This is a genomic window from Flavobacterium sp. HJJ, assembly GCF_015351475.1.
Taxonomy (GTDB): domain Bacteria; phylum Bacteroidota; class Bacteroidia; order Flavobacteriales; family Flavobacteriaceae; genus Flavobacterium; species Flavobacterium marginilacus.
Window position 1 is genome coordinate 1 of sequence record NZ_JADKPR010000017.1, and the last position, 115343, is coordinate 115343.

General features: G+C 33.7%; 108 protein-coding genes, 1 pseudogene and 1 CRISPR repeat array (1 of these 110 running past the window's edge). Of the genes and pseudogenes, 47 read left to right on the top strand and 62 right to left on the bottom strand.

The window, feature by feature from the left end:
• The 4 genes and pseudogenes from IRZ80_RS13705 to IRZ80_RS13720 form a co-directional block, all read right to left on the bottom strand.
• Positions 1-601 (bottom strand): annotated as a pseudogene (locus IRZ80_RS13705) (IgGFc-binding protein); the annotation flags it as partial.
• Between the two features lie 19 nt (positions 602-620).
• Positions 621-2960, bottom strand: a complete 2340-nt coding sequence (locus tag IRZ80_RS13710) for a T9SS type B sorting domain-containing protein (protein ID WP_194642139.1) — start codon at positions 2958-2960, stop codon at positions 621-623.
• 14 nt (positions 2961-2974) lie between these two features.
• A complete protein-coding gene (locus IRZ80_RS13715; RefSeq protein WP_194642140.1) occupies positions 2975-3811 on the bottom strand; it encodes an ABC transporter permease in 837 nt (278 codons plus the stop codon).
• A 79-nt stretch (positions 3812-3890) separates the two neighbouring features.
• The gene (locus IRZ80_RS13720; RefSeq protein WP_194642141.1) at positions 3891-4784 is read right to left on the bottom strand and encodes an ABC transporter ATP-binding protein; all 894 of its coding nucleotides are present in this window, start codon (positions 4782-4784) and stop codon (positions 3891-3893) included.
• A gap of 201 nt (positions 4785-4985) precedes the next feature.
• Here IRZ80_RS13720 and IRZ80_RS13725 point away from each other — a divergent pair, with 201 nt between their 5' ends.
• Positions 4986-6053 carry a hypothetical protein gene (locus tag IRZ80_RS13725; RefSeq protein ID WP_194642142.1) on the top strand — a complete coding sequence of 356 codons (1068 nt, stop codon included), beginning with the start codon at positions 4986-4988 and terminating at the stop codon, positions 6051-6053.
• A gap of 520 nt (positions 6054-6573) precedes the next feature.
• Here IRZ80_RS13725 and IRZ80_RS13730 read toward each other — a convergent pair.
• From IRZ80_RS13730 to IRZ80_RS13780, 11 genes are all read right to left on the bottom strand, one after another.
• Complete coding sequence (locus tag IRZ80_RS13730) at positions 6574-7632, bottom strand: nucleoid-associated protein (protein WP_194642143.1); 1059 nt, start codon at positions 7630-7632, stop codon at positions 6574-6576.
• A 99-nt stretch (positions 7633-7731) separates the two neighbouring features.
• Positions 7732-8274: an IS1096 element passenger TnpR family protein gene (locus IRZ80_RS13735; RefSeq protein WP_194642144.1), complete on the bottom strand. Its 543-nt coding sequence runs from the start codon at positions 8272-8274 to the stop codon at positions 7732-7734.
• Positions 8275-8550: 276 nt separating this feature from the next.
• Positions 8551-8805 (bottom strand): hypothetical protein, encoded by a 255-nt coding sequence (locus IRZ80_RS13740; RefSeq protein WP_194642145.1) that lies wholly within the window; start codon positions 8803-8805, stop codon positions 8551-8553.
• Positions 8806-8913: 108 nt separating this feature from the next.
• A complete protein-coding gene (locus IRZ80_RS13745; protein ID WP_194642146.1) occupies positions 8914-9300 on the bottom strand; it encodes a hypothetical protein in 387 nt (128 codons plus the stop codon).
• A 49-nt stretch (positions 9301-9349) separates the two neighbouring features.
• Complete coding sequence (locus IRZ80_RS13750) at positions 9350-10996, bottom strand: S41 family peptidase (protein ID WP_194642147.1); 1647 nt, start codon at positions 10994-10996, stop codon at positions 9350-9352.
• A 41-nt stretch (positions 10997-11037) separates the two neighbouring features.
• A complete protein-coding gene (locus tag IRZ80_RS13755) occupies positions 11038-12681 on the bottom strand; it encodes a S41 family peptidase (RefSeq protein WP_194642148.1) in 1644 nt (547 codons plus the stop codon).
• Between the two features lie 136 nt (positions 12682-12817).
• A complete protein-coding gene (locus tag IRZ80_RS13760; protein WP_194642149.1) occupies positions 12818-13423 on the bottom strand; it encodes an HPP family protein in 606 nt (201 codons plus the stop codon).
• Between the two features lie 8 nt (positions 13424-13431).
• Positions 13432-14709, bottom strand: a complete 1278-nt coding sequence (locus tag IRZ80_RS13765) for a chloride channel protein (protein ID WP_194642150.1) — start codon at positions 14707-14709, stop codon at positions 13432-13434.
• 118 nt (positions 14710-14827) lie between these two features.
• Complete coding sequence (locus IRZ80_RS13770; RefSeq protein WP_194642151.1) at positions 14828-15217, bottom strand: VOC family protein; 390 nt, start codon at positions 15215-15217, stop codon at positions 14828-14830.
• 117 nt (positions 15218-15334) lie between these two features.
• Positions 15335-15793 carry a YciI family protein gene (locus IRZ80_RS13775; RefSeq protein ID WP_194642152.1) on the bottom strand — a complete coding sequence of 153 codons (459 nt, stop codon included), beginning with the start codon at positions 15791-15793 and terminating at the stop codon, positions 15335-15337.
• 11 nt (positions 15794-15804) lie between these two features.
• Positions 15805-16263: a DinB family protein gene (locus IRZ80_RS13780; protein ID WP_194642153.1), complete on the bottom strand. Its 459-nt coding sequence runs from the start codon at positions 16261-16263 to the stop codon at positions 15805-15807.
• A gap of 221 nt (positions 16264-16484) precedes the next feature.
• Between IRZ80_RS13780 and IRZ80_RS13785 the strand changes: the two genes are divergently transcribed.
• From IRZ80_RS13785 to IRZ80_RS13825, 9 genes are all read left to right on the top strand, one after another.
• The gene (locus IRZ80_RS13785; RefSeq protein WP_194642154.1) at positions 16485-18650 is read left to right on the top strand and encodes a TonB-dependent receptor; all 2166 of its coding nucleotides are present in this window, start codon (positions 16485-16487) and stop codon (positions 18648-18650) included.
• A 403-nt stretch (positions 18651-19053) separates the two neighbouring features.
• The gene (locus IRZ80_RS13790) at positions 19054-19674 is read left to right on the top strand and encodes a hypothetical protein (protein WP_194642155.1); all 621 of its coding nucleotides are present in this window, start codon (positions 19054-19056) and stop codon (positions 19672-19674) included.
• A gap of 40 nt (positions 19675-19714) precedes the next feature.
• Entirely contained in the window at positions 19715-20137 is a 423-nt protein-coding gene (locus IRZ80_RS13795) for a VOC family protein (protein WP_194642156.1), read from the top strand.
• Positions 20138-20189: 52 nt separating this feature from the next.
• Positions 20190-21545 (top strand): histidine kinase, encoded by a 1356-nt coding sequence (locus IRZ80_RS13800; RefSeq protein ID WP_194642157.1) that lies wholly within the window; start codon positions 20190-20192, stop codon positions 21543-21545.
• A 41-nt stretch (positions 21546-21586) separates the two neighbouring features.
• On the top strand, positions 21587-21895 hold the full coding sequence (locus tag IRZ80_RS13805; RefSeq protein ID WP_194642158.1) for a 2TM domain-containing protein: 309 nt from the start codon (positions 21587-21589) through the stop codon (positions 21893-21895).
• Between the two features lie 16 nt (positions 21896-21911).
• On the top strand, positions 21912-22217 hold the full coding sequence (locus tag IRZ80_RS13810) for a 2TM domain-containing protein (RefSeq protein ID WP_194642159.1): 306 nt from the start codon (positions 21912-21914) through the stop codon (positions 22215-22217).
• 82 nt (positions 22218-22299) lie between these two features.
• Entirely contained in the window at positions 22300-22653 is a 354-nt protein-coding gene (locus tag IRZ80_RS13815; RefSeq protein ID WP_194642160.1) for a 2TM domain-containing protein, read from the top strand.
• Between the two features lie 119 nt (positions 22654-22772).
• Positions 22773-23543: a LytR/AlgR family response regulator transcription factor gene (locus tag IRZ80_RS13820; RefSeq protein WP_194642161.1), complete on the top strand. Its 771-nt coding sequence runs from the start codon at positions 22773-22775 to the stop codon at positions 23541-23543.
• Between the two features lie 386 nt (positions 23544-23929).
• Positions 23930-24409, top strand: a complete 480-nt coding sequence (locus tag IRZ80_RS13825; protein WP_194642162.1) for a TlpA family protein disulfide reductase — start codon at positions 23930-23932, stop codon at positions 24407-24409.
• Between the two features lie 492 nt (positions 24410-24901).
• Here the strand turns inward: IRZ80_RS13825 and IRZ80_RS13830 are convergent, their stop codons facing one another.
• The 6 genes from IRZ80_RS13830 to IRZ80_RS13855 form a co-directional block, all read right to left on the bottom strand.
• A complete protein-coding gene (locus tag IRZ80_RS13830; protein WP_194642163.1) occupies positions 24902-25681 on the bottom strand; it encodes a CDP-alcohol phosphatidyltransferase family protein in 780 nt (259 codons plus the stop codon).
• A 407-nt stretch (positions 25682-26088) separates the two neighbouring features.
• Complete coding sequence (locus tag IRZ80_RS13835) at positions 26089-27108, bottom strand: COX15/CtaA family protein (RefSeq protein WP_194642241.1); 1020 nt, start codon at positions 27106-27108, stop codon at positions 26089-26091.
• A 271-nt stretch (positions 27109-27379) separates the two neighbouring features.
• The gene (locus IRZ80_RS13840) at positions 27380-27682 is read right to left on the bottom strand and encodes a hypothetical protein (protein WP_194642164.1); all 303 of its coding nucleotides are present in this window, start codon (positions 27680-27682) and stop codon (positions 27380-27382) included.
• 55 nt (positions 27683-27737) lie between these two features.
• Positions 27738-29153: a CCA tRNA nucleotidyltransferase gene (locus tag IRZ80_RS13845; RefSeq protein ID WP_194642165.1), complete on the bottom strand. Its 1416-nt coding sequence runs from the start codon at positions 29151-29153 to the stop codon at positions 27738-27740.
• A gap of 23 nt (positions 29154-29176) precedes the next feature.
• A complete protein-coding gene (locus IRZ80_RS13850; RefSeq protein ID WP_194642166.1) occupies positions 29177-29563 on the bottom strand; it encodes a GxxExxY protein in 387 nt (128 codons plus the stop codon).
• Positions 29564-29597: 34 nt separating this feature from the next.
• The gene (locus IRZ80_RS13855; RefSeq protein ID WP_194642167.1) at positions 29598-30164 is read right to left on the bottom strand and encodes an L-threonylcarbamoyladenylate synthase; all 567 of its coding nucleotides are present in this window, start codon (positions 30162-30164) and stop codon (positions 29598-29600) included.
• 391 nt (positions 30165-30555) lie between these two features.
• On the opposite strand from IRZ80_RS13855, the gene IRZ80_RS13860 reads away from it, so the two are divergent.
• The 4 genes from IRZ80_RS13860 to IRZ80_RS13875 all read left to right on the top strand — a co-directional run bounded on the left by IRZ80_RS13860 (position 30556) and on the right by IRZ80_RS13875 (position 35452).
• A complete protein-coding gene (locus tag IRZ80_RS13860) occupies positions 30556-32187 on the top strand; it encodes a capsule assembly Wzi family protein (RefSeq protein WP_194642168.1) in 1632 nt (543 codons plus the stop codon).
• Between the two features lie 91 nt (positions 32188-32278).
• Entirely contained in the window at positions 32279-33409 is a 1131-nt protein-coding gene (locus IRZ80_RS13865) for a glycosyltransferase family 4 protein (protein ID WP_194642169.1), read from the top strand.
• Between the two features lie 357 nt (positions 33410-33766).
• Positions 33767-34585 carry a glycosyltransferase family 2 protein gene (locus IRZ80_RS13870; protein ID WP_194642170.1) on the top strand — a complete coding sequence of 273 codons (819 nt, stop codon included), beginning with the start codon at positions 33767-33769 and terminating at the stop codon, positions 34583-34585.
• A gap of 3 nt (positions 34586-34588) precedes the next feature.
• Entirely contained in the window at positions 34589-35452 is an 864-nt protein-coding gene (locus IRZ80_RS13875) for a hypothetical protein (protein ID WP_194642171.1), read from the top strand.
• Between the two features lie 68 nt (positions 35453-35520).
• Here the strand turns inward: IRZ80_RS13875 and IRZ80_RS13880 are convergent, their stop codons facing one another.
• Positions 35521-36597 (bottom strand): glycosyltransferase family 4 protein, encoded by a 1077-nt coding sequence (locus tag IRZ80_RS13880; protein ID WP_194642172.1) that lies wholly within the window; start codon positions 36595-36597, stop codon positions 35521-35523.
• An 80-nt stretch (positions 36598-36677) separates the two neighbouring features.
• Here IRZ80_RS13880 and IRZ80_RS13885 point away from each other — a divergent pair, with 80 nt between their 5' ends.
• Positions 36678-37448: a Kdo domain containing protein gene (locus IRZ80_RS13885; protein WP_194642173.1), complete on the top strand. Its 771-nt coding sequence runs from the start codon at positions 36678-36680 to the stop codon at positions 37446-37448.
• Positions 37449-37589: 141 nt separating this feature from the next.
• On the opposite strand, the gene IRZ80_RS13890 is transcribed toward IRZ80_RS13885, so the two are convergent.
• Entirely contained in the window at positions 37590-38666 is a 1077-nt protein-coding gene (locus IRZ80_RS13890) for a glycosyltransferase family 9 protein (RefSeq protein ID WP_194642174.1), read from the bottom strand.
• 78 nt (positions 38667-38744) lie between these two features.
• A complete protein-coding gene (locus IRZ80_RS13895; RefSeq protein WP_194642175.1) occupies positions 38745-39506 on the bottom strand; it encodes a hypothetical protein in 762 nt (253 codons plus the stop codon).
• A 59-nt stretch (positions 39507-39565) separates the two neighbouring features.
• Here IRZ80_RS13895 and IRZ80_RS13900 point away from each other — a divergent pair, with 59 nt between their 5' ends.
• Positions 39566-40279, top strand: a complete 714-nt coding sequence (locus IRZ80_RS13900; RefSeq protein WP_194642176.1) for a polysaccharide deacetylase family protein — start codon at positions 39566-39568, stop codon at positions 40277-40279.
• Here IRZ80_RS13900 and IRZ80_RS13905 read toward each other — a convergent pair.
• Entirely contained in the window at positions 40271-41008 is a 738-nt protein-coding gene (locus IRZ80_RS13905) for a glycosyltransferase family 2 protein (RefSeq protein ID WP_194642177.1), read from the bottom strand. The two genes, IRZ80_RS13900 and IRZ80_RS13905, sit on opposite strands and share 9 nt — an antisense overlap.
• 115 nt (positions 41009-41123) lie before the next feature.
• The gene (locus IRZ80_RS13910; RefSeq protein ID WP_194642178.1) at positions 41124-41939 is read right to left on the bottom strand and encodes a 2,3,4,5-tetrahydropyridine-2,6-dicarboxylate N-succinyltransferase; all 816 of its coding nucleotides are present in this window, start codon (positions 41937-41939) and stop codon (positions 41124-41126) included.
• Between the two features lie 98 nt (positions 41940-42037).
• Here IRZ80_RS13910 and IRZ80_RS13915 point away from each other — a divergent pair, with 98 nt between their 5' ends.
• The 4 genes from IRZ80_RS13915 to IRZ80_RS13930 all read left to right on the top strand — a co-directional run bounded on the left by IRZ80_RS13915 (position 42038) and on the right by IRZ80_RS13930 (position 44556).
• Positions 42038-42271, top strand: a complete 234-nt coding sequence (locus IRZ80_RS13915) for a hypothetical protein (RefSeq protein WP_194642179.1) — start codon at positions 42038-42040, stop codon at positions 42269-42271.
• Positions 42261-42542, top strand: coding sequence for a type II toxin-antitoxin system RelE/ParE family toxin (locus IRZ80_RS13920; RefSeq protein ID WP_194642180.1), 282 nt, complete (start codon positions 42261-42263; stop codon positions 42540-42542). Before IRZ80_RS13915 ends, IRZ80_RS13920 begins: the two co-directional genes overlap by 11 nt.
• Before the next feature lies 1 nt (position 42543).
• A complete protein-coding gene (gene ruvX, locus IRZ80_RS13925) occupies positions 42544-42954 on the top strand; it encodes a Holliday junction resolvase RuvX (RefSeq protein WP_194642181.1) in 411 nt (136 codons plus the stop codon).
• Between the two features lie 108 nt (positions 42955-43062).
• Positions 43063-44556 (top strand): malate:quinone oxidoreductase, encoded by a 1494-nt coding sequence (locus tag IRZ80_RS13930; RefSeq protein WP_194642182.1) that lies wholly within the window; start codon positions 43063-43065, stop codon positions 44554-44556.
• Between the two features lie 86 nt (positions 44557-44642).
• Here the strand turns inward: IRZ80_RS13930 and IRZ80_RS13935 are convergent, their stop codons facing one another.
• A complete protein-coding gene (locus IRZ80_RS13935; RefSeq protein ID WP_194642183.1) occupies positions 44643-46859 on the bottom strand; it encodes an FUSC family protein in 2217 nt (738 codons plus the stop codon).
• Between the two features lie 198 nt (positions 46860-47057).
• Here IRZ80_RS13935 and def point away from each other — a divergent pair, with 198 nt between their 5' ends.
• The 3 genes from def to mazG all read left to right on the top strand — a co-directional run bounded on the left by def (position 47058) and on the right by mazG (position 49063).
• On the top strand, positions 47058-47645 hold the full coding sequence (gene def / locus IRZ80_RS13940; RefSeq protein WP_194642184.1) for a peptide deformylase: 588 nt from the start codon (positions 47058-47060) through the stop codon (positions 47643-47645).
• Positions 47646-47705: 60 nt separating this feature from the next.
• Positions 47706-48203, top strand: a complete 498-nt coding sequence (locus IRZ80_RS13945) for a DUF5606 domain-containing protein (RefSeq protein ID WP_194642185.1) — start codon at positions 47706-47708, stop codon at positions 48201-48203.
• An 86-nt stretch (positions 48204-48289) separates the two neighbouring features.
• Positions 48290-49063: a nucleoside triphosphate pyrophosphohydrolase gene (gene mazG / locus IRZ80_RS13950; protein ID WP_194642186.1), complete on the top strand. Its 774-nt coding sequence runs from the start codon at positions 48290-48292 to the stop codon at positions 49061-49063.
• 58 nt (positions 49064-49121) lie between these two features.
• Here mazG and IRZ80_RS13955 read toward each other — a convergent pair whose 3' ends face one another.
• On the bottom strand, positions 49122-49802 hold the full coding sequence (locus tag IRZ80_RS13955; protein WP_194642187.1) for a Crp/Fnr family transcriptional regulator: 681 nt from the start codon (positions 49800-49802) through the stop codon (positions 49122-49124).
• Between the two features lie 108 nt (positions 49803-49910).
• Here IRZ80_RS13955 and IRZ80_RS13960 point away from each other — a divergent pair, with 108 nt between their 5' ends.
• The 9 genes from IRZ80_RS13960 (at position 49911) to IRZ80_RS14000 (ending at position 60083) form a co-directional block, all read left to right on the top strand.
• Positions 49911-52289 (top strand): heavy metal translocating P-type ATPase, encoded by a 2379-nt coding sequence (locus IRZ80_RS13960; RefSeq protein ID WP_194642188.1) that lies wholly within the window; start codon positions 49911-49913, stop codon positions 52287-52289.
• 119 nt (positions 52290-52408) lie between these two features.
• Complete coding sequence (ccoS, locus tag IRZ80_RS13965; protein ID WP_115810731.1) at positions 52409-52588, top strand: cbb3-type cytochrome oxidase assembly protein CcoS; 180 nt, start codon at positions 52409-52411, stop codon at positions 52586-52588.
• A gap of 62 nt (positions 52589-52650) precedes the next feature.
• Positions 52651-54828 carry a cytochrome-c oxidase, cbb3-type subunit I gene (gene ccoN / locus IRZ80_RS13970; RefSeq protein WP_194642189.1) on the top strand — a complete coding sequence of 726 codons (2178 nt, stop codon included), beginning with the start codon at positions 52651-52653 and terminating at the stop codon, positions 54826-54828.
• A gap of 15 nt (positions 54829-54843) precedes the next feature.
• Positions 54844-55011 carry a CcoQ/FixQ family Cbb3-type cytochrome c oxidase assembly chaperone gene (locus IRZ80_RS13975; RefSeq protein WP_115810727.1) on the top strand — a complete coding sequence of 56 codons (168 nt, stop codon included), beginning with the start codon at positions 54844-54846 and terminating at the stop codon, positions 55009-55011.
• 25 nt (positions 55012-55036) lie between these two features.
• Positions 55037-55969 carry a cbb3-type cytochrome c oxidase N-terminal domain-containing protein gene (locus IRZ80_RS13980; RefSeq protein ID WP_194642242.1) on the top strand — a complete coding sequence of 311 codons (933 nt, stop codon included), beginning with the start codon at positions 55037-55039 and terminating at the stop codon, positions 55967-55969.
• A gap of 80 nt (positions 55970-56049) precedes the next feature.
• Positions 56050-57468 (top strand): cytochrome c oxidase accessory protein CcoG, encoded by a 1419-nt coding sequence (gene ccoG / locus IRZ80_RS13985; RefSeq protein WP_194642190.1) that lies wholly within the window; start codon positions 56050-56052, stop codon positions 57466-57468.
• Positions 57469-57520: 52 nt separating this feature from the next.
• Positions 57521-57973 carry a FixH family protein gene (locus IRZ80_RS13990; RefSeq protein WP_194642191.1) on the top strand — a complete coding sequence of 151 codons (453 nt, stop codon included), beginning with the start codon at positions 57521-57523 and terminating at the stop codon, positions 57971-57973.
• A gap of 120 nt (positions 57974-58093) precedes the next feature.
• Positions 58094-58795 (top strand): sulfite exporter TauE/SafE family protein, encoded by a 702-nt coding sequence (locus IRZ80_RS13995; RefSeq protein ID WP_194642192.1) that lies wholly within the window; start codon positions 58094-58096, stop codon positions 58793-58795.
• Between the two features lie 148 nt (positions 58796-58943).
• Positions 58944-60083, top strand: coding sequence for a restriction endonuclease (locus IRZ80_RS14000; RefSeq protein WP_194642193.1), 1140 nt, complete (start codon positions 58944-58946; stop codon positions 60081-60083).
• A gap of 247 nt (positions 60084-60330) precedes the next feature.
• Here IRZ80_RS14000 and hemN read toward each other — a convergent pair whose 3' ends face one another.
• The 3 genes from hemN to IRZ80_RS14015 form a co-directional block, all read right to left on the bottom strand.
• A complete protein-coding gene (gene hemN, locus IRZ80_RS14005; protein WP_194642194.1) occupies positions 60331-61695 on the bottom strand; it encodes an oxygen-independent coproporphyrinogen III oxidase in 1365 nt (454 codons plus the stop codon).
• A 124-nt stretch (positions 61696-61819) separates the two neighbouring features.
• Complete coding sequence (locus tag IRZ80_RS14010; protein ID WP_194642195.1) at positions 61820-62290, bottom strand: hypothetical protein; 471 nt, start codon at positions 62288-62290, stop codon at positions 61820-61822.
• 594 nt (positions 62291-62884) lie between these two features.
• Positions 62885-64897, bottom strand: coding sequence for a DUF349 domain-containing protein (locus tag IRZ80_RS14015; RefSeq protein WP_194642196.1), 2013 nt, complete (start codon positions 64895-64897; stop codon positions 62885-62887).
• 400 nt (positions 64898-65297) lie between these two features.
• Between IRZ80_RS14015 and cas9 the strand changes: the two genes are divergently transcribed.
• The 4 genes from cas9 (at position 65298) to IRZ80_RS14035 (ending at position 73195) form a co-directional block, all read left to right on the top strand.
• Positions 65298-68681: a type II CRISPR RNA-guided endonuclease Cas9 gene (cas9, locus tag IRZ80_RS14020; protein WP_194642197.1), complete on the top strand. Its 3384-nt coding sequence runs from the start codon at positions 65298-65300 to the stop codon at positions 68679-68681.
• 50 nt (positions 68682-68731) lie between these two features.
• Positions 68732-68974: a type II toxin-antitoxin system ParD family antitoxin gene (locus tag IRZ80_RS14025; RefSeq protein ID WP_194642198.1), complete on the top strand. Its 243-nt coding sequence runs from the start codon at positions 68732-68734 to the stop codon at positions 68972-68974.
• A complete protein-coding gene (locus IRZ80_RS14030; protein WP_194642199.1) occupies positions 68967-69242 on the top strand; it encodes a type II toxin-antitoxin system RelE/ParE family toxin in 276 nt (91 codons plus the stop codon). Before IRZ80_RS14025 ends, IRZ80_RS14030 begins: the two co-directional genes overlap by 8 nt.
• Before the next feature lie 94 nt (positions 69243-69336).
• Positions 69337-72332: direct repeats of the CRISPR family, unit length 36 nt; unit sequence GTTGTGGTTTGATTAAAGATTAGAAAACACGATATT.
• Positions 72333-72580: 248 nt separating this feature from the next.
• Positions 72581-73195: a transposase gene (locus tag IRZ80_RS14035; RefSeq protein ID WP_194642200.1), complete on the top strand. Its 615-nt coding sequence runs from the start codon at positions 72581-72583 to the stop codon at positions 73193-73195.
• Here IRZ80_RS14035 and cas2 read toward each other — a convergent pair.
• From cas2 to IRZ80_RS14065, 6 genes are all read right to left on the bottom strand, one after another.
• On the bottom strand, positions 73192-73521 hold the full coding sequence (cas2, locus tag IRZ80_RS14040) for a CRISPR-associated endonuclease Cas2 (RefSeq protein WP_194642201.1): 330 nt from the start codon (positions 73519-73521) through the stop codon (positions 73192-73194). The genes IRZ80_RS14035 and cas2 overlap by 4 nt on opposite strands.
• Entirely contained in the window at positions 73497-74411 is a 915-nt protein-coding gene (gene cas1, locus IRZ80_RS14045; protein ID WP_194642202.1) for a type II CRISPR-associated endonuclease Cas1, read from the bottom strand. Before cas1 ends, cas2 begins: the two co-directional genes overlap by 25 nt.
• 179 nt (positions 74412-74590) lie before the next feature.
• Positions 74591-75340 (bottom strand): shikimate dehydrogenase family protein, encoded by a 750-nt coding sequence (locus tag IRZ80_RS14050; RefSeq protein ID WP_194642203.1) that lies wholly within the window; start codon positions 75338-75340, stop codon positions 74591-74593.
• On the bottom strand, positions 75340-76737 hold the full coding sequence (locus IRZ80_RS14055; RefSeq protein ID WP_194642204.1) for a tetratricopeptide repeat protein: 1398 nt from the start codon (positions 76735-76737) through the stop codon (positions 75340-75342). The genes IRZ80_RS14050 and IRZ80_RS14055 overlap by 1 nt, the downstream gene beginning before the upstream one ends.
• A gap of 174 nt (positions 76738-76911) precedes the next feature.
• Entirely contained in the window at positions 76912-78093 is a 1182-nt protein-coding gene (locus IRZ80_RS14060) for an aspartate aminotransferase family protein (RefSeq protein WP_194642205.1), read from the bottom strand.
• A 65-nt stretch (positions 78094-78158) separates the two neighbouring features.
• Entirely contained in the window at positions 78159-79796 is a 1638-nt protein-coding gene (locus IRZ80_RS14065; protein ID WP_228520912.1) for an OstA-like protein, read from the bottom strand.
• A 287-nt stretch (positions 79797-80083) separates the two neighbouring features.
• Between IRZ80_RS14065 and IRZ80_RS14070 the strand changes: the two genes are divergently transcribed.
• Positions 80084-81958, top strand: a complete 1875-nt coding sequence (locus tag IRZ80_RS14070) for an alpha-amylase family glycosyl hydrolase (protein WP_194642206.1) — start codon at positions 80084-80086, stop codon at positions 81956-81958.
• Between the two features lie 59 nt (positions 81959-82017).
• On the opposite strand, the gene IRZ80_RS14075 is transcribed toward IRZ80_RS14070, so the two are convergent.
• The 7 genes from IRZ80_RS14075 to rsfS all read right to left on the bottom strand — a co-directional run bounded on the left by IRZ80_RS14075 (position 82018) and on the right by rsfS (position 87593).
• Positions 82018-82722: a superoxide dismutase gene (locus IRZ80_RS14075; RefSeq protein WP_228520913.1), complete on the bottom strand. Its 705-nt coding sequence runs from the start codon at positions 82720-82722 to the stop codon at positions 82018-82020.
• A gap of 86 nt (positions 82723-82808) precedes the next feature.
• Positions 82809-83075, bottom strand: a complete 267-nt coding sequence (locus IRZ80_RS14080) for an acyl-CoA-binding protein (RefSeq protein WP_194642208.1) — start codon at positions 83073-83075, stop codon at positions 82809-82811.
• Positions 83075-83728: a phosphatidylserine decarboxylase family protein gene (locus IRZ80_RS14085; protein WP_194642209.1), complete on the bottom strand. Its 654-nt coding sequence runs from the start codon at positions 83726-83728 to the stop codon at positions 83075-83077. The genes IRZ80_RS14080 and IRZ80_RS14085 overlap by 1 nt, the downstream gene beginning before the upstream one ends.
• Positions 83718-84569 carry a phosphatidate cytidylyltransferase gene (locus IRZ80_RS14090; protein ID WP_194642210.1) on the bottom strand — a complete coding sequence of 284 codons (852 nt, stop codon included), beginning with the start codon at positions 84567-84569 and terminating at the stop codon, positions 83718-83720. Before IRZ80_RS14090 ends, IRZ80_RS14085 begins: the two co-directional genes overlap by 11 nt.
• Position 84570: 1 nt before the next feature.
• Positions 84571-85173 (bottom strand): LUD domain-containing protein, encoded by a 603-nt coding sequence (locus tag IRZ80_RS14095; RefSeq protein WP_194642211.1) that lies wholly within the window; start codon positions 85171-85173, stop codon positions 84571-84573.
• A 107-nt stretch (positions 85174-85280) separates the two neighbouring features.
• Complete coding sequence (gene ftsH, locus IRZ80_RS14100; protein ID WP_194642212.1) at positions 85281-87206, bottom strand: ATP-dependent zinc metalloprotease FtsH; 1926 nt, start codon at positions 87204-87206, stop codon at positions 85281-85283.
• A gap of 15 nt (positions 87207-87221) precedes the next feature.
• Entirely contained in the window at positions 87222-87593 is a 372-nt protein-coding gene (gene rsfS, locus IRZ80_RS14105) for a ribosome silencing factor (protein ID WP_194642244.1), read from the bottom strand.
• A 95-nt stretch (positions 87594-87688) separates the two neighbouring features.
• Here rsfS and IRZ80_RS14110 point away from each other — a divergent pair, with 95 nt between their 5' ends.
• Positions 87689-88417: a biotin--[acetyl-CoA-carboxylase] ligase gene (locus tag IRZ80_RS14110; RefSeq protein ID WP_194642213.1), complete on the top strand. Its 729-nt coding sequence runs from the start codon at positions 87689-87691 to the stop codon at positions 88415-88417.
• Positions 88418-88476: 59 nt separating this feature from the next.
• On the opposite strand, the gene IRZ80_RS14115 is transcribed toward IRZ80_RS14110, so the two are convergent.
• Both IRZ80_RS14115 and pyrE read right to left on the bottom strand, forming a co-directional pair.
• Entirely contained in the window at positions 88477-88869 is a 393-nt protein-coding gene (locus tag IRZ80_RS14115; RefSeq protein WP_194642214.1) for an SRPBCC family protein, read from the bottom strand.
• Positions 88870-88908: 39 nt separating this feature from the next.
• A complete protein-coding gene (gene pyrE, locus IRZ80_RS14120) occupies positions 88909-89550 on the bottom strand; it encodes an orotate phosphoribosyltransferase (protein WP_194642215.1) in 642 nt (213 codons plus the stop codon).
• 7 nt (positions 89551-89557) lie between these two features.
• On the opposite strand from pyrE, the gene IRZ80_RS14125 reads away from it, so the two are divergent.
• From IRZ80_RS14125 to IRZ80_RS14140, 4 genes are all read left to right on the top strand, one after another.
• Entirely contained in the window at positions 89558-90154 is a 597-nt protein-coding gene (locus IRZ80_RS14125; RefSeq protein WP_194642216.1) for an NUDIX hydrolase, read from the top strand.
• A 296-nt stretch (positions 90155-90450) separates the two neighbouring features.
• Positions 90451-91800 carry a DEAD/DEAH box helicase gene (locus IRZ80_RS14130; protein WP_194642217.1) on the top strand — a complete coding sequence of 450 codons (1350 nt, stop codon included), beginning with the start codon at positions 90451-90453 and terminating at the stop codon, positions 91798-91800.
• A gap of 31 nt (positions 91801-91831) precedes the next feature.
• Positions 91832-93367: a SulP family inorganic anion transporter gene (locus IRZ80_RS14135; protein ID WP_194642218.1), complete on the top strand. Its 1536-nt coding sequence runs from the start codon at positions 91832-91834 to the stop codon at positions 93365-93367.
• Between the two features lie 209 nt (positions 93368-93576).
• Complete coding sequence (locus tag IRZ80_RS14140; protein ID WP_194642219.1) at positions 93577-94017, top strand: hypothetical protein; 441 nt, start codon at positions 93577-93579, stop codon at positions 94015-94017.
• A gap of 197 nt (positions 94018-94214) precedes the next feature.
• On the opposite strand, the gene IRZ80_RS14145 is transcribed toward IRZ80_RS14140, so the two are convergent.
• The 5 genes from IRZ80_RS14145 to IRZ80_RS14165 all read right to left on the bottom strand — a co-directional run bounded on the left by IRZ80_RS14145 (position 94215) and on the right by IRZ80_RS14165 (position 97780).
• Positions 94215-94781, bottom strand: coding sequence for a PhnA domain-containing protein (locus IRZ80_RS14145; RefSeq protein ID WP_194642220.1), 567 nt, complete (start codon positions 94779-94781; stop codon positions 94215-94217).
• Between the two features lie 121 nt (positions 94782-94902).
• On the bottom strand, positions 94903-95367 hold the full coding sequence (gene coaD, locus IRZ80_RS14150; protein WP_194642221.1) for a pantetheine-phosphate adenylyltransferase: 465 nt from the start codon (positions 95365-95367) through the stop codon (positions 94903-94905).
• Positions 95368-95449: 82 nt separating this feature from the next.
• Positions 95450-96028: a TMEM175 family protein gene (locus IRZ80_RS14155; RefSeq protein ID WP_194642222.1), complete on the bottom strand. Its 579-nt coding sequence runs from the start codon at positions 96026-96028 to the stop codon at positions 95450-95452.
• A gap of 38 nt (positions 96029-96066) precedes the next feature.
• Positions 96067-96681: a hypothetical protein gene (locus IRZ80_RS14160; RefSeq protein ID WP_194642223.1), complete on the bottom strand. Its 615-nt coding sequence runs from the start codon at positions 96679-96681 to the stop codon at positions 96067-96069.
• 127 nt (positions 96682-96808) lie between these two features.
• Positions 96809-97780: a D-alanine--D-alanine ligase gene (locus IRZ80_RS14165; RefSeq protein WP_194642224.1), complete on the bottom strand. Its 972-nt coding sequence runs from the start codon at positions 97778-97780 to the stop codon at positions 96809-96811.
• 117 nt (positions 97781-97897) lie between these two features.
• Here IRZ80_RS14165 and IRZ80_RS14170 point away from each other — a divergent pair, with 117 nt between their 5' ends.
• Together IRZ80_RS14170 and IRZ80_RS14175 are read left to right on the top strand one after the other, a co-directional pair.
• Positions 97898-98524: a PASTA domain-containing protein gene (locus IRZ80_RS14170; protein WP_194642225.1), complete on the top strand. Its 627-nt coding sequence runs from the start codon at positions 97898-97900 to the stop codon at positions 98522-98524.
• On the top strand, positions 98514-99557 hold the full coding sequence (locus IRZ80_RS14175; protein ID WP_194642226.1) for an RluA family pseudouridine synthase: 1044 nt from the start codon (positions 98514-98516) through the stop codon (positions 99555-99557). The genes IRZ80_RS14170 and IRZ80_RS14175 overlap by 11 nt, the downstream gene beginning before the upstream one ends.
• Before the next feature lie 171 nt (positions 99558-99728).
• On the opposite strand, the gene IRZ80_RS14180 is transcribed toward IRZ80_RS14175, so the two are convergent.
• The 5 genes from IRZ80_RS14180 to IRZ80_RS14200 form a co-directional block, all read right to left on the bottom strand.
• On the bottom strand, positions 99729-100709 hold the full coding sequence (locus IRZ80_RS14180; RefSeq protein WP_194642227.1) for an SPFH domain-containing protein: 981 nt from the start codon (positions 100707-100709) through the stop codon (positions 99729-99731).
• 225 nt (positions 100710-100934) lie between these two features.
• Positions 100935-102164, bottom strand: coding sequence for an ATP-binding cassette domain-containing protein (locus IRZ80_RS14185; RefSeq protein WP_194642228.1), 1230 nt, complete (start codon positions 102162-102164; stop codon positions 100935-100937).
• Positions 102165-102343: 179 nt separating this feature from the next.
• Positions 102344-103759, bottom strand: coding sequence for an adenosine deaminase (locus IRZ80_RS14190; protein ID WP_194642229.1), 1416 nt, complete (start codon positions 103757-103759; stop codon positions 102344-102346).
• A gap of 64 nt (positions 103760-103823) precedes the next feature.
• A complete protein-coding gene (locus tag IRZ80_RS14195) occupies positions 103824-105101 on the bottom strand; it encodes an MFS transporter (RefSeq protein WP_194642230.1) in 1278 nt (425 codons plus the stop codon).
• A complete protein-coding gene (locus tag IRZ80_RS14200; RefSeq protein WP_194642231.1) occupies positions 105101-105625 on the bottom strand; it encodes a GNAT family N-acetyltransferase in 525 nt (174 codons plus the stop codon). Before IRZ80_RS14200 ends, IRZ80_RS14195 begins: the two co-directional genes overlap by 1 nt.
• A 276-nt stretch (positions 105626-105901) precedes the next feature.
• Between IRZ80_RS14200 and yaaA the strand changes: the two genes are divergently transcribed.
• On the top strand, positions 105902-106660 hold the full coding sequence (yaaA, locus tag IRZ80_RS14205; protein WP_194642232.1) for a peroxide stress protein YaaA: 759 nt from the start codon (positions 105902-105904) through the stop codon (positions 106658-106660).
• A 65-nt stretch (positions 106661-106725) separates the two neighbouring features.
• Here the strand turns inward: yaaA and IRZ80_RS14210 are convergent, their stop codons facing one another.
• From IRZ80_RS14210 to IRZ80_RS14235, 6 genes are all read right to left on the bottom strand, one after another.
• Positions 106726-107001 (bottom strand): hypothetical protein, encoded by a 276-nt coding sequence (locus IRZ80_RS14210; protein WP_194642233.1) that lies wholly within the window; start codon positions 106999-107001, stop codon positions 106726-106728.
• A gap of 125 nt (positions 107002-107126) precedes the next feature.
• Entirely contained in the window at positions 107127-108470 is a 1344-nt protein-coding gene (locus IRZ80_RS14215) for a tetratricopeptide repeat protein (RefSeq protein WP_194642234.1), read from the bottom strand.
• A gap of 489 nt (positions 108471-108959) precedes the next feature.
• Complete coding sequence (locus IRZ80_RS14220) at positions 108960-110549, bottom strand: MDR family MFS transporter (protein ID WP_194642235.1); 1590 nt, start codon at positions 110547-110549, stop codon at positions 108960-108962.
• A 153-nt stretch (positions 110550-110702) separates the two neighbouring features.
• Complete coding sequence (locus IRZ80_RS14225; RefSeq protein WP_194642236.1) at positions 110703-111782, bottom strand: HlyD family secretion protein; 1080 nt, start codon at positions 111780-111782, stop codon at positions 110703-110705.
• A gap of 14 nt (positions 111783-111796) precedes the next feature.
• Positions 111797-113122: a TolC family protein gene (locus IRZ80_RS14230; protein WP_194642237.1), complete on the bottom strand. Its 1326-nt coding sequence runs from the start codon at positions 113120-113122 to the stop codon at positions 111797-111799.
• Positions 113112-113738, bottom strand: a complete 627-nt coding sequence (locus tag IRZ80_RS14235; RefSeq protein WP_194642238.1) for a TetR/AcrR family transcriptional regulator — start codon at positions 113736-113738, stop codon at positions 113112-113114. The genes IRZ80_RS14230 and IRZ80_RS14235 overlap by 11 nt, the downstream gene beginning before the upstream one ends.
• 258 nt (positions 113739-113996) lie before the next feature.
• Between IRZ80_RS14235 and IRZ80_RS14240 the strand changes: the two genes are divergently transcribed.
• Positions 113997-114563, top strand: coding sequence for a DUF4494 domain-containing protein (locus IRZ80_RS14240; protein ID WP_194642239.1), 567 nt, complete (start codon positions 113997-113999; stop codon positions 114561-114563).
• A 323-nt stretch (positions 114564-114886) separates the two neighbouring features.
• A protein-coding gene (locus IRZ80_RS14245; RefSeq protein ID WP_194642240.1) for a PAS domain-containing protein crosses the window boundary here: on the top strand, positions 114887-115343 show its 5' portion. It continues 1559 nt past the right edge of the window; only the first 457 of its 2016 coding nucleotides appear in the window; it begins with the start codon at positions 114887-114889; its stop codon lies beyond the right edge, outside the window.

The window sequence follows — 115343 nt, forward strand, 5'->3', positions numbered from 1 at the left end:
AACTTTCATTTTTATTAAGAGTGACAGTAATTGGACCGGTAACAGATGGCATATTTAATAGTCTGGTTCCGACTGGAAGATTTGAAATGGTAATTTTTGTCCCGTTTTCGGTAGCAAGTATTGAGGCAAAGTTTAGTAATGTTGGATCAAGAAGAGGATTTAGCATGGCGCCTAGTCTAAATGTGGTTCCCAATGCGCTATTCCCTTTGGAGACCAAACCTCCGGCATGGTTGTAGCCGCCATTTCCTAAACCAGAATTGACTCTGACGCTTACATATATTAAGTCTTCAGCTTCTACTATGTAACCTTTATTGGCTATGATTCCTGTTATTGCAGCAGGAGTGAATAATTGGGTATTATCACCGGTTCCAATACTGTAACGATAAGGATTTGTACTGTTTACGGTTCCAGAAACCACATTTCCGCCATTGGCTATGATTTTAAAATTGACATTTACAAGGCTGGGTGTCGAAATGTATAAATAGTGGTCTTCTGCTAATGCCTGTGCAGCAACTAAAGGCGGTATATAATGGGTTTTACTAAATTGGGAAAAACAGTTTATGGTTAATAGAATAAAAAATAAGTGTAATTTTTTTTTCATCAGAATAAATATTTTTAAACTACCTCTTTAAAGAGAAATGTCCTTTCATTGTTTTTCCATCAGCGAAATTTATCGCAAACCAATAATCATCAGCAGGTAATTCTTTTCCATTATAGGTGCCATTCCAGCCATTGCCTGTTTCATCCAGCTGTTTTATTAGTTTTCCATAGCGGTCAAAAATAGTTAAGGCAGATTTTGGGAGTATATCTAAATTTTTTATTTTCCAGATATCATTATAACCATCATTGTTTGGGGTGAAAAAACGAGGGTAATCAATAATATACACTTTGTATGAAGCAGATGTGCCACAACCGTTTTTGTCTCTAGCAGCAGCCCAATATATTCCTGCCTCCAAACCATTGAAAATGGGACTGTCCTGATAAAAATTTCCGTCTAATGAAAATTCAAAATTACCATTACCAATATAGTGAATTGTAACCATATTTTCGGCATCGGAAAAATTATTAACTTTTACATCGGTAATTGTTGCAATTCCAGATGGCTTTACGATGAATTTTTTCGTTTTCTGGCAGCCTCTTGAGTTTGTCACAGTGACAGTATATTCTCCTGCGGCTGTCACGTTTATTGTGTTAGCTGTAGAGCCAGTATTCCATAAATAGCTGGAAAACCCGCTGTCAACTGTTAGGTCTTTGCTGGAGCCGTCACACAGTCCTGTTGTTAAGTCCTGAAAATTGGGAGGATCAAAAGTGTTTATAATAAGTGTTTCGGGAGTGATTCCATAACAATCACCTGGACCATTTAGGATACGGGCATAAATGGTTTGCTGATACGGAATTGTATTAGTAAAAAGATTGGGTAATTGGTTTTTCCTCAAAACGGCATCGTTTTGTGTCAGGTAATATTCGGCGGTAAGTCCTTGTGGCAGTCCATTCATTAATTGTGGTGTGATTTGGACATTCAAATTAAACTGTGTCATTCCATCCTGAGAGTTATCTGTATCACAGCTTTCGATTGGGTTTTGTGTTGAGATGGGGTTATTGGGCAATACTATATTCAAAAGAGCATATTTGGTACAGCCAAAAGCATTACTCACACGAGCATACAAAGTTTCAGTTGCTACTGAACTTGAATAGACTGCTGGATTCGGAATTGGATTCGTTTCATTTTGGGCATCCAATAATGATTTATAATAGACTAGTTTTGTCAGTTTAGGGTCGTTGTTTTTAATGATGTTATCTGCTGCAGTTATATCAGATACTGAAAGTGCATCACCGTCAGGGTCACATCGGTATAGGGTTGCATCGTTTAAAACGATTTGCGGAGCATATTCCACTCTTACTTCATCTTCGGCAGTACAAACTGATGGAGATAAAGTGACTTTTACTTTATAAGTGCCGGTATCAGTAACAGTAAGCGATGGTTTTGTTTCTCCAGGAATTGGAATAGGAGAGCTGTCTTTATACCATTCGAATGTATAACTTGGAGATAGTTTAGTGTCGAGCAGATAGTTTTCTCCAAAACAAATAGGGCTGCTGCTGGCAGCAGTGCGGTCTGGGCCTAAATCCATTTTGGCCGAAAAACTTCCCGCTTCCAGAAAAACAGACGAATCATAATATTCGGGGCCGTCATCGGCAATTACTAATTTTATATGGTAAATTTTCCCTGCCGTTACTTCCGTCTGAGCATTCAGTTTTATAGTCTGTCCGCTATAATTGACCGGGCTTGCTGTGTTGTTAAAGCCATTAAAATACGTTTCGTTAATTGAATTACAGCCTGGGTGCGTAATGTTTTGTGAATCTATAACTGAATTTATAACGGGGTGGATATTCTTAGAAGAAACAGGGACAGCAGTTCCGGGAATAACCGCTATGTTTTTATAATCATCTGTACTTCCTTTTTCTTTAATTAAAAAAGCAAAACCATCTGAGAATTCACAAGGAAAATAAGATTGATATTCATTTGAAGCAAAAATATAATTGAAGCTGATAAAATTGGTTAAGGGTACAAAATCAAATTCAACTACTGTTGCATTTATACTTTTTATCCCCAGTATTCTATCTAAATCGGCATCCCCGGCCCATGATTTATTACCGCCGCCAATTTGATTGCTTACATAAGGTCCTATAGCGGTTTTGCTGTTGAAAGTGCTTAGTAATACGCCTTCTTTAAGTGGAAAATTACTGTTTCCGGCATTAAAATATCCGTAGCTTTTTTGTCCGGGAGTAAAAGTATTACCGCTTGCATTAAATCCAGAAACATTGGCACATGAACTATTCACCAAAACATTTTCAATTAATTGCTGTGCAGTTTTGGTGTCGTCTACTGTAATAACCTGAGCATTTGCAAAACTCAGGCTGAACAAAAGGATAGCTGTTGCTAATAATTTTGGAGGATTCATGGTATACAAAGATACTACAAATCTCTGTTTTTTAAGATTCTATAAGATAAGAATAAAAAAATAACTGTCCAGAATATAACTATCACAACTGCCGAAAATGTGACACTGTAATCTTTGATATTTTCGACTCCCATTTGAGTTCCGATTGTTTTAGCGATGGAGGTTCTGGTCCAAGGCTCAACAATTAAGTTTGACATTGCTTCCAAAGGGAAAAACTGTGTAATATAATTAGCAGTTTTGCCTTCTGGGAAAATACGAAAGTACAAAATTCCCTTCGCGATTCCTTCAATTATGTTCCAAACCAAAAGGAAACCCAAAGCAAATGCAGATCTTTTTACCAATATTCCCAAGAACAAACAAAAAGAGAAGAAACCAACCAGTTTCACAAAAAAAGCTAAGAGATAGTCCAGATCCGAGAAAACAATGCTTAATTCAGTATAAGACGAGAAATTATAGCCTAAAATTAGCGTCATTATAAAAACAAAAACAGTTGAACATAATGCAAACAGAACTATGGTTACAAATTTTGAAAGGATAAATTCTTTTTTACTTAATCCGTCAATCAGGTTTTGCTTTAAGGTACCATAGCTGTATTCATTTGCCATCATCGAGACAATTATGATAGCCAAAAAGAGCTTAAGGATGGCAGCAACATACGTATTGAAATGCCAGATGTAAGGGAAGTTAAAAATGCCCATTTCGGCAACCTGAAAATGAAGAGGCCCAATTTCAAATTTGATAGAAGCTATCAAAGCAATGAATGAAAGTAATATGAAGTAAGTTAAGGTTAAAATACGGCTGGCTTTGTTCAGCCAGATTTTTTGTAATTCTATAGAGAGTAATCGTTTCATTTTTGGACAGCTTAGATTGTTAGATAGGCTATAAGATTGTTGGTTTTTTAATTGAAATTGCCATTGCCATTGACTTTTGCTATTGTTTTGTTAATTCTAAAAACTGTTCTTCTAAACTGTTTTTGCGTTTTACCAAATGGCTCAGACAGATATTATTTGCAAACAGATACTGATTCAGGTCTTTTGATTCTAATTTACTTTTTAGATACACCAGAACTTTTGTGTCGGCTGCTGTTATTTTGTCGACTGCAGGATGTTTTTGTAAAACCTGTATTAGATTATCGATGTCATCTGCCTGTAATTCAAAGAAACCTTCATTTGCCGAAACTCCGTCAACAGGACCGGAATAAAGGACTTGGCCTTTTCTTAAAACCAAAACATGCGAACATACTTTTTCGACTTCGTCTAATAAGTGTGAAGCCAGTAAAATGGTAGTTCCTTTTGAAGCAATTTGTTTTATAATATCTCGGATCTGATGAATTCCCTGCGGATCCAATCCGTTGGTGGGTTCGTCCAAAATCAAAATTTCGGGATCGTTTAACAAAGCCGAAGCAATCGCTAACCGCTGTTTCATACCTAATGAAAAGGTGCTGAATTTACTGTTTTTTCTTTCGGATAAACCTACTAATTCCAGTTTTTCATCAATTTTGGAATAATCAGTGTTTTTTATTTTACAGACCAATTTGAGGTTCTGCTCGGCAGTCATGTAGGGATAAAAGTTGGGTCTCTCAATAATGGCTCCTACTTTTTTCAATGCTTCGTGTGTTTCAAGATTACCGCCAAACCAGCTGTATTCCCCCGAAGTTTTGTTCACCACATTGAGAACGATGCCTAGAGTAGTTGACTTTCCGCTCCCGTTAGGGCCCAAAAGCCCATAAACATTGCCTTTTGTTATTTCTAATGAAACATTTTTTAGAGCCTGAAGACTTCCATAGCGCTTGTTAAGATTCTGAATTGAAAGAATTGTTTCCAAAATATATCGTTTTTTTTATAGGACGACCTAGTTTGTTTTTTGTTACTTAAGTAACTGAAATAAACTATTTTCTGGAAAAAAAATGTTGTTTTAGAGTCATTGGCAGAATATCTTTTATTGGGAGTTTTTTATGATTATTATAGGCCTAACTCCTTCAATATGCAAGGGTTTTAATGTAAATTTGCAATAAATTTATTTACAATGAGTGATGAGAAGTTAATGGTTTTTAAAAAACCTACCTATCCAATAAATAGCAATTTATTAAATTATCTGGCACGATACGATAGAATTTCGAAAGTCCCCATTGTATACGGTGATTTATTGCGTTTCTCTGGAGCTATAAATGTTTATGACAAGAATGATGTGGATACTTTGTGGATTCGTGTTTATTATAACGAATTTGAGCGAGCTGATATTGATTTGACATTAAAGAAAATTTATTCGCTTCTGCATTCTGATGGTAACTCCAATATTATAAAATATCTAAATGTTGACTGTATTGATTATTGCACTTTTGGAAACTCAAAACCCTTTAGAATAAAAGTCCGAAATATACTAAATGACAATTACACTCATTTTTATGTAAAAAAGGCAGATGCATCAAGGATTTATGGTTTGGAATTAGAGCATCTTTTGTCGCCAGACAAAATGAATTATCTTATTTATAATGACACTTTGGTAGAAGAGCACATTATGGGAATTGCCGGTGATGTTTTTATTAAGGAAAATCTAAAAAAGTGCAGCGAAACTGAAAAGGCTCAAATTTCAAAGGAGTTTGTGAAGTTTAACGAGCGAAGCATGATACGCCTTTTGGGAGATATGAGAGCTTATAATTACGTTGTAATTCCAATTCACGATTTTGATCAGGTTGTTTATAAAATTAGGGCAATTGATTTTGATCAGCAATGTTTTGAAGGTAATTTAAAGGTCTATCGTCCTCAGTTTTTCAAAGAAAATTATCCGATGGTAATGATGATAAAGGATAAACTTCAGATAAATTCCATCGAGCAGTATAAATATGAGGAAAGAGCATTACTTGCAAAAAGAATTATTTCTGCAGGGAGCAGAACGGAGCGGCTAATGGAAGTAATGGCTGATGATGTTATTTCAACAGAAGAAAATCTGGAGCGTCTAAAAATAGAGCTTTATAACTACACGCTGGATCTTAATTTTAAAAAAGCAAAATCTATGGGTAAAGTTATGGCAGCAGCCTTTGAATATATTACTCGAAACTTTAAAAACACCAATATTTTTGACAGCAATTTTTAAAATTAAAAATGCTTTCAATATTGTTTTTTAAATTTACCTAAACTATTACAGAGAAGAAAAATTCTTTCTATTGAAATGATTTGATAAAGTCTCATTTATTTCTTTTAACTGTGGAGTTAAAAATGTTTTTTTGTCCTGTAGATCGTTTGTTAATTCTACTTGACAAACTGTACATTTATATTCTTTAAAATGATTAGTTACGTTTCTGACAGTCACTATTTTATGTCCAAAAATGGAACAGGCGGTTTTTTTGTCAACAAATTTTGACATGAAATCTAAGAAGCTCATAATCTGGGGGGTATATGTTTCAAACAAACATATGTTAAATTTTGTTATTTTTCAAATAAAATCGATAAAAAGCGCATTTTTTTAATTAATTAAGCTTAAATCTTACAGAAAAGTTTTTTTACTCTTCTCTAAATGATTTATTGTTATAAAAAAACAATCCCCAACTGATCAAACAGTTGGGGATTGTAAATTGAATCTCTATTAATGAGTTTTCCTTATCGTAAAACCACAATTATGATTTTTCTTCTTTGTTGAAATAAACCAGATAGTAGTACATCTGTTTTTCTTCGTCCCAGCCTTTTTCTACAAATTTTTCGGCACTGTCCGGATTAATAAAATCCATTTTGATCTGAATATGTGTGTCTAGGTTGATTACATTTTTAATCGATTTTCTAGCGTCGCTTACTGCTGCGTTTGCAATAGGGAAGGAGGTAACATCTTCGATGCTGTATTTCTCGCCTTTATCTACTTTGTAATTTTTAAATTCTGGAATCAGATCTGGGTTGTCTAAAACTTCATTTAGGAAATTGGTTTCTTCAAACTGATCGTTTTTTGCAAAATAATTCACAGAACGGTTCATGAACATTACTTCTTCTTTTTTGTCTTCGGCTGGGAAAACAACATCTTTGGCAAAGTTTTGGCAGAATTTCAAGTATTTTTTGGTAATGAAATTTTCATCTTCAAAAGCATCTACCGAAAGGAAATGCTCTAGCCAGTATCTAGCATCATAGCGGTTGCTGTCCACAGACAGAATTTTGTAGCCTTCTTCTTTTTTGTAATTAAAAATCAGACAGCCTTTGTCCAGTTTGTTTAAGCTTACTCCATGCTGTAAAATCATTTCCAATTGCGTTCCTTTTTCCTCAAACTGTAAAAAGTCGGATTGGATTTCGCTTTTGAAAATACCAATAGCATCAACTACATTGTTGTCAATGCTTAAATTGGTTAAATAGGTTACGTAAACTTCACCATTTTTAATATGCGGGTGGTTGGACTGCTCAAAAAGATGCTTGGTGATTTTTTTTGAAACCTCATGCAAAGAATTTGGATTACTGAAAATTTCATTAGCATATTTAAACATGTCATTGTAATCCAAATCTACTTCATGAGCAAACTGAAAGTAGTTTTCTTCTTTTTCCTTAAATGGCTTAAAGAAAAATTCTTTCATCAAAGGCACGATTTCGTCATTTAATTTAAACGGTTCTTCCGATAAAAAAAGAGGTTCGTTCCTGCTCATGTTTCCCACACGGTGTATGGATAGCGTTTCAATGTGTGTGTTGTATAAGTTGATCATTTTTTTATTTATTATTAAAGATGATAGATGAAAGAGCCAAGAAAAAAGACAGAAATTAAAGTCTTTACTCTTGGCTCTTGATTCTTTTGTAATTTTGTTTTAATTCCAATTCTCCTCAAACCCGTAGTCTTCAAAGCTGTCGTCTCCTTCAAACATGTCGAGATCGTCTTCGTCTAAATCATCTTCAAATTCACCGTAAATGTCGTTGTGCATATCATCTGCCTCAAAGTTTTTTTCGAGTGCTTCGTCTGGCATTTCACCGTGAGAGAATATAGTTTCAGGATAAGTCTGGCCTACAGCCTGTTCTTCAATTGCGGCTAATTCCACTAGAAAAGTCCACATGTTGATGAAGTCATAAACATATATGATTTTGGTGTTTTCTTCATCTAATATGTCTGACAATTGGTAATCACTCATGATTTTTTGCTGACCAGGGACATCGCCTGTGTCAAACATTGGGATTTCATCTTCCTGATTCCAGGTTTCATCGCAGGTATAAAAAGAAGCCACTTCCATTCCGTCAAAACCAAATGAATTGAAAATAGCGTTGTGTAAATCTTCTAAAGTGTCCTCTGCAAGTATTGCTATGTCTCTAAAAATGTCTTCCTCGGCATCTAGAATGACTCTGAATTTATAAACCATAATCGTTGTTTTTATTGAAAGAGCAAATGTAAAGTTTAATTTTAGATTTTAAATTTATGAATTGGGTTTTGTTGAAAAGATTTTTTTCAGCCAAAAATAGAATTACACCCAGCGGGTTATATGAATTTAATTTTAATGATTTAGACTAATCATTTTTAATACAATAAGTAGTGCTGGGATTTACATCGCCATCAGGAAAAACTTTACTGTAAAATGTCCTTTTACAAGTGTAACAATCATTATCTATACTCGTAATTTCAACTACAATTTTATCACCTATTGCAAACATTGAATTTTGGGTTTTTTAGCACAAATTATTTCGTATTGACATTCGTTTATCCATACAACGTTCCAAACGACTTCAAGTACTCCGTTATTATAGCCTTCCTGAATGTTGTCTTTCCTAATACTAGTTCTCTCAGGATATTCGGAATGATAAAATTTTCCGTTTTTAATTTTACTGCAATCTAGAGTCTGTGAATATCCGATTGTTCCAATTAATAATAGAATAAGTACTGCTAGTTTTTTCATCTTTAATGGTTTTTATTTTTTTGTTAGATTTTTTTGTTAATTTATTTCCAAAAGTTTACTTCGATTTGTAAAATTATATTTTGCATGCAATTTTAATTTTCTAGTTCCTTAATCCTTTTTAATACAACTATAAAAACTCTTTGTATCCGAACCATCAGCAAATTTTTTGTCTATTAATTTTCTATTAAAAGCGAAGCATTCATCTTCTATACTCGTAATTGTTACAATCATTTTATCTCCAACAGCAATAAAGTCAGTCGTACTTTTAGTACAGACAGCTTCATATTCACAATCGTTTATCCATTTTATACTCCAAGTAAAAAAAAGATCATCATTGTTAAAATCTTCCACGATTGTATCTTTAATGACAAAATTGGAGCTAGGAAAACTTTTATTATAAAATTTTCCGTTTTTGAACTTACTGCAATCCAATGATTGTGAATATCCTATTGATCCTAGTAATAAGAATGCTATAAAAATTAAATTTTTGTTCATGATTTTTGGTTTTTATTTTAAAGGTTAATTGATTTTAAATACTGTAGTATTATTTATTTATGAAACGAATTGCTTCATCTAAAATTTCGTCTCTGCCTTCTTGAATTCCTTTGATAGTTTGTTTTACTTCAATATTTGGAACAATTCCGATTCTTTGTGTTTCTTTTTTATTAGGGTAGAAAACACCATAACAGGTAAAGGAAGTTTGAAGTCCTTTAATTATTTCGAATCTTGTATTTGCGCCATCTGCTCCTGCAGTTTGGCTGCCAATTATGGTTGCATTTGGGGCAACTTGTAAAGTCATTGCGGTATATTCTGAATGACTAATTGATTTTTCATTTACTAAAAGAACTACTTTCCCTTTGTAATAATCTGGATTAATTTTTCCGCAGGTTTCAATACCATTCCTCCAAATATACCTGCCTGCAAAACTTAAATCAGGCTCTATAAATTTAACAAATTCCTTGGGTTCTGGATTTAAGTATTCTGCAATAGCATAATTAGTTCCCTGTGGATAGTTTCTTATATCAAAAATAATAGCTTTCGTGTTTTTTAGTTGTTCCATCATCAATGGAACATCAGCCTCAGTAAGATCCCCCATATTTACGTAGCCGATATTGTCTGTCAAAACGTTCCATTTTTCTTTCTCTTTAAATTGAATTTTTAAATCTTGATAGGGATAACGTTTTATTGTTTTAATAGATTTAGTTCCATCTCTGTTAAATTCAATTTCACCAACATTTGATTTTCCCATGACAAAAAGCCAATAAAGTTTATCCAGTACTGCACTTTTATTTGAGCCTTCTCCATATTTTTTATTCTCTTTTATAAGTTGCGATATTGTTTTTCCGTCAATTTTTGTAATGACATCTCCAATTTTGTAATCATCTATTTTTGCTAAAGAATCATTTTGAAAACCAGTTACAATAACTTTTTCATCTATTATCTTAATATTTATAGGCATCCATTTGTCTCCAAAACGGTCAAACATTTTATTGGTTCCAAATGAAGTATGAGTATCATTTAGTTTCGCCGAAAGTTCTTTAATTGCAAGGTGAAAATCGATTTCTGATTCGGATGCAATAAACCTTGGTAACATTTCATTTAAGATAATATCCCATTTTTGATCCATTTGATATTTATATGGAAAAAAATATTCCACATAATTCCAATAACGAAATAAAGTCAAAAGGCGTAAATTTTCATCGCTCCATTTAAAATTAGGATATTTTACTTCATTAATAAATTCTAAAAGCGAAGCATCATGCGCACCATATTGAACATTGTGTTGCTTTCCCTGAAACCTATTTTCTTCAATAAATTTCAGTTTTTTTGAAAGTGTTTTAGAAAATACTTTAGAGTCATCAAGCCATTTTAAATCTAAATTTTTAATAAAATACTCGACTTTTGAATCCGGTTTTGTGGCTTCATACGCTTTAACTTCTCCTTGCGAAGCAATCCATTTTTCTAGAACTAATGAAAATTCTTCTTTGGTTTGTGCTTTTTCAACTTCGGGCAAGATTGTAAAAAGCTGTTCGTCCCAGTTTTTACTTCCATCAGCAACATTTGGATGATAATATTTAAGGAATCCCCACACTTTGCAGGTTGTGGCTAGTTTTTGAGTTTTGGTAATTTTGTTGTAGCCGAATGTAATTTGCGTAAGAAGCAGAAGAAATAATAAGGTTGTTTTTTTCATTTTGTTTGTTTTGATATTTATAACTTTGATGATTTTAGTGTTTATTTTCCAGTTTCAATAAATTGCAAGGCACGATCTAAAATTTCGTCTCTGCCTTCTTGAATTCCTTTGATTGTTGGTTTCACTTCAATATCAGGAACAATTCCTATTCTTTGCGTTTCTTTTTTGTTGGGATAAAACATGCCATAACCTGTTATTTGGGTTCTTATTCCTTTCATTACTTCTATTTGAAATACGCCTCCATCTGCACCAGCTGTCTGACTTCCTATTAAGGTAGAATGAGGTGCTGTTTGTAAAAACATTGCAGCGTGTTCTCCATGACTCTGCGTATGCTCATTAACTAGTAAAACAACTTTTCCTTTGTAATTATTTGGATTTGTTTTTCCACATTTTTGAGTTTCTCTCCAAATGTATCTGCCAGGATAATTTAAATCTGGATCAATAAGTTTTGCACCTTCTTTTTCTTCGAAATTTAAATATTCAGCAAGAGCAGACTCGATATAGTCTTCTTGAGGATAATTACGAAGGTCAATAACAATAGCTTTAGAATCTTTTAGCTGACTAAAAATTATAGGCAGATCAGTTATTTTAAGATTTTCTATATCGATGTATCCAATATTGTTTTCTATAATCTTGAAAGTTTCTCTTTCTTTCTGTTTGATTTTTAAATTTTGATAGGGATAACGTTTTATTGTTTTGACTGCCACTTTCCCATTTCTAATAAACTCTATTTTTAAGGTGTCTGTGTTTCCGTTAAAAATTGTCCAATAAAAATTTCTGAATTTTGCAGGCTCATTAGATCCTTCTACATACTTACTGTTCTCTTTTATGATTTGAGATATTGTTTTTCCGTCAACTTTAGTTATGGCATCTCCAACTTTGATATCGCTTATTTTTGCTAAAGAGTCATTGTGTAAACTCGTAATGACTGCTTTTTCATCAATAATTTTGACAACTGCAGGTATGAATTTGTTTCCAAATTTTTCAAACATTTTACCTGTTCCAAGAGAGGCATGCGTATCGTTTAATTTTACAGTAAGCTCTTTGAATGCTAAGTGAAAATCCAGTTCAGATTCACAAGAATTGAATCTTGGCATCATTTCTTCTAATGTTAAATCCCATTTTTGATCCATCTGATATTTATAAGGAAAAAAATATTCTACATAATTCCAATATCGAAAGAATGTTAAAAGGCGTAAATTTTTATCTGTCCATTTAAAATCTGGATATTTAATTTCGTTTGTAACTTTTACATAAGGATCTATCGTATAATAATATTGCTTTCCCTGAAATCTATTTTTTTCAATAAATCTTAGTTTTTTTGAAAGTGTTTTAGAAAATACTTTGGAGTCATCAAGCCATTTTAAATCTAAATTTTTAGTAAAATACTCGACTTTTGAATCCGGTTTTGTGGCTTCATACGCTTTAACTTCTCCTTGCAAAGCAATCCATTTTTCAAGAACCAATGAAAACTCTTCTTTAGTTTTGGCATTTTCAACTAGAGGCAGGATTGTAAAAAGCTGTTCGTCCCAGTTTTTACTTCCATCAGCAACATTTGGATGATAATATTTAAGAAAGCCCCAAATTTTGCAGGTCGCGGCTAGTTTTTGGTTTTCAGTAATATTGCTGCTGAATGCAGTTTGTACAACAATTAATAATAATAATAGGAAAATTTTGCTTTTCATTTAAAGGAGGCTCTGGTTAAAGTGAGATTACTTTTACCAAAAATAGCATTTTAAATATCAAACAATAATATAATTGCAGAAGATTTTTGAGAATAGAGATTCTAAATTAATATGTGATTTAATCAGCAGTCTAAATTTAATTTTGTCTTTTGCTTAAACGCTTTTTTAATTTATGATAATGTTTGTGGTAAGTACTGTGGCTTGGATAGGAACGGCTCGGAGTCATATTGTTAAAAATTAAGGCAGTGAGAAGTAAAATCATCACGCCAATAAAAACCGGCGAGAACACATACATATATCCCAAAGCTTTTATTTTGTCAGAACCAATAATAGCAATCAGCGCAGTTGCTCCTCCGGGAGGGTGAAGGGTTTTTGTGATCTGCATCAAAATTATCGCAAATGAAACAGCCAAAGGCGCTGCTATCCAGATAATATCGGGTACAAATTTATGAACTGTAACGCCTATCAGTGCTGAAATTAAATGTCCTCCGACTAAATTTCGAGGCTGTGAAAACGGACTTTGGATAATGCCATAAACCAAAACGCTCGAAGCTCCGAAAGATCCAATTAAATATACCGCATCGTTTCCTTTGAAATGTATGGATTGAATGTAAGCTAGAATTCCAATACCAACGAAGGAACCTAAAAAGGACCAAAACTGCTCTTTATAATCAACTAATGTCTCTTTGTAAAGGATATATTTAGTTTTGCGATAGGTTCGCTTTATTTTTTGGACAGGCATGTGTGTGGTTATTTTGCTAAACTTGTTGAGTAACTATAAACTGTAAATGGATAAATCTTTTTTGCGGTGTATTTTGAAATCAGGCAGACAGCCAAAATCGGAATGAATAAAGTATAGTCATTCGTTAATCCGCAAACCAGAAAAATAGCTGTAAAAGGAGCGTGAATACTGGCACTGAGTACTGCAGCCATTCCGACGATCATGAAGTTGACCGGAATTACCTCTGTGTTGAAAAAAGTGTTCAAAATAGAAGCCAGCAATAAACCCAAAAACGCACCAATGAAAAGGCTGGGAGCAAAAACACCGCCATCACCGCCAGAAGCCAGCGTTATCGATGTTACAATTGGTTTTAAAATTAATATTCCAGCAAATGTGAGTGCCAAAGTTATTGTTAACGGAATTTCAGAATCGCCAAAAATAACTTTTAGCGAGTGGTAGCCTTCTCCGTACAGCTGTGGAAAAATGAATAAGGAAACGCTTAAAACAATTGATCCTAATAAGATTTTATAATAATGTTTTTCGATTTTTGAAAACTGGGTTTTAAAAAACAGTACGCATCGGGTAAGATAAACGGAATATAATCCAGCCAAAACTCCTAAAAGAATGAAGTAAGGAATCGCTTTTGAATGCCAGGCTGTAACAGCTACACTGAATAAAGGTTCTTCTTTTAATATAGAAATCAAACCGAAGGCAATTCCAACAGCAATTCCATTTGAAATGATAAAAGCTCGGGTTACTTTTCTGGAAATAACTTCGACTGCAAATAAAATTCCGGCAATAGGACTGCTGAATAGAGCTGTGATTCCGGCAGCAACTCCGGCGCAGATTAATTCTGTTTTATACTGACGGAAGACATTTTCTTTTTGCTGGGCTACAGAACCGATTGTTGCCGCTGCGACAACAGTAGAAACTTCAATTCCGGTGGAACCGCCAAAAATTACAGTCAATATGCCATTTATAAAGTGTGAAGGAATTTTATAAGTCGGCAGGTTTTTGGATTTTGACTGAGTACTTTCAAAAACTTCCTTAATGCCTTTGTTTTCTTTTTTTCTAAAAAGGTATTGTCTTAAAAAATAAATTACCGAAAGTCCAAAAACAGGGAATAAGATGTAAAAAATCGGATTTACTGTAACCTGATGAAAAAAGATTTCTTCATAATACTCCGTAATTTTTTTTAATGAAATCCCTAAAAAGGCTGAAAGGAAGCCTATTAAAATGGAAACTATAATTAATTTTCGGAGTTTAATGAGCTGATGATTTTTTTTGATCTGAGCCGTTTTATTCATCACAAGGAAAGTTTTTTTGAATCTCGTTTTTATGAGATTCGCAAATTTAGGCAATCAAATCCATTATCAAAGAATAAAAACTGTTATTTAAAATGTTAAAATTATTAAATTAGGAATCTCATCGTTCGTAAAATTCAATTGGAAGTCCTTCTGGATCAGTGATAAAAGTAAATTTTTTATGGGTCATTTCGTCAATTCGTATAGGTTCTGATTCAACGTTTTTAGAAGTCAGGAAAGCAATAGTTTCATCCAGATCAGTTACCTCAAAAGCCAAATGTCTTAAACCGGCCGCTTCTGGTCTGGAAACTCTTTTTGGCGGATTAGGAAACGAAAATAATTCTATGATGTAATCGCCGTTGAGAGCCAGATCCAATTTATAAGACTGCCGCTCTTCACGATAGACTTCCTGAATGACAGTAAGCCCTAAAACAGCAGTGTAAAACTCTTTTGATTTTGAATAATCAGAAACAATTATAGCAATGTGGTGTACTTTATTTATGTTAATCATGTAAATGAGTCATATTAGAAATTATGGTTCTGTTCCGGATTAACAGATGATTAGTGCTATTTTTTTTTAAAATAATCCATCAGATAAAATCGTGAACCAGCTGTCATTATTTTAAAACTATAATTTGGTTTTTGCTAATTTTTCGTGAATCTTGACAGTTTCCTGCAAGGCTGCAGTACCGTACCAAGGTGTTAATTCGGCTTCCAGAAGATTGCTTTTTACAGCAGGATCGGTTGAGACGAGCGTTTTGGCTTCTTCGATTGTAGCAACATTAAAGATGTAAAGGCCCCTGTAGTTTCTGTCATTTTTCATAAACGGCCCTGCCACAACAAGTTTTCCTTCTTGTGCCAGTTTTGTTATGTTGGCCATATGTCCCTTGAAAAGACTGCTTTTTTCTTCGGTGGTTGCAGTTGTATTACTTCCTGTTTTCAAAATGCAGAATACGTATTTTTTCATTCCGTATTCGTCAGCATTTAGGGATTTGGCGAGTTTTTCGTCATATTTTGAATCGGTTTCCTGCGCAAAACCTGCTAAATTGAGGAATAGAAAAGCGGCAATTAATATCTGTTTTTTCATAAAAGTTAGTCTTAGAGAAGTTTTTTTAAAATGACAATCTGCCCCAAATGATACACATCATGCTGTATAATTCCGTGTATGTGTTCGTAAAACGTATGATTATTTGCCGGATATACTTTTGCCAGATCAGAATCATCAAAATCTTCAAAAAAAACATTCCACGATTCCTGCGATTTTGCCAGAGTCTGGAGCGATTGTGCCCAAGCAGCTTCGGACGGATCTATCACAGGGACAAAATAATTATGATCCGGTGTTATCACTGTTTCTCCCTGGACGCGTCTCAAAATGTTCTTTCTCCATTGTATAAGATGATTAACGATTTCCCAAATGGTATTCAGATTGGGATTGATTTTTCTGTGAGCGTGTTCTGCGGGTACATCTTTCAAAGTATCTGCTAAAGTCACCTCAAGCCATGGATTTCCATTGTAAATGGATTGATATAGATTTGAAATTCTGTTACTTTCTGACATATCAATGATTTTTTGCAATTAATAGCTAAGATACAAATAACTAATTGACAACTCATCCCCGAATTTCTACAGTTGGGGTTTTAAATATTTTTTAACTAAATCTGTTAAAATATATTTGTCTCATCAAAATCAATAGTATGAAATCGCTGCAAAAAAACTGCGTGTGCAAATATTTAAAAAGCGATAACATAGATGACCAAAATCAAATAAATTCAACAGGTATGAAAACCAGATTACTTTTTACAATTGCATTTTTATTTACAACGGCATTTATCTTTGCTCAAAATACTATTTCGGGTAAAATCACCAATCAAAAAGGAAAGCCAGTTGCGGGAGCTAATATTTACATCGACGGGACGTATGATGGAGCAACGAGTTCAGAAACTGGTGAATTTTCTTTTGAGACAACCTCGACAGGAAATCAGTTTTTGATAGTAAGTTTTTTGATTTACGATACCTATAAACAGGAAATCGATGTTGCTAATTTTAAAAATCAGATTATTGAACTAAGTGAGAATGTAAATGCTCTTGATGCGGTTGTTATTACTGCGGGGACATTAGAGTCTGGTAATAAAGCCAGAGTTTCGGTTCTTAAACCATTAGATATAGTAACAACTGCAGGTGCGGCCGGAAATATTGTTGCTGCTTTGCAGACTTTGCCGGGAACGCAGACTGTAGGCGAAGACGGACGTTTATTTGTTCGAGGGGGTGAAGCCAGCGAAACTCAGACTTTTGTTGATGGTATTCGTGTCGCACAGCCTTATGGTGCATCGACCAATAATTTGCCGACACGCGGCCGTTTTTCTCCTTTTTTGTTTAGCGGAATTGCTTTCTCTACAGGAGGATATTCTGCCGAATATGGCGAGGCTTTATCAAGTGTTTTGCTTTTGAATACACAGGACGAGCCCGATCAGAATAAAACAGATATTTCCTTAATGACTGTTGGCTTAGGCATAGGAAATACTCAGAAATGGAAAAAAAGCTCACTGAGTGTAAACACTGCGTACATCAATCTGGCACCTTATCAGGCAGTAATTCCTCAAAATGTAGATTGGAATAGTCCTTACCAATCATTGTCTGGTGAAACAGTATATCGCTATCATTTTGTGAACGGAATATTTAAATTATATGCCGCTTTTGATTCATCTAAATTCGATTTGAATCAGGAAAATATAAATTTCGAAGAAAAAATCAGAACCAATTTAAACAATAATAATTTCTATCTGAATGCTTCATACAGCGGAACTATAGGTACAGGCTGGAATTTAACTTCTGGAATTAGTTATGGTTACAATAATAATAAAGTGAAGTACAATACAAATGATGTAGACAGCGATGAAAATGCGGCACAATTGAAACTAAAGCTGAGAAAACATTTTTCGAACTATTTTAATTTGTCTTTTGGGGCAGACTACTTTATTACAAAATTCAATGAAGATTTTGATAATAACAATGATATTAAAGTTTCAAATGGCTACGATTCAAACATTGCAGCTTTTTATGCCGAAGGAGATATTTTATTCTCTAAATATTTAGCTTTAAAGGTTGGTTTGAGGCTTTCTAACAACAATTTGTTAAATGAAACCAATCTTGCTCCAAGAGCTTCGGTTGCTTATAAGGTTTCTAAAAACAGCCAGTTTTCTTTTGCATACGGAGATTTTACACAAACTCCTGTTGCTGATTATATCAAATATTCAAAATACCATCAGTTTGAGAGTGAAAAGGCAAGTCATTATATCCTGAATTACCAGTTTACAAAACCAGGCCAGACCTTTAGAGCTGAGGTGTATTATAAGGATTACAGTAATTTGGTTAAATATGATACGAAAGATATTCAGTACAACTCTCTTTTTAGCAATAATGGTTCTGGTTATGCAAAAGGACTGGATTTGTTCTGGAGAGACAGTAATTTATATAAAAACTTAGAATACTGGATTTCGTATTCCTACATTGATTCTGAAAGAGATTATAAAAATTTTCCAGCTATGGCGACTCCAAGTTTTATAGCTGATCACAGTTTGTCTATTGTTACCAAATATTTTATCACCGACTGGAAATCACAAATCGGATTCACGAATAGTTTCAGCACAGGAAGGCCTTATAATAATCCAAATGAGACAAAATTTATGAATGGAAAAACAAAATCATACAACAGTCTGAGTTTTAACTGGGCTTATTTACTGACTACACAAAAAATTCTTTATTTCTCTGTTTCGAATGTTTTAGGAAGCCAAAATGTTTACGGTTACGATTATGCAAAATTACCCGATGCAAATGGTGTTTATAACAGACAAGCCGTTACACCTACCGCAGATAGATTCTTTTTTGTTGGTTTTTTCTGGACCATCAGCCAGAATAAAAATGATAATCAGTTGAAAAATTTATAAATTTTTCAACTGTAGAGACGTTGCACTGCAACGTCTTCGCAACGTCTTCGCAACGTCTTCGCAACGTCTTCGCAACGTCTTCGCAACGTCTTCGCAACGTCTTCGCAACGTCTTCGCAACGTCTTCGCAACGTCTTCGCAACGTGAACGCAATGCCTTCGCAATATTTGAACGGAAACGCATTCGCAACGTTCGAATTCGACATAATTATAAATATTCTTTGTGTTAGACTTTGCAGTGCAACATCTCTACCGCAATTCATCCTCAAAAATCAACAATTGGGTACTTTAAAATTTTTAAACCGTCAGAACTGAAATACATTTGGACTATAAATTAATAATCGTTTCAATCATCAAAAAAAGTAACTAATTAAAAAAAATATTAATAACTAAAAATCAAATATCATGACCAAAATTATCACTACAATCGTATTTTTTATCAGCAGTTTATTAGCCGCTCAAACACAATTTGAGCAAGGAATGGGCAAAGCATTTGGGCTTTGGAAAGAAGGGAAAAATGCAGAAGCTTCGGCTATGTTTGAAAGAGTTGCTTCGGCTGAAAAAAACAGCTGGCTGCCAAATTATTATATTGCTTTGGTGAACACAACTTCAGCTTTTACAGAAAAGGACAAATCTAAAATTGAATTATTATTGACAAAGGCGCAGGATGCTCTGGATGTTGAATTTATAAAAGATCAAAGCAATTCAGAGTTATATGTATTACAGGCTTTGCTTTATACAGCGTGGGTTGTGCAGGATCCAATGACTAACGCTCAAAAATATTCGGGCAAGATAATGGAGAATTATGCTAAGGCAAAATCATTAAACCCAAATAATCCAAGAGCTGTTTTTGGTGAAGCTGATTATCAGCTGGGAGGCGCAAAATGGACAGGTGTAGACACTAAACCATTGTGCGTTCAGGTTGATAAAGCTGTCGAACTTTTTGCTACTTTTAAACCCGAAACTTCTTTTTCTCCAAAATGGGGATTGGAAAGAGCACTGGAAGCCCAGAAAAACTGTAAATAGTAAAACTAATTTTTATAATTGAATAATACCGGAACATTATATGATAACAGTAAATCCGTACCTGTATTTTAATGGCAATTGTGAAGAAGCGTTTAATTTCTACAAGTCTGTTTTTGAGGTTGAATTTAAATATATTGGACGATACAAAGATGTGCCACAAGCTGAAAAGCACATTTTTCAAGAAGAGGACAATAAAATTATGCATGTTTCGCTGCCAATTAGCAGCCAGATAACATTGATGGGTGCTGATAATACTGAAGTCCATAAAGGAAACATTTCTCATACTAATTTTTCTTTATCTATAACTGCAGACACTAAAAATGAAGCTGATAAATTATTTCAAAAGCTTTCTGTGGGCGGTAAAATTAAATTAGCAATGAACAAAACATTTTGGGGTTCGTATTACGGGATTGTTAATGATAGATTCGGAATTAACTGGAAAATTAGTTTTGAAACAAATTAGCATACAGCTTTTGTTTTCAAATATTTAATAAAAAATAATTTAAACTGATTGGATGAAAGATCATAGAAATACATTTGGAAATTTGAGAAGCGGAACAATTATGTGTTTCAAGATTTCTATGGTCTTTACAGTAATATTCTCAGCGTTTTTGGGAGCTGATTTAAATATAAGGAATGTTTTGTTAACATTTCTTTTAAGCTGTCTTTACTCTTTCGGACTGGGTTTTGGGAATGGCTTTCTTAATGTTCTTTTGGACAGAAAATGGGATTGGCTGGAGCAAACGAATTTAAGAGTGTATTTTGGAATCCTGGTCACTGTTTTATACACAGTTCCTGCTGTTTTATGCGTAAATTATATTGTTTTTGTAGTTATCCAAAACCAGCCTTTAGCGAATTTTTTTAGTGAAAGAATGATCTGGGTGCATCTTTTTTACATTATTTTATCTTTGGGAGTTTCGACTTTTATGCAGGCCAGAAGCTTTATGGTAAAATGGAAACAGGCGTCCAAAACTGAGGTAAAGCAGCAAAGAATTATAGCAGGAAATGCCAATGCAAAGTTTGAAACCCTGAAAAATCAAATCGATCCGCATTTTCTTTTTAATAGTCTGAATGTTTTGAGTTCATTGATAGAGGAAAATCCAGATAATGCACAGCGGTTTACAACCTCTTTGTCCAAAATATACCGCTATGTATTAGAACAAAAAGACAAAGAACTGGTTTCAGTAGCCGAAGAATTGTCTTTTGCCAAAACATATATGAATCTGCTGAAAATGCGTTTTGAAAACAGTCTTTTTTATGAATTGCCAGAAATAGTTATAAATCCAGATGCAAAAGTAGTACCGCTTTCACTGCAGCTGCTATTGGAAAATACGGTTAAACACAATGTGGTAAGCGAACAAAGACCATTACATATTCGAATATTTATTGAGGGCGATTATCTGGCGGTTCAAAATGATTTTCAAAAAAAGGAAGTAATGCAGACCCGTCAGGGGGTAGGTTTACAAAACATAGTAGACCGCTACGGAATTATTACTAACCGAAAGGTTTTAATAGAACAAAATGAAAAAACATTTACGGTCAAAATACCAATTTTAACCAAACAAATCAGTGTTATGGAAACGGCAGCAGTTTATGGCGAAAATAGTGCTTATTACAGAGCCAAAAAGCGCGTAGAGCAGTTAAGAGGATTCTATGCCAATGTGATTTCATATTGCTGTATAATACCGATTTTAATATTCGTTAACCTCACTTTTATGCCACAGTTTCATTGGTTTTGGTTCTCTGCCGGAGGCTGGGGATTTGGAGTAATAATGCACGCGTTTAAGACTTTTGGATATGGCGTTAATTGGGAAGAAAGAAAGATTCAGGAGATTTTGCGAAAAGAGAACAGCAGAAAGACATGGAAATAACAGTCAGTGTTATAAATTTTTAAAAATAAAATTCAGTAAAAATGGAAAATCAAAATAAAGAAGGAGAGGAACGCTATTATAATGCAAGAAAAAAAGTGGAAGAAATTAAAGGTTTCTATGGAAATCTGATTTCCTATATTGTTGTGAATTGCTTTTTAGTGATAATAAATTTGGTTACAAGCCCTGGCCATTTATGGTTTTATTGGCCTTTGATGTGGTGGGGGTTGGGAGTTATCTTTCACGGATTAAAAGTTTTTAACTGCCTGCCTTTCTTCGGGAAAGACTGGGAAGAGCAAAAAATTAAAGAATTGATTGACAAAGAAGAAAAAGCAAAAAAGACTTGGGAATAAAAACGTTAGTACTACTATGGAAATAAATTATACCGAAGAGGACCGCTATTATAGAGCCAAAAAGAAAGTAGAAGAAATTAGAAAGTTTTATGAGCATCTTGCTGTTTATCTGCTTTGTAATCCAATTGTGATAGCTGTAAATCTTTTAACATCGCCTGGCTATTTATATTTTTGGTATTCTTTGTTCGGCTGGGGCATAGCGATTGTTCTGCATGGACTGAAAGCTTTTGGTTTTTCACCGCTTTTTAATAAAGACTGGGAGCAAAGAAAGGTAAAGGAGTTTATAGAAAAAGAAGAGCAGGCAAAAAAAACTTGGGAATAAATTTTTTAAAGCGGCTAAGATTCTAAGTTTTTTATGGACAATTTTTAAAATCTTAGCAGTTCAGTATTTAAAAACACACACAATGAGAAGGTATAGAAAACAATTATTTGAAGATTTTCAGGATGAAAACTTCAATCCGGAAACGAGATATGAATTGGCTTATAAACGGGTAAAAAGAATCAAAGGATTTTATATACACGCCTTGGTTTATGTACTCGTGAATGCATTTATAATTTTGTCAGCATTCAATAGAAGCGAGATAGGAAGTGAAATTTTTTTAAAATGGGAAACTTTTTCAACAGCAGCTTTTTGGGGAGTAGGTTTATTGGCACATGGATTATCGGTCTTTGGAAGAAACATCTTTTTTAGCAGTGATTGGGAAGAAAGAAAAATCAAAGAAATCATGGATAAAGAGAAAAACCAAAAGTGGGAGTAAAAGGAGTATTCAGTTTTTAGAAAGTAGATGACAGTAATCAAGGAAATTTGAAAATCTGCAATCTGAAACTGATAACTGTATTTTTTTTTGACTCCTAATATCTAATTTATAACTTAAAAATGACCACAATAATAATCGAAGACGAAAAACCTGCGGCAAGACTGCTGCAGCGCAAACTGGAAAAAATAAATATTAAGGCAGAAGTAATGCTTCATTCAGTTGAGGAAGCGCTGAATTGGTTTGGCCAAAATGAGCATCCTGATTTAATCTTTTTAGACATACAATTGTCGGATGGTCTGTCATTTGAAATCTTCGACAAAATCGAAATAAAAAGCGCTGTGATTTTTACCACAGCTTACGATGAATATGCACTGCGCGCTTTTAAATTAAACAGTATCGATTATCTCTTGAAACCCATAGATGAGGATGATTTGGAAGTGGCTGTAATAAAATACAAAGACCGTTTCCAGCTTTCAAAAACAACGCAGAAAGAACCGATGCAGTTTGACTTTGAGCAGATCCGGAAAATGTTCTCCAACCCTTTCGAAAAAACATTCAAAAAAAGATTTACCGTAAAAATAGGACAGCACCTCAAAGTGATTTCTACTGATGAGATTGAATGTCTTTTTAGCGAAAACAAGGGAACTTATATTCATACTTTCGACAATCGTAATTATTTGATAGACTCCACTTTGGAAGTTTTGGAGCAGGAATTGGACACTGCCGAATTTTACAGAATCAGCAGAAAATTTATAATTCCGCTGAAAGCCATAAAGGAAATAACGGTGTACAGTAACTCCAGATTAAAGATTATTTTACCCACTTACAGGGACGATGAGGTAATCGTAAGCCGTGAAAAGGTATCGGATTTCAAAAATTGGATTGGCTGAAAATAATTTATATTTATTATTTAAGCTAAATTTATTAAAACATTGAATTTGTGTTGTTTAGTGTGTTTGTATAGATTTTGTTTATAATGCTTTTTTAGGTAAAAAAGAGTTTGAAAACGGCTGAAATTCAGCTTGTTTCGTGAGTTTGTTGATTTGAATTGAATGTTAGCATTTCTTTTCTTAGGAATTCTAAAAACATTTCTGACTATTAATGTTGTTTTTGGAAAAGCTAGCTTCTCTTTTTTAAAAACCAAAAGCTGTTTTTTTTCATAGGAAAGTTTTTATCCTTCTGATATTTAATTCGGACTGATAATTTTTTGTTAATCATTTTCCTAAAAAAATTAAAGATTGTACTTTCGTTGGATTAGTACAAATAAAATTTTAGGATGAAATATTTACTCTATTTAATTTTTCCGCTTCTTTTTTCAAATGTAATTGTGGCTCAAAAAGTGGCAGTTTATGATAATTATATCACTTTAGAAAAAGAGATTTTGAACGATAAAAGTACCACTTATGTTGTCAATTTTTGGGCAACCTGGTGTGCTCCCTGCGTTAAAGAACTGCCTTATTTTGAGAGATTAAATTCGGAGAACAAAAAGGTAAAAGTAGTGCTCGTAAGTCTGGATTTCAAGAATCAGTATGAGACAAAATTACTGCCGTTTGTGAAGAACAGAAAAATCAATTCCGAGGTTGTTTTACTTACCGATAAAGATTATAATGCTTGGCTTCCTATAGTGAGTAAAGATTGGTCAGGATCGATTCCGGCAACTTTAATTATCCAGAATGGTGTGAAGAAAGTTTTTGCTGAAAGGTCTTTTTCGAGCTATAAGGAACTTAATGAATTTGTGAATAAGAATATTAATTAAATCTTCTAATTATGAAAATTTTGTCAGGTCTTTTATTGTTTGTTTCCGTTTTTTTCATGACGGGATTTATCACAGATATACCTAATACCTTATAAAATTGGCGATAAAGCTACCGATTTCAAGCTGAAATCAGTTGATGGTAAATCATATAGTATGTTTGATTTTAAGTAAGCAAAAGGTTCATAGTTGTTTTTACCTGTAACCATTGCCCATTTGCTGTGAAATATGAAGATAGGATTAATGTTTTGGTCAAAAAATACAAACCCCAGAGCTATATTTTATTGGCTATTAATCCAAATAACCAGGCTTTAGAGCCTACTGATAGTTTTGAATCAATGAAAAGTGAGATCCAAAGAAAAAGGTTTTGCTTTTCCTTATTTATTTGATGAAGGTCAAAAGATATATCCGCAGTAATGACATGCTTTGAGACTAATAGATTATTTAAATAACAAGTTTTTAAGGTCTTCGCCATACTTCAGTGTTCAAAACCTGTTAGGTCTCAGATTTTATAAAAACTTTCCTGATTCCAATCAGAACCAAAATCAAAACCGAATAGGAGACGAAAAACGGAGCAATCATTTCAACCCTGTTTAAAGACAATAATAAGGCAATTAATAGCAGTTGAAAACCCAATCCATAAAGAGAAACCAAGGTCATAAACCAGTTTGGGAACGTTTTTACTTTGTAAGCAGTACTGTCCAAAGTGTGGATTATTTTGTCAAAAACTCCATAAACAACAGTGTAGATTGCAAACAAAATATCTACCGATTTTTGACTTTCACCTGGTAAAGCACGAGGTGAATGATCTTCGAAAATTTGGCTAGTTGCATCTCCACCCGCCGAATGGTTTCTCAAAATCACATAGTAGTAATTGAAAAGCGTACCCTGAAGCTGTATCCCAATGAAAGCTAATAGACTTAGCCAAAAAGTAGTTTGGGATATATAACAGATCGCCATGAAAATCAAAAAATTCAGAATAATGTCGAATATACTATCGAGGTATCTGCCGGAATAGGACGGCGTTTTTTTGACACGTGCGAGTTCGCCATCCACGGCATCGATTATTGATTTTAAAATCAGAAAAAAGGACGCGGTAAAGTAGTGGTTTTGCAAAATGCAATAAATCGCAATCAATCCTGAAACACCGAAAATCAGGGTTACATGTATGGGAGTGAAGCGGGTGTTTTTTAGCCAATTTGCCCATAAACGTGCCAATGGTCTGCCGTAATCGGAAAGATCGAGAAACTGATATTTTGGGGCGAGTTTTGGCATTTTATAGCAAATAATTAGGGTGGAATAATAAAGTGTAACTGCAAAAATAACGCTTTTTTAACCTAGAATTTACGTTTGGAAGTTGGAATAGGTTAATTAGCCACGAATGATAGGGACGCCACTGATTTACACGGATTTTTTTGAGTTAGTTGAGTCATTGCGAGGGAGGAAGCAATCACGCAAAATTAAGCAAGTAAAGAGGATAAAACAATTGTGCTTGCTTCGTTCCTCGCAAAGACATGAGAAACAGAAAAATAATATTTCCAAAGAAGACTATTGCTTACTCTTTAGCCCTGATAGAAGCGAAAATCCTCCTGTGCCGGTGTTCGGCACAGGAGGATTGTAGCGGATAGCAGGAATCCATGTCTGCTGATAAAGCCTCTTCTTTCGCTCCTAAAAAAATATTTCTATTTGCTCAATCGATGCAAAGTATAAGTCATTGCGGTCAGTAAAAAGAAAGCGTTGACTTGGTGAGTTAAGCCCAACCAAAGCGGAACGTAGCAAAGCAGGGTGTAAACGCCCAAAATGAATTGAAGGAATACAATGAAAACCAAAGCGTTTAGACTGTTTTTTTGTTGGGAGTCGAGATTGGATTTTTTGCATTTGAAATATAAGAACAGAATGAATCCCACTACTACGTATGCCAATGTTCTGTGAACGAACTGCACACCACTTTTTCCTTCAACAAGATTCAAGAAGAGTGTTTTTTGCTCGATGAACACACTTTCGTGAATGAATTGCCCGTCACTCATCATGGGCCAGTGGTTGTGTACTAGACCGGCATTGAGTCCTGCAACAAAACCTCCGTAGATGATTTGCAAGAGCAAGAGAATCAATGTGATTCGGGCTATTTTTTTCAAAGGAATATTTGGTGCTTTTTTGTCAGGATAAATTAAATCTAAAGCTACCCAAAGTGTATAAGCAAACGTGATAAAGGCAAAAGTAAGGTGTAACGAAAGGCGGAAATGACTCACGTCCGGGTTGTCCACCAAACCGCTTCGAACCATAAACCAGCCGAAAAATCCCTGCAAAGCACCCATTCCAAGGAGTATAAAGCATTTGTTTAAAGTTGCTTTGTCAATCTTTTTCTTCCACAGAAAATAAAAGAAAGGAACGATAAATACAAGGCCAATTATTCTTCCGATGAAACGGTGGAACCATTCCCAAAAATAGATGAATTTATAGTCGGATAGGGTAAAATCGTTGTGGATGTTGATTTTTTGGTACTCAGGAAATTGTTTGTATTGCTCGAAAGCTTCCTGCCATTTGGCTTCTGTAAGAGGAGGGAGCGTATCGGTTACCAGATGCCAATCGGTCATGGATAAACCGGAATTTGTCAATCGGGTGATACCGCCCACGACAACCATTACAAATACTAAAAAGCAACCTGATAGGAGCCAAATAATTACGGATTTGTTATTTTTCATTTTTATGTTATTGGGAAATTTTGAGGATTTTGTCGGGTGTCCCAAATATCTAGGACTTTTATGTTTGATTCTGTGATTTCGAATATTAAATAATAATCTTTGACCAAGATTACTCTTATGTTATCTTTTTTTGTGATGATGGATGCTTCGGGATGATTTTCGACTCTGCGCAATGTTTAGGTAAAAAGCTGATTCAATTTTTGGCTATAAAGAATTGATTTATTTCGATTGTTCCAATAATGAAAAATACTTTTCTTGGCGAGTACAGCATTTATTGTCCAAATAATTTTTCTTCCTCTTCGAACCATTTCTGCATTTCTTTTTGGTCTTCTTCTTCTGTTAAATATTCTCCATTTTCAACTTGTTTTAAAGCAATGTCAATTCTTTTTTGTTGCCATTCGTTAAAAACATAGATTTTTTCAGGAACTATTTTTTCGTATACTGAAGTTGGCTCATTGATAGATAAAATTGATTGGTGAGAGTCAATGATTTCTTTTATTTTAAGCAAAAGCATACTGTCATTGGTTGCAGTAATTTGAGCTATTAATTCCGATTTTAATTTATCAGTATCCATAAATCTAAATTTTTATAAAATTAAGGATTTTTTAAACTGTGACAGAAAACATTCCTTAAACTTTTTTTAATCCTAGCTTTTCCCCTTTTTTCAATACAAAAGCATAAGCAGAATCATAATCATTGGGGATTTCTCCTTCCAAAATAGCTTCTTTTACAGCATCTTTAAGCTGTCCGATTTCGCGTGATGGTTTTAGGTCGAAAATCTCCATAATTTCCTCACCGGAAATTGGCGGTTGAAAATTACGCACATGGTCACGTTCTTCGACTTCCACGATTTTTTGACGAACGATTTCAAAATTTTTATGATATTTTTTGAATTTATTCGGGTTTTTGGTTGTGATGTCCGCTTCGCAAAGTGTCATTAAATTTTCTACGTCTTCGCCGGCATCAAAAACCAAACGGCGTACGGCTGAATCGGTCACTATGTCCTGTGCTAAAACGATTGGACGGGAACTCATGATAACCATTTTTTGCACAAATTTCATTTTGTGGTTCAACGGCATATGCAGGCGTTCAAATATCTTTTTAGCCATTTTTCCACCTAGGAATTCATGTCCGTGAAAAGTCCAGCCTTGTTTTTTGTTGAAGCGTTTAGTTGGTGCTTTTCCAATATCATGAAGAAGGGCCGACCAGCGTAACCAAACATCATCAGTGTTTGGGCAAATATTGTCAACTACTTCAAGTGTATGGTAAAAATTATTTTTGTGTGTATGTCCTTCGATTTCCTCAACTTGATTTAAAGCGGTCAGTTCCGGAAGGATAATGTCCAAAAGCCCTGTTTTGTACAACAATAAAAATCCAACAGAAGGTTTGTCGGTCGAAAGGATTTTGTTTAATTCCTCAACGATTCGTTCTCCCGAGATTATTTTGATGCGCTCGGCATTTTTGGTAATCGAATCCAATGAATTTTGGTCAATTTCAAATCCCAATTGAGTCGCAAATCGAATCCCTCTAAGCATTCGCAAAGGATCATCTGAAAAGGTGATATCGGGGTCAAGAGGTGTTTTTATGATTTTGTTTTCCAAATCGGCAATACCTCCGAAAGGATCAGAAAGATCTCCGAAAGTGTTTGGGTTTAAAGATAAAGCCAACGCATTTATTGTGAAATCGCGTCTGTTTTGGTCGTCTTCCAGCGTTCCGTTTTCTACAATTGGATTTCGACTGTCCTGATTATAGGATTCTTTTCGAGCTCCGACAAATTCGATCTCGGTATCCTCAAAGCGCAACATTGCGGTTCCATACGTCTTGAAAACCTGAACTTTTGGTTTTTTAGGAAGCAAATCAGAAACTTTTAAAGCCAATTCGATTCCGCTCCCAACAGCTACAACATCAATGTCTTTTTTGAAATCCCTTTTTAAAAGTAAGTCACGGACAAAACCGCCAATGACATAGCTTTCGACATTAAGTTCTTGGGAAGCCTGCGCAATGACTTCGAAAATTTTATTATTTAAGGCTTTTGTGTAGTTCATTTTTTTAACCGCAAATTCGCAAATTAACTTTTTGATTTTACTATTCGTTTGTATTCTAACGATATCAAGTTAAAATTGGCCAGAATTGCCAATTGATTTCCTGATACTTTTAAATAGTTTAAACATTGATTGTAATGACTATTGTTGAAGCAGTCAACTGTTTTTATTTCAAGAATTATTTTATCGTAGATTACAAAATCAGCATAAAATTTATGTTTCAATGTTGTGTTTTTGTAACTTACGGAAAACTCTTTTTCTCTTTCAAATGGAATATTGAGTTGGGTGAATTCATATTCTAATGCATCTTTATATACAATTTCGGAAAATCCTTTTCCAAGATTTTTATGTACTTCATAAGGAACTCCAACAATAGAATAGCTTTCATCTTTGTGTAAGTAGTCGTCATTCATAAATTTTAAAATAATTTGCGAATTTGCGGTAATTTTACTTGCGGATCACTTTTACCTGTGAATCATTAGTTAATTTAATGATTGTAGATGCTTTTTCGTTGATTTTATCGTGGTGCAAATTTACAACATAGTCCACGCCTTTTATAATTTCGGGACTGATTTCTTTGAAACTTTTTGGAGTTGGCTGACCAGAAATATTAGCCGAAGTAGAAACCAATGGTTTCTTCATACGCTCCATAAGTTTGAAACAAAACGGTTCTTTTACAATGCGCATTCCCAATGTATTATCAGGAGCAATAATATTTGGAGCGACGTTTCGTGGTTGATCAAGAATTAATGTTGTTGGTTTTTCGGATAAATCGATGATTTGCCAAGCAACTTCTGGAACTTCCTTGAAAACATTGTAGACCATTTTTTCGCCATTCATTAGGCAAATCATGCTTTGTGTTTCGGCTCTTTGTTTGAGTTTGTATATTTTAGCAATCGCTTCAGGGTTAGTTGCATCACAACCAATTCCCCAAACAGTGTCAGTAGGGTAGAGTATGATTCCGCCTTCTTTTATGACTTCAAATGCGTTGTGTACTTCTTGATTAACGTCCATTTTTATTTTATAAGTTGCAAAGATATTTATTTGAAGTTATTAAAATGAAGGTTTTTTTGTAAAAATAGAGGCGTTTGGATTTAAGTGAAGAAAATTATTCAATGTGATTTTCTCAGCATAAGAGCATGTTGAACAAGAGTATTTTTATAACATGCTTTTTTTGTCTCATTTTTTTGATATTCTAAGTTTTGTTTTATTTGATAGAATTTTATTTTATCAGTATTTTTAATTCATGGAAAAAAATAATTAGCAGAGTTAGAATTGATAAAAATGTGGTACTTTTGTGGCTTTTTTGTTTTTTAAATGAATTGATAATTTAAAAGAGATTATACGAAAAAAAAAACTAAGATAGAGACCATAAAAAAGTTGAATACACTTACTATTAAAAATTATGAAATTATTCCCCCACCTTTTATTTTTCCTAATTTTCTTTAATAACATCAATGCCCAAAATATATCTGTAGGGTCTATTGATAATAACATGATGGAAGAAAGAGCCAGAAATAATCAGCTTTTAGACAAAGGTAACCCTTTAATATCTTTTGCACTCCGACCTTTAGCTGTTGAGTCAATAGATACTTCTGAAGTAAAATACAATTTAATTGACACAGAAAAAATAAAATTTAGTTTACTGCCAATTACGCTAAAGCAACAATATAATACATTTGCTCCATACGGTTGGAATGATGGTATAATGATACCAGCTAAGGGGTATCAATCTTTTATGAGTGCAGGATTATATGCAAAATATGGAATGTTCAGTGTTCAGCTGCGTCCAGAATATGTATTTGCAGCGAATCCTAATTTTGAAATTTTTCCGACAGAAGAGGATGAAGTAATTACAAGTGCTGTAAGAATTGCACATTTGTATTATCTTAACACTACTGATTTACCTGTTCCTTTTGGAGATAAGTCATATAGCCGCTTTGGTTGGGGGCAAAGCAGCATTCGTTTTAATTTTAATAGTTTGTCTGCAGGGATATCAACTGAAAATTTATGGTGGGGACCTGGTCAAAGAAATTCACTCATTATGAGTAATAATGCTCCAGGGTTTCTTCACGCTACTTTCAATACTAGAAAACCTGTAAAAACATTTTTAGGAAGTTTTGAATTTCAATTAATTTCTGGAAAACTTGAAAATTCAGGAATAAAAAGTCCTAAATCACAATTCATTATAGATGGAGTTGATTATGAGGTGGTTAAAAGAGACGAGTGGCGCTACATAAACGCTGTGAGTATAAGTTATCAGCCAAAATGGGTTCCAGGTTTGTTTTTAGGGCTAAACAGATCGGTTCAGATATATAATGGAGATTTAGGAGGTAGTTTTCTTGATTACTTTCCTGTAATTTTACCTATACAAAAGAAGAGTGTAGGAGGAAATGAGGGGGAAGATAAAAAAAATAGAGATCAAATAGCATCTGTATTTTTAAGGTGGGTAATGAAAGAATCTAAATTTGAATTATACGGAGAGTATGGAAAGAATGATTACCCTCTGGATTATTACGATATGTTTCAAAATCCTGAACATTCAAGAGCCTATATAATGGGATTTAGTAAGATATTTATGATAAATGAAAATAAAAGCAAGTATTTAAAATGTAATGTTGAAATTACTACTATGGAGCAAACTGCAGATCGTATAATAAGGCCAGCAGGAGCTTGGTATGAACACAGTATTATTCTTCAGGGTTTTACAAATAGAGGAGAAGTTTTAGGGGCAGGAATTGGACCTGGTAGTAATCTGCAAACTTTAGATTTCAGTTTTTGGGAAAAGAGTAACTCTTTGGGTATTCAGTTTGAACGTTATGCACACAATCTTGACTTTTACTATGATGCTTTTACACCTTATCAATTTAGTTACAAATGGGTCGATCTAGCAATTAATGCCTATGCTTATCGTAGATATGGAAATTTAGGTATTCAAGCTAAAATCAATACTTCAAAACTTTATAATTATCAATATATACATGCAAATGATAAGTATAATATGCAATTTCAAATTAATTTACAATACTATTTCTAAAATATTGTTTTTTAGAAGTGTAATCTAATAATGAGAATGGTTAAATTAGATAATTTCCCGTTGAAAGCAGCAACTGGCTAAAATATATTTTATGAAAATACTCTTAGATCCTCAAATTTTTAATAGTCAAAAGTACGGTGGGATTTCAAGGTATTATACAGAAATTTTTTCCATTCTTTCTAAAAAACCAAATGTATACATTTCTGTTCCGCTTTATGCTACAAAGAATGTGTATTTTAACGGAAGCAGTTTGGTAACAGAAAGTCAAGAAAGGAATTTAAGAATTAGTAAAATACTTTCTTTTTTTGGAATTAGTGAGAGGAAAAGAATTAAAAAACTTTCTTTTGAAAGAGTAATCAAATCTGTTGATCAAGAAAAATTCGATTTATTTATACCCACATATTATAATCCTTATTTTTTAGAATGTATTGATTCAAAACCTTTTGTTTTGACGGTTTACGATATGATTTCTGAATTGTTTCCTGCGTATTTTCTAGAAGATACAGAAAATACAATTGAAAATAAATATTTATTGATGGAAAGAGCAGCTAAAATTATTGCTGTTTCTGAAAATACAAAAAGAGATATTATTAAACTTTATCCCAAAATAGATTCAAATAAAATTGTTGTTATTTATCATGGCTGTTCGATTAAAATAGATGTAAATATCAAAGTTGATTTGCCGTCAAAGTATATTTTATTTGTTGGGGAGAGGAAGAATTATAAAGGATTTCATTTTATGGTTAATTCAATAAAAGAGATGTTACTTGCTAATTCTGAACTTTTTTTAGTTTGTGCAGGCGGTGGTAGTTTTTCCAAAGTGGAGAATGATTTCATTGTTAATTTAGGATTAAAGAAAAAAATAATACAAAGAAATTTCAAAGAAAAAGAATTAAATGCCTATTACAAAAATGCGGTTTGTTTTGTATTTCCTTCGATGTATGAGGGTTTTGGTATTCCAGTTTTAGAATCAATGGTTTGTGGCTGCCCGATTGTTTTAACGAACAGCAGCTCGTTTCCTGAAGTTGCAGGTAATGCAGGAATCTATTTTGAATCTAACAATTCCGAGGATTTAAAGAGTAAAATAGAAAAAGTAATGAATGACAATATTTTTCGTTCTGAATATATTCAAAAAGGATTCATTCAAGCCCAAAAATTTACATGGAATGATGCCGCAGAAAAATGTTATAAATTATATTGTGAAGTTGTAAATGAAATTTAGTTTTTTATTTTATAAGATCCAATATTTGTTATTACATAAGAAAAGCAGTTGAAAATGGTATAACCAAATGAGAGCGAAAGCATCTATTGACAGTAATTATAGAGCAAGATGATGCTCGTTTTATTGAATTGTTATTTTACAAAGGAGTGTGGTTCACAGGTAATTTTTTTGTTTAATGAGTAACAGATTGATCAATATTTGTAGATTGCACTATGGAATTTAACCGATTCGACTAACTTAATTAGAATCATTCAAGAAATCAGCCTAATAAAAATTGATATTGAATGGAAATGTTCTATTAAACTTGCTCTGAAGGAATCACTAATTTGAATAAAAAAATATCAGTAGCAGCTATTTATGAGTAAACTAGCGATTATTACCATTAATTATAATGACAAAGAAGGTTTAAAAAAAACCATTGAGAGTGTTATAAATCAAACTTGGCAGGATTTTGAGTTCATCGTTATTGATGGAGGAAGTACTGATGGAGGTGTTCAAGTAATTGAACAATATAAAGATAAAATTGATTATTGGGTTAGTGAAGTTGACAAAGGTGTTTATAACGCAATGAATAAAGGGATTAAAGCTGCTCATTCTGAATTTGTTATCTTCATGAATAGCGGAGATACTTTTTATAATGAAAAAGTGCTGGAAAAAATTGAAAATCAGCTTACGGATAAATATGATATTTATTATGGCGATTATTATCGAGTAAAGCCCAATTCTATAAAAAAGAAAACATATCCTGAAAAACTTTCTTTTTCCTTTTTCTATTCAGGTACTTTAAGCCATCAATCCTCTTTTATTAGAAGAAAACTTTTTTATGATGTTTTTTTATACAATGAAGATTATAAGATTGCTTCAGATTGGGAGTTTTTTATTTATGCTATTTGTCATAAAAATGTACCTTATAAATATTTAGAAACAGCTATAAGTAATTTTGATTTTACAGGAATATCTTCAATAGCTAAATACAAGCATGTTGCAAATGATGAAAGAAAGAAAACTTTAGAAAAATATTTTCCTCTTTTCGTTAATGACTATATATTGGTGTCTGAATTAAATTCTAAACGGGTACAGCAATTTTTGTATATTCGGGACTTTGCTGGTGCTTGGATAGTACTAAAAGGAATATTAAATGTTATTATGGTTTTTTTGCCTAAATCTAAAAATTAATAAATGAAAAAAATTCATGTAGGTTTTTTACTTTCCTATGATTATGATAAATTAAAGAATTCAATACCATTGGTTTATGAAGAATCTGATGCTATTTTTATTGCTGTTGACAAAGATTTTCGTACATGGTCAGGCGAAATTTTTGATGTAGACGAAAAGTTTTTCGATTGGTTGAAGCTATATGATGTTCAAAATAAAGTTACTATTTACAGAGATGATTTTTATGTTTCCGAACTTTCTGCCATTGAAAATGATAATAGGGAGAGGCATATGTTATCTCTTAAAATGGGAATAGGAAACTGGCTTATACAAGTAGATAGTGATGAATATTTTATTAATTTTAAAAAATTCGTAGCCGATTTAAGAAAATATGATAGTTTTTTAGATAATCCTGAAAAGAATCAAATTCAGATCGCAGCATTTTTAATTAATATGTTTAAGTATACTGATGATGGTTTGTTATATATAAATAAAGTTACAAGAGGACTTATGGCAACTAATTATCCAAGTTACAAAGTAGCTCGTAATACCCGTAAAAGAATTATTTATACATCTAATGTAATATGGCATGAAACTCTAGCCAGAACAGAAGAAGAAATAGAATTTAAATTAAAAAATTGGGGACATAACGATGAAGTTAATATTGTCTCTTTTATGAATAAATGGAAATTAGTTAATAAAACTAACTATAAAAAAATGCGAGGCTTTTTTTATATAGAACCTGAAAAATGGAACAAGTTAGACTTTATAGAAGGTGATTCTATTGATGTGATTATCAAAAACTTTGATGGACAGAAATTAATTCCATCTTCTTTTTATATTTTAAAGAAAAATTTTGGGCAATGGTTTAAATATTTATTTAAGTAACTGTGCTTACACAGAAAAGTTGTCAAAATATCCATTTTAATGTTGTTTTAGATTGGGTGAGTTCGAACCTATTTTAGAATTTCTTTGTAAATATTTAAATAATTGGATGCAGCAATCTTCCAATCGAAACTTGCTGCTCTTTTTTTCATTTCAGCCTCAATTACGCTTTTGTTGTTTTCATAATTATCTAACCCATCAATTAAAACGTTTTTCATATATTCTGGATCAAAATCACTCCAGTAATTCGACATTTCTCCGCCAATTTCAGGTAAAGACGTTTTATTAGATAAAAATACTGGTTTGCCAAAACTCATTGCTTCAATAGGAGGTAAGCCAAATCCTTCTCTTATAGATGGAAAAAGAAAAGCGATGCAGTTTTTCATATAAAACTGCTTTCCTTCATCACTGACTTTCCCCGTTAAAAAAACTTGATTTGTAAGATTATTTTTTTTAATTAAGTCTTTGATTACTTGACCATACTTTTTAGTGTTATTCCCTGAAATAATTAAATTAAAATCTTTCATCAATTTCATCATATTAATAATTGATGTGTAATTTTTTCTTTCAATAAAATCTCCAATTGTATAGAAAAAAGGTTTGTCTACAGGTACATTGCTTACAAATGCAGAAGTATCTAATAATGTCGAAATAGGGTTTCCGTTATAAATAATATATTCAGGGATATTCGGTACTTTAAAATAATCGTGCGTTTGTTTTTTTGCAAATTCAGAAATGTATGTAATAGCATTTGCTCTATTCAATTTTTCAATAAAAAGCTGGTTTTTTTTGTGATTCATATCTGATGATATTTCTTCGACAAAATTCACATCATGAACTGTTAGGAGATATTTAGTATTTACTCTTGGTTCAAGTTTGGAATTTTGATTTACGGAGTGCCATAAATCAAATTTGGCCATAGGCCTAAAGGCTTTGTATCTATGAAGAGACATATATTTATGGTATTTAAATACGTCGCCAAATTCATTTTTAAGTAATTTTGGTTTTCCAGAATTAAGACAAAGATCTAAATTTTCGAAATTGAGCTGATGTAAACCTTTAATTAATTCGTAATTAAAAGTTCCTAGACCAGTTGCTCTATTATTAATATTATGTGTTTCTAAAAATACACTTTTTGCGTCTGACATTAATTTTTTTTACGAAAATACAATAATAATTTGAAGTCTAAAATTCTATGTCTACTTTTGTGATTTTATAAAGAACTCCTGTGAAGAATTTTAAGATAAACCCAATTTTTGAAAATTACACTTCGTTAATAATTAAGGATATTAGTAGATTTAATATGTCCGGCACACTCTTCGGTGACGGCAAAAGAAATATTATCAAATTATTTGAATTAGATGAAAAGACAGTAAATATCAAATCATTCAAGATTCCAAATTTGATTAATAAAGTAGCTTACAAATATTTTAGAAAATCGAAGGCGAGACGTTCTTTTGAATATGCTACATTTTTATTGGAAAAAGGCATTGGAACACCAGAACCAATTGCTTATCTCGAAAATTATAATTGGATCGGTTTGAAAGACAGTTATTATGCCAGTGAACATCTGCAATGTGATTTGACTTATCGAGAATTGGTTCAAATTCCAGATTATCCAGATCATGAAAATATCCTACGTCAGTTTACGCGTTTTTCATACGATTTACATCAGAAAGGAATAGAATTTATAGATCATTCTTCAGGGAATACATTAATCAAAAAAAGGAGTGATGGGAATTATGATTTCTTTTTGGTTGATTTAAACCGGATGAAATTTCATCAATCCATGTCATTTGAAATGAGGATGTTTAACTTGAGAAGATTGACGCCAAAACCTGAAATGATCGCGATTATGAGTAATGAATATGCTAAATTTATAGAGGAATCAGAATCTCTTATCTATGAAAAAATGCTTCATTATACAAAAGAATTTCAAATAGGCATCGTCAAAAAGCAGCATTTGAAAAAAACACTTAAATTTTGGAAAAAATATTAATTTCTAATGTTTACCTAACAAAATTAATTTAAGAATAGCTTTATAGATTGTCAGTTTGAGCCAAGTCGGAGTTTCATAGATGAATTTGCTTCGACTTTGCTCAGTTTGACATTCGATTTCGATAAGTTAAGAAAATAAAATTTATTCTTTTGGTTCGAATAAATTAAGCTGAATAAAATCTTTAATTAATTCTAGAAAAAAATCAGGCTTGAATGCTTGGTACAATTCAGAATTTGCATTTTTTAATTGAGAGCGAGACATGTTTTTTGATAACTGTGGTTCATAGTCATTTATATGTACAGTAACATGTTTTTTACCATCTTCAAATGTTGCCCAAAGCTTTTTCTCTAAAATTGGTGCGAAAATAATAAAAGAAGGTTTGTCTAATGCTTTTGCCATATTTATAGCGCCTCCATCGTTTCCGATAATCAAATCACATTCATTCATTAGTCCAATAAAAGACCTTAAATCTGAGCCAAGAAGATCAAAATAGATATTTTTCTTTGCTTTTTCTGAACATTGACTGTAAATGTCTTGGGCTTCTGTAAGTTGACTAGGAAAATAGTTGAAAAGAATATTGACATCAAAATTTTCCGCAATATAGTCTATAATCTGAACCATAAATTTTGGAGGATAAGTCTTTTCAATTTCGCTTCCCAAAATACTTACAAGTATCGTTTTTCTTTCAGTATTGACAGAATGTTTTTTAAATAAAAGTTTAGCATCATTTATTTCAGATTCAGAAAGGTATAATTTGGGTACAGGATCTAATTTTATATTTAAATGTAACGGTTCTAAAAGAGATAGCCGGCTCTCAATAGCCAATCCTTTATTAGTTTCAGGAAATTCTGCAAACGGCACATTATCAGTGTATATAAATGTTCTTCCTGGTTTTTTGTATGATATTTTTCTTTTACCACCACTCAAAAGAACTAGAATCCAACTCTCTAGTTTTGAATAAGCATCGATTACTAAATCATATTTACTTTTTCGAATACTTAAGCCTAATTTTAATAATTCTAATTTATCTTTTCTGTGTTTATCTTTAAATAAAATAACGTTATCAATATTTGGATTCCCTTTTAAAACATCAATAGTACTTTCGTAAGCCAAAAAATCAATTTGAGCATTAGGATATGCGATACGAAGATTATTGCAGATAATGGTACTAACTAAAACATCTCCTATTTTTTTTTGTTGGACTACTAAAATTTTCATATTGGGATTTTAATATATTTGGATTTTACATTTAAGAAACTATAAGACTAAATCCTATTGAAAAGGTTTAATTAAGAATTAAGAATTTATCTTATTTGTTAAAAGCCATAATAATATTTGGCTTTTAAGTTTTCCAAAAGATTGAATATAAGCTAAAATATACCCTTCTTTTTTGTCAAGAAAACCTAGTTTTATAAAATATTGGTGGATAAATGAAAAAAAAGGGCTGGATAATAATTTAATAGCATTAGTTTTATATCCTTTCTTGAAATGCATTTTTGCAATAATATAGTTGTATGTGGTTTGCTTGCGATTATAATTGTCAAAATCTTTATAGCCTAGATTTTGAATTTTATTGGATAATATTTTTGCTTTTCCTTTGTGAATAACTTTTCCTATAAGAGGAAGATCGTCTTTCAGAGAGCAGAATTTTCTGTTGAATAATCGAACTTCGGTGTTGTTTTCGACTGCTCCATAATTTATTTTTTTATTTAAAAAAATAAATTCTCGTTCTATAGAATAGACGGTATTGCTAAAATCTTTTTCCGTGATTTTTAAAATTTCATCTTGTAAATCTTCATTTATTTCTTCGTCTGAATCGAGAAGAAGAACGATGTCATTTTTTGCGAAATCAAGGATTGGTTTATCATTCGTATTCAAATCAATAAATCGGAAGCTCTCTTTAATGTTGTCTGAAAGGAAGTTTTCCTTAAAATCAAATCCAATTAAAATAATATCATCAGCAAAATGGAAGTTCTTTTTTATGTTTTCTAAATCTAGCTTTTGGTCAAGACAAAGAACAAATAAACTTAATTTTTCAGGACTATTATTTTTAGACATTTTTTCAATAATTTTGAACAAAAGTATTAAATATGTTTTATGTTTTTGAAAAAAAAAGAATGAGCAGACTTCCCATTTTAATGTATCATAATGTATCATTGATTCGTTCGGATAATCAATCTCTAACCATTTTGGAAGGCAAACTAGAAGAGCAGTTTAAGTATTTGTCTTCACGCAATTATTCGACTTTTCATTTTTCAGAATTGTCAAAACTACAAGTATTGCCATCAAAAAGTATTGTTTTAACTTTTGATGATGTTACAGAAAATCAGTTGCTGTATGCTGTTCCTTTATTAAAAAAATATAATCTGAAAGCAACTTTCTTTATTCCGTTTGAATATATTGGCAAAAGAGATTTTTGGAACGAAGGAATTGAAAAAATAATGGGAATCGAAGATTTGAAAAAGATTGATGGTAGTTTGATAGAATTTGGATATCATTCCTATCATCATAAAAAGTACACTGAACTTTCAGATAAAGAAATAGTTGATGATTTCAAGAAATGCAATCAAATCATAAATGAAAATGATTTAAAAGTTTATACTGTTTTGGCTTACCCTTTTGGGAAATACCCTAGGAAAAAAACTTTTAATTCCCAATTCAAAAAAATATTATCTGAAAATAATATCGGTTTTGGTCTTAAAATAGGAAATAGACTTAATGAATTTCCATTTAAAGACAATTATGAAATTCAACGAATTGATATAAGAGGTGAAGAAAGTTTGCTTGTGTTTATGCTGAAATTACGTTTTGGAAAGTTGAAATTATTTTAGATTTTTTTCTAAAAGATATAATTTTGCATATCTTGAAAATACGCCATAAGCATCATAACTTGCAGAAACAAGTCCAGGAACTCCATCTAAAAAAACTCTTTTTACAAAATAGGTGTGAAAAAATCGGTAGAATGGCTTGAAGAATAATAGAAATAAAGTGGCTTTCTTTTTTTTGTCATGACTCATTTTGGCTTGAAACCAAGCGTATTTGTCTTTTTTATCCAAAAAATGATATATTTCTTTGTAGGTGTAATGAATCATATAATTTTTTAGAACACCAACTTTTGTTTTAATCACTAATTTTTCGTGAACTTCATTTTTAAATTTAGAGTTGTCGTTTTTAAATAATCGTATTACTTTATCGGTATAATGAAATAAAAAACGTCCCATAAAATAATGAGGAAACCATATTTTATAAGCTAGATATTTTTCTTTTGAAATGGCTTCTAAAATTTCTTTTTCTAATTTTGGAGTCACTCTTTCGTCTGCATCCAAAAATAAGATCCAATCGCTTGTAGTTAAGGTTAGTGCAAAATTTCTTTGATTGCAGTAATTGTCAAACTTTCTTGAAGCAAATTTACAATCCATTTTTGAAACAAGGTCTACAGTTCTATCTGTACTTTCGGAGTCTATAACTATAATTTCGTTAGCAAATGCAACTGATTTTACGGCATCTTCAATATAATCTTCTTCGTTATAAGTTAGAATGATAACCGACAGTGTTTTCATATGTTTTTTTTTAAAATAGCGACTAAAGTAGTATTTTTTTTAACAATGAAGAAATAAAAAAAGGTCTTAATTTTTTTAAAACTAGGACCTTTTTTTATGTATAAACTGATCTTTTTTAAACAGCTACATCATATTCGCGCAGAGCATTATTCAATGATGTTTTTAAATCAGTTGAAGGTTTACGTGTACCAATGATTAAAGCACAAGGAACCTGAAATTCACCAGCAGCGAATTTTTTAGTATAACTTCCTGGAATAACTACCGAACGGGCAGGAACAAAACCTTTCATTTCAACAGGAGTTTCGCCAGTTACATCAATGATTTTAGTTGAAGCAGTCAAACAAACGTTAGCACCAAGAACAGCTTCTTTACCTACATGAACTCCTTCTACAACGATACATCTTGATCCAACGAAAACACCGTCTTCGATGATAACTGGCGCGGCCTGTAATGGTTCAAGAACACCGCCAATTCCAACACCACCGCTCAAGTGTACGTCTTTACCAATTTGAGCACAGCTACCAACAGTTGCCCATGTGTCTACCATTGTTCCGGCATCAACATAAGCACCGATGTTTACATAACTAGGCATCATAATTACACCACTAGAAATATATGCACCATATCGGGCAGAAGCTCCAGGAACTACACGAACACCTTTCTCAGCATAGTCTCTTTTTAATAACATTTTGTCGTTATATTCAAAAATTCCAGCTTCTAATGTTTCCATTTTCTGAATTGGGAAATACATTACAACGGCTTTCTTTACCCATTCGTTTACCTGCCATCCATCACCTTTTGGTTCTGCAACACGTAATTTTCCTGAGTCTAATAATTCGATAACTTCTCTGATAGCATCAGTAGTTTTTGTTTCCTGCAGTAAAGCTCTGTTATCCCAAGCTTGCTCTATAATTGATTGTAATTCGTTCATTTTTGATAAATTTTTCGCAAATATACCATTTTTAACCAAAAGCAAAAAAGAGAAATCAGTTGAAAATGTTATATATTTGTAGTTCAAATAATAGTATTATGGAAACGATTCGATTAGAATTTCAGCCAAAAATAAAAGCCAAAATTTTGGAATTATTGAGTTCGTTTTCATCAGATGAATTAAAAATAGTTCAGGAAGATGAATTTTTTGCAAAGAACAAGGCTACTCTTGAAGAGGAGTTTGAAAAAATTAAGAATGGGACAGCTCAATATTGCTCTTTAGAAGAGTTGGATAGTTATTTGGATCAAGTAATATCTGAATATGAAAATTAAGTTTACTACTAAATTTAAATTTTTATTAGAGAAACAACTAAGATATATTTCAAGAGATAAACCAGTTGCAGCTAAAAAGTTTAAAAATGATTTACTTTTCAACTTGACAAAAGACTTACAGTACCCTTTCTATTATAAAAAGTCAATTTATTTTGAAAATGAAAATATAAGAGATTATGTTTTTAAAGGTTATACAATTGTTTATTTCATAGATACAGAAGCAGGTTTTGTTTCTGTCTTCGGTTTCATAAAATATAAAGACTCTTTATAAAATGCCAAGAATACTCTCCATAGATTACGGACAAAAACGAACAGGAATCGCTGTTACCGATGAATTACAGATTATTGCGTCTGGGCTTACAACGATTCCTTCTGAAACTGCAATTGCTTTTCTAAAAGATTATTTTGCCAAAGAAAAGGTTGAGGCAGTCCTTATTGGCGAACCCAAGCAGATGAATGGCGATCCTTCGCAAATCGCTTCTATAATTAAAGGATTTGTAACTCATTTTACCAATCATTTTCCAGAGATGAAAGTCATTCGTGTAGATGAGCGTTTTACTTCCAAAATGGCTTTTCAGACGATGATTGACAGCGGACTGAATAAAAAACAGCGTCAAAATAAAGCGCTTATAGATGAGATTTCTGCAACTATTATGCTTCAGGATTATTTAAACCGAAAATAATGCGATTAATTTAACAAACAGCTGTTTTATTTGAGTGTTTGTAACTGAAAAATAATTTTTTTTTGTGATTTTTAGAACTATTTTTGCAACTTCTAAAAAAATACAAAAATGTCCGATACAACAATACGATCCAATTCAGATGTAGTTTTAATTGGAGCAGGAATTATGAGTGCTACTCTAGGTGTGATTTTAAAAGAATTACAGCCTGATTTAAAGATTGATATTTACGAAAGATTAGATATTGCTGCAGCTGAAAGTTCCGATGCTTGGAATAATGCGGGTACGGGACATTCTGCTTTTTGTGAACTTAATTATACTCCGGAAGGTCCTGACGGAAAAATAAATCCAAATAAAGCAATCAGTATTGCTGAACAATATGAAGTGTCAAGACAATTTTGGTCTTATTTAGTTCAAGAAGGAAAAGTTCAATCTCCAGAAGATTTTATAAAAAGTGTTCCTCATATCAGTTTTGTTTGGGGTGATGCTAATGTTGCTTTTCTAAAAAACAGATTTGAAGTTTTACAGTCAAATCCTCTTTTTGCTGATATGATTTTCAGTACTGATATTTCTGAACTGCAAAAATGGATGCCTTTAGTAATGGAGGGCAGAAATCCTGAAGAAAAAGTGGCAGCAACTTCAATGAAAATAGGAACAGATGTAAATTTTGGAACATTGACTAGAAATATGTTAGCCTATTTAACAAAATTGGGTAATGTTACGATACATTATAGCCATGAAGTTAAAAAACTGAGACAGCGCGAAGATAAATCCTGGAGAATAAAAATCACGGATCTGGCATCTAATCAAAAGAAAAAAGTATATACTAAGTTCGTTTTCATTGGTGCAGGAGGAGGTTCGCTTCCTTTACTTGAAAAAGCAAATGTTCCAGAAGGAAAAGGATACGGAGGTTTTCCAGTTAGCGGACAATGGTTAAAATGTACTAATCCAGAAGTAATAGCAAAACACCAAGCCAAAGTATATGGAAAAGCGAGTGTTGGTGCACCGCCAATGTCTGTTCCGCACGTAGATACGAGAATGATTGATGGTGAAAAAGCGTTGCTTTTTGGTCCGTTTGCAGGTTTTTCTACTCGATTTTTAAAAAATGGATCATACTCTGACTTGCCGTTATCTATAAAACCAGACAATGTAATCCCGATGATTGTTGCTGGATATAAAAACATTCCGCTTACTAAATATTTAATTGAGCAGGTGCGTCAGTCTCCAAAAGACCGAATTAATGCATTACGTGAATATGTTCCTGGCGCCAGAACCAAAGACTGGAAACTGGAAAGAGCCGGACAGCGTGTACAGGTTATCAAAAGAGACGAGGAGTTAATAGGTAAATTAGAGTTTGGTACTGAAATTATCAATACAAATGACGGAACTTTAGCGGTGTTATTGGGAGCTTCTCCTGGAGCCTCAACAGCAGTTTCTATTATGGTTGAACTGGTAAGCAAATGTTTCCCAGAACAGTTTAATTCTCCAGAATGGCAGGAAAAAGTGAAAGCAATGATTCCTTCTTTTGGTTTGGCATTAAATGAAAACCCAGAGTTATTGGCAAGCCTTAGAAACAAAACTGCCGAAGTTTTAAAATTAAATTGAAATCTATACGTTTTTTTAATACGTTAGGATACAACAAATCAATGACAGCTTTTGGATTCAAATGAAATCGAAAAGCTGTCATTTTTTTATAGATCCTCCATTAATTTTTTGGTGTTTTTTAGAATTCCTTCGGATAAGTTGATCAGCCAGATTAATTGTTCTATGACTAATTGAGCTTCCTGCATTTTTAAGGAAAAAGCTTCTTCTTCAATTTTATTTCCTTCTTTTAATTCGTTCTGGCGGATATTTTTCAATTCGGTAAAACGATTGGCTACTTCTTCATTGGTAATTTCGTTAGAATCAACAATGATTTCTTTTTCCAGCAGAGCAATAGCCTGTTCTAGGTTTTTAAGAACTTTTTCGACCACAATTGTAAAAGCTCTTGACGAAGGAGTAGTTCTGTGCGATTGAGTATAAGTTCCTAATGAAGCTGTAGATGAAAGCAGAGAATGATTGAGCTCTGTCAATTTATACAGTAATAAAATATTCTTTTGTTTTGATTTCGGTTCCTGCGACATTCTTTGGAACGAAGCCATCAGATTGCCAATTTCGATAAAAGCATTTTTTCTAGCCAGACGGTAGGAGGTGGTAACTTCGCCTTTTTGAGTGTAATAAATAAAAATCTCTTTTAGATAATCTCTATTAGCAATAATTGATTTTTCTAAGTATTCCGGTGCTTTGATATATTCCCATGACGGCCATAAAAAATGATTAGCGAAGTAGGCTATCAGTGCTCCAGTCAGTGTGTCAACTATTCTGTACTGAATAACATCCAGATAATCAGGAGTTAATATTCCGTAAATGAATACAATGTACATGGTTACAAAAGTTGCGCTTACCGTATAATTGATCTGCGCAAACGAGAAACCAAGCAGCATACAGAGAATTGCTAAAATGCTTAATATTAAATGATTTGGCATTAATGCTAAAATACTGAACGCAATTACGCCTCCAATAATAGTTCCGATGGCACGCTGTATTGATCGCTGTTTTGTCAGTCCGTAGCCCGGTCTCATGATAATAATGATCGTCATCAGAATCCAGTATACATTTTGGAAAGGAAGAAACTTGCCAGCTAATCCTCCTAAAATGATAGCAACGGTCAATCGTAAAGAATGTCTGAATATTGTTGAAGAAAAACTGATATTTTCAATGAATGTACTTATTGGATAATATTGAGGAGTCAAAAACTTCTCTAAATCTTTATCTTTTCCTTTAAAATCATAATTGTTAGCTACCGATGTAAAAGCACGTTCAATAATTTTGATTTTATCGATTTGATTTTCGGCATATTCAAGCATGGTTTTCAGCATCAAAACTCCTTCCGAAGCTTGGGTCTTTCCTAATTCATTTTCATATTCGCTGATAGCATTTGCTAGGGCAGAAAGGTGTTCTCGTAATGTGTGTTCAGGGATATAAGTGGTTTTTTTTACAATGTTTTTTGATAATTGTTTTAACGTCGATGCCAGGTTATAAGCCAGACTTTGATAAGTTGCCAGAGTTTTGGGGTGTTTATCAAATTTTTGATGAAGTCTGTTATGATCAAAAGAGGTTGATAAAGCCAGTTCTAATATTTCTAATAATGAAACAAAGACTATAAGCATTTTTCGATTCTGGTTTGAAGAAACAGCATTCATCTGTTTCCCGATTAGTACTCTTCGGATATTATGATGGATATCGTTGAGTTCAACCTGCAGATGAAGCTGTTTTTCTAATATTGCTTTTCTGTCGGCATTGCTATTCCATAAATCTCCTCTCAGCTTCAGGTATTTTGCTGTTAGCTTAATACATTCGGCAATCTGTAATTCAGCATAGCGATATGGTTTTATATAATGGAATAATAATGAAATCAGTAAATAAAAAAGTCCTCCCGCAAGTATCAAACCTGAATACTGAATCATTTCCAGTCCTGTATGCATGTGTGCAAATGACAGCGATGCCGATAATAATGCCGAAAAGGATGTAAATGTGGCTCTTTGTCCATACACAGACAGCATTGCCAGAATGAATATCAATAGAGGAAAAAGCGGATAAAAAATAAACGGGAAGGGATAGGTGAGATTAATCAATAAATTGACTCCGGCAACCAAAAAAGCAGTGACAATGATTCCGTTTATTTTGTGTTTTAAACTGCTTGGAATATCGCAGGGATAAGTCAGGAAAGTTCCGAGAGCAAGAGTAAAACCTATTTCAAAATGACCAAAATAAGTACAGACTAATACAGGAATAACAGCAGATATTGTTGCTTTTAATGCATTAGTAAAATAGGTGCTGTCTGTAAATTTTTCTATTTTGGAAATCATGTAAATTTATTTAATACAAAGGTAAGTTATAAACGTCTTTGTACGGTTTTATTTGATTTATGCTAGTCTGATTTTACAAAAATATGCTAATTATTATAGCGGGATAAATTGTTATCTGTTTTTTTTACTATTTTTGTGAACCTAAATTATATGGATTTTTCCAGTGTTTATACTGGATATTAATAAAAAAATAATCAAATGATATTACCAATTATAGGATACGGTGACCCTGTTTTGAGAAAAGTAGGAGAGGAACTGACTCCAGATTATCCAAATCTAAAAGAAATTATTGATAACATGTATGAAACCATGTACATGGCCAGCGGTGTAGGTTTAGCTGCAGAGCAGGTGGGACTGCCGATACGTTTGTTTATTATTGATACAACTCCATTTGGTGAAGATGATGACTTAGAAGACAGAGAACAAAAAAAACTGAAAGGTTTCAAAAAGACTTTTATCAATGCCAAAATAATAAAAGAAGAAGGTGATGAATGGGCTTTTAATGAAGGCTGTCTGAGTATTCCGGATGTGCGAGAAGATGTATACAGAAAACCAACCGTTACTATTGAGTATTGTGAGGAAGATTTTGTTATGAAAACTGAAGTTTTTGATGGTTTGATAGCAAGAGTTATTCAGCATGAGTACGATCATATCGAAGGAATTTTATTTACAGATAAAATTTCATCTTTGAAAAAACGCCTGATTCAAGGTAAATTAAAAAACATTACCGAAGGAAAAACATTTCAGGATTACCGAATGAAATTTTTTGCAAAAAAAGGAAGATAATTATAAGTTAGCAGTGTTCAGTTTTTAGTGTTCAGTTAAAAAAAATAAATAAAATAAAAAATGAGTTTAGAGAAGATATTATCGATTTCAGGGAAACCAGGTTTATATGTTTTAAAAGTACAGACACGTACAGGTTTTGTTGCAGAATCATTATTGGATGGAAAAAAAGTAACAGTAAGTTTGAAAAGTAATGTAAGTCTGTTGTCTGAAATTTCTATTTATACTTACGAAGGTGAAAAACCTTTGGCTGAAATTATCCAAAACATTGCTAAAAAAGAAAACAATGGACAAACGATTTCTCATAAAGAAGATAACACAGCTTTGCTGACTTACTTTAGAGAAGTATTGCCGGAATATGATGAAGAAAGAGTATATGCTTCAGATGTTAAAAAGATTGTAAGCTGGTACAATACGCTTCAGGCAAAAGGATTGCTTGCTGAAGAAGCTCTTGTTGCAGCCGAAGAAACTGCTCCAGCGGCTGAAGAAGCAGCGGCTGAAAAAGTAAAAGCGCCAGCTAAAAAAGCACCTGCAAAGAAAGCAGCAGCTAAAAAAGAGTAATTTTAAAAGTTATTCAGAATATATTTTAATCCTGTCAAGATGTTTTCCTGACAGGATTTGTTATTTTTACACAAAACCATAACCCGATGAATACAAGAAAAAATCAGCTCCAGGCCTTTGAACGATTATTAGACATAATGGATGATTTGCGTGAAAAATGCCCTTGGGACAAAAAACAGACCATGCAGACTCTTCGTCATCTTACGATTGAAGAAACTTATGAATTGGGCGATGCAATACTGGATAATGACTTAAATGAAGTAAAAAAAGAACTTGGAGATTTATTATTGCATATTGTTTTTTATGCCAAAATAGGCAGTGAAACGAATGATTTTGATATGGCTGATGTCTGCAATGATATTTGCGAAAAGCTTATTCATCGTCATCCTCATATTTACAGCGATGTTGTGGTTAAAGATGAGGAAGAAGTAAAACAGAATTGGGAAAAATTAAAGCTGAAAGAAGGCAAGAAATCGGTTCTGGAAGGTGTTCCAAGAAGTCTGCCAGCGCTTGTAAAAGCAAGCCGAATTCAGGATAAAGTAAAAGGAGTGGGATTTGATTGGGAAGAGCCGCATCAGGTTTGGGATAAAGTTCAGGAGGAATTACAGGAACTGCAGGCTGAAGTGGCATCAGGCGATCAGGATAAAATGGAATCCGAATTTGGGGATGTCTTATTCTCAATGATTAATTACGCCCGTTTTTTGAATATCAATCCTGAAGATGCATTGGAACGAACCAATAAAAAATTTATCAAACGCTTTCAATATCTGGAAAGCAAAGCCGAAGAATTAGGAAAACCTTTAATGGATATGACTCTCGCCGAAATGGATGTTTTCTGGAACGAAGCGAAAAAGATTTAATTGTTAATGATAAATGGTTAATTGTTGATTCAAGCAAGAATTAACCATTTATCATCAATTATTCCGCAATTTTTTTCAGCTTCTGAATGTCTTTTAAAACAATTTTTTTACCAACCAATTCAATCAATCCAAGTTTATTAAAATCAGATAATAAACGGATACAGCTTTCGGTTGCAGTACCGATCATACTAGCTAATTCATCTCTGGAAAGCTGAATTTTTAAGGTTTTGTCTGCATTAGTGCCGAAAGTTTCATGTAAATAAATCAAGGTTTCTGCCAAACGTTCTTTTACCGATTTCTGAGCCATATTGACCATGTGATCATCTGCTAATCTCAAATCACCGCAAATCGTTTTCATAACATTCATCGAAAACTGATTGTTTTTATCGAAGAAACCTAATATTTCAGCTTTTGGTATAAAGCAGACCTGCATGTCTTCTAGCGCAACGGCACTTAAGTTTGCGGGTTCATCACTTATCATAGAACGCTGACCTAGTAATTCTCCTTTGGTAACCAATTTAACAATATGATCTTTTCCGTTTGGACTCAATTTTGTTAATTTACAGATACCATCTTTGATGCAGAAAATACCATTCACATTTTCTCCTTCTTCAAAAATGTTTTCTCCTTTTTTGATTGTTCTAGAAGTTTTACATTCTGAAATTCTTATAAGCTCGTCTTTATTTAGTGCCTTTAAAGAGCTAAATTCTCTTACGATACATTGTTCACATTTACTCATAACGAAATTGTATTTTCGATTACAAAGTTATACATTTATATGATAAATATCATTGTTGGGATACAATCAATTTTTGAATTTTGTTTGTTTAAATTACCCCCTTAATTTATGGAGAATAAAAATTGCTTTCATTGTGGTTTAAGTATCGCAATAGAGGAGAAAATTGTCTTTGATGAAAAAGAATTTTGCTGCAGCGGATGTAAAACAGTTTATGAAATTTTCAGTCTGAATGATTTGACTTGTTACTATGATTTTGAGAAGTCACCAGGAGCCACTCCGCAGGATATTAATGGTAAATATGATTTTTTAGATAATGAAAGTATTGTTGCTAAGTTATTAGAGTTTCAGGAAGAGCCGGCAGCTATTGTTTCGCTTAGCATTCCACATATCCATTGCAGTTCCTGTATTTGGATTTTAGAAAATTTACAGAAACTTCAAAAAGGAATAAACACTTCGCAGGTAAATTTTCCAGAAAAGAAAGTCCGAATCAATTATAATTCATCTGATGTTTCTCTAAAAAGCATTGTTCATCTGTTGTGTTCAATAGGTTATGAACCATACATTAGTCTGGAAAATTATGAAACAGGAAAAAACAGTATTGATAGGAGCCTCACCTATAAGCTGGGTGTTGCTTTCTTTTGCTTTGGTAATATTATGCTGCTTTCTTTTCCAGAATATTTTGAGGTAAAGGAGTATTGGCTGGATAATTACCGCCCTTTCTTCAGATGGTTAATTTTTGCGCTGTCTTTGCCATCCTTTTTATATTCGGCAAGCGGGTATTATGTTTCGGCTGTTAAAAGCATTAAATCTAAAATGCTGAATATCGACATTCCTATTGCTCTGGGAATTGTCGTGATGTTTGTACGCAGTACCTTTGATATTGTAATGGATTATGGTTCGGGTTTCTTTGATAGTTTAACCGGTTTGATTTTTTTTATGCTGTTAGGGAAAATGTTCCAAATCAAGACTTATAGTTTTCTTAGCTTCGAAAGAGATTTCAAATCGTATTTCCCAATTGCCATTACCAAAATAAACCGAGATGCCAGCGAAGAAAGTATTCCTGTTTATGAAATTGAAAAAGGCAACAGATTATTAATCCGCAACCAAGAATTAATTCCTGTGGACGGAATTTTAATATCCGATAAAGCCGAAATCGATTATAGTTTTGTCACCGGCGAAGCAGTTCCGATAACTAAGAAATCGGGAGATAAAGTTTTTGCCGGCGGAAAACAGATTGGGAAAGTTATTGAAATGGAAGTACTGCATTCAGTTTCCCAAAGTTATCTGACGCAGTTGTGGAGCAATGATGTTTTTCAGAAAAAAGTTGAGCAGCAACACAAAACGATTACAGATAGTATCAGCCGTTATTTTACGCCTATTCTTCTGCTGATAGCCTTCGCAGGATTTGGATATTGGATATTTTTTGATGCTAATACTGCTTTTAATGTTTTCACGGCGGTACTGATCGTGGCGTGTCCTTGCGCATTGGCATTGACAGTTCCTTTCACGATGGGGAATATGCTGCGGATTTTTGGAAATAAATATTTTTATCTCAAAAATGCTTTAGTGATTGAACAGCTGGCGAAAATTGATACCATTGTTTTTGATAAAACGGGAACAATAACTACAAATTCAAAATCGAATATTTCCTATGAAGGCAAAATACTTGATGAGACCAATTTATCAATATTAAAAAGTGTTCTTCGTGCCTCTAATCATCCATTGAGCCGAATGCTGTATGATTTTCTTCCTGAAATAAAAAGACTCCAATTAGATGCCTTCGAAGAAATAACAGGAAAAGGAATTCAGGCTGTGGCCGGAGGCGTTTCTATACAAATGGGATCGGCTAATTTTATCGGTGAAAAAGGACAAAGCGAAGTGCAGCAAACTTCTGTTCATGTAAAAATAGGAGAAGAGTATTTTGGGAAATATGTTTTTAATAATCAATACAGGGAGGGATTGTCCGATCTGTTTGAAAAATTAAGTTCGCAGTACCAGCTGAAAGTTTTGTCAGGGGATAATGAAGGAGAGCGCAGTCTGTTGGAAACAATTCTGCCAAAAGGCACCGAAATGATTTTTAATCAAAAACCAGAACAGAAACTTGAGTTTATAAAAGCTTTGCAGGATCAGGGTAAAAATGTCATGATGGTTGGCGATGGGCTGAATGATGCCGGAGCTTTGGCACAAAGTAACGTTGGTATTTCCATATCCGAAAATGTGAATGTTTTCTCTCCAGCCTGCGACGCTATATTGGATGCGAAGGAATTTAAAAAACTGCATTATTTTTTAAAATTGTCCCAAAAATCCATTTCGACGATAAAAATGAGTTTTACACTGTCTCTTTTGTACAATGTCGTTGGACTTTCGTTTGCTATCACAGGTAACCTCTTGCCGTTAGTTGCAGCAATCATTATGCCGCTGAGTACCATTACTATAGTGAGCTTTGTTACTGTAATGAGTAATTACTATTCGCGAAAAATAAAATAAAACAATTACGTATTTATGTGAATTTTTTTCATAATTTTAACATATTAGATTAAATATGATAATTGTCATTTTTTATAAAAACGGATAAATATAATTTTGTCAACTTAATATTTAAGTTTATGAGCGTTATCTATTTATTAATTGCCATTAGTATTTTTGTCGCTATTGGATTTTTCATTGCTTTTGTTTTTGCAGTAAAATCAGGTCAGTACGATGATGATTATACTCCGTCTGTCAGAATGCTTTTTGACGATGAATTAATAAAATCTTCCCAAAATAAATCTAAAATTAAAAGCTAAACTCCTCTTTAATCTTTAATGGTTAAAGTCTATTTTTTACAACCTTAAAAACAATTACAAATATGGAAATGGAACAATTTTATTATGACAACAAAATTGTAAAGAAGTTCATTTATGCGACCATACTTTTTGGAGTAGTGGGAATGTTAGTAGGTCTTATATTGGCTACGATGTTCCTTTTTCCAAATATGACCGATGGTATTTCATGGTTAAGTTTTGGAAGATTGAGACCTTTACATACCAATGCCGTAATTTTTGCCTTTGTTGGTAATGCGATGTTTGCGGGTGTTTATTATTCGCTGCAAAGGCTGTTAAAAGCCAGAATGTACAGTGATTTCTTGAGCAACCTGAATTTTTGGGGATGGCAGTTAATAATTGTCGCCGCTGCTATTTCACTTCCGTTGGGATACACTTCCTCAAAAGAATATGCCGAATTGGAATGGCCTATTGACATTGCGATTGCTTTAATCTGGGTAGCTTTTGGGATTAACATGATTGGTACAATGCTCAAAAGAAGAGAGCGTCATTTATATGTTGCCATTTGGTTTTACTTAGCTACATTTATTACAGTTGCCGTACTTCATATTTTTAATAGTTTGGAGTTACCGATTTCTGCTATGAAAAGTTATTCTGTTTATGCAGGAGTACAGGATGCTTTGGTGCAGTGGTGGTATGGTCATAATGCAGTTGCTTTCTTCCTGACAACACCATTTTTGGGACTGATGTATTATTTTGTGCCAAAGGTTGCTAATCGTCCTGTTTATTCTTATAGATTGTCTATTATCCATTTTTGGTCGTTAATATTTTTGTATATCTGGGCTGGACCTCACCATTTATTATACTCAGCTTTGCCAACTTGGGCTCAGAACTTAGGAGTTGTATTCTCAGTAATGCTGATAGCTCCATCTTGGGGAGGTATGATTAACGGACTTCTTACTCTGAGAGGAGTTTGGGACAGAGTACGTGAAGAGCCGGTTTTGAAGTTTTTTGTTGTTGCAATGACAGGTTACGGGATGGCAACTTTTGAAGGACCAATGCTTTCTCTTAAAAATGTAAATGCAATAGCGCATTATACCGATTGGATTATTGCTCACGTTCACGTTGGAGCATTGGCTTGGAATGGTTTTATGGCTTTCGGTATCATTTATTGGCTGATTCCAAGGATGACAAAAACTACTTTATATTCTACTAAACTGGCTAATTTCCATTTCTGGGCTGGAACACTGGGGATTATTTTATACGCATTGCCATTATATCTAGCAGGTTTCCTTCAGGCTTCAATGTGGAAGCAGTTTAATCCTGACGGAACCTTAACTTATGGTAACTTTCTTGAAACGGTTACTCAGATTATGCCAATGTATTGGATGAGAGCTATAGGTGGATCTCTTTATTTATTAGGGATGCTTACATTAGTTTATAACATTATCCAAACAGTTAGAGCTGGTGAAGAAGTTGAGGATGAATTAGCAGAAGCTCCAGCTTTACAATCTATTAGTTCAGGAAGACTTAGAGGAGAAAAATACCATTCCTGGCTGGAAAGAAAACCAATCAAAATGGCAGTGTTCGCGACAATCGCAATATTAATTGGAGGAATTATACAGATTGTGCCAACGATTATGGTGAAGTCTAATATACCGACAATTACAAGTGTTAAGCCTTATACACCTTTGGAACTGGAAGGGCGTGATTTATACATTCGTGAAGGCTGTGTGGGCTGTCACTCACAATCGGTTCGTCCGTTTAGAAGTGAAGTAGAGCGTTATGGACCGCAGTCCAAAGCGGGAGAATTTGTGTATGATCATCCATTTTTATGGGGATCAAAACGTACTGGTCCCGATTTGTTAAGAGTTGGAGGAAAATATAATGACAACTGGCATTTCAATCACTTTTGGAGTCCGCAGAGTATTTCAGCTGGTTCTATTATGCCTAGCTATAAATGGCTGTTTGATAATAAAGCAATGGACATTTCAATGACCGAAAAGAAAATGAAAGCTATGGTTACCCTTGGAGTTCCTTATACCGAAGCTCAAGTTTCAAATGGATTGAAAGATTTAAGAGCACAGGCAATTGCCATTGAAGAAAGTCTAAAAAATGATCCTGATTTTGTAAAAAGTTATGAGGACAGCAAGAAAAAAGCTCTGGCAAAAGGTGAAAAATTTGTTCCAATGAACGAAAGAGAAATTGTGGCCTTGATTGCTTACATTCAAAGACTGGGAACTGATATTAAAGTGAAAGAATAATTAAAAGTAAACGTTATGTTTGAGCAAATAAAACACAATATGGAAACCATTGCAGGTGTTGCCATATTTCCTATACTATCGTTGCTGATTTTCTTTTTCTTTTTTATTGGTTTAGGACTTTGGGTTTACTCCTATAAAAAAGAAACTATAGACGAAATAAGCCAAATCCCGCTAGAAGACTAATTGTACAATTTCAAAATAATAAATGATGAAAAAATTAATTCCATCTTATCTAAGAGTCCTTTTTATATTTTTTGCTGCTTTTGGGCTGCTGGAATATCTAATTGATTCCGGAAATAGGCCAGCATTTATAAAATATCCTATGGTTGCTGTCTTTTTGTTTGTGCTGCTTTTCCTTTTGATTGCAATCGAAATAACATTATCAGCAGTTGATAAAATTAGTTATCTGCTGCTGTCGGCCGAAGAGAAAGAAAAGATTGCGCAGCAGGAAGCTTTGGGGACACAAGAAGATAATTGGTATAAAAAAATAGTAAACAGTTTTACTAAATCTGCTTCTGTTGAAGATGAAAAACAATTATTGATGGACCATGATTATGACGGAATCAAGGAGCTGGATAACAATTTACCGCCATGGTGGGTATATTTATTCTACGCTTGTATTGTTTTTGCTGCAGTATATTTGGTTCGTTATGAGATTATGGGAGCTCCAGATCAGGAAGCCGAATTGAAAGCTGAAGTAGATCAGGCCAAAATTGAAGTAGCCGAATATATGAAAACGGCACCTGATTTAATGGATGAAAAAACAGTAACTTTACTAACTGATCCTGCCGATTTGGATAAAGGAAAAGCAATTTTTCAGACTAATTGTGTGGCTTGCCACCGAGCTGATGCAGGAGGGCAGATTGGACCAAATTTAACCGATGATCATTGGATTTTGGGTGGCGGCATCAAGAATTTATTTCACACTATAACTAATGGAGGCCGAGACGGTAAAGGGATGATTGCCTGGAAAGGTACTTTGAAACCAAAAGAAATTCAGGCGGTTGCCAGTTATGTAATTTCTTTAAGAGGAAGTAATCCGAAAGATCCAAAAGCACCAGACGGTGATATATGGGTAGAAGACGGAGCACCGGCAGCTGCTTCTGCAGCACCTGCAGCAGACAGTACTCAAGTAAAATAATAATAATTTATAAAAAAAAAGAGCTTTGTCAAAATTCATTACTTTGAGAAAGCTCTTTTTTAGTATTTAAAAACAAAAAAATGTCAAGTAAACTGGACGAATCTTTCAGAGATACCATCGGGACTGTCGATAAGGAAGGCCATAGAAAATACATTTATCCCAAAAAACCATCTGGTAAGTTTTACGATTACAGAAAATGGGTCAGTTATTTTTTATTGATTGTTCTTATTGTGAATCCGTTTATAAAAATTAACGGAAACCAGTTCATGATGTTCAATGTTTTGGAACGCCGTTTTAATATTTTCAGCTTTCCTTTCTGGCCGCAGGACTTTTATATTTTTGTTCTGTTTATGGTAATTGGTGTTGTATTTGTTATTTTATTCACGGTTATTTTTGGTCGGATTTTTTGCGGATGGATTTGTCCGCAGACTATTTTTATGGAAATGGTTTTTCGCCGGGTCGAATATTGGATAGAAGGAGATAGAGGAGCACAGATTCGATTAGAAAAGCAGGAATGGAATGCTGAAAAAATAAGAAAGAAAGCTTTAAAATGGTCTGTTTTTCTTTTGATTTCATTTCTAATTGCCAATGTGTTTTTGGCATATCTTATCGGAAGTGACGAATTATTTCGTTTGATTGAAGATGGACCTTTGGCACATTCGAGCAGTTTTATTTCGCTATTGATTTTTACAGGAGTTTTTTATTTTGTTTTTGCCTGGTTTAGAGAACAAGTCTGTATTATTGCCTGTCCTTACGGAAGGCTTCAGGGTGTTTTATTGGATAAAAAATCAATAAACGTGGCTTATGATTTTGTTCGCGGAGAAAAAGAAGCTGGCAGAGCCAAATTTAATAAACAAGAAGACCGGGCTGCTTCGGGAAAAGGCGATTGTATCGATTGTAAACAATGTGTGCATGTTTGCCCGACAGGAATTGATATCCGTAATGGAGTGCAGCTGGAATGTATAAACTGCACGGCCTGTATTGATGAATGCGATACTATAATGGAGGGGGTAGGATTGCCGAAAGGACTTATCCGTTATGCTTCGGAAGATGAAATAGAAACCAAAGCTAAGTTCAAATTTACTGCCAGAATGAAAGGTTACACGGCAATTTTGGTGATATTGGTTGGTGTGCTTACTGGGTTACTATTTTTAAGAACCGAAGTAGAAGCTACTGTTTTGAGACTGCCGGGACAATTATATCAGCATAAAGGAGATAATATTAGTAACATATATACTTTTAAAATTATCAATAAAACCAATCATGATATCCAAGACATGAATTTTAGATTGGTTGGAATTAAGGGAACGTTGAAAGTAGTTGGTGTTCAGGAGTTAAAAGTTCCTAAGCACGGAATGTCTAGCGGAACCATGTTTATTGAGATTAACCGTTTTTTGCTGGAAAGTGACAGAACCAAATTAGAGATCGATCTTTATGAAGGTGATAAAAAAATAGAAACAACTTATACTAATTTTTTAAGTCCGAGGAGTTTTGACTAGGTTTGGCTTATTTTAAAAATAGTTATTGAAACAATATTAAAAAAAAGTAATAATGAAAATTAATTGGGGAACTTATATTGTAATTGCATTTGCATTGTTTATCAGTTTTATTATGTATTTTGTTTTAAAAGTTCAGTCCGACAGCAAGTATGATAATGACCTGGTTGTGGAAGAATATTACAAGCATGATGTTCATTTTCAGGACGAAATGGCACGTATTCAAAATGCTCATGATTTAAAAGAAAAACCTGTAATTACTTTAGATACAAAAGGTGTAACGGTTTCTTTTCCGGCAGTTTTTTCGCCAAAGGATATCAAAGGAACAGTTGCTTTATATAGGGCTTCCAACAAGAAATTTGATTTTCAGGAACCGCTTTCGTTTACAGATTCGGCTTCGCTGTTTATACCTAAAGATAAGTTTGTTGGCGGCGAATGGTACATTAATATGGAATGGAAATATCAAGGAAAGTCCTATCTGACCAAAGAAAAAATTTATATTAAATAGAATTAAGAAAATAGATAAAAGAGGATAGAATGAAGAAATTGAGGAGAACCAGATTTAGTTTTTAAATTCTTCTTCCCAAATCTGCAATCTAAAGTCTAAAATCTGCAATCTCAAATCACAATGCTTTACACCGCTTTTTTATTTGGTTTAATCAGTAGTTTTCACTGCGTAGGAATGTGCGGGCCTATCGCTATGATGCTGCCTGTGGAGCGAAATAATCCTGCCAAAAAAGTAATTCAGATTATCACATATCACTTTGGAAGGCTTACAGCTTATGGAAGTATTGGTTTACTTTTTGGGCTGTTGGGAAAAGGTTTGTTTTTGGCTGGAATACAGCAGCAGTTATCTATTTTTATTGGTGTTGTAATGATTTTGGTGATTTTAACTCCCGAAAAGATTTTTTCTAAATATAATTTTTCGAAACCCGTGTACGGCTGGATTTCAAAAATCAAGCAAAATCTGGGCAGTCATTTCAAAAATAAAAGCTTCAAATCTCTTTTTATCATCGGGCTGCTGAATGGTTTTCTGCCGTGTGGAATGGTTTATGTAGCTTTGTTTGGAGCAATAGCCATGCAGAGTGCCGGTTTTGGAGTTTTGTATATGCTGCTTTTTGGATTAGGAACAGTGCCATTGATGAGTTTAGTGGTTTATATCAATTCGTTTCTCACTGTTTCTATTCGTAATAGGATTCAAAAAGTGATTCCGTATGTGGGAGTAGCAATTGGCATATTATTTATTTTGAGAGGACTTGGACTTGGAATTCCTTATGTTTCTCCTTCGAATATGAGTTTGTTTGTAAAGGAAAGAGCCAATTGCCATTAATTGGTTTTGCAAAAAACGTTTTCTATTTTAAAGGGATTTAGAAAATTACATTTTGTTAAATTTGACGAATAGTAAACTTTATATTCAGGCTGAAAATTGAGTTGACTAAATATAATTGAGTGAATTAGCAACCAAATTTGAGCATCTTATGAAGTCTTTTGCAGAAATTGATATTGAAAATAACGGGAATTATCTAAAATTACTTTCAGCAGTTTCAAAACTTTCGGGTCTTTTCAGCGAAAGTGCTGTTCCTTTCATTAATTATCGGGTTGCGGAGAATATTTTTTGCAGAAGTTTTAATGCTGGAAATCTTTCCCGGTCTGATACTGCTTTTGATGCCAATTATAATTCACTTGGTGTTGGTCTCAAAACTTTTGTCTGTAACAGCAATTCCAGTACCGAAAAAGTGGCAGAATTCAATTCTTTATCAAGAACTTTAAAAGATTTTAAAGGAAAAGAACTTGCTTTAAAGCTTGGTGAGTTCAGAAATGACAGAATAAATTTGGCAAATCGTGTTTATAATATTGAGAATTCCCTATATCATATTGTTGCCCGCAGAGAAAAAGAATTATTGCTTTTTGAAACCGATTATAATAGTATTGATACTGCCAATATTCATTCAGTAAAGGATACTAAAACTAGCCTGCAGTTTGAAGACGGACATAATCTGTATACTTTCAATTATTCAAAAAGTACGCTTTTTAGAAAATTTATTATTTCGCCAAATGCCTTTCATCTGCCAATTGATATAATCGAAGATCCTTATTCTTTGCTGCTTGAATTATTTGAAGAAAATAAGAATTTAAAAACAGCTTCAGACAAATTTGTAAAAGGCGAAAATTATGTAATTCTGCCTCTTTATGGCATTCTCAAAGGGGAAAAATTCATTTTTGAAAGAAGCGGTTTAAATCAATGGAATGCGAATGGAAGAAAAAGAGATTTTGGAGAAATTTACATTCCAATCCCTGCTGAATTAAATAAAAAATATCCAGATTTCTTTCCTAAACGGGATCAGGATTTTAATTTGCAGATTCCTACAGGTGAAATTTTTACGGCAAAAGTCTGTCAGGAAAATTCAAAAGCCTTAATGACAAATCCGAATAAAGCTTTGTCTGACTGGCTTCTCCGAAGAATTTTGCAGCTTAAGGAAGGAGAATTGGCGACAATTGAAAAACTTGATAAATTAGGTTTTGACAGTGTTATTATTACGAAAGATGAAAATAGCGATTTCAAAATTGACATTATGAAAACGGATGCTTTCACTGAATTCAATTCCACAGCCATATAGATTCATAAGAGCAAATATATAAAAACTGTCTGCGGAGATTCCTTGTTTTGCGTGAGGGATGGCAGTGGAGCTCTTTTTTAGAGAGGCTTTTTTCGGCCTCTCTAAAAAAAGCGGGAACGTACAGCCTGGCCTGCAGTCTCGTCTTTTTTCTGACGAGACGGAAGGACACGCCCAAAGAGCTTTAAAAAAAGATGAATTTAATAATTAAGATGGTACTTTAGAGGATTAATTTATCCTTATGTCTTTTTTAAATTGTCATTGAAAACAATGCTGTTTCTGGTGCTTTTCTTTTTAATCTTAAATCAAATGCCATACAGATGTTGCGCACATATGGTTTTCCTTCTTCGGTCACAATGATTTTATTTTTTTCTATAACCAGCAGACCGTCAATTTCCATTTCTTTCAGCTGCATTATAATCTCGGGGATTTCAGGAACATAATTTGCTGCATCCTCCCAGCTGGTTTCAAATTGGCACATCAGATTCAGAATGTGTTTTCTGACGATTAAATCTTCAGCAGATAATAGATGTCCTCTGTAAACAGGCAATTCGTCTGATTCCAATATTTTGTAATATTCTTCGATAGTTTTGACGTTTTGCGCAAAACTGTACCAGCTGTCGCTTATGGATGAAACACCCAGTCCAATCATCAGCTGGGTTTTTGAAGAGCTGTAACCCATAAAGTTTCGGTGCAGTTTTTTAGTATCAAATGATTTATACAGACTGTCAGATTTTAAGGCAAAATGATCCATGCCGATTTCGTAATATTCATTTTCAAAGAGCAGTTCTTTTCCAACTTCGTATAGTTTTCTTTTGGCATCGTCTTTTGGAATGTCTTCGTCATGAAATCCGCGCTGTCCGTTTCCTTTTATCCACGGTACATGGGCATAACTATAGAATGCTAATCGATCAGGCTGTAGTGAATTGGTTTTTTCGATTGTATCCACTATGTTTGTAATTTCCTGAAATGGCAGGCCAAAGATTATATCATGACCGATGGAAGTATATCCTATTTTTTTTGCCCAAAAAGTAACTTTGGCCACATTATGGAAAGGCTGAATTCGGTGGATCGCTTTTTGTACTTTTTCGGAATAATCCTGAACGCCAAAACTCACTCTTCTAAAACCTAAATCATATAATTTCTGCAGATGGGCAAGAGTCGTGTTATTTGGATGTCCCTCAAAACTAAATTCATATCCTTCGGCTTTTTCGGCTTGTGAAAATATCCCGTTTATTAGGTTTTCAAGGCTTTCTATTGAGAAAAATGTAGGTGTTCCCCCGCCTAAATGAATTTCTTTAATTTTTGGTTTTTTATCTAAAATTTCACAGTAAAGTGTCCATTCTTTTAAAACTGCTTCAATATATGGGTTTTCGACATTGTGATTTTTGGTGATACGTTTATTACAGCCGCAAAATGTGCATAGACTTTCGCAGAAAGGAAGGTGAATATATAAACTGATACCCTCTGTACTGTTGCTTTCCAGAAAAGATTTTTTTAGGGTCTGAAGCCAAATTTCTTTTGTAAATCCTGACTCATCCCAATAAGGAACCGTAGGATAGCTTGTGTAACGAGGCCCAGGTACATTGTATTTTTGAATTAGTGAGGTTTTCATAATTTCGCATTTAATGTAAATGACAAAATTAGGCTGACTTTTTAATGATTAAAATGATAATTGTCATATTTTGTTTGTAGTTATTTATTGACAAAGAGGCTCGTGTGAGCCTCTTTACTGTTTTTTATAGTGTATCATTGATTAAACCAACCCATTTTTTTGCTAGTTTGTGATCTTCAAACAGACAATTAAAATCAAGATAATGATTCTCGATATTATAAATTGGAATCATTTCTTTTTTCATAGTGTTTTTATGAACGAGTTCTATTTCAACTTTTTCGATGGTGCCTAATTTGCTTCGGGTAGTTTCAATTAGGTTACAGAGTATAATATCTTTTAAGTTAACGAAATATGCAGTTTCTTTTTTATAACTGAAATCAATGAAAAGGAAACCTTTGTTCTTTTTATCTAACGACAGGATTTTTTTGTTCTGTGTTTCGGATAATTCAAAGTCGTAATGATTGTTTTGACTGTATTGTTTCTTTATCTCTTTAATTTTGGCTCTGTTCGTTATATTGGAACGGAAGACTAATGTTATCGGGATGCCTATTAAAATTGTAATTATAAGGCCTATTATGGTTACTGATGTGTCCATTTTTTAATTTTTTTGTGATTAGATATAATGATTTATTTCCTTGATTCGGAAAGAATCAGGAAAAGACAAAAGCCGTTATTGGCTTTTATAAACCGCAATTATGAGATTTAATCACCAAAAATAATGGAAGGGAAAAAGTAAAATCGAGACTTTTGAGCATCTGTCGATGTCTTGATCCGATAGAATTATTTTGAGGTTATTTTCTTTGAGATTAGAAAATAATTGGAGTAAAGTATTGCTGTCGTTTATGTCAACAGGAATACGGCTGTTAGATTTTAGCTCAGGAGTTCCTCTTTCTATACTTGGCTGAACGAAATGAGAAACACTTAAACTTTCTTTGTTAATGTCAGTACTGCTTTCCTTTTGAAAAGAAATTATAGTATCGTGATTTGCGCTGTGTGCAAATGCGAACTGGAGTAAGAGCCCAATAAATACGATAAATTTCCAAAAAATCTTCATACTGCAAAAATAGATAATTGGCTTTTGATCAGCGGAGTGTATTGTGGTAAATGAAAGTTAAAATTGCATGTTTTTATTAAAAAAGCCTCAAAATTATAGGTTTGAGGCTTAGTAAAGTATTGTTATTTTTGAATTTTATTCCTGATTCAAATTTCTCAATTGTTTTAGTTTTTCTTTCCAGACATCAAGGCTTTCTTTGTGAATAGCTATGTTTTTTCGAACCTCTAATACTATTGAATTTTCTTTTTTTGAATTTTTTGTATTTGCAAAAAACTGAATGTTATTTTCTAATTGGAAAATTTCATTTTGTACTTCCTCGATTTTACGAATTAGGAAAATTTTCTCATTATCGAGTTTTCTGGTGTCGTTGCTTTCAGAAAGATTCTCCATTCTGTTGGAGAAACGCATCATTTCAGTATCTTTTTTGCTTAAGCTTAATTTTTCGAATAAAGCGTCAAGGATTTTGTTGAATTTTCCTTCGATATGTCTTCTTGGGAAAGGAACTTTACCAAAGTTTTTCCAAGTTTCGATATGCAGTTTGATAGCGTCCAGATCGGTTTTGTGATCACCGGTCAATTGGAATTCTCTCAGTGTTTCCAAATAGGCTTTCTTTTTGTCAAAAGCTTCAACTTCGTCAGCGTTTTCAACGTTTTTATGTTCTTTTAGCTTGTCGAAATAATGGTTACATGCTTCTCTGAATTCATTCCAGATTTTATCTGAATATTTTCTAGGAACATGACCGATTTTTTTCCAGTCTTCCTGAATCTGCTTCATGATAGGAGTTGTGCTTGCAAAATCAACACTTTCCTGCAATTCTTTGGCTTTTTTAACCAAAGCTATTTTTTTATTCAGATTGTCGTTTTGGTCTTTTTTGATGTCTTTGTAGAAAGAATTTTTGAAACTGTTGAAATTTCTAACTGCAGTTTTAAAAGCAGCCCAAGTGGCTTCATTTACATCAGATGGAACTTTTCCGGCTGAGAAAAACTCAGAACGAAGTGCTTCTACTTTTTCAATCTGTGCCAGCCATTGTGAATGGGCATTCACTTTTTCGGTAGCTAAAACTTCAATTTTGGCAATAATATCTTTTTTCTTTTCTAAGTTTTCAAGCTCAGTTCCTCTTAAAGCTTCAAACAAAATTTCACGTTTGTCGTGCATTTTTTTTGTAAGTTCACTGAATTGGTTCCAGATTTCATCACGGTGTTCTCTAGAAACAGGACCAATATCTTCTTTCCAGATCCGGTGTAAATCCTGTAATTCTCTAAAAGCTTTATTGATATCTGCTTCTTTAAGCAGTTCTTCAACACGGGCAACAATTTTTTGTTTTTGTTCCAAATTGTATTTGAAATCAATATCTCTTGCTTCTCTGTCTAAGTGCAGATAGTCATAAAAATTCTCAACATGAAAATGATAATTATTCCAAACGTGGTTGTATTTGTCTTTTGGGATAGATCCTGCATTTTTCCAGCGGTCTCTTAGCTCATTAAAATGATTTAAAGTGTCTTTGATGTTGGCCTGCGGATTGATTAATTCTTTTAATTCCTCTACAATAGCCAGTCGGACTTCCAAGTTGGATTTTAAATTGGATTGTAAGCTCTTGAAATGAGTATTTTTATTGTCTTTGTAAATCGTGTAATATTGATCAAATTTTGATTTTAGTGGAAAATGATATTGAAATTCTTCATTAGGATCTTGATTTTCCTGATTGAATTCTTCTCTTTTTTCTTCGATTAGATGGTTGTATTTGGCCAAAAATGCTTTACGGATTTCCTCAACATGTTCTTTAATAGACATTACTTTTTCATTTGTAACTAAATTTTTCAATTCGTCTACAAGTTTGTCCATTGGCAATGCTTCATAATCCAGCATTGGTATGTCATGGCGTTCTTTTAACGTTTCATCTTCGCTTTCTTCAGCATTGGTCTCGGCAATAGCGTCAAGTACGTTTTGTTTTTCATCAGCTGTACTTTCACTTGATGTTACTGGCTCAGAAACTGGTTTTACAGTATTTTCCTCTGCCACAGCATCATTGATTTCATTTTCTGCATCCACAGAAACTTCTGATAGAACTGCTTCCTGCAATTCATTAGCTGTTTTTCCGTCTGTCTCATTTTCTTGAATTGACAGGTTATCGTTCTTTTCTTCTAACATTTTTGTGAATGTTTAAGGTTTTTATTTTTTGAATGCGAAAGATACTAAAGGTGCGCCACAATACAAAATAAAACTTCGGTTTATAGCTTGTTTGCTAGGAAAAATAGCTCAATTTATTTATGAGTTGAATGCTTTATAGTTTTGCTGAGGTGTTTTTTAAAATTTTTGAAGAAAGTGAGGAATGTGTAAGTATTTGAATTGTTTCGAAAAAAAAGTCCCACCGAAGCAGGACTAAAGATTTTCATCTACGGCATATAGCCTTATTGTGATAAGATTAAAGATTAGAATTGTTTTAATCTGTTGTAAATGTATGTAAAAAAGAATTAGTGCACAATGAGGAAAACCGTAAATAGATTAATTTTTTTTATAGTAAATTCCATGCAGATTAAATTTAAAAAATATGGCAAAGATTTTAGGATTAGATTTGGGGACTAACTCGATTGGGTGGGCATTAATTGACGATAAGCTGAATAAAATTTTAGGCATTGGAAGTAGAATTTTTCCAATGGGTGTTGAGAATTTGGGTGATGGCGATAATGAAATGTCTAAAAATGCAAGTAGAACAGGAGCAAGAGGTGTTCGTCGTCAATTCTTTAGAAGAAGATTAAGAAAAAAAGTGTTGTTAAAATCACTTTCAGAAAATAATATGTGTCCAATGAATGCTAAAGATTTTGAAGATTGGAAACAAACCAAACAATTTCCGTCTGAAAAATTAGCAACTTGGTTTGCAGAGAATCCTTATGAATTGCGTCAAAAAGCATTGATGGAAAAATTGTCTTTAGAAGAAATTGGCAGGATTTTTTATCATTTAATTCAAAGAAGAGGTTTTTTAAGTAATAGCAGAAAAGGAGGAAGCGATGATGGAGCTATTTTTAAAGGAAATGTTAAAGAAGGAAAAATAGGAATTGATGACACTTTAGAAAGTATTGAAGGTAAAACTTTAGGATCTTATCTATATGAGATTTATCCAAAAGAAAACCAGCCTTTTCAAGATGGATTAGAAAGAATTCGAAATCGATACACTACCCGTAAAATGTATATTGATGAATTTGAGTTGATTTGGGAAAAGCAATCACAATTCCATTCGGTTTTAAACTATGATTTAAAAACAACTTTTGGAGGAAGAAAGCAGGATAATTACAAAGAAGATGGTATTTTATTTCATCAACGCCCTTTGCGTTCTCAAAAACATTTGGTAGGTAATTGTTCATTTGAACCTACAAAGACTAAATGTCCAATAAGTGCAATTTCTGTTGAAATGTTTAGAATTTGGCAATGGGTAAATACAGTGGAATACAATGGAAAGAAAATATCTCAAACAGAAAAAGAAAAATTGATTGAGCAATTACTTTCATTTGATAAAATTGAATTTAAAAAACTGAGAAAAGCGATTGGAAAAGAAAGCGCTGAATTCAAGTTTAATTATAAAGACGACGATAAAATAGTTGGGACACATACTATTTCTAATTTATCTAATAAAAAATTCTTTGGTAAAAAATGGTTTGAGTTTTCTGAAAAGGAGCAGGAAGATATTTGGCACGTTTTGTATTTTTTTGACAGTAAATCAAATCTTAAGGATTATGCTGTTAAGAATTGGAATTTTTCAGAGGAAAAAGCAATTGCAATTTCAAAGTTTAATGTAAAAGACGGCTATGCCAGTTTGAGCCGAAAAGCTATTGGAAATATTTTGCCTTTTCTACAGCAAGGATATACTTATGATATTGCTGTGGTTATGGGCGGAATAAAAAATACTTTTGGCGACAAATGGCAAAATGATACGGAACAAAACAATCAAAAACAATTAGATTTAATTGATAATGTTGAAGGAATAGTCAGGTCTAAAATTTCAGGCGGTTTTATAGATACAATTAAGAATTTACTTCGTAAAGAATTTCAATTTAGTGATAAACAATTGAAGAAACTTTATCATCATTCGGCAACAATTGATGTTACAGTATTATTAGAAAAATTGCCTGTTGGCAAAGATGCCGACAAGGAAATTCAAGCTATTAGAAATCCGATTGTAATTACTGCTTTATTTGAGTTGCGAAAATTAGTTAATGAATTAATCGAAGAGCATGGACAACTTGACGAAATAAAAGTAGAAATGGCTCGTGATTTGAAAATATCTAAATCACAGCGAAATAAAATTCGCAGAGATCAAAAACGATTAGAAAGAGAAAATGATAGAGTAAAAAGCGAAGTAGAAAAGTATGCGAAAGTTTCTCACGATAACATTTTAAAATTTAAACTTTGGGAAGAGTGCAAGCAGACTTGCCCTTATACAGGTGTTGTAATTCCTGTTACTAAACTTTTTACAGGTGAAGTCCAAATAGAACATATTCATCCATGGAGTCGTTCATTAAACGATAGTTTCAATAATAAAACATTGTGTTATGCTGATGAAAATAGACGAAAAGGAGATAAAACACCTTTTGAATTTTATGGTAATGACGAATTGGATTGGATCGCCAGAAAAGAGCGTGCTTTAAAATTATTTTCGGATACCAAGGAATATCCCAATGCATATCAAAAATTCAAGCGATTTGTACAGCAAAAATTTGATGATGATTTTTCTTCAAGACAATTAAATGATACCCGATTTATAAGTAAAGAAGCCTCAACTTATTTAACACAAATATGCAAAAAAGTAAATGTTTCTCCAGGTCAAATGACTGCCAATTTACGTCAAAAATGGGGTTTGAATACGGTTTTGAATGATGAAAATGCTAAAACCCGTGAAGATCATCGTCATCATGCCATTGATGCTTTGGTTATGGCTTGTGGCAAAACAAGTTATTTACAGGAATTGTCCAAATGGAATCGCTACAATAAAAATTATGATTTAAAAGATTTTCCAATGCCATGGGAAACGTTCCGATTTGATGCAGAAAAAGCAGTCGATAAAATATTGATTTCGCATAAACGTATTGCTAATGATATTACTATTCGATATACTAAAGTAGAGAAAAACGGAAAAACACATATAAATAAAGGCGTTGCTGCCCGAGGGCAATTACATAAAGAAACCGTTTTTGGCAAGCGAAATTTTAATGGAGAAGAAGCATTTCACGTTAGGAAATCAATAGATAGTTTAACAACCGAAAAACAATTGGAAAAAGTAGTTGACGAAGCTATTAGAAAATTAATTCATAAAAGGATTCAAGAGCTTGGCGGATTTGTAAAAGGTGCTATTCCTGTGAACACTTTTTTTATTGCTGATGAAAATGGAGTGAAACAACCACAAATTTTCTTGCCTAATAAAAACGGAGAGCCAGTACCAATTTTGAAAATAAGGATGAAAGAAAATTTTAGCGGAGCAGAAAAGCTAAAAGATAATGTTAATCAATGGGTAAATCCTAGAAACAATCATCACGTACTTATTTATAAAGATGAAAAAGGAAATTTAAAAGAAGATGTAGTAACTTTTTGGACTGTCGTTGAAAGAAAAAGTAAAGGATTTCCAGTGTATCAATTACCAGCTGAAGGTAAAGAAATAGTTACGGCTTTACATATTAATGATATGTTTTTATTGGGATTAACGGATGATGAAATTAGCTGGGAGAATCACGATTATGATTTGTTTAAGGAACATTTGTATAGGGTGCAAAAACTATCATCTAAATTCTATGAGTTTAGACTGAGTTCGCAAGCTTCTATTCAAAATAATTTTCAACCATTTTACATCAGAATTCAAAGTTTTGGCGATGGCAAAACAGGATGGGATACTTTTAATCCAATCAAAGTAAAGATTTCAGTTTCAGGAAAAATTTCTAAAATATAATTTTATTTCGAAAGTTTGGTGTAAATTTACACCACTAAATAGTTGTAATTATGTCAAGACAAAGTATCACATTAGCCAATCAAAATGATGAATGGTTAAAAGAGCAAGTGGCTAAAGAGGAGTTTACCAGTAAAAGTGAAGCGGTTAATTATTTAATTAAGCAAGCACGTGAGCAAGATGCTTATGTAGAGTTTGTTCGAATGAAGTTAGATAAAGCTGAGAAAAGTGGATTTGCTAAAAAGCAAACAAGAGAAGAAATGTTGGCAGAATTCAAAAAGAAATTAAATGTATAGCTATCATTTAAATGAATTAGCCAAAGAAGATTTATTAAGAATATACGAATATGGAATAGCAAAATTTGGTTTAAATCAGGCAGATAAGTATTTTGATATGATGCAAGACTGTTTTGATAAAATCGCTTCAAATCCGTTTTTGTTTCCAAATGCAATTCGTTACCGAGAAGGTTACAGATATTGTGTTTGTGGTGTGGATACCATTTTTTATAAAATCAACGGTAATGAAGTAGAAATAATGGCAATCATTGGCAGGCAAAATTTTTAAGAAGTTCTTTGACATAAGTTTTTCAAGGTCTTAAACATCTCAAACCACAACTGAAAGTTATGGCGTCTGCCAAGCAGGGACGCGAGAACTTTCAGTTGTGGTTTGATTAAAGATTAGAAAACACGATATTGATCAGTTTCCTTATTTTGGGTAATTCTGCGTTGTGGTTTGATTAAAGATTAGAAAACACGATATTATTTCTCGGAAATAGTCTAGTATCTTCATAGTTGTGGTTTGATTAAAGATTAGAAAACACGATATTAAAGCTTCATTTTTATGTTCGCTTTCATCAGTTGTGGTTTGATTAAAGATTAGAAAACACGATATTTTCAACCACAACCGATTCACTATTGTTTTGTTGTGGTTTGATTAAAGATTAGAAAACACGATATTTGATGGTAAAACTTATTGTTTAGATACAGTGTTGTGGTTTGATTAAAGATTAGAAAACACGATATTATTTCCCCTGTCTATTCCCTCAACTAATTGTTGTGGTTTGATTAAAGATTAGAAAACACGATATTATTCATTGACAATTGCCAATTAACAGAGCGTTGTGGTTTGATTAAAGATTAGAAAACACGATATTTAAGCTTTAGAACTATTAGATTGACGTTTCGTTGTGGTTTGATTAAAGATTAGAAAACACGATATTATCAACTTCGAATCCGTCACGCTGTTCTGGTTGTGGTTTGATTAAAGATTAGAAAACACGATATTCAAGGTGTTTTAAAGAATACATATTCACATGTTGTGGTTTGATTAAAGATTAGAAAACACGATATTCACTGTCTAGTTAATAGATCTAAATGTCCCGTTGTGGTTTGATTAAAGATTAGAAAACACGATATTTTGCTAATGTAAAAGAAGTAAATGCTGTTAGTTGTGGTTTGATTAAAGATTAGAAAACACGATATTGTGAAGTTCTAAATGAATCCCAATTGCACCGTTGTGGTTTGATTAAAGATTAGAAAACACGATATTACATCTTGATGATGCTTACACAGGAAATACGTTGTGGTTTGATTAAAGATTAGAAAACACGATATTGTACAGTACTAAGACTGTTTGGACTTGTAAGTTGTGGTTTGATTAAAGATTAGAAAACACGATATTACAAATCAGCAGATGTAATTGTCATTTCACGTTGTGGTTTGATTAAAGATTAGAAAACACGATATTGTATTGTTTCTAACAGATACATTTTACTGCGTTGTGGTTTGATTAAAGATTAGAAAACACGATATTCTTTTTACTAGATTTAAAACCTGGTAACGGTTGTGGTTTGATTAAAGATTAGAAAACACGATATTTCCATCTATATAAGCAACTACGAGCAACTTGTTGTGGTTTGATTAAAGATTAGAAAACACGATATTAAAGACATTTGGAATGTACCAATTAAGGATGTTGTGGTTTGATTAAAGATTAGAAAACACGATATTGAAGCGGGAAAATTGATAAAACACTTTTTGTTGTGGTTTGATTAAAGATTAGAAAACACGATATTTTGATTTCAATAATTTCATCATTTCGAAGTGTTGTGGTTTGATTAAAGATTAGAAAACACGATATTTTATTGACAGTATCACACTTGCCGGACAGAGTTGTGGTTTGATTAAAGATTAGAAAACACGATATTAGTTACGTCCAAACAATCTAATATCAAATAGTTGTGGTTTGATTAAAGATTAGAAAACACGATATTTTCTATCCAATTTATTTTCTCGAATGTACTGTTGTGGTTTGATTAAAGATTAGAAAACACGATATTCTATATGACAAAGAAAGAGACAGAATAATAGTTGTGGTTTGATTAAAGATTAGAAAACACGATATTAAGTACCTAGCATACTGGGACATTTATAAAGTTGTGGTTTGATTAAAGATTAGAAAACACGATATTGTACTAGGACAAAAAGTAACAGATGAATCTGTTGTGGTTTGATTAAAGATTAGAAAACACGATATTGTAAACGAAGAAACTATCAACTATGTAACTGTTGTGGTTTGATTAAAGATTAGAAAACACGATATTCGTTTAATAATAACTACAACCTCATAACTTGTTGTGGTTTGATTAAAGATTAGAAAACACGATATTTTTCAGTTTACCGGCAAGCAGGACCGTTTTGTTGTGGTTTGATTAAAGATTAGAAAACACGATATTGAAGCTACCAAGAAACAAGAGGCAGCTATGGTTGTGGTTTGATTAAAGATTAGAAAACACGATATTAAAATCTTCAACGCTTACCGTTGTGGTTTGGTTGTGGTTTGATTAAAGATTAGAAAACACGATATTAACGCTCACGAAGTGTAGTTAATGATTTTTGTTGTGGTTTGATTAAAGATTAGAAAACACGATATTAAGAATAATTGAAGGATGCGGAACTTTCCGTTGTGGTTTGATTAAAGATTAGAAAACACGATATTTTCGCAATTTATTTTCAAAACTCATAAAATGTTGTGGTTTGATTAAAGATTAGAAAACACGATATTAGCTCGCACCATTGAATTATTGGGAAGGAGTTGTGGTTTGATTAAAGATTAGAAAACACGATATTGAGTATCGTTCAATGTTTCTAAAAGATCTGGTTGTGGTTTGATTAAAGATTAGAAAACACGATATTAATAATTATTTTAAAGGCAAAACAGATGCGGTTGTGGTTTGATTAAAGATTAGAAAACACGATATTAGTATGTCGTGCGCTTGCGTCACGCTGTTTGTTGTGGTTTGATTAAAGATTAGAAAACACGATATTTTACACAACCGAATTAGAGGTAAAACGACTGTTGTGGTTTGATTAAAGATTAGAAAACACGATATTAACCGTGAAATACTTGGAATTGTAGGCACGGTTGTGGTTTGATTAAAGATTAGAAAACACGATATTAATTCCGTCATGAACCTTTGTCATTAATTGTTGTGGTTTGATTAAAGATTAGAAAACACGATATTCATTTTCTGGCATTGTGTTAGTATTTGTGTGTTGTGGTTTGATTAAAGATTAGAAAACACGATATTGTGAGCAAACACGTTTCCGACGTGGTCTAGTTGTGGTTTGATTAAAGATTAGAAAACACGATATTAGTTGGTTTGTTTCCTTCTGATAATCATGTGATTAAATTGAAATATCGTATAAAAAAATGCTTCTTTTTTGGATTGATAACCCAGGATTGAAGCATTTTTTTATTTGTAATAATTTGGATTTCAATATTTTTATAATGAGAATTATAGTTGGATTCGGTGAAGGGACAGGTCGCGACCTGCCCGTACGAGTGGCCTGTCCGTATTTGTGGTGGCATGAAGATTGTTGTAATGTATAAATAGATTGTTTATGAAAAATAGAAAAAGAAATAGAATGCAAGGATTTGATTATTCCACTGATAATTTATATTTCGTTACGATTTGTGTTAAGGATAGGGTTTGTTGTTTGGGGGCGGTGGTTGATGTAGGGGCAGGTCGCGACCTGTCTGTACCGAATATCAATGAATTGGATATTATAATGAATTCGGATGAATTTATAAAAAAGATGGAATTAAATGAATTCGGGAAAATTGTAAAGAATCAGATAGAATGGCTGGCCGAGCAATATAAATATGTTGATGTCCATAATTTTGTGATAATGCCCAATCATGTTCATATGGTTATTGAAATTGATAAAAAGAAATTGACGGTAGGGACAGGTCGCGATAAAATAAAGGAAGGGACAGCTCGCAAGCTGTCCGTACAGGATAATGAAATAAAAATAAAATCATTGTCAAGTTTGATTGGTGCCTTTAAAACAACATCGTCAAAAATGATGCATCATGCTGGTTTTGCAGATTTTGCCTGGCAAAGATCTTTTCATGATCACATTATTCGAAATGAGAGATCTTATCAAAATATAAGTAATTACATTGATTTGAATCCTGAAAAATGGATGGCAGATACTTTTTTTGAGAAGCATTAAAACAATTCCAATTGTGTGGGCTGAGGTTCTTTGGGAATTTCGGCTTTGCCCCAAAAATTCTGGATATTGCCAAATTGCTTATCGGTAATTCGTAAAACACTCACTTTTCCTAAAGGAGGTAAAAGTTTGTGAATGCGTTTTTCATGTACATCGGCACTTTCACTGCTGGCACAATGACGGACATACACAGAATATTGCATCATGGAGAATCCATCTTTTAAAAGATTATTCCTAAATCCAGAAGCATTCCTACGGTCTTTTTTGGTTTCCGTAGGTAAATCAAAAAATACGAACAGCCACATTATTCGGTATCCGTTGAGTTCCATAATTTAGGATATTTTATTTTTTTTCTGTTGCCCGTAAAACATTGCTGTAAGGAACTGGCTGTTTTTTGCAATCCAACCATTAAAGGGCTTTTCTCTTCTTTGAAATAAACTGTCCGTGTAAGAATCTGCAATAGTTCGGATTTAAGTAAAGTGTTTAATTCCTGTTCATCATAGCACTGCATGATTTGGAACACTTTTTCGTCTACTATTGGCCTAAAGGGCTCCATAATATCATCTGCCAGAGCAAAGGCATTGTATTTGCTTTTATGGTGAATGCCGAGCGTGTTGAGCAGGCCGCTTCCTGAAACCGCTCTTGCAGTGGCCGCTCTCAATATGGCGTAACCATAATTTAGAAAATTGTTAGGGTAATCTCCAAAGCGTTCTCTTTTGATGCCTTCTTTTTCCTGATTTGGAAATGGAAAATATTTCCAATAATGCTGAGCAGCAACTCCTTCCATATTACTGGTGTCACCACTCAAAACTTTGGTGGCCAGATAATCAAATTGATTTTTATTTTTGGTTAATCTTTCCAGTAATTCTCCTTGATTTTTTATTTTTTCGATTATGGTCTGCTGCCACAATTGTTTTTTTAGAGGAACAGTAGCTTCGATTTGATTTTTGAATATTTCCTGCTGTATATGATGGCTGTTGAGGTTCAGGAACATGCCATTGGGCAAGTGATTATTGGAACAGATAATGACGGCTGTATTGTTTTCAATCATCAGGTTCATAGCTGGAATACTCAAATAAATTTCAGGATTGTCAAGAACAAGAAACCCTATATCTTCTATTGGAACTGAACTTTCTCTTACTTCAGATTTAATAATCAGCTGCAGATTTTTGGTGCTGATTGAAGATTTGTTTTCGACAAGAATAGTTCTTTTTAGCATGATTTTAATTTTTTAAATTAAATACCTAAAATATTCACATAAATTAACGGAGTTTTTAAATGACTGTATTACGGTAAACCGTAAATGAAGAGATTCAGAGGTAATGTTTTTACGCACAAAGCCCTCAAAAGGAAAATCCTTCTGAGGGCTTTGAGGTATTGTGTTTAAAAAGTATTTTTCTATTTATTCCATATCTTCCAGGCTTTTTCTGCTTGAAAAATAAGCATGTCCAAACCATTTTTAATCTGTGCGCCCTGAGTTTTTGCTTTACTTAGAAATTGTGTTTCAGCAGGATTGTAAATCAAATCGTAGGCAATATGTTTCTCTGTGAAGTATTCGTAGGGAATAAGCGGAAATAAATCCACATTTGGACTTGTTCCTACTGGAGTACAGTTGATGATAATCTGGTAGTTATCAAACGTAGTAGCATTGATAAGGCTGTAATCGATACAGTTTTCTTTGTCCCCGCGGGAAACAAATGTATAAGTGATATCCAATTGGTCTAAAGCAAAGGCAACTCCTTTTGAAGCGCCGCCGGTTCCCAGAATCAATGCTTTTTTGTGATGTGGCTGTAATAATGGTTCAAGAGATTTTTGGAAACCGTAATAATCGGTGTTGTAGCCTTTTAATTTTCCTTTTTTGGTAAATTTTATGGTGTTTACAGCCCCAATTTCGACTGCGTTTTTAGATAATTTGTCTAAAAAAGGAATCACGGATTCTTTATAAGGAATAGTGACATTCAATCCGTTAAGGTTATTGTTGTTTTTTATTAATTCGGTAAACTCATTGATTTCCTGTATGTCAAAATTTTCATAGGTACAGCCTTCAAAATGTTCCTTGCTGAATTTTTCTGTAAAATATCCTTTTGAAAAGGAATAGCTGATATTGCGGCCTAATAAACCAAATCGTCTCCTTAAAACTTCAGTCATTATTGTTTTTTATGTTTGTCAATATAATTTCGTACCATTTTTTTCTCCCAAACCACAGGGAATAAATCTTCTAACAGGATGTAATTGTCATAATTCAGACGCAAAGCATTACTTAAATGAAATTTAGCTTTGATATTGTCTGAAAGCATAAAATACAATCCAGCCAAACGGTATTCGACTTCGTTTTCTTCAGGAAAATATTCTGAAGCCTGCAGTAATGTTTGTATTGCACTTTCAAATTCTCCTAAAAACTGTAAAATGTCAACCCAAAACAGCCAAGTGTCGAGCTGATAATCTCCAAATTCTACTGCTTTTCGATAGCCAAATTCAGCTTCTTCAAAAAAGTTCATCTGCTTGTTGATAGCGGCAAAACGTTTCCAGTATAATTTGTTCTGATTATCAATTGCTAATGCTTTATTGACAAAAAATAATGCTTTTTGGAAGTTTTTCTGGCGTACATAAAAATCAGTAATGGCAATCCAGCCTTTGTCTAAAAGAGGATCTTCATGTACAGTTTTGTTATAATATTTCAAGGCTAGAACTTTATTGCCTAATCTTTCGTAGCATTTTCCTATTCGAAGCAAAGCATATGAAGTGGCGTCGTCCAGTTCCAATGTTCTGTTGTAGCTTTCAATGGCTTCTTCATATTTCTTTAGACGTTCCAGTGCTTTTGCTTTTTCCATAAAAGCACCTAGAAATTCTTCATCAATAAGAGTCGCGTATTCAAATGCATGAATAGCACTTTCATATTCCTTCACGCCATAAAACAAGCGGCCTAATTGATGCCAGGCAATCTCGCTGTAAGGATTTTTGTTGATGTATTTATTCAGATAGGCAATTGCTTCCTGATTTTGATCTAAAAATTCAAAACAATATACCACATTATATAATGCCGATTGATCTTCAAAATCTTCTTCGAGACATTTAATGAAGCTGTCTTTGGCAAGTTCAAGATTATCCATAAAAAGATATTCCATTCCCATTAAGTTGTACACATCAGCATAGTCATCTGTATATTTCAATGCTATTTTGAGCATTTCTACGGCTTTTTCATGCTGATCTCTTTTGGAACAGATATTGGCTTTCTGAATATAAATTTCTTCGTTTGTTGGTTCGATAGCATACAGCTCATTCAATAGCTTTTCGGCCATTTCGAGTTTATCATCATAAATCAGCATTTCTACCTGGACTAATTTAAGGCCACTGGATCTTGGGTGCTGTTCCAGTGCTAATTTTAAAGCTTTTTTGGCCAATGCAGACTTGCCCATATCGAGATAATGAAGAATGATTTCTTCAAATTCTTCGGAGTCAAAAAAGAGCACTTTGTTGGTTTTCAACATAGACTCAAATTTGGATAGGGATAAGTTATAATCTTCTTCTTCGTTGCTTAATTGCATACTGTGTGTTTTTAAATTATCCTAAATTAAAATTAAGGAAACGTATTGTTGAAAAGAGGAAGGATTCTATTTGTTGTGAACAATTTAATTAACAGGTTTTTCAATGGCAATATCAAAAGTCAAATTCAAAAGTCAATGTCAAACCTTAAATATTTATTTTTTAAATTTAAATTCTTAAATCATCATTTCGTTCATCACTTCAAGAATTATTGCACAGCCTTCTCGAATTTCTTCTTCGGAAATGGTCAGTGGCGGTGTTATTCGAATTGCGCATCCTTCAAAAAGAAGCCAAAATAGAATCAAACCTCTGTCCTGACATTTTAATATCACTTCATTTGTGATGTCTGCACTCTCCGTCATGGCAGCAAGCATCAATCCTCTTCCTCTTATTTCTTTAATCAAAGGATGTACCAAAAGCTTTCTGAAGAGATTTTCTTTCTCTAAAGTATCTGTAATGATTGAGGTTTCAGTTAATTCTTTCAAAGTAGCCAGACATGCTGACGCAATGACAGGATGACCTCCAAAGGTTGTAATGTGACCCAATTTCGGGTTTTCAGTCAATAAATCCATCATTGCCGATGAAGCGGTAAAAGCACCAACTGGCATGCCGCCACCCATTCCTTTTCCCATGACTACAATATCTGGGACTACATCATAGTTTTGAAATCCAAAAAGAGCACCTGTTCTGCCAAATCCCGGCTGGATTTCGTCTAATATCATTAAAGCTCCTACTTCTTCGCATCGCGCTTTTACTTTCTTTAAAAAATCGTTATGAGGCTCAATAAAACCAGCTCCTCCTTGGATAGTTTCGAGTAAGATTCCTGCTGTTTTATTGGTGATTTTTTGTAAATCGGCTTCATTATTGAATGTTATAAAATCGATGTCGGGAAGCAGTGGGCGAAAAGCCTGCTTGCGTTCTTCAAATCCCATTACACTCATCGATCCCATGGTGTTTCCATGATAGGCATTATGACATGAAATGAGCTGGCTTCTTCCTGTTACTCTTTTTGCAAGTTTTAATGCGCCTTCTATTGCTTCGGTTCCTGAGTTGACCAGATAAGTTTTGTCTAAAGGAGCAGGGAGGAGAGAGGCCATCAATTTGCAGTATTCTACTGCGGGACTTTGTGAATATTCGCCATAAACCATAACATGCGAATATTTATCCAACTGGTCTTTTATAGCGTCATTTACTCTTTTGTTCTGATGGCCAAGCGTACAGGCCGAAACTCCTGCGACAAAATCCAGATATTTTTTATTATTTGTGTCAAAAATATAGGAACCAATGGCATGCGATACTTCCATACCCAATGGATATGGCGAAGTTTGTGCTTGGTATTTTATAAAATCCGGATTCACTTTTTGGAAAGTTTATGTGTTTAAAGGTTTATCGTTGAAGTCATAATCTGCCATCTAAAAACTGCTTACTGATTACTTTTGGAGTTCTTCTTATCATAATTCAAAGTTTCTTTTCGAACTTTCATCGGTGTAGCTTTTTTTGCTTTGTCTTTTTGTGTTTCTTCAATGATTTTGAGTTCTTCAGCATTTTCTTCTTTGCTAAAAACATCATCTTTGGATTTAATCTTTTCATCGCCCCGCCATTTGAGTCCGCGAAGGGCTCTGGCATTTTCGGGAAATTCAGTTTCTGGATAAACAATACCGTCTACCTGCTTAAAAAAGGTGGTTTCGTCTATGTCATTTTTGTCAAAGATGATATTGATTTTACTGCATACTTTTTTATCTATACCAATTAGTTCATTGGCATTGTTCCGCATGTAGTAAATCATTTCAGCATTTTTTATAATATCAACATCATGAATTTTTCCGTCTAGAAATTTACCAAATAAGTTTTGTCCTTTTACCTGATTATATCCGGTTCCAAGGGTGTCTTTCGAGACCAGAAAGGTGTTGTTGAGTACTTTGAGCGAGTCTAGTTTTTGAGTCTTATTATCTCCAATGAGATGCATAACATCACCAGTAATTTGGCTTTCTCCATTCCAGAGTATTGGATTTCCTATCAATTTTGTCAAAGAAATTTTAGAACTGGAATGAATAGAATCGCATTTACCGCTCATGTCGGTTTTGTAAAAACGTACATTGTTAAAAGCTCGAATGATTCTGTCACCTTCTTTACCGGTTACCATAAGTTTTTTCCCATGAATATACACCGAATCATTGTCGACAAAATTGACAGCCAAAGCTCTTTTGGTAACAAACATAGAATCTTTTTTCTTGAATAATTCAGCATAATGTCCCCGAATTACTCCTCGATTGACCGAATCGGTTATTTTTACATTTCGTGTTGCCGATGCAAATTCTTTATTTCGGTCATAATACAGACTATCTCCCTTTATGATTCGGTCATCATATTTTATATAAGATTTATCTAAGAAATGTGCCAGATTTTTTTTGGTATCATAAAACCCTTTCTCTGTATAAATATAATTGGTTTTACTGGTAATTGTTGATGGACCAAAAAGATAAGAGTGCCCGGAATTACTGTAATAATCCAAGTGGTTGGATTTAATTTCGTATGATTTATTGGTAAGTGTTACCTCTGTTAAGAATTGAAATTTTTTCTGGGTCACATAATATCTTCCAGATTTGCTTTTTAAAGTATTGTCTTTGTTAATTATGGTTCCTTTTGTGTTGTAAAATACTTCCTGAATATTTCTGTCAAAATTGATTGTATCTGTTGCCAATGTGGCGTCTGGAGAGCTCATGACAGCATTACCAGTTGCAAAAGCCTTTTTTAATTCGCCGCTGTATTCAGCATAATTACTATTTAAATATAAAGTGTCTCCCTGTACCAATTGTACATTTCCAAAAGCTTTTAAATAATTTTCTTTTTGGAAAAAGTAAGCTTTATTACAGGTGAGAACCACACCGTCATGGCTTACTTTTACATTTCCGGTTAGCAATAGAGCACCTGGATATTTGTCTTTATCCATATCGGCAAAGTCAGATTGTTCAACATGAATTTTTTTAGGAGCCTGTGCCAAAATATGATTTGCACCAAGTAATATTAAGCAATAGATAATGAAATATAAAGATTTCTTCAATGGTCTGATTTTTTTTGTAAATTTATGAAAATTGAAACAAACCCTATAGATATTAGGATTTATTTATAATAGTTTACTGCTGTAATCAGGAAGAGGCTTTTTAGAAAATAAAATAGTTATAAACAAAGGGTTTGGCTATTACGTTGTAGTGGTTTTTTGAGTGTGAAACAGACTGGATTTGGAGACTTTGCTCATTGCTTTATTTTGAAAAAAGATTAAATTTATAGATTGATACAGGTGTTAAAATGTAACAATTGGGTATTTTTAATTTTTTATGATTTAAATAGATGAGCACTACAAAAAAAGTAATCACAGGAATAAGTATTTTGCTTATCGCTGTAGCATGTAAAACTAAAGATGTAAAAATGAGTGGACAAAAGAAAGAAATCGTTTCTGAAAATAAAGCAGTAGTTTACCAAGTATTTACCCGTTTGTTCGGTAACAAAAACACAGCCAATAAACCGTGGGGAACAATTGAAGAAAATGGCGTTGGAAAATTTAATGATTTTACAGACAAAGCGCTTCATGAGATAAAAGATTTAGGTGTTACCCATATTTGGTACACGGGTGTTCCGCATCATGCTGTGATTAGGGATTATACTGCAATAGGAATTTCAAACGATGATCCGGAAGTGGTCAAAGGAAGGGCAGGTTCGCCCTATGCTGTAAAAGATTATTATAATGTGAATCCTGATTTAGCAGTTGATCCTGCAAAACGTTTAGAAGAATTTGAGGCATTGATAAAAAGAACCCACAAAACAGGTCTTAAAGTTATTATTGATATTGTTCCCAATCACATTGCCCGTAAATATGAAGGAAAAAACAATCCAAAAGGAGTGAGAGATTTTGGTGCCGATGATGATGTTACTGTGGAATACAAAAGAGATAATAATTTTTATTACATTCCGAATACCCCATTTCAGTTACCTGATGGAGACAGACCTCTGAACGGTGAAAGTAATCCGTTAATTGATGGTAAGTTTGAAGAAAATCCTGCTAAATGGACTGGCAACGGTTCCAGAATGGCAAAACCCGATAAAAATGACTGGTATGAAACCGTCAAAGTAAATTACGGCATACGCCCAGATGGTTCAAAAGATTTTCCTGAATTACCAGCTGGTTATGATAAACTGTCTTCTAAAGAACATTTTGATTTTTGGAAAGATAAAAGCGTGCCTAGTTCCTGGATTAAGTTCAGGGATATTGCGTTGTATTGGACTGCTAAAGGTGTGGATGGTTTTAGATATGATATGGCCGAAATGGTTCCTTATGAATTTTGGAGTTATATGAATTCAGCGATAAAAAATGTAAATCCGGACGCTTTTCTAATGGCGGAGGTTTATAATCCGAGAGAGTATCGCAATTATATTCATTTGGGTAAAATGGATTATTTGTATGATAAAGTAGAGACTTATGATAAACTGAAAGATATTATTCAGGGAAAAACACCTCCTGATGGATTATCCTATATTCAAAGCGGTCTGGCTGATATTGATGTTCATATGCTGAAGTTTTTGGACAATCATGATGAACAGCGATTAGCAAGTCCAGAATTCGCAGGTTCTCCTGAAAAAGGAAAACCAATGATGGTAGTTTCTGCGATGATAACTTCGGCACCAATTATGATTTATTTTGGACAGGAAGTAGGAGAGGCAGGAAATGAAAACGGTGGTTTTGGATCTCATTCCAGAACATCCATTTTTGATTATGTAGGTGTGCCAAATCATCAGCGATGGATGAATGACGGTGCTTTTGACGGCGGAAAATTATCGAAAAGTGAAAAAGATCTGCGTGATTTTTATAAAAAATTATTAAATTTCTCTGCCAAAAGTTCTGCAGTAATGGGGCAGTTTCAAGATCTTCAGGAAGTAAACCGTCATGCAGGCCTTGGATATGACCCAAATCATGTTTATTCATTTGTCCGCTGGTCTGACAATCAAAAATTAATAGTTCTTACTAACTTTTCATCAGAAGCTTCTAATACTTTTGAATTAAAGATTCCTGCAGATATAATCGCTAAATGGGATTTGAAAGAGGGAACTTATACGCTGAGCGATCAATTGTATCGAAAAAGTATTGTTCAGCTGCATATTGCAAATGGCGAAGGAAAAGCTTCAATTACAATTCATCCGTTGGAATCATTTATTTATCAATTGGATTAAGCTGATTAAAGGAGTATAAAAAAAGCTGATATTTTTAGGATATCAGCTTTTTTTGTTTCTTACTTTTTGAAAGTAGCCTTGTAGTTTTCGTTGACTTTTTCCCAGTTTATTATGCTGAAAAAATCATCGATATATTTTTTCTTTTTGTATTGGTAATCCATAAAATAGGCATGTTCCCAAAGATCTATTCCTAAAATTGGTGTTCCGTGAAATCCAACAACCGGTGCATAGGTCATTAATGGATTGTCTTGATCTTGTGTTGTTGATAATTGAAGAACTCCAGTTTTGTCAACTACAAGCCAAACCCATCCAGATCCAAACTGTTTATTTGCGGCGTCTTTAAAAACTGTTTTAAAATTTGAAAATGAACCAAAATCGGTAGCGATTTTTGAAGCTAAAGTATCTATTGGTTCTCCTCCGGCTTTTGGACCTATCGAATTGAAATATAAAGTGTGGTTGTAATATCCTCCAGCATTATTTCGGAGTTCAGTATCATTGATATCTAATTTTTTTAATATATCTTCAATGGTAAGATTCTCTTTATCTGTTCCCAGAACTGTTTTGTTTAGGCTGTTGGTGTAATATAAATAATTTTTATAATGAGATTCTAATGTCAAAGCCGATAAATCCGGTGCGAGTGCATCATAGCCAAACGATAGTTTTTCCAATTGAAAAGAGCCTTCATTTGCTTTTAAATCATTTGGATTGCCTATTTTTATTTTTTCTTGTACTGCAGGTAATGGTACTTCTACAACTTCAGTCATTTTTTTTTCATTACAAGAAACTAAGACCAAAATAAAGAGCAGGCTTGCTAATATAAAAGTGTTTTTTTTCATAAAAAATAATACGATTACTTTATTAGGGAATGAATTAATTTAATATATTTTTTCTTGGCTTCATTTTGTGTAAGATGACTGATCTGAATCCAGGCATTAGTTTTAAAAGCATTTCTTAAGTCAGAATTGTCTGTGACTTTAAAGTTACTTTTGTCAAATGTTGCCTGTTTGTAAAAAGCATAAAGACGCAGCTGCACATCCTGCGGTAAAGATGCTTGAGTCATAGAAGAAGCAATTTCAACTGCTTCTTGAAATTGTTTGTCTAAATCTTTTTCAATCATTAAGCCTTAATTGCAATTATAGTCTTTCCTCCAATTGCTTTTTGATTTAATTCTACATTAATCGGAGTGCCTAGAGGCAGAAAAATATCTACTCTTGAACCAAATTTAATAAAACCAGCATCGGTGCCTTGTACAACCTGCATGCCTTCCTGTGCATAATTTACAATACGCTTTGCTAATGCACCTGCAATCTGACGGTACAAAATAGCTCCGAAAGTTTTATTTTCAACAACAATGGTTGTTCTTTCATTTTCTTCACTGGCTTTTGGATGCCAGGCTACAAGAAATTTACCGGGATGGTATTTGCTGAATTTTACTAATCCGCTTATTGCGTAACGAGTAACGTGAACATTTATTGGAGACATAAATATAGAAACCTGAATTCTTTTGTCTTTAAAATATTCGCTTTCAAATACTTCTTCTATCACAACTACCTTTCCGTCTACAGGAGCAATAATATGATTTTCGTTTATTTCTACAGTTCTTTTAGGGTTTCTAAAAAATTGCAGGATGATAATCAATAATAACAAAGTTACAATTTCAATAGCCATTTTAATCCATTCTGTCTGGATAAAATAGTCTGATGCTAAAAAAACAACAGCAGTAACAATAGTGCCTAATAAAATACTTTGAGTTCCTTCTTTATGAAACATAATTTAAAATTTGATAAAATAAAAATATAATTGGTGCTACAAAGATAACACTATCTAATCGATCTAGGATGCCTCCATGGCCGGGCATGATGTTGCCGCTGTCTTTTTTTTCTGAAATCCGCTTGAATTTGGACTCAACTAAATCTCCAATAGTTCCGAAAACACCAACAATTGCTGCAATTATAAGCCAGATGTATGTGTTTTTTTCTGGAAGCATTAAAAAATATTTTGAAATAAAATAACTTGCAAGTACTGCAAATCCTATACCACCCAGAAATCCTTCAATGGTTTTTTTAGGAGAAATCCTTTCAAATAATTTGTGTCTACCAATTGATTTTCCAACCAAGTAAGCAAATGTATCATTGGTCCATATTAAAATAAAAATACTAATCAGGATGTTTGGGTTGTACCCCTTAATTCCAAAAGGTATTTTTGTGATAATAACAAATGGCAGAATTATATATCCAATCAGATAAGCAAATTTTGAAAAGGAATCTACTTTTAAATTTTTGTTGTCAAATAAAAAGACAATGCATTTTAATGAGACGATAAGGGATGAAAATAATACGGCTAAATCAAAATTTCTGTTATACCGAAGTACGTATAAAACTCCATCATCTTTTTCGGCTATAGCAATTTTATAAAAAAAGGAATAGAATAAACAGGCTGTTATAATTGGTGCAATCTTGTTTAAGTGTACGAGATTGCAAAATTCGAATACTGCTATTAATAAAAAAACTCCAAATAGAACAAAAAAAGTATCTATAGAGTATTGTATTGAAGCTATTAGTAATAAAATATAAACAGCCCCCGATATTGATCTTTTTAGTGTTTCATTCATTTTAAAGATCTTCTAAGAGCAATAGGTATAAATTTTTTGCGGAACTTCCATACTGAGTGAAATCTTCCTCTTTGGCTTTTTCGAAATATTTGATAGTTGTGATATTGGTAGGGTATTCTGTTAAATATTTTTTTCTGATAGCACTAAGTCCTTCACTTTTACCTTCAACAATCTGGCTTGTTTTTGCCAAAATTATGATATTGGCAGGTAAATCATTTGGTTTTTTCTGCTTAATCTGATTGGAGGAAAATAAAATTGATCCTTCTTCAGTTATTAGATTTTCGCAGCCGGATAATAAAAATTTAGGGTTTATATTTTGACCGTATGTAAGTTTGTTTTCATCTAATAAAAAAAACAATTTTGGTTCGTAACATAAAGCTTCAGTTTCAAACCAGTCATTTTCTTCAAGTATATTTTCAAATTGCTCTTTTACTTCATCTAAATTTTCACAGTATAAAAATTTCCCGCCGTTTTTTTTAAAATTATAGATGAACTGTTCATCCAAAGGGGAGTTAATATCTGGATTTGGTTTATTTGAATTATCGTTCATGCCTTCATCAGATGAAGGATCATTAGAACCAAATAATTTTTTAAAAAGATTCATATTTGTTACTAATCGTTTTGTGTTACTTGAAAACGTTCAAAGATAAAAAAATCTTAATTCAAAACGAGGTTTTGAATTAAGATTTTAAATATTTGTTAATTTTTAAATTACGAAACTACTTCGCCTAAATTTTTGTCGAATGTTCTCTGACCAAATATAGCTTCTAAATCATCTTTGAAGATTACTTCTTTTTCGATTAAAATATCAGCAAGCTGGTTTAATTTATCTTTGTTTTCTTCTAAAATCTGAATAGCTCTAACGTATTGTCCTTCGATTAATTCTGAAATTTCAGCATCAATTATTTTGGCAGTATCATCAGAATAAGGTTTAGAAAAACTGTATTCGCTTTGCCCTGATGAATCGTAATAAGTAACATTTCCTATTTTGTCATTCAAACCATAAATTGTTACCATTGCGCGGGCTTGGCGTGTTACTTTTTCTAAGTCACTAAGTGCTCCAGTCGAAATTCTGTCAAAAGTTACTTTCTCCGCTGCTCTTCCTCCCATAGTTGCGCACATTTCGTCTAACATTTGATCTGTTCTGACGATTTGTCTTTCTTCAGGAAGGTACCATGCTGCTCCCAGACTTTGTCCGCGGGGTACAATAGTCACTTTAATAAGCGGTGCAGCATGCTCAAGCATCCAGCTTACAGTTGCGTGACCAGCTTCGTGAATGGCGATTGCTCTTTTTTCTTCAGGAGTAATAATTTTGTTTTTCTTTTCAAGACCGCCGATAATTCTGTCTACGGCATCAAGAAAATCCTGTTTGTCAACTGCAGTTTTGTTGTTACGGGCAGCAATCAAAGCGGCTTCGTTACAAACATTAGCAATATCGGCACCAGAGAAACCTGGAGTCTGTTTGGCAAGGAAATCGAGATCAAGTCCTTCTACTTTTTTGATAGGTCCTAAGTGAACTTGGAAAATTTCAGCTCTTTCACGAATGTCTGGTAAGTCCACAAAAATCTGTCTGTCAAAACGTCCGGCACGCATCAGGGCTTTGTCTAAAACATCGGCTCTGTTTGTCGCTGCAAGAACAATTACATTTGAATTAGTTCCGAAACCGTCCATCTCAGTCAGTAATTGATTCAGAGTATTTTCTCTTTCGTCGTTACCGCCTGACATATTGCTTTTTCCTCGGGCTCTACCTACCGCATCAATTTCGTCGATAAAAATAATTGCTGGAGATTTTTCTTTGGCTTGTTTGAAAAGATCACGTACACGTGAAGCACCTACTCCTACGAACATTTCCACAAAATCAGAACCAGAAAGAGAGAAAAACGGCACTTGAGCTTCACCGGCAACCGCTTTGGCTAATAAAGTTTTACCTGTCCCTGGAGGCCCTACTAATAGTGCTCCCTTAGGGATTTTACCTCCCAGATTAGTATATTTTTCAGGGTTTTTAAGAAATTCTACAATTTCCTGTATTTCTTCTTTGGCACCTTCTAATCCAGCTACGTCTTTAAAAGTGGTTTTGATATCTGTTTTTTCGTCAAACAGTTTTGCTTTTGATTTTCCAATATTGAAAATCTGTCCGCCTCCGCCTCCTGGTCCGCCAGACATTTTTCTCATGATAAAAATCCATACACCTATAATGATTATTATTGGCAGCAGGCTTATTAAGATATCTGTCCAATTGCTGGAATCTTTAAAATCGTAATCGACTAATTTCTTTTCAATCTTGGCCTTGTCAAGTTTTTCTTGAAATGATTTAAGGTCTCCAAATTTTGTTGTGTAATGAGGACCTTTATTAGGCTGATCTAAAACATTTTTTGCAACTTTTTTATTTGCAGGGTCTTTTAATGCAGCATCCGAAAGATAAATTTCTGCATCTTTATTGTTGAAAATGACAACATTTTTAATTTGTCCTTTAGCCAGCATGTTATCAATCTCAGACGATTTTAGCTGACCTGGTTCTTGAAAGTTTGATCCGCCGGTTGCAAAGCTTATTGCTAAAAAAATCAATATTATTGCAGTGTATACTAACCAAGGACTTACCTTAAATTTATTTGAATTTGGATTATTTTCTTTAGCCATTAGAAGATTGTTTCTTTAATATTTGTTTTCGATTTTAGTGATTTTGGCATCACCCCAAAGACTTTCAATGTTATAATATTCACGAATGTGTTTTTGAAATACATGTACTACGATGTGAACATAATCCATTAATACCCATTCGGCTACATCAGAACCTTCAACATGCCAAGGTTTGTCTTTTAAATCTTTAGAAACTGTTTTTTGAATTGAATTAACAATAGCATTTACTTGTGTATTTGAATTACCATTGCATATTACAAAATAGTCACAAACTGCAGTGTCTATTTCTCTTAAATCTAAAATATCGATATCACTTCCTTTTACTTCTTCTATTCCTTTTATGATGTTTGCCAATAGAGCATCATTGTTTATAATCTTTTTCGTCATGTATTTTTTTATATGAATTTGTAAAGTTACCATTTTTTGTGATTAATTTTGAACCTTAACATAATATTAAATTATGTTTTTCAAAATAAATCCAAATGAAGTTAATCAAACTCGATGCCATAGATTCTACAAATGAGTTTCTAAAAGGGCTGTCGAATAGACAGGAGGTTCAAAACTTTACAGTTATTACTGCTGAAACCCAGTCGAAAGGGAAGGGGCAGATGGGGGCAAAATGGAATTCTGAACCGGGTAAGAATCTTATTATGAGTGTTTTGGTTAAGGATTTTTTATTTGATTATGAAGCTGTTTTTAATCTAAATGTAGTGGTTTCACTTTCGGTAATCAGGGCTTTAAAAAAATATAATATTCCAGAATTGAGTATTAAATGGCCAAACGACATTATGTCAGCTAATAAGAAGATTGGTGGCATACTGATAGAGAATAGTATTAAAGGCGATGGATCAATCACGTCTATTGTTGGTCTGGGGCTGAATGTTAATCAGGTGGAATTTCAAGATCTGCCCAGAGCTTCTTCTATGGCTTTGGTTTGTAATACTGCATTTGATAAAGAAGAAATCCTTTTTTCAATAGTATCAAAAATGGAAAAAATGATAGCAGGTTATGAAGTAAAAGCACAGGATTTATGGCAGGAGTATACTAATGAATTATTTAAAATTGAAATGCCTGCGGCTTTTGCCGATGCAGATCAAATCAATTTTATGGGTATTATAAAAGGGGTTTCGGCTATAGGGAAACTTCAGATTCTGTTAGAAGATGATACTGTCTGCGAATACAGTCTTAAAGAAGTACAGATGTTATACTAAAAAAGCCTTTTAGCTAAAAACTAAAAGGCTTTTCTGTATTTTTTTGTTTATAAAAGATTTTACAGTTTTATCATATTGGCTGCCAAGGTCTCAATAAATTTAGAAATTGGTCCTTTTACCATCATAGCCATCATTGCGTTGAATTCGCCTTCAAAATCCAGTTTTACAGCACTGGAATTTTCGGAGACAGAGTCAATATTAGCTACTAAGGAAAATGGAAGTTTATCGCTTGCTGCACCCAAAACTATTTTGTTTGGAGCTGTTTTATCTTTCATTTTTAATTTGATTTCAGGCATTCCCTTTAATCCAAAAATAAAAGCATCTTCGCCAGTGATTTCAAATTTTGCAATATTATCCGGCATTAATTTTTCGAAGTTTTTTACATCGCTCAATAAATCGAATAATTCTTGGGCAGATTTTTCAACGGTAACCCTTGGGCTTTCTAAATTCATAGTAGTATTTTGTTTGTATTCTGATTGTGCAGTATAAAATTATACATTCCAAGTGGATGGGCTGACATTCCATTCTCTCAGTGTCTGCTCTTCTTTTTCGGTTATATAGCTCTTTGCAACTGCCAGATTCAGTAAATTTTGATAATTGCTCAGTGTATATAAATCGATTTTAGCATTTTTAAAGTTTTGGTCTGCAACATCAAATCCATAAGTGAATATGGCTGCCATTCCTTTTATAACTGCTCCTGCCTCGCGTAAGCCTTCAACGGCAAGCAGGCTGCTGTTTCCAGTGCTTATTAAATCTTCTATAATTACTACGCTTTGTCCTTTTTGCAGAAAACCTTCTACTTGGTTTTGTCGTCCATGTTTTTTGGGTTCTGGACGGACATACACAAAAGGAAGTCCCATGCTCTCGGCAACCAGCATTCCTATGCCTATTGCTCCAGTGGCTACACCAGCAATTACATCAGGTTTACCAAACTGCTTTTCGATGTTTTTAGAAAATTCGTCTCTTACATAATTTCTTATGGCTGGAAACGAGAGGATTAAACGATTATCGCAATATATAGGCGATTTCCATCCAGAAGCCCATGTAAAAGGATTTCCTGGATTCAATTTAATTGCATTTATTTGCAAAAGCAATTCGGCTGTTTTTTCGGCTGTATCTTTATTAAAAATCATAATACAAATGTATAAAGTTTTTGTTAACGACAAACCACTTTTTTTGACAAATCAAATTTCTAAAGAAACTGATTTTCAGCTTTTCCTGCTTGATAGTATTGATGTTAAGCAAGTTATTGTAAAAATGTTTCAGAATAAAATTAAGAAAGCATATCTGTATCACCCTGACGAAAGTGTGATTATGAAAACTCTGAAAGCCAAAATTTCTGTAAATAAAGCTGGGGGAGGTTTGGTTTATAATAAAAAAGGGGAGGTTTTATTTATTTTCAGAAATGGAAAGTGGGATCTGCCAAAAGGAGGGACTGACAAAGGCGAACTGATTGAAGAAACGGCAATGCGCGAAGTTGAAGAAGAAACAGGCGTGAACGAATTGAAAGTTGTAAAAAAGCTGCAGAAAACTTATCATATTTTTAAACGAAACGGTAAATACAAATTAAAAATAACCCATTGGTTTGAAATGCACACTGCATTTGAAGGTACTCCAAAAGGCCAGTTAGAAGAAGGAATTGAAAAAGTTGCCTGGCTGAATCCAGAACAAATACAAGAAGCTTTGCAGAATTCCTACGAAAATATAAAATTACTATTTGAAGACGATATTATTTAACATGACTATCGGCAAAGCATACTAAATGTTTTTTTGCCACAGATTACACAGAGTCTCACAGATTTTACATGCATTTTTTAGAAATCTGTGTTAATCTTTATAATCTGTAGCCAATTTTATCAATTTGGTATTAGTCACGGATAGTCATTTATTTAATAACTATCTTTGAAATAAAAAAGATTTCAAAGCAAAATAGTTAGTACTAATTGCACAATTTTCACAAATTAAATAGTGAGAATTAGTGCTTTTTTTGTAATTCATAATTATTAATTCATAATTGGCTTTACCTTTGCAAAATGAATAAGAAACACCATTCCAACAATATATTACTGAATTTAGGCATCGAAAGCCTGAACGAAATGCAGGAAACCGCACAAGATGTTATCCTGAACGATAATAATGTTTTACTGCTTTCTCCAACAGGTTCGGGAAAAACACTGGCATTTTTACTGCCGGTTTTCGAAATGCTGCAGCCAGAAATTTTATCGGTTCAATGCCTTATTTTAGTTCCTTCTCGTGAACTTGGACTTCAGATTGAACAGGTTTGGAAAAAAATGGGAACCGATTACAAAGTAAATGTCTGCTATGGCGGGCATTCTATTGATACTGAAATCAAAAATCTTAGTAATCCGCCTGCAGTTTTGATAGGGACTCCTGGCCGGATTGCAGATCATATCGACAGAGGCACTTTTCGATTGGATAAAATACAGACATTAATCTTAGACGAGTTTGATAAATCGCTGCAGTTAGGTTTTCATGAGCAAATGTCTTTTATTATTGGCAAACTTAGCAAACTAAATAAACGTATTTTAGTTTCGGCTACATCAGATATTGAAATTCCAAAATACACCCGAGTGGTAAATCCTACGGTTTTAGATTTTATACCAACGGAAGAAGAGCAGGAAAGTAATTTGGTTACCAAAATGGTAATCTCGAAAGAAAAAGACAAATTGGGAAGTTTATTCAATTTAATCTGTTCCTTAAAATCACAATCGGCGATTATTTTTTGCAATCACCGCGATGCAGCAGAACGTATTAGTGACACTTTGAATGAAAAAGGAATTTTTTCAACCTATTATCATGGCGGTATGGATCAGGAGGAACGAGAAAGAGCCTTGATTCAATTCCGTAATGGGAGTATGAGTTATTTAATCACTACGGATTTAGCAGCGCGCGGATTGGATATTCCAGAAATGAAACATGTAATTCATTATCATTTACCATTAAAAGAAGATGAATTTACACATAGAAACGGTAGAACTGCCCGTATGCAGGCCTCTGGTACTGCTTATCTTATTGTAAATGAAAGTGAAAAAAAACTGGATTATGTTGATTACGGAATGCCGGTTTTAAATGTAGAAAACAATACAAATCTGCCAAAACCGCCCGAGTTTCAAACTATTTACATTAGCGGCGGAAAGAAAAATAAGTTAAATAAAATTGATATCGTTGGTTTCTTTTCTCAAAAAGGAAGACTCGAGAAAGGCGATTTAGGATTAATTGAAGTAAAGGATTTTATTTCGTTTGCAGCTGTAAAATATAATAAAGTAAAAGAGCTGCTTTATAATATTAAGGACGAAAAAATGAAAGGCAGGAAATTCAAGATTGAAGTTGCCAGAAAGGTGATTAAGAAAGAAGAAGAATAATCAGTACTCAGTTTGATTCTAAAATTGTTTCATGAAAAAACTACTTAATTTATTCGACTTCTCACAGAAAGTAAATTACAAAACTGAAATTTTAGCAGGATTTACAGTGGCTATGACGATGATTCCAGAATCGTTGTCTTTTGCTATATTGGCTGGATTTCCTCCTTTGACTGGTTTGTATGCGGCTTTTATAGCAGGTTTTGTTACGGCAATTTTTGGAGGAAGGCCAGGGTTGATTTCAGGCGGAGCTGGTGCAACGGTGATTGTGTTAATTGCTTTGATGAAATCTAATGGTCTGGAATATGTTTTTGCTGCTGTAGCTTTAGCAGGTGTACTGCAGATTTTAGTAGGTCTTTTTAAATTAGGCAAATTCATTAGATTGGTCCCTCATCCTGTCATGTTTGGGTTTGTAAATGGTTTAGCAATCGTGATATTTATGTCACAGCTGGAGCAGTTTAAAACAGTTGTTAATCACGAAACTGTCTGGATTTCTGGAGATCCAATGTATATTATGGCTGGTTTAACGGCTTTGACTATTGCGATTGTGATGCTGGTACCCAAATTGACAAAAGCAGTTCCTGCTTCATTGATAGCTATTATGACGGTCTTTGCATTGGTTTTTTTCTTTGGAATTGAAACTAAAACGGTGAAAGATATTGCATCAATAAGCGGTGGTTTTCCTCCATTTCATATTCCGAATATACCATTTAACTTGGGAACACTGCAGATAATTTTTCCATATGCCTTGATTATGGGAGCTGTTGGACTGACAGAAGGCTTACTGACTTTAAATTTAGTTGATGAAATTACTGGAACTAAAGGGAACGGTAACCGCGAGTGTATTGCACAGGGAAGTTCTAATATATTGAATGGTTTTTTCTTTGGGATGGGTGGCTGTCCAATGATTGCGCAGACTTTAGTAAATCTTTCTGCAGGTTCTAGAGCGCGTTTGTCAGGAGTTGTGGCTTCATTGACTATTCTTCTGATTATTTTATTTGGTGCCCCTGTTATCGAAAAATTGCCAATGGCTGCTTTGACAGGAGTAATGATTATGGTTGCTATCGGGACATTTGAATGGGCTAGTTTAAGGATTGTCAATAAAATGCCAAATCACGATGTCTTTGTTGTAGTAATTGTGGCTTCGATTACAGTTTTATTACATAATTTAGCTTTGGCAGTTTTGATTGGAGTTGTTGTTTCGGCTTTGGTTTTCGCTTGGGAAAGCGCAAAAAGAATTCGTGCCAAAAAGTATGTTGATGAAAAAGGAGTGAAGCATTATGAAATTTACGGACCTCTCTTTTTTGCATCAACAGCTGTATTTGCAGAGAAATTTGATGTGCTGAATGATCCAGATGAAGTAGTTATTGATTTCAAAGAAAGCCGTATTGCAGATATGTCGGCAATTGAAGCTTTGAATACTGTCACACTGCGATATTCTAAGATTGGAAAAAAAGTGCATTTACGGCATTTAAGTCCTGACTGCATCAGGTTATTAAAAAATGCGGAAACAATTATTGATATAAATATTATAGAGGATCCTAATTACATGGTAGTTAATGTAGATTAGGCACTGTAGTTTTTTGTAAAAATCGTTCAAAACTGTTTTTGGAACGATTTTTTTATTGCTGTTTATCACGACAAGTGAAATTACAAACAAAATAATTGATTTTTATGTTAATAAAAAATAGGATTGATAAAGGAGTTAATTTTTTTTATTATTATGTTTGCGGATAAATACTTATTGGATAGAGTATATCATTAAACCCCAAATAAATTATGAAAAAAGTTATTGCGATTGCTGTTTTATTTATTAGTACTGTTGGTTTTAGTCAAATTAAAGTTCTTGAAACTGTTCCTGTTGAGAAATTAGGCAGAGTAAATAATAGTTTTTATGTGCAAAAAATAGGAGATGAGTTTACATTTTACTATACAACAGTTCAATCAGAGGATGCTGAGTCGTCTTTAAAGGCTTTTACATTCAAAAATGTTGATAATGCATACCAAAGTTTTTACGGAATCATATCAAAAGGATTTACTGCAAGTCCTTTGAATGATGTAAAATTAGAATTACCTAATAATTTCGTTTGGCTTCATTACATTGCAAGCTCTGACAAAACTACCGTACAATTTATGGTTTCTAGTAAGGAAGCTGGTTCTACTCATATTTCTGAGCCATTATCAAAAGAGCAGGTTGAAAAATTATTTCAAAAAAGCTAGTTGAAGAAGAATTAAGATTTTAGAATTAAGTATTAAGACTAAAATTGACTTCATAAAAAAGTCCTCGATTTCGAGGACTTTTTTTATGCAATCTGCAATCTGCAATCTGCAATCTGCAATCTGCAATCTGCAATCTGCAATCTGCAATCTGCAATCTGCAATCTGCAATCTGCAATCTGCAATCTGCAATCTGCAATCTATATCTTCTTAACATACTGTGTGATAATCACAATCTGCTGTCCATCTACTTTTCCTTCAATGTATTCTGCATTTTCGTGGTCCAGGCGAATGTTTCGTACCGAAGTTCCTTGTTTGGCCACCATGCTAGATCCTTTTACTTTTAAGTCTTTGATCAATACTACCGAATCTCCGTGGGCTAAAACTACACCGTTCACATCTCGGTGAATTATTTTGTTTTCATCATCTTCTCCTTCTCCTGTGGCTTGTGCCCATGCCAGTGTATCTTCATCCAGATACATTTGTTCCAGTAAATCTTGATTGCGTAAACGGCTTAACATTCTCCAGGCAACCACCTGTACTGGAATATGTTCATTCCACATACTGTCATTTAAACATCTCCAATGGTTTAAATCTTCATGACCAGGATTCTCTATTTGATCAATACAAGTAGAGCAGGCATAAATGCTTTCGTCTAAACCTCCTTTTTGAGTTGGTAATACTTGGTATTCTTTTAGGTTTTCGGTGGCAGCGCATAATTCACATTGTGAACCGCTGCGTTTATTTAATTCTCTTTCGAAGCTCATTATAAAGTGTGTGTTTTTTAGACTGCAAAAATACAGTTAATTGGAAGGTTTTGCAAGTTTATGAAGACCTAACAGGTTTTAAAAACCTGTTAGGTCTAAAAAAAATCTCTAGATTCTTTTGTTACTTATGTAATTTCACCCTCACCGCTTCCGGAACCAGCATTTCATATTCACCGTGATTTCGGATAACGTCTCTCACGATACTGGAACTGATATAGGAAGTTCGGGCTGCGGTTAATAAAAAGACAGTTTCAATTTTGGACAATCGTCTGTTCGTGTGAGCGATGGCTTTTTCAAATTCGAAATCGGCGGGATTGCGGAGGCCTCTCAGGATAAAATCGGCTTTAATTTTTTGACACAAATCGATGGTCAGTCCTTCATAAGTGATAACCTTGACTTTAGGCTCGTTTTTGAATGTTTCTTCGATGAAACGTTTTCTTTCCTCGAGTGAGAACATGTATTTTTTTTCGGCATTGACACCAATGGCAATAACGATTTCATCAAATAATGAAATCCCTCTGTTGATGATATCTTCGTGTCCTAAGGTAATTGGATCAAATGACCCTGGGAATATGGCTTTTTTCATTTCAGTTTATATTTTTTTATCGGAATATGGTATCGCCACGCTCTAATTTCTATTTATGATTTAGAAAGCCAGCGATTTCATTTTAGATTTTGTTGATTTGATTTTCAATTCTTTTGTCTGGAATAATCCATATTAATGCCACAAAAATATAAAGGATTCCTGAAATAAGAGGAGATACAAAAGCTAAAGGAATTGCTGAAATATAACAGGCCATTGATAGTTTTCCTTTATTGTCTTTATTTACAGCATGGTGTAAAACAGATTCTTTTCCTTCGAGTTTTATAATTTTGTTTTGAAGTGTAATGTATGAAATAGCGCACATCAATAATATGAAACCATAGGAGGCAACAGGAATTGTTGCAAATGATTGTCCTCCCATCCAGCTTGTCGCAAAAGGAATCAAAGACAGCCAAAACAACAACATAGTATTGTACCATAGCACCGAACCATCTATTTTTTTGACAACCTGAAACATGTGATGGTGGTTATTCCAATAAATTCCAACATAAATAAAACTCAATACATAACTCAGACAAACAGGAATCAAGGGAAGCAGACTCTCAAAGGTAGAATGTTCCGGAGCTCTGATTTCTAATACCATAATCGTTATAATTATGGCTAAAACGCCATCGCTAAAGGCTTCGATTCTGTTTTTATTCATTTTTTTTAAGTTTCTGAGTTGCTAAGTCGCTAAGATTTTTAGTTTCTAATGATTGATATTATTTCATTGTCATCATACAGTTTTAATAAATCCTTTTTTGAGTAATTAATTTTTCTATTAGTGTAGTTTTCTGTTTTATTTATACTTTCAATTTCTGAGGATAAATATACGTCATAATCGTTTTGGGTAAAATAAACACTGTCATTTGTTACTTTGTCTATTCTCATTGAAGAATAGTAACCATTTGAGAATTTCATATTATATACATCTTCAAAATTTGGAGTTTTTACTAAAGCTTGAGTTCTGTCATTAGTTTGATATAGATTTATAAAAAAATATGCAATATAAAATGTTAATAGAATGATGCCAGAAAATAACCAAATTGGTCTTTTTTGATTTGTCTTTTTATTTTCTTCAATGAGTTTTATTTTAGTGTTCTCATCTAATTCTTCAAATTCAATTTCTTTTGAGCAATTATTGCATTCGATATTTACAGCATTTCCAATGGGGAATATTGGGATTAATGTTAATGAGGTATATCTAGTTGAAATACTGTAGTCTATTGAAGAATGAAAATTGCAATTTGGGCATTTTATATTTGGTATTGTTCCTTTTGACAGGCAGGTTTCATTTGTTCCAATCAATACCATCATAGGCTTATTGTTTTTTGTTGTTAAAGGTCTTTTTTTTTGACCTTGTAGGTATTGTTTTTATAAACATACCTACAAGGTTTTGGAAACCTTGCAGGATAAAATCTTAGAATTTCAGCGTCTTAGCGACTTAATTAAGCGCCAACTCAATAGCGTTGGTAAATAAATCTGTCAATGAAATTCCGGCAGCTTTGGCTTGCTGCGGAATTAAACTTTCTGTTGTTAATCCCGGAATGGTATTCATTTCCAGCATGTGCGGTTCTCCGTTCACAAAGATAAATTCGCTTCTGGAGAAACCTTTCATTTTTAATACTTCGTAGGCGCGTTTTGCTGCTTCGCTTACTTTTTGAGTCATTTCGTCGGAGATTCTGGCAGGAGTTATTTCCTGAGATTTCCCTTGGTATTTGGCTTCGTAATCGAAGAAATCATTTTCTGAAACAATCTCGGTAATCGGCAGAACAATTATTTCTCCCTGATAGTTGATAACTCCGACAGAAACTTCGGTTCCGTCAAGGAAACTTTCGATGATGATTTCGTTATCTTCTTTATACGCAACTTCGATTGCGATTGGCAGTTCGGATTCGGTTTTTACTTTGGAAATCCCGAAACTTGAACCCGATTTATTTGGTTTTACAAAACATGGCAGACCAACTGTTTTTACAATTTCGGCAGTATTGATGCTGTCGCCTTTGTTTAAATAGTAGGAAGTGGCAGTTTTGATTCCGTACGGTTTCAAAACTGAAAGCATATCGCGCTTGTTGAACGTTAATGCTGCTTGGTAATAGTCGCAGGAAGACTGCGGAAGATCTATTAATTCGAAATAAGCCTGCATCAGTCCGTCTTCGCCTGGTGTGCCGTGAATGGCATTAAAAACACAGTCGAAAGTGATTTTGGTTCCGTTTACAGTAGTTGAAAAATCGTTTTTGTCTATTGGAAATTCATTGTCTTTGTCATCAACATATACCCATTTTTCTTTGAAAATGTGGATTCTGAATCCGTTGTATTTTGTTTTGTCCAAGAATTGGTAAACTACGTTTCCGCTAATGAGTGAGATCTTGTATTCGCTTGAATAGCCGCCCATGATGATGGCAATGTTTTTCATAAAATAAGTTTAATCGATTAAACGTTTAACCGATTAACCGATTAAACACATACTAAACAAAATTATCATTTTTTTTGAAACGAAATAGCTTTATCTTTGCGGGAAACAAAAATATTTATGAGCTTAAAAAAATATCTTACGAGCCGCGTTTTTTTTGGACAAGTGGCAATTGCATTTGCGATTATTGCAGTTTTAGCCTATTTATTTATGCATTGGCTGACTTTTACAACAGATCACGGGCATGAAATTGCTGTTCCTGATTTGAGAAAATTAACAGAGGAACAGGTGGAAGAGAAACTGGACGAACTGGATTTGGATTACGAGCTGCTGGATAGTGTTGATTTTAGAGGCGATTATCCAAAATATAGTGTTGTAGAACAGGATCCAATGCCTGGTACAAAAGTAAAAGTAGGCAGAAAAGTATATATTAAAATTAATTCTTCTGGGTTTTCATCTGTGAGAATCCCGGATTTAATAGAGAAGACATATCGTGAAGCGGTACCTACATTAAAAGCCCTTGGACTGGAAGCAGGAACAATTACGTATGTTCCTAACCTTGGAAAAGACATGGTTCTTGAAATGCGTTATAAAGGCAGAAACCTGAAAGTAGGGGACAGAGTATTGAAAGCCTCTAAAATTGATTTGGTTTTGGGAGACGGAAAAGAAAGTTATCAGGAAGAAGAACCAGTGGACAGCACAGCTGTTCCCGCAACAGATACAGCAACACCAGCGAATGAACAATAATAATGAAACAATAGAGGATTTAGACGAAGAATTATTTGAGCATTACAGGTTTGAGGTGCCGAAAGGGCAGGCCATTCTGCGAATTGACAAATACCTGATGAGTCTGATTCCGAATGCCACTAGAAATAAAATTCAGAACGCGGCTACTGACGGAAATATTTTTGTAAATGATCTGACTGTAAAGTCGAATTACAAAGTGAAACCTTTTGATGTGATTCAGATAATGCTTTCGCATCCGCCGTTTGAAAACAGGGTAGATCCGGAGGATATTCCGCTGGATATCGTTTATGAGGATGATGCACTTTTGTTAATCAATAAACCGCCGGGATTGGTGGTTCATCCTGGTCATGGGAATTATACGGGAACTCTGGTAAATGCATTGGCGTTTCATTTTGAGAATCTGCCAATGAACAGCAGTGAGCGTCCGGGACTGGTTCATCGAATTGACAAGGATACTTCGGGGTTATTAGTTGTTGCCAAAACCGAAGCAGCAATGACGCATCTTGCTAAACAATTTGAAGCTAAAACATCCGAAAGAGAGTATATCGCATTAGTTTGGGGAAATGTTGCTCAAGATGCAGGAACTATAGAAGGAAACTTAGCACGTCATTTAAAGGACCGTATGCAGATGGCAGTTTTTGCTGATCCCGAAATTGGTAAACCGGCCATTACACATTATAAAGTTTTGGAACGTTTTGGGTATGTAACCTTAATTTCCTGTAAATTGGAAACTGGAAGAACACACCAGATCCGTGCGCACATGAAACACATTGGGCATCCGCTTTTTAATGATGAGCGTTACGGAGGCCACCTAATTTTGAAAGGAACAACATTTACTAAATACAAACAGTTTATCGAGAATTGTTTCAAAGCTTTGCCGCGTCAGGCGCTACATGCAAAAACACTTGGTTTTGTTCATCCAAACACAGGCGAAATGATGCGTTTTGATACCGAACTGCCTCAGGATTTTCAGGATTGTATTGAGAAATGGAGAGGATATTCTAAGTCACATCATGTGGATGATGAGGAGTAATTTCTTTGTTATTTAGTACTTTTATGAGTCCCTAGTCCTTAGAGGAAAGTATTCTTTAGAGTTACAGCAAATAGAAAAAATAAAAAGAGAAGCTTGAATTTATAAACTCAAAGCTTCTCTTTTTTTATGCCCCTATCCTAATTACTAAGGACAAGGACTAATCTCTAACAGTTATTCTCCCGCTGGATTTGAAGTGTCTGAAGGATTGAAATCAGTTGACGTATGGTCAATTTTTTTCACGCGTTTTGGCTGTTTTTTCATTTCTTCTCCAATCAGGTTTGAGGCTGTAAAACTTGTTACCATGCTATTCAGCATATCGCTTGCCGCCTGTGGGGAATTTGGAAGAAGTATTAAATTAGAATTCGTATCGGCACCAATCGCCTGCAGTGTGTCATAATGTTGTGTAATCACGATTAGAGCTGATGCTTCCTGCGAATTGATTCCAACTTCGTTCAATACTTCAACACTTTCTACCAGACCGCGTGCAATTTCTCGTCTTTGATCGGCAATACCCTGACCCTGCAGTTTTTTACTTTCGGCTTCGGCTTTTGCTTTTGCAACAATTCTGATTCTCTGAGCTTCAGATTCGAACATAGCAGCTGTTTTTTCTCTTTCGGCAGCATTAATTCGGTTCATCGCATTTTTTACCTGAATATCCGGATCAATATCAGTTACCAAAGTATTGATTATATCATATCCATACGCCATCATTGCTTCATTTAATTCTCTTTTTACAGCAATTGCAATATCATCTTTTCGTGCAAAAACATCATCCAGAATAAGTTTTGGAACCTCGGCACGTACCACGTCAAAAACGTAAGCCGTAATCTGGTCATGCGGATATTCCAACTTGTAGAATGCTTCATAAGCGTGCTCCGGAATGACTTTAAACTGTACCGAAATTTTCATTTTCACAAACACATTGTCTTTAGTCTGTGTTTCAATAATTACATCCAGCTGCTGGATTCTAAAGTTTACACGGCCTGCAATTCTGTCAATAATCGGCACTTTAAGCTGTAAACCTGAGTTGCGGATACTCAAGAACTTACCAAAACGTTCTACAACAACCGCAGTCTGCTGTTTAACTGTAAAAAAGGAAGAAAAAAGAATAATCAGCCCGAAGACTAAAATGGCAATCATAAATGGACCCATGAGTTTTTTAGATTTAAAGTTAAAATTATTATACGTGATGGCAGTATAAAAGTTACAAACTTTATAAAATCATTCTTACTTCATGGAGTAGTATTTTTCTATTTTGATATGATTTGTTTTAGTTCAAATAATTCTCCTGCGCCCAATATTGTCAGGAATGACAAGTTTGAGGATTGTTGGAATGTTTAAAAAACAGCATTACAGAATTATTTATCCGAAATTATATTAAGAAGCAAAAGCTTTTATAATTCCTTTAGATCCTGTTGAACCTGTCTGCAGTTCCAAAACTGAATTAGGTGCAAGATTAGGCTCCATTCTATGGGAAACAAACAGTATGGTGATGTTCGTTTCTTTTTTAATCGTATTGATAAGCTGAATTACTAATGCCACATTATGGTCGTCCAATCCTTCCAGCGGTTCGTCTAGAATTAATAACGGCGGATGTTTGAGAACTGCTCGGGTAATAAGTGCAAGCCTTTGCTGACCAATGGAAAGCCTGTTGAAGATTTTCTTTTTCAGCGGCGTCATTTCGATTACATCAAGCCATTGTGAAACAATTTTTCGCTGTAAGGTTGTCGGCTGTCTGTACAATCCGATAGAATCAAAAAAACCGGAAAGAATCATTTCTTCCAAAGTAGTATTTCTGTTAAATAAATCGGTCATTGATGTCGAGAAAGACCCGATTTTCTTCTTGATTTCCCAAATGCTTTCACCGCTTCCTTTTTTTCTTCCAAAAAGTTCTATGTCCTGACCGTAGCCTTTGGTGTTTTCCCCTGTGATGAGCGATAGGAGAGTGCTTTTTCCAGAACCGTTCGGACCAATTAACTGCCAGAATTCCCCTTGTTTAATAGTCCACGACAGCGAATCGATAATAGGTCTTTCGTCATAGGAAACAGAAACGGAATTCATTTTTATTAGAATACCATCCTTAAAAATCTCTTTGTGAATAGGTATTTTATATTCATTATTTTCAAGGTAATGATCTTCAATTGTATTGATGTCTTTCAGTTCAAATGAATTGTCATTTATCTGCGCTTTATTGACAATAAAAGGAAGCAGATCAATAGTTCTGTTCACTAACTGAATGATACCAACCGAATGTGAGATGGATTCAATCTCAGCTGATAATTCGATTCGCGAAGCAATATCTAAATGATCCATAGGATTATCTAGAATAATATAATCTGGGTTTTGTCTGAGGCAGTATTTTATAAATTCCTTTTTTCTTTCTCCCGATGAAAAAGTGCGCAGATTTCGGTGGAATTCAGTGGTGGCTTCAATGGAATCGTGTATGTATTCTTCCTCAATTAATTTTTGAATAGCAATATCGGAAAACAGAATTCCTTTCTGGTTGTTAAAAACCGATAATTTCCCTTCTATTCTGCTTGATAATAAAGTGTCTATAAAGCTTTTTTTGTCAACCTGATTGGTTAAAAGGATGTCCCAATGTTTCATTTTGGTCTGGTTTGCTATTGCGTCTATACAGTGCGATATAGGAACACGGATGACACGGATTCAACGGATTTTGTTCGCCTGTTTATCTTACAGACTCGGTCGCTGATGCAAATATAATCGATTTGCTTAAAAAAATCTGTGAAAATTAGTGGAATCCGTTAAATCTGTGGCCTATTAAACTAGTTTTTAAAATTAGCTTCAAAAGTTTTAAAACGATTATCCAAGTCAAGTGTCAATTGTTTTTTTACCGCAGGATCTTGTATAAAACTATAGCTGATGCTGTTGTAGACAAATTGTTTAATATCGCTATAAGTAATGGTTTTGTACCTTTTGGCAAGTAAAACATACTGCTCTGTCATATTAGTACGCAGTATTCCGGCATCGTCCGTGCTGATGACAATCGGCACACCAAATTCTTTGTACAATAAAATAGGGTGGCGGTTTTCTTTTACTTTTAAAATAAACTCATTGCTCGCAAGATTGATTTCAACAGGGATGTTATTTTTTGCCATATAACGCATCAAATCATAACTTTTATCTTCGTAGGCCATGTCTACTCCATGACCGATTCTATTGGCTCCCGCAATATAAACTGCTGCATTGATATGCCAGCTTAATTCCTCAGGGCGGACAAGTCCCAGGGTAAGTTCGCCAGCGTGCATAGCGTATTTTACTTTCGGAAAACGGCTGTGGCAATATTTGAACATAACCATATGTAACCAATAATCTTTCATCGAAGTTTCGCCGTCTTCGGGGGAGACGATATTAACTCCCGCCATCAGCGGACTGCTGTCGGCCGAAATAAAAGCAACGATTAAGTTTTTGAATAAATTCACAGGTTCCATAAAGCGTAAGACAAAATTTTGGTAGCGCATCGTAAACTGACTATCATCGATTTTGAGTGCTGCGTGCATTTTGCCAACAAAGTTTTCATTAAAATCGGCTGCATATTTTTTGGCATCTTTTTTAATGAAAATGGTATACAGCGAATCCAAAGACTGCATTACAGCTTTTTCATTTTTACCTGCCGACAATTTTCTCAAATAACTGTTGTATTTGGATAAATCAGCTGTTTGTATATCACAAGGAATGGTTGATAATTGAGTTTCGATATAGCTGACATTTTCTTTGATTGCCCTGTTTTTCAGCTCTAATAAACCAGCTTCAAAATTACCCTGTGTGGCAGGTTCAAATTTCATGAAAGATTCAAAAAATAATTTATCCGAAGGATAGTCAACATTATTGTAATCTTTGGCAGACCACTTGTGCATTACTTTTTGTTTGTAGGTATCCAGTTCTCCGTTCTTTTGAAGCGTAGAGAATAGCACCCAGTCAGCTCCGGATTGCTTTTCCTGACTCACAGTCATAGTCTGCGTGTTGAGATAGAAATCTTTTGCTATAGCATGAGCCAACAATGGCTCTGCATAAATTGAACCGGAATAATGATGGTGTAAGTCGCCTCCTTTAGGCATTTGTGTAAAAAAAGCCGTGAGTTCGGCTTCGTTGTTTCTGATTTTTTCAAAATAAGTTTCTGCCGATTGCGAAAAACCCAGTTGGCATATCATCGAAAAAAAGAAAGGATAAAATAGTTTCATTTTCTAAATTTCATTCAAATGTAACAAATATTCAGGAATTTGTTTTAGTTTAAATTAAATTGGTTCAAATAAAAGTTTCGTTATTGTTCTCGATATAGTCCAAGTCAACATGGAAAGTTTCCTTTAATTTCCATAATGCCAACAATGAAGCGATTGATAATAAGGAGCCAACAATCATTCCTGCTTTGAGAATATCACCTTCAAAAATACGGTCTCTGAAAAAACTATAGATTAAAATAATCAGCGGAAGAGAGCCTCGAACAAAATTGGGAACAGTAGTTGTCACTGTTGCTCGAATATTTGTTCCAAATTGTTCTGCAGCGATGGTTACAAACAAAACCCAATATCCGACAGAAATTCCCATGACAAAGCAAAGAAGATAAAAGGCAGAAGGAGAAATTCCGTAAGCGTTCAAATAAACAAAAACCATTATTAGATTCGAAATCAGAAATAGGCACATAATTTTTTTTCGGCTTTTGAACCATTGGCTGAATAAACCGCTGGCAATGTCACCAAAAACCAATCCGGCATAGCAGAAAGCAATGGCTTTTCCTGCGGCTATGGTTTCGGCCTGCTGTACTCCGAGAGCTTTAGCAAATTCGGGTGAAAAAGTAATCAAAACACCTACCAAAAACCAAAGCGGTACACCAATAAGTATGCATTGCAGGTATTTTGAAAATCTTTTTGTATTGGTAAACAAAGACAAGAAATCTCCTTTCTTTTCATCACTTTGCTGTACCTGTTTGAACATTCCCGACTCGGTAATGCTGATTCTTAAAAACAACAGCAGGATGCCAAGGCCTCCTCCGGCATAATAGCACAGCCTCCAATCCTGAAAAAACTGGTAAACCAAATAAGCTGCAACAGCTCCCGAAACACCTACCGAAGCCACAATCATGGTTCCGTAACCGCGTTTTTCTTTAGGCAGGGACTCGGCCACCAGAGTAATTCCGGCACCCAGTTCTCCTGCGAGTCCAATACCAGCAATCAGCCGCCAAAAAGCATAGCCATCAACTGTCGTTACCAGTCCATTGGCAATATTTGCCGCCGAATACAGTAATATAGAACCAAACAAAACAGATATCCGCCCCTTTTTGTCTCCTAAAATTCCCCATAAAATTCCTCCGAAAAGCATACCAAACATCTGCATACTGATGAGGTATTCTCCCTGATCACGGACTGCATCGCCAGTTATTCCTAAATCTTTCAGACTGTCCGTACGGACGATTCCAAAAAGCAGTAAATCATAAATGTCAACAAAATAACCAAGCGCTGCTACAATCACCGCGGCGTTAAGTATGGATTTCGAATTTTTAGTAATAGATGAGGTAGAGTTGGTCATTAGGAGTTGGTCTTTATTGGCAGTTTCATTAATAAATCGGTTTGCTGGTCATTACCCAATGTAAAAATATGTTTGTCGAAAGTGACAAAACCATTTTTGGTATAAAACTGTAAAGCTCTGTGGTTTTCTTCCCAAACGCCAAGCCAAGCATAATCAACATTAGATTCCTGCGCCACTTTTATAGCTTTGTCGAGTAACAGCTGTCCTATTTTTTTTCCGTGAAAAGCTTTCAAAACATAAATACGCTGAATTTCGATTGTCTCGTCTTCAATCGTTTCAGTTTGTGCATTTCCTGAATTTAATTTAAGATATCCAACAGGATCATTATCCCAATAAGCAATGTAAAATGGCGAATTGGGATTGTTTATTTCTAAAGTCAATTGAGCCGTGTTGAAATTATCCTTTAGGTATTTCTCCATGTTTTCGGGAGTGTTTATTTCCGAAAATGTTTCGGTAAAAGATTCAATACTTATTTTTTGTATTGTTATTAGGTCTTCTAAATTGGCTTTTTTAATTTCAATCATTGGAACAGGTTTGTTTTTTATAAAATCAAAAATACATAAAATCGGATGACAATTTGTGATTTTAATCCAGCCCAAAAAATAACCATTTAACCGCAAAGGTCACAAAGGATTACGCAAAGTTCGCAAAGCTTTGTGTGCCTTGCGCCTTCTTTGTGAACTTTGCGGTTAAATTTCATTTTAAAAATCTATGACAATATTAAACAATTCAATTCATAGTTTCCGAAATCTAAATTTCAATTTGTATTTTTGGAATCGTTTTAAAAGAACACATAAAAAATGAAAATCATACTTTCCCCAGCCAAATCGCTAAACTTCGAACAGGAATTACCAACTACGCAGCATACATCATCATCTTTTCTAAAAGAATCCAGACAGGTTCATAAAGTTTTGAAACAGCAATCCCCGAAAAACTTATCGGAATTGATGTCGATTTCAGATAAACTGGCTGATTTGAACTGGAAACGCAATCAGGACTGGAAAACTCCTTTTACACCTGAGAATGCACGCCCGGCAGTTTATGCCTTTGACGGCGATGTGTATACAGGATTGGATGCTTACACAATTCCCTCTGAAAAACTGGATTTGCTTCAAGACCGATTGCGAATATTATCGGGTTTGTATGGGTATTTAAAACCTTTGGATTTGATTCAGCCGTACCGATTGGAGATGGGAACAAAATTACCTATTGGCGAAAGCAAAAATTTATACGAGTTTTGGAAAAAGACCATTACCGATTCCCTGAACAAAGAACTTAAAAAAGGGGAGTTGTTTATCAATTTGGCGAGTAATGAATATTTCTCAGCTGTTGATGTGAAAGCATTGAAAGTGCCCGTTATCACTCCCGAATTCAAGGATTACAAAGACGGAAAACTGAAAATAATCAGTTTTTTTGCTAAGAAGGCGAGGGGATTGATGGTTCGTTATATTTTGGATACCAATGCCGAAACTATTGACGATTTAAAAGGATTCAATTACGAAGGCTACCAGTTTGACGCTAATTTATCCAAAGAGAATAATTTGGTTTTTACACGTTAGATTACAGGTTTCAGAAGGCAGAATTTAGAAAGAACTTCATATTATCTACTAATTCTACATTGTTTTTAATCGTTTTTAGTAAATTTTCGTTCTCCTGTGATGTCGTAAGTTTTCAAATGTTCTCCTTTATGATTATAGATAGAACATTCAAATTCAGGTTTACTTTTTATTAAGTTAAAGACAAAACTTTCAGCATCGTAAAAATTGTCAAATAGTTGATAAACTTCTTTGTCGTTCTGACCTTTTGAGAATATTGTTAAGTCTTTTTTAAAAACGTGGCCTGTAGCATATTCAGCAATAAGAATAGAACATTTATTTTCTTCTAAGATTGGTGCTTTCATTCGTTTCTTGTCTTTCTGTTGAAGTATTACTGTTAATTCTTGCTTTGCTAAATCTCTCGACTTCGAAAAGCGTTTTCACCTATTAAGAATGATTTCTCTTAAGAAACTCTCCGTAGTGAGGTACATTATTTTTCTGTCTCCAATGTGTTCATGTATGATTTTAGTCTGTAACTATATTTACTTGGGTCTGTTCCAAGTGTTTTAAATTCCCGCTTAATGAGTTCAATTAATAGTTCCCTAACTGGTTTGCCCTCCATTTTTGTACACTTTGCTTTTACCCACCAAAGATAGGGTGAACTAGGATACTTTTTTAAAGCCTCATTCAGCTCTGTATCATCTGATTTTATTATGTCAGTCCTAATGGTAAAATAGCTTACAGCAAATCTTTCATCATCAAATTCAGTCCACCCTAATTTGTCAATTTCAGGCTTTACTTGCCCTTCAGCAGTCGCTTGTAAATATGCATAAATGTTTAAAATATCTTTATCTTTTGTCTTTTTGGCTAAATCAAGTAACTCATTACCTCTTTTTGAATAAAATTCATTTTCGGATAATAGACCGTTTACAAAACAAATTCTTAAAAGGTCAGAGGTGAGTTCTCCAAACTCGGGAAGTGGTTTATTGTTAAGTATTATATTGCTGTCGGTAAGCAGTTTCTTAATATCTTCATTTTTCCCGCTTTCCTCAAGTTTTTTTATTTGTAAATAGGCTTTTATAATTTTAAGATCGTTATTTTCTTTATCTAATTTTGTTTCGGCTAATTTTGTGTCTTCGTTTAGAAAGTATTCCTGTGAACCTTTGTTCCACCAATCAAATTCCCAATTTTTGTCTAAAAACAGTAATGGATAAAAACTTGAAAATTTGCCTTTTTCAATTTCCGTTTTTAAGTCATTTCTTGTTTTAACTTGGTTTGTTTTACCATAAATGGTATAAATAGCTTTGTCAATTGCAGTATGGTTTTGAGGATGATTTGCTTTTTGCCAATTTGTAATTGATAAGTCTATTTTGTCAATGTTTAAGTAACAATCAGCTAACCAGACAAAAGTTCTTATGTCTTTAGGTTCTTTTAAGGAATAAGTTTCGTAAAGTTTTGACGCCTCCAAATATTTTCCGCTTCTATGAAGTTCAATGGCGTATTCAAGAATGAAATTTTGATCAAGCGGATTTTTTAAATAGACCTGTTCATGAAGTAAAAGAGATTTGTCTGGGTCAATTTGATAAAGTATTCTTCCAGTTAAATATTTTTTATACTCATTGTCTGCGCTTTTAATCAAATTTTCAGTGCAGACATTGAGATCATTTTCTACTATACAAGTACTGAATTTTGATATTTCATCATGAAAATCGTTTTTAGTTTTTTCAATTTGCTCTCTATTTGAGACCAAAGTCTGTCCGAAACAGATACTTGTAAATGATAAAAAAGCTGTAAAAATAATTATAGGTTTCTTCGTTATGTTGTTAGTTGTCAATTGTTTGCTGGTGTAATTTGTTTGTATATCTGATAAAATTAAATCAATCCACCCAAATTAGGTTAGCTTGATCAGTTAAATGGTTTTAATTACTATTTTCAAATATAAAGAAATAATAACTGTAAACTTATAAGGAAGAATTTGTTTGTTGTGATAAGTTTTATTTTTTTAAGAAATAGGAGTTCAAAGAAAATTATGAGTAGTTTGTCAATGACAAACTTTACAGATATTTGTTGCAGAAATATTTAATCTTTTAGGAATAAAGGGAGTGCAATGGTTGGGATAATTGTAAAAAAGCAAAAATGTTTCCCTCTAACCCCTATAGCATTAAAAATCCTTGTGTGCCGGGGTTTGGCATACAAGATTGCAACGGATAGCGGGAAGAATGTTGATAAAACACCAACTGTTCTGCTCCTAAAAAAAAGAAAACTCCAAATTTCACTAAATTAATCAGTGAGATTCGGAGTTTTTTAAATCTGAAATCTAGAATTAATGCATAGCCTCTGAAGGATCTATTTTATTTTTTCCTTTTTTGACCAAAAGGATAATTGGGATACAGAATAAAAACATGATTCCCAGATAAAGGAAAATATCCATGTATGATAAAACAGTGCTTTGTTTCATTACTGAAAATTCGAGCACTTTATAGGCTTTGTCCAAGGCTTCGTTGCTGGAAAATCCTTTGGACATAAAATTTCTTTGTAAACCAAGGATACGCTGCTGCACCTGATAGTTAGCGGGGTCCAAATGCGTAAGTAAATTTACTCGGTGTTCCTGACTCCAGCGGGTGATAAATGTGGTGATGATGGCAATACCAAATGAGCCTCCCAATTGACGCATCATTCCTGTAAAAGCGGCTCCTTCTCCAATATGTTTTCCTTTCAGGGTCGATAATGAAAGAGTGGTTATTGGTACAAATAATAATCCCAGTCCGATTCCTCTCAAAATCAATGGCCAGTATAAATGTTCTACTCCAGTGTCGGGAGTCATATTACAGTACATCATGAAACAAAAGAAGAAAAAGATTAAAAATCCTACTGCTACCATATAAGTCTGCGGTACTCCTTTTTGAATTAAATTACCAATAATCGGCATCATAAATGCTGTGGTTATAGAACCCGGAATTAACAATAATCCCGCATCGGTAGCTGTCCAGCCTAAGATTGACTGCGTATAAATTGGTATAATCAGCGTTGAACCATATAACCCAAAACCAAGAATAAAACACATTACGGTTCCTATTCTCAGGTTTCCGTCTTTTAAAACACTTAAGTTTACAATTGGATGCTTATAAGTGAGCTCTCTCCATATGAAAAGTATTAACCCCATAATGGTTACTACACTTAAGGTTGTAATTAAAGAGTCATTAAACCAATCGTCCTGTTGTCCGTGTTCTAAAACAAATTGTAAAGAGCCGATGAAAGCGGCTAATAATACAATTCCCCACCAATCGACCTGATTTGCTTTTAGTTTTTCGCCGTATTTTGGACTTCTTACGAAAGAAATTGCCAAAACGGTTGCGATAATTCCCAACGGAATATTGATGTAAAAAATGTAAGGCCAAGAATAATGGTCAACCAAATAACCTCCCAATGGCGGACCGAGTGTTGGTCCGACAATTACGCCCATTCCGTAAATAGCCTGAGCCATTCCGCGTTTTGCAATTGGGTAACTCTCGGTGATGATTGTTTGTGCCGTTACCAATAAGGCTCCTCCTCCCATACCTTGTACGAATCGAAAGGCTACTAATTCCCAAATGTTTGTTGCATTTCCACAGAGGAAAGAACACACTGTAAAAAGTATAATCGAAGCTACAAAGTAATTACGTCTTCCGAATTGCTGCGACAACCAGCTGGTCATTGGGATTACAATAACATTTGCAATAGCATATGCGGTAATTACCCAAGCCACATCTGTAAGGGTTGCACCAAGACTTCCCCGCATGTCGGTAAGCGCTACGTTTACGATAGTCGTATCAACGATTTCCAACAGTGCACAAAGTACCGCCGTAATCGTGATAATGACGCGTCTAAATCCGTATTCTACTAAATCGTCGTCTGCTGCTTGTACTTTTGTCATTTATATGAATTATAAAATTGGATATTTTGACTTTTTTTAGATTGTTAGACTTTTAGAGTATTGGATTATTAGACTTTTCAGTTAGAAAGTATGGAATTATCCAACAATCTAAGTCATCTAAAAGTCTAATAATCCATGCAGTCTAAAAAAGTCTTATTTCAAATGAACATCAACATCAGCATTCATGCCCGGACGTAATAATTTTACTTTTTCAGGATCATTTGATGCATCTAAGTTGATTTTTACCGGTAATCTTTGAATTGTTTTTACAAAGTTTCCTGTAGCATTATCAGGCGGTAACAAAGAGAAACGAGAACCTGTAGCAGGAGAAAATGAAGTTAAAGTAGCTTGGAAATCATAATCAGGATACGCATCTACTTTTATCGTTACTTTCTGCCCAACAACCATTTTGTTTAGCTGTGTTTCTTTAAAATTAGCTACAACCCAAGCTTCATTGTTATTGATAATATAAAATAAAGACTGTCCGGCTTGTACCAATTGTCCTGGCTGGATATCAATTTTTGAAACCTGACCGTCAATTGCAGCAGTTACTACAGTGTAAGTTAAATTTAACTGAGCTGCTTCCAATAATGCTTTTGCTTTTTTAATATTAGCGGCAGCTACAAGTGTCTGTTTGTCAGAAACTCTTGATTTTGCTTCAATAGCCGATTTTTGATAAGAACTTGCTTTTTGCTGCTGTTCCAAAATACGTACTTGGCTTTCTGCTTCTTGCTTTGCAGCTAGAGCCTGTTCGTATTGCTGTTTAGTGATCGAATGCGTTTTGTATAAATTTTCATAACGTACATAATCACTGTTTGCTCTTCCTAATCTAATTTTTGCAGTCTCAATATTTCCTCCTGCAGATTGTATATTGGCATTCGAAACAGCAACATTTGCTAATGCGCTTCCAATTTCTTCCTTGGCAGATTCAAAACTGCTTTCAGAACCGATATAGGCAGCATTGGCTTCTTCAATTTTCAATTGGTAATCTCTTTTGTCAATGGTAAATAAGGTATCTCCCTTTTTTACATAATCATTGTCTTTTACATACACTTTGCTGATATAACCAGAAACCCTTGGAATTATTGGGTTCATGTTTTTCTCTATCTGAGCATCATCCGTTTCTTCATGTGATTGAGAATGAATGTATTTTACTATTCCATAAGTTCCTCCTCCTAGGATTAAAACCAATAGGATTATAATGAATTTGGTGTTTGTTTTTTTCTTTTCCATGATATTGGTGGTCGTTATATTTTTGAAAGATTGAAGGTTTGTGATAGCTGTCCTGTTGTTGATAGTAATTCGTAATATCTTTGAATAACATCTACTTTGGAAATAGTTTCGCTGATTTTTGATCTAAGCTGTTCTACATCGGCATCCAGTAAATCATTGGTATCTGCAAGTCCATTTTCGTTTTTATCTTTTACAATACGATAATTTTCGGCAGACTGTTCAACAGCTTGGGTTAAAACAATACTTTGCTTTACAGCCAGATCATAATTGGTAATTGCCTGCTGTACCTGCACGCGAATATTATCTTTTAATAACTCTTCAGAATTTTGAACTTCAAGATTTTTGCTTTTTGCAATTTTTACCTCAGTACCGTTTTTTAGAATACCACTAAGATCATATGAAACACCAACACCTAAAAACATGGCATTTTGGACCGTCAAGATGTGCTGTATGTTTAGAGCAGCATATCCGCCGGTCAAAGCAACAGTTGGATAATAGTTGGACTGAGCCATTTTTAAGTTGTTTTGAGAGGCTTTCTCCTGGAATTTTAATGCTTCCAAATCTTTACGGTTTTCAAGTGCCGGTTTCTCGTCAGTAGGAATTTCATCCTTTGGGAAATTAATCAGATCACTTTCATTAACTACTAATTTTGTTCCTGCTGGTAATTTCAATATAGTAACAAGGTAGTAATTGAATATCGTTTCGTTATTGATTGCTTCATCAAGAGAAAGCTGAAGTTTAGAAACCTGAAGCTGTGCTTTTAATAAATCATTACGAGGTATAATTCCATTTTTTTCCAAAGCAATAAAATCAGTAACGCGCTGCTGTGCACTTTTTTGATTTTCTTTTATTAATTCAATGGTTCTTTGCGATTTGTACAAATTGGCATAATAGTTTATTACCCTCATTGCCACATCTTCTTTTGTTTTAGAAGCCATTGCATTTTCTGCCTGGAATAAATTGTCCTGAAGCTTAATTTCATTTTGAATTTTAAATCCAGAAAATATTGGAACTTTTAAGCTCGCTTGACCTATAGCTATATGACCTGGGGCAGGCATTCCTGCACCTGAGTCTCCCAGACTAATATTGGAACTTATTGTTGGTTCATTCAAACCAAGAAATTGTCCAGAAATTGTTAAATCAGGATACTGATTATTTTTTGCCGATTGTAATTCGTGTTTTTTGGTGTCTACTTTGGTGTTCGCCAATGAAACTTCATTACTTTTTGTCCAAGCCAATTGTATTGCTTCTTCCAGCTTTAAATTGGTCTTCTCTTGGGCAGATAAGGATGAAATTCCAACGAAGAAACCTCCAAAAAGTATTAAATAGCTAATTTTCATGTGTTAAGAAGGCTTTAATAGTTTGTTGAATGTGCATTGTTAAAGTTGTTTTTATATAGGTATTGTATTTTTCTTCGGTGTCTAATTGAAAAAGTTCCTGATAAAAAGGCCTATTCAGATGAAAATGAAAATAGGTGCCAAGTATCGTTGTAGTAAGGAGCGGTGTAACAATATCTTTTCTGAAAACTCCTTCCTTTTGGCCATCTTCAATAATGGTTTCTAATACTTTTAAATTACCCCGCTTTAAATCGGTAAAAGCCTGTAGATTTATTACCCGCTGGCTTGTTGAAAATTCAAAGTGCATAATTTTATATATGCATCTGTTGGTATTGATTTTATCGATATAAAGTGCTACCAGTTTGTTGATTTTTTGAAGCGGGTCTAAATCTTCCAGCATTAAATTATCCAATTGCAGTTTAATGCCTGAAGCGCGGTGCAGAATAATGGATTCTAATAATTGTTCTTTTGACCCAAAATAATAAGAAACCATAGCAATGTTAATTTTGGCTTCCTTGGCAATATCTCTTATCGAAGTACCATCAAATCCTTTTTCAGCAAAAAGATTTTCCGCTACCAGAAGAATCTGAATTTGTTTTTCGTTAAAGTCCGTTTTCACTGTTCCATTTTAAATTCTGTACAAAATTAAACACTTGTTTAAATTAAACACTTGTTTAATTTTGCTTTAACTTTATTTTAACATTTTTGAATTAAAAATTTAATTGTATTTAAAATTACATAAATTAGTTTTAAATTGTATGGATTGATGTTTAATTTATTGATTATCAATGAATAAATAAATTGTGAATATCTATTTTTGCGAATTGAGCGTTTTTTTTTGTTTAAAATCTATCTTTGGCATCCTTAAAAAAAATATATGAGCACAATTTGGTATGAATGCAAAGTTAAGTACAGAAAAACAGATGAAACTGGAGGACAAAAGGTTACAACAGAACCTTATTTGGTAGATGCTTTATCTTATACAGAAGCAGAGAGCAGAATCACCGAAGAGATGTCCGCTTATATTAGTGAAGAATTTAAAATCACCAATATAAAAATGGCCAATTATGCGGAGATTCATCCTTTTGAAAATACGGACCGCTGGTTTAAAACCAGAGTTTCATTAATGGCTTATGATGAAGAAAGCGGTAAAGAAAGAAAATCAAATATGTATTTACTGATACAGGCCAATGATGTAAAAGAAGCTTTTGATAATACGGTTCATGTGATGAAGACGACTATGGGCGAATATTCCATTCCTGCTATTTCTGAGTCTCCAATTATGGATGTATTTCCATATTTTTCGGGAGAAGATGGTGAATTGGAGGAATTGGAAAAATTTAATGCCCGCAAAAACTCTAAACCCGAAATAATAAAAGAAACTGATTTTGAAGATCCTATGGAATTTGAAACGGTTTTGGAGGAAGGTGAGCAGGAAGCTTAAAAAAACAGCAGCTGTATACATAAAAAAGGATTTTTTCGGTGCTGGTTATGCATTGAAAAAATCCTTTTATTTTTTTGATCTAAATTTCATTATTTATCACCAAAATGGGTAATCATAGATTTTTTTATAGCTGAAATTAATTACTGAATTATTTTATTTCTTTCAAATATTGGCTAAAATTAGACTTCTGTTAATGAGTTAAGTATTGTTAAATTTTGATTTTTTTACCGCTTTAACCATTTTGATATTTTTTCTTTTGTCAGACTATCCTATATTTATAAAAAAAATGCGAGAGTGATGTTGTATTAACTTAAGGAAGGATAATGGGAAAGTCAAAAAAAGAGTTTAGCTATGAAGAGCTTCTTAAAAAAGTTGAGGAGCAGGAACTGCTGATAAAAGCGTTGCATGATGAGAAGGAGGATAAAATCAATTTTGAGTATTTTATAAAAAATTCTCCTGATTTAGCCTGTATTGTAGGTGCTAATGCTTATTTTAAAATGGTTAATGACTCTTTTGTTAATGTGCTTGGATATTCAAAAGAAGAGTTATTATCTAAACCATTTTTTGAATTTATTCATCCTGATGATCTGGAAAAGACTTCATCAGTATTCACTTTGTTACCCAAAAATTCTCCAGTAGTTGATTTTGAAAACAGATATATTAAAAAAAATGGTGAAATCGTTATTCTGCAGTGGAAATCCAATTTAAATTATTCCAATAACTTAGTATATTCGATTGCCAGGGACATTACTGATATTAGAAAAACACAGGAAAAACTGT

Coding starts and splice junctions, on each gene's coding strand:
- IRZ80_RS13975 (WP_115810727.1), top strand. CDS start 54,844: ATGTTTGAGCAAATAAAACACAATATGGAAACCATTGCAGGTGTTGCC.
- IRZ80_RS14230 (WP_194642237.1), bottom strand. CDS start 113,122: ATGAAAATTAGCTATTTAATACTTTTTGGAGGTTTCTTCGTTGGAATT.
- IRZ80_RS13855 (WP_194642167.1), bottom strand. CDS start 30,164: ATGGACGTTAATCAAGAAGTACACAACGCATTTGAAGTCATAAAAGAA.
- IRZ80_RS14035 (WP_194642200.1), top strand. CDS start 72,581: ATGAAAAATAGAAAAAGAAATAGAATGCAAGGATTTGATTATTCCACT.
- IRZ80_RS14130 (WP_194642217.1), top strand. CDS start 90,451: ATGAATAAGAAACACCATTCCAACAATATATTACTGAATTTAGGCATC.
- IRZ80_RS13945 (WP_194642185.1), top strand. CDS start 47,706: ATGAGTTTAGAGAAGATATTATCGATTTCAGGGAAACCAGGTTTATAT.
- IRZ80_RS13810 (WP_194642159.1), top strand. CDS start 21,912: ATGGAAATAAATTATACCGAAGAGGACCGCTATTATAGAGCCAAAAAG.
- IRZ80_RS14055 (WP_194642204.1), bottom strand. CDS start 76,737: ATGCAATTAAGCAACGAAGAAGAAGATTATAACTTATCCCTATCCAAA.
- ccoS (WP_115810731.1), top strand. CDS start 52,409: ATGAGCGTTATCTATTTATTAATTGCCATTAGTATTTTTGTCGCTATT.
- IRZ80_RS13710 (WP_194642139.1), bottom strand. CDS start 2,960: ATGAATCCTCCAAAATTATTAGCAACAGCTATCCTTTTGTTCAGCCTG.
- IRZ80_RS14145 (WP_194642220.1), bottom strand. CDS start 94,781: ATGAGCTTCGAAAGAGAATTAAATAAACGCAGCGGTTCACAATGTGAA.
- IRZ80_RS13785 (WP_194642154.1), top strand. CDS start 16,485: ATGAAAACCAGATTACTTTTTACAATTGCATTTTTATTTACAACGGCA.
- IRZ80_RS13730 (WP_194642143.1), bottom strand. CDS start 7,632: ATGATCAACTTATACAACACACACATTGAAACGCTATCCATACACCGT.
- IRZ80_RS13835 (WP_194642241.1), bottom strand. CDS start 27,108: ATGAAAAATAACAAATCCGTAATTATTTGGCTCCTATCAGGTTGCTTT.
- IRZ80_RS14160 (WP_194642223.1), bottom strand. CDS start 96,681: ATGATGGTATTGATTGGAACAAATGAAACCTGCCTGTCAAAAGGAACA.
- IRZ80_RS13825 (WP_194642162.1), top strand. CDS start 23,930: ATGAAATATTTACTCTATTTAATTTTTCCGCTTCTTTTTTCAAATGTA.
- IRZ80_RS13760 (WP_194642149.1), bottom strand. CDS start 13,423: ATGCCTGTCCAAAAAATAAAGCGAACCTATCGCAAAACTAAATATATC.
- IRZ80_RS13900 (WP_194642176.1), top strand. CDS start 39,566: ATGAGCAGACTTCCCATTTTAATGTATCATAATGTATCATTGATTCGT.
- IRZ80_RS14225 (WP_194642236.1), bottom strand. CDS start 111,782: ATGGAAAAGAAAAAAACAAACACCAAATTCATTATAATCCTATTGGTT.
- IRZ80_RS13955 (WP_194642187.1), bottom strand. CDS start 49,802: ATGAGTAAATGTGAACAATGTATCGTAAGAGAATTTAGCTCTTTAAAG.
- IRZ80_RS13780 (WP_194642153.1), bottom strand. CDS start 16,263: ATGTCAGAAAGTAACAGAATTTCAAATCTATATCAATCCATTTACAAT.
- IRZ80_RS13990 (WP_194642191.1), top strand. CDS start 57,521: ATGAAAATTAATTGGGGAACTTATATTGTAATTGCATTTGCATTGTTT.
- IRZ80_RS14155 (WP_194642222.1), bottom strand. CDS start 96,028: ATGAATAAAAACAGAATCGAAGCCTTTAGCGATGGCGTTTTAGCCATA.
- IRZ80_RS14195 (WP_194642230.1), bottom strand. CDS start 105,101: ATGACCAACTCTACCTCATCTATTACTAAAAATTCGAAATCCATACTT.
- IRZ80_RS14025 (WP_194642198.1), top strand. CDS start 68,732: ATGTCAAGACAAAGTATCACATTAGCCAATCAAAATGATGAATGGTTA.
- IRZ80_RS13870 (WP_194642170.1), top strand. CDS start 33,767: ATGAGTAAACTAGCGATTATTACCATTAATTATAATGACAAAGAAGGT.
- IRZ80_RS13715 (WP_194642140.1), bottom strand. CDS start 3,811: ATGAAACGATTACTCTCTATAGAATTACAAAAAATCTGGCTGAACAAA.
- IRZ80_RS14125 (WP_194642216.1), top strand. CDS start 89,558: ATGTATAAAGTTTTTGTTAACGACAAACCACTTTTTTTGACAAATCAA.
- IRZ80_RS13800 (WP_194642157.1), top strand. CDS start 20,190: ATGAAAGATCATAGAAATACATTTGGAAATTTGAGAAGCGGAACAATT.
- IRZ80_RS13820 (WP_194642161.1), top strand. CDS start 22,773: ATGACCACAATAATAATCGAAGACGAAAAACCTGCGGCAAGACTGCTG.
- IRZ80_RS13740 (WP_194642145.1), bottom strand. CDS start 8,805: ATGAAAAAACTAGCAGTACTTATTCTATTATTAATTGGAACAATCGGA.
- ftsH (WP_194642212.1), bottom strand. CDS start 87,206: ATGGCTAAAGAAAATAATCCAAATTCAAATAAATTTAAGGTAAGTCCT.
- IRZ80_RS13915 (WP_194642179.1), top strand. CDS start 42,038: ATGGAAACGATTCGATTAGAATTTCAGCCAAAAATAAAAGCCAAAATT.
- IRZ80_RS13935 (WP_194642183.1), bottom strand. CDS start 46,859: ATGATTTCCAAAATAGAAAAATTTACAGACAGCACCTATTTTACTAAT.
- IRZ80_RS14175 (WP_194642226.1), top strand. CDS start 98,514: ATGAACAATAATAATGAAACAATAGAGGATTTAGACGAAGAATTATTT.
- cas9 (WP_194642197.1), top strand. CDS start 65,298: ATGGCAAAGATTTTAGGATTAGATTTGGGGACTAACTCGATTGGGTGG.
- IRZ80_RS13755 (WP_194642148.1), bottom strand. CDS start 12,681: ATGAAAAGCAAAATTTTCCTATTATTATTATTAATTGTTGTACAAACT.
- IRZ80_RS13875 (WP_194642171.1), top strand. CDS start 34,589: ATGAAAAAAATTCATGTAGGTTTTTTACTTTCCTATGATTATGATAAA.
- IRZ80_RS13850 (WP_194642166.1), bottom strand. CDS start 29,563: ATGAATGACGACTACTTACACAAAGATGAAAGCTATTCTATTGTTGGA.
- IRZ80_RS13930 (WP_194642182.1), top strand. CDS start 43,063: ATGTCCGATACAACAATACGATCCAATTCAGATGTAGTTTTAATTGGA.
- IRZ80_RS13815 (WP_194642160.1), top strand. CDS start 22,300: ATGAGAAGGTATAGAAAACAATTATTTGAAGATTTTCAGGATGAAAAC.
- IRZ80_RS13845 (WP_194642165.1), bottom strand. CDS start 29,153: ATGAACTACACAAAAGCCTTAAATAATAAAATTTTCGAAGTCATTGCG.
- IRZ80_RS13920 (WP_194642180.1), top strand. CDS start 42,261: ATGAAAATTAAGTTTACTACTAAATTTAAATTTTTATTAGAGAAACAA.
- IRZ80_RS13725 (WP_194642142.1), top strand. CDS start 4,986: ATGAGTGATGAGAAGTTAATGGTTTTTAAAAAACCTACCTATCCAATA.
- mazG (WP_194642186.1), top strand. CDS start 48,290: ATGAATACAAGAAAAAATCAGCTCCAGGCCTTTGAACGATTATTAGAC.
- IRZ80_RS13745 (WP_194642146.1), bottom strand. CDS start 9,300: ATGAACAAAAATTTAATTTTTATAGCATTCTTATTACTAGGATCAATA.
- IRZ80_RS14085 (WP_194642209.1), bottom strand. CDS start 83,728: ATGTTTCATAAAGAAGGAACTCAAAGTATTTTATTAGGCACTATTGTT.
- IRZ80_RS13840 (WP_194642164.1), bottom strand. CDS start 27,682: ATGGATACTGATAAATTAAAATCGGAATTAATAGCTCAAATTACTGCA.
- IRZ80_RS13905 (WP_194642177.1), bottom strand. CDS start 41,008: ATGAAAACACTGTCGGTTATCATTCTAACTTATAACGAAGAAGATTAT.
- yaaA (WP_194642232.1), top strand. CDS start 105,902: ATGAAAATCATACTTTCCCCAGCCAAATCGCTAAACTTCGAACAGGAA.
- IRZ80_RS14090 (WP_194642210.1), bottom strand. CDS start 84,569: ATGAATGAAACACTAAAAAGATCAATATCGGGGGCTGTTTATATTTTA.
- IRZ80_RS14000 (WP_194642193.1), top strand. CDS start 58,944: ATGAAGTCTTTTGCAGAAATTGATATTGAAAATAACGGGAATTATCTA.
- IRZ80_RS13775 (WP_194642152.1), bottom strand. CDS start 15,793: ATGAAAAAACAGATATTAATTGCCGCTTTTCTATTCCTCAATTTAGCA.
- IRZ80_RS13795 (WP_194642156.1), top strand. CDS start 19,715: ATGATAACAGTAAATCCGTACCTGTATTTTAATGGCAATTGTGAAGAA.
- IRZ80_RS13880 (WP_194642172.1), bottom strand. CDS start 36,597: ATGTCAGACGCAAAAAGTGTATTTTTAGAAACACATAATATTAATAAT.
- IRZ80_RS13735 (WP_194642144.1), bottom strand. CDS start 8,274: ATGGTTTATAAATTCAGAGTCATTCTAGATGCCGAGGAAGACATTTTT.
- cas2 (WP_194642201.1), bottom strand. CDS start 73,521: ATGGAACTCAACGGATACCGAATAATGTGGCTGTTCGTATTTTTTGAT.
- IRZ80_RS13895 (WP_194642175.1), bottom strand. CDS start 39,506: ATGTCTAAAAATAATAGTCCTGAAAAATTAAGTTTATTTGTTCTTTGT.
- IRZ80_RS14135 (WP_194642218.1), top strand. CDS start 91,832: ATGAAAAAACTACTTAATTTATTCGACTTCTCACAGAAAGTAAATTAC.
- IRZ80_RS14030 (WP_194642199.1), top strand. CDS start 68,967: ATGTATAGCTATCATTTAAATGAATTAGCCAAAGAAGATTTATTAAGA.
- IRZ80_RS13860 (WP_194642168.1), top strand. CDS start 30,556: ATGAAATTATTCCCCCACCTTTTATTTTTCCTAATTTTCTTTAATAAC.
- IRZ80_RS14210 (WP_194642233.1), bottom strand. CDS start 107,001: ATGAAAGCACCAATCTTAGAAGAAAATAAATGTTCTATTCTTATTGCT.
- def (WP_194642184.1), top strand. CDS start 47,058: ATGATATTACCAATTATAGGATACGGTGACCCTGTTTTGAGAAAAGTA.
- IRZ80_RS13910 (WP_194642178.1), bottom strand. CDS start 41,939: ATGAACGAATTACAATCAATTATAGAGCAAGCTTGGGATAACAGAGCT.
- IRZ80_RS14115 (WP_194642214.1), bottom strand. CDS start 88,869: ATGAATTTAGAAAGCCCAAGGGTTACCGTTGAAAAATCTGCCCAAGAA.
- coaD (WP_194642221.1), bottom strand. CDS start 95,367: ATGAAAAAAGCCATATTCCCAGGGTCATTTGATCCAATTACCTTAGGA.
- IRZ80_RS13960 (WP_194642188.1), top strand. CDS start 49,911: ATGGAGAATAAAAATTGCTTTCATTGTGGTTTAAGTATCGCAATAGAG.
- IRZ80_RS13790 (WP_194642155.1), top strand. CDS start 19,054: ATGACCAAAATTATCACTACAATCGTATTTTTTATCAGCAGTTTATTA.
- IRZ80_RS14095 (WP_194642211.1), bottom strand. CDS start 85,173: ATGAATCTTTTTAAAAAATTATTTGGTTCTAATGATCCTTCATCTGAT.
- ruvX (WP_194642181.1), top strand. CDS start 42,544: ATGCCAAGAATACTCTCCATAGATTACGGACAAAAACGAACAGGAATC.
- hemN (WP_194642194.1), bottom strand. CDS start 61,695: ATGAAAACCTCACTAATTCAAAAATACAATGTACCTGGGCCTCGTTAC.
- IRZ80_RS14165 (WP_194642224.1), bottom strand. CDS start 97,780: ATGAAAAACATTGCCATCATCATGGGCGGCTATTCAAGCGAATACAAG.
- IRZ80_RS13980 (WP_194642242.1), top strand. CDS start 55,037: ATGAAAAAATTAATTCCATCTTATCTAAGAGTCCTTTTTATATTTTTT.
- IRZ80_RS14180 (WP_194642227.1), bottom strand. CDS start 100,709: ATGGGTCCATTTATGATTGCCATTTTAGTCTTCGGGCTGATTATTCTT.
- IRZ80_RS14010 (WP_194642195.1), bottom strand. CDS start 62,290: ATGGACACATCAGTAACCATAATAGGCCTTATAATTACAATTTTAATA.
- IRZ80_RS14050 (WP_194642203.1), bottom strand. CDS start 75,340: ATGACTGAAGTTTTAAGGAGACGATTTGGTTTATTAGGCCGCAATATC.
- rsfS (WP_194642244.1), bottom strand. CDS start 87,593: ATGACGAAAAAGATTATAAACAATGATGCTCTATTGGCAAACATCATA.
- IRZ80_RS14110 (WP_194642213.1), top strand. CDS start 87,689: ATGAAGTTAATCAAACTCGATGCCATAGATTCTACAAATGAGTTTCTA.
- IRZ80_RS14075 (WP_228520913.1), bottom strand. CDS start 82,722: ATGACTGAAGTTGTAGAAGTACCATTACCTGCAGTACAAGAAAAAATA.
- IRZ80_RS14070 (WP_194642206.1), top strand. CDS start 80,084: ATGAGCACTACAAAAAAAGTAATCACAGGAATAAGTATTTTGCTTATC.
- ccoG (WP_194642190.1), top strand. CDS start 56,050: ATGTCAAGTAAACTGGACGAATCTTTCAGAGATACCATCGGGACTGTC.
- IRZ80_RS13890 (WP_194642174.1), bottom strand. CDS start 38,666: ATGAAAATTTTAGTAGTCCAACAAAAAAAAATAGGAGATGTTTTAGTT.
- IRZ80_RS13770 (WP_194642151.1), bottom strand. CDS start 15,217: ATGATTAACATAAATAAAGTACACCACATTGCTATAATTGTTTCTGAT.
- IRZ80_RS13805 (WP_194642158.1), top strand. CDS start 21,587: ATGGAAAATCAAAATAAAGAAGGAGAGGAACGCTATTATAATGCAAGA.
- IRZ80_RS14015 (WP_194642196.1), bottom strand. CDS start 64,897: ATGTTAGAAGAAAAGAACGATAACCTGTCAATTCAAGAAAATGAGACA.
- cas1 (WP_194642202.1), bottom strand. CDS start 74,411: ATGCTAAAAAGAACTATTCTTGTCGAAAACAAATCTTCAATCAGCACC.
- IRZ80_RS13830 (WP_194642163.1), bottom strand. CDS start 25,681: ATGCCAAAACTCGCCCCAAAATATCAGTTTCTCGATCTTTCCGATTAC.
- IRZ80_RS14240 (WP_194642239.1), top strand. CDS start 113,997: ATGAGCACAATTTGGTATGAATGCAAAGTTAAGTACAGAAAAACAGAT.
- IRZ80_RS14220 (WP_194642235.1), bottom strand. CDS start 110,549: ATGACAAAAGTACAAGCAGCAGACGACGATTTAGTAGAATACGGATTT.
- IRZ80_RS13750 (WP_194642147.1), bottom strand. CDS start 10,996: ATGAAAAAAACAACCTTATTATTTCTTCTGCTTCTTACGCAAATTACA.
- IRZ80_RS14185 (WP_194642228.1), bottom strand. CDS start 102,164: ATGAAACATTGGGACATCCTTTTAACCAATCAGGTTGACAAAAAAAGC.
- IRZ80_RS13765 (WP_194642150.1), bottom strand. CDS start 14,709: ATGAATAAAACGGCTCAGATCAAAAAAAATCATCAGCTCATTAAACTC.
- IRZ80_RS14200 (WP_194642231.1), bottom strand. CDS start 105,625: ATGATTGAAATTAAAAAAGCCAATTTAGAAGACCTAATAACAATACAA.
- IRZ80_RS14080 (WP_194642208.1), bottom strand. CDS start 83,075: ATGATTGAAAAAGATTTAGACAAACAATTTCAAGAAGCAGTTGAAATT.
- IRZ80_RS14140 (WP_194642219.1), top strand. CDS start 93,577: ATGAAAAAAGTTATTGCGATTGCTGTTTTATTTATTAGTACTGTTGGT.
- IRZ80_RS14170 (WP_194642225.1), top strand. CDS start 97,898: ATGAGCTTAAAAAAATATCTTACGAGCCGCGTTTTTTTTGGACAAGTG.
- IRZ80_RS13995 (WP_194642192.1), top strand. CDS start 58,094: ATGCTTTACACCGCTTTTTTATTTGGTTTAATCAGTAGTTTTCACTGC.
- IRZ80_RS14190 (WP_194642229.1), bottom strand. CDS start 103,759: ATGAAACTATTTTATCCTTTCTTTTTTTCGATGATATGCCAACTGGGT.
- pyrE (WP_194642215.1), bottom strand. CDS start 89,550: ATGATTTTTAATAAAGATACAGCCGAAAAAACAGCCGAATTGCTTTTG.
- ccoN (WP_194642189.1), top strand. CDS start 52,651: ATGGAAATGGAACAATTTTATTATGACAACAAAATTGTAAAGAAGTTC.
- IRZ80_RS13865 (WP_194642169.1), top strand. CDS start 32,279: ATGAAAATACTCTTAGATCCTCAAATTTTTAATAGTCAAAAGTACGGT.